This window comes from Candidatus Pantoea symbiotica, from assembly GCF_056491525.1.
In genome coordinates, this window is record NZ_JBSZHR010000002.1 from 3,610,471 (window position 1) to 3,722,233 (window position 111,763).

Consider the following 111,763-nt stretch of genomic DNA (forward strand, 5'->3'; position numbering starts at 1 on the left):
GCATCGATACCGGGGATTGGAATAAAAGAGCCAATTCGGAAGACAATGAGTGCACCGATTACAAACAACAGTCTGCGCTTCAGTTCACCAAAGCCACCTTTGGCACTTTGAAAATCTAATCCCGGTTGCTTTGCCATCTGCTACTTATTCCTCGATTTTACCGCCAGCAGCTTCGATTGCAGCACGAGCACCTTTGGTGACACGCAGACCGCGAACCGTTACCGGTGCAGAAACTTCACCAGAAAGAATCACTTTCGCGAATTCAATCTGAACACCGATAATATTGGCCGCTTTCAGCGTATTCAGGTCAACAATACCGCCTTCAACTTTCGCCAGATCAGACAAACGAACTTCTGTCGTGATCATTGCTTTGCGAGAGGTGAAACCGAATTTCGGCAGACGACGGTACAGAGGCATCTGACCACCCTCGAAACCGCGACGTACGCCACCGCCAGAACGAGAGTTCTGACCTTTGTGACCACGACCACCAGTTTTACCGAGGCCAGAACCGATACCACGCCCCAGACGCTTAGAAGCGTGTTTAGACCCTTCGGCCGGAGACAGAGTGTTTAAACGCATCTCTTACTCCTCCACTTTCAGCATGTAGGAAATCGCGTTAATCATACCGCGTACAGCAGGCGTATCTTCACGCTCAACGGTGTGATTGATGCGACGCAGACCCAAGCCAACCAGAGTCGCTTTGTGCTTAGGCAGGCGGCCGATTGAACTGCGGGTTTGTGTAATTTTAATTGTCTTAGCCATCGTGATTACCCCAGAATTTCTTCAACGGATTTACCACGCTTGGCAGCGACCATTTCCGGAGAATTCATATTGCCCAGGCCATCAATAGTTGCACGAACCACGTTAATCGGGTTAGTAGAACCATACGCTTTAGCCAGAACGTTATGTACTCCAGCAACTTCTAAAACAGCGCGCATTGCACCGCCGGCGATGATACCGGTACCTTCAGAAGCTGGCTGCATGAACACACGAGAACCTGTGTGAGCACCTTTAACAGGGTGCTGCAGGGTGCCGTGAGTCAGCGCGACGTTAATCATATTGCGACGGGCTTTCTCCATCGCTTTCTGGATCGCTGCTGGAACTTCACGCGCTTTACCGTAACCAAAACCAACGCGGCCGTTACCATCACCCACTACAGTCAGTGCGGTGAAGGAGAAAATACGACCACCTTTTACAGTTTTAGATACACGGTTTACCGCGATCAGTTTTTCCTGCAGTTCGCCAGCTTGTTTCTCGATGTTTGACATCTTAGACCTCTACCTTAGAACTGAAGGCCAGCTTCACGGGCAGCATCTGCCAGTGCCTGGACACGACCATGATATTGGAACCCGGAACGGTCGAAAGAGACATTAGTAATGCCTTTCTCAACAGCGCGCTCAGCCAGAGCTTTACCTACAGCTGCAGCGGCGTCTTTGTTACCGGTATACTTCAGTTGTTCGGCAATAGCTTTTTCTACAGTAGAAGCAGCAACCAGAACTTCGGAACCGTTCGGGGCGATCACCTGTGCGTAAATATGACGCGGGGTACGATGTACCACCAGGCGAGTAGCACCCAGCTCTTTGAGCTTGCGACGTGCACGGGTCGCACGACGGATACGAGCAGATTTCTTATCCATAGTGTTACCTTACTTCTTCTTAGCCTCTTTGGTACGCACGACTTCGTCGGCGTAACGAACACCCTTGCCTTTATAAGGCTCAGGACGACGGTAGGCGCGCAGATCAGCTGCAACCTGACCAATCAGCTGTTTATCAGCGCCTTTCAGCACGATCTCAGTCTGAGTTGGACATTCAGCAGTGATGCCGGCCGGCAGTGCATGGTCAACAGGGTGAGAGAAGCCCAGGGCCAAGCTCACAGAGTTGCCTTTAACAGCTGCACGATAACCAACACCAACCAGTTGCAGCTTCTTGGTGAAGCCTTCGGTAACACCGATAACCATGCCGTTCAGCAGCGCACGAGCAGTACCTGCTTGTGCCCAACCATCCGCATAACCTTCGCGTGGAGCGAAAGTCAGGGCGTTGTCTGCATGCTTAACTTCTACAGCACTGTTGATAGTACGAGTCAGCTCGCCGTTTTTGCCTTTGATCGAAACTTCCTGACCGCTGAGTTTTACCTCTACGCCCGCAGGAACAACGACAGGTGCTTTTGCAACACGAGACATTTTATTCCTCCGATTACGCTACGTAGCAGATAATTTCGCCACCAAGACCAGCTTGGCGCGCTGCACGATCAGTCATGACACCTTTAGAGGTAGAGATTACAGCGATGCCCAGACCAGCCATTACTTTTGGCAGCTCATCTTTTTTCTTATAGATGCGCAGACCTGGACGACTAACACGCTGAATGCTCTCTACCACAGCCTTGCCCTGGAAATACTTTAAAGTAACTTCCAGCTCAGACTTGATATCGCCTTCGATTTTAAAATCTTCAATATAGCCTTCTTCCTTCAGCACGTTGGCAATTGCCACTTTCAGCTTGGAGGAAGGCATAGAGACCGCAACTTTGTTCGCGGCCTGACCGTTACGGATACGGGTCAGCATATCCGCGATCGGATCTTGCATGCTCATCTGTGTTACTCCCGTGATTCAAATGGTGACAATTACCAGCTAGCCTTTTTAAGACCCGGGATCTCACCGCGCATTGCGGCTTCACGGACCTTGATACGGCTCAACCCAAACTTCCGCAAGAAACCGTGCGGACGACCTGTCTGACGGCAGCGGTTACGCTGACGGGAAGGGCTGGAATCACGCGGCAGACTCTGCAGCTTGAGAACGGCATCCCAACGATCTTCGTCGGATGCGTTCACATCAGAAATGATCGCTTTCAGTTCTACGCGCTTGGCGAAGAACTTGTCTGCTAATTTCACACGCTTAACTTCGCGTGCTTTCATCGATTGCTTAGCCATTAAGTAACCCTACCTTACTTGCGGAATGGGAATTCAAAGGCAGCCAGCAGAGCACGGCCTTCATCATCAGATTTCGCAGTAGTGGTAATGGTAATATCCAAACCACGAACGCGATCGACTTTGTCATAATCGATTTCTGGGAAGATGATCTGCTCACGAACGCCCATGCTGTAGTTACCACGACCATCGAACGACTTCGCAGATAAACCGCGGAAGTCACGAATACGTGGTACAGCAATAGTGATCAGACGCTCAAAGAACTCCCACATACGCTCACCGCGCAGAGTTACTTTACAGCCGATCGGATAGCCCTGACGGATTTTGAAGCCTGCAACTGATTTGCGTGCTTTGGTGATCAGCGGTTTTTGACCGGAGATTGCTGCCAGGTCAGCTGCTGCGTTATCCAGCAGTTTCTTGTCAGCGATCGCTTCACCAACACCCATGTTCAGGGTGATCTTCTCGACCCGAGGGACTTGCATGACAGAATTGTAGCCGAACTCTGTCATGAGTTTCTGGACTACTTCGTCTTTGTAGTAATCATGCAGTTTCGCCATCGTACTACTCCAAATTACTTGATAGTTTCGCTATTAGACTTGAAGAAACGGACTTTTTTGCCGTCTTCGAATCTAAAGCCTACACGGTCAGCCTTGCCGGTTGCCGCATTGAAGAGTGCAACGTTGGAAGCTTGAATAGCAGCTTCTTTCTCAACGATGCCACCTGGTTGGTTCAGGGCCGGAACCGGCTTCTGATGTTTCTTAACCAGGTTGATACCTTCAACGATGACTTTACCAGAAGTCAGGACGTTCTTTACTTTACCGCGTTTACCTTTGTCTTTGCCGGTAAGCACGATAACTTCGTCGTTACGACGGATTTTCGCTGCCATTGCTCGCTCCTTAGAGTACTTCTGGTGCCAGAGAGATAATTTTCATGAACTTTTCAGTACGAAGTTCACGAGTTACCGGCCCAAAAATACGCGTACCGATAGGTTGCTCGCTGTTATTGTTTAAAATAACGCATGCATTACCATCGAAGCGAATGACAGAACCGTCCGGGCGACGAACACCCTTCCTGGTGCGCACCACTACCGCTTTCAGGACATCACCTTTTTTCACCTTGCCACGAGGAATTGCTTCCTTGATGGTCACTTTGATGATATCGCCGACGCCTGCGTAGCGACGGTGCGAGCCACCCAGAACCTTGATACACATTACGCGACGTGCACCGGAGTTGTCGGCGACGTTCAGCATAGTCTGTTCTTGGATCATTTTAGTGCTCCGCTAATGTCAACTACTACTTCGGGACCCAAACCTCAGGTCGTTAAAAAGCCCCATAATTGAGGGCGCGGCATTATAACACCGGTTCTCGCACATGGGTAGAAAAAATGAACGGCTCAGACGAGCCGTTCATTTTATTTTTTAGAGGAAGCGGATTCTATTACAGAACCGCTTTCTCTACAACGCGAACCAACGCCCAAGACTTAGTCTTAGACAGTGGACGGGTTTCGCGGATTTCTACCACGTCACCAATACCACATTCGTTGTTCTCGTCATGGATGTGCAGCTTAGTCGTACGCTTGATGAATTTACCGTAGATCGGGTGTTTCACGACACGTTCGATAGCAACAACTGCAGATTTCTGCATTTTGTCACTAATAACACGACCCTGCAGAGTACGGATTTTATCGGTCATTACGCCGCCTTCTCAGTCAGTAAAGTCTTAACACGTGCAACATTACGACGAACTTCTTTCAGCAGATGGGTTTGCTGAAGTTGGCCGGATGCTGCTTGCATGCGCAGGTTAAACTGCTCACGCAGCAGGTTAAGAAGCTCAGTGTTCAGCTCTTCAACGCTTTTTTCACGCAGCTCATTTGCTTTCATTACATCACCGTCTTAGTAACAAAGGTGGTTTTGATAGGCAGTTTTGCTGCTGCCAGCTTGAAGGCTTCACGGGCCAGCTCTTCCGGAACGCCGTCCATTTCATACAGGACTTTACCCGGTTGAATGAGGGCAACCCAATACTCCACGTTACCCTTACCTTTACCCATACGCACTTCCAGCGGCTTCTCGGTAATTGGTTTGTCCGGGAATACACGGATCCAAATTTTACCTTGACGCTTAACTGCACGGGTCATAGCACGACGTGCTGCTTCGATCTGACGAGCAGTCAGACGACCACGGCCAACAGCTTTCAGACCGAAAGTACCGAAGCTGACATCCGTACCTTGCGCCAGACCACGGTTGCGGCCTTTGTGCACTTTACGGAATTTCGTACGCTTTGGTTGTAACATCAGCGACTCTCCTTACTTACGGCCTTTACGCTGCTGCTTTTTAGGTTGAGCAGCCGGTTCCGGTTGTTCAACAGCAGCCATACCACCCAGGATCTCGCCTTTGAAGATCCATACCTTAACGCCGATTACACCATAAGTGGTGTGCGCTTCAGAGGTGTTGTAGTCAATGTCTGCACGCAGTGTGTGCAACGGTACGCGACCTTCACGGTACCATTCGGTACGTGCGATCTCGGCACCGCCCAAACGGCCGCTGACTTCAACTTTAATACCCTTCGCGCCCAGACGCATTGCGTTCTGTACAGCACGCTTCATAGCACGACGGAACATCACACGACGCTCCAGCTGTGAAGTGATGCTATCAGCAACCAATTTAGCGTCCAGTTCCGGCTTACGCACTTCGGCGATGTTGATCTGTGCAGGAACGCCAGCGATTTTCGCGACGACCGTACGCAGTTTTTCTACGTCTTCACCTTTCTTACCGATAACGATACCCGGGCGAGCAGTGTGAATAGTCACACGGATGCTCTTAGCCGGACGCTCGATAACGATACGAGATACAGACGCTTTCGACAGTTCCTTAGTAAGGAACTGACGGACTTTAAAATCGCTGTCCAGGTTGTCAGCGAATTCTTTGGTGTTCGCAAACCAGGTAGAGTTCCATGGTTTTACAATACCCAGGCGAATACCATTAGGATGTACTTTCTGACCCATTGCTAGTCTCCAGAGTCTCAGCGATCGGACACAACCACAGTAATGTGGCTGGTGCGCTTCAGGATGCGATCTGCACGACCTTTCGCACGCGGCATAATGCGCTTCATGCTTGGGCCTTCGTCTACGAAGATTTTCGCGACTTTCAGATCGTCGATATCAGCGCCATCGTTGTGTTCGGCGTTCGCAATGGCAGATTCCAGGACTTTCTTAACCAACACAGCAGCTTTCTTGTTGGTGTAGGTCAGAATATCCAGAGCCTGCGACACTTTCTTACCGCGAATCAGGTCTGCCACCAGGCGAACCTTCTGAGCAGAAGAACGAGCATGGCGATGTTGAGCAATAGTTTCCATCTCTTCCTCCTACTTATTTCTTCTTGGCTTTCTTATCTGCAGCATGGCCGCGATAAGTACGTGTCGGTGCAAATTCACCCAGTTTGTGGCCGACCATTTCGTCGGAAACAAAGACAGGAACGTGCTGACGACCATTATGGACAGCGATGGTCAAACCGATCATGTTAGGGAAGATCGTTGAACGACGGGACCAAGTGCGCAGGGGCTTCTTGTCACCGCTTTCCACCGCTTTCTCTACCTTCTTCAGCAAGTGCAGGTCAATAAAAGGACCTTTCTTGAGAGAACGTGGCATGGCTTATCCTCTAAAATTATTTGCTACGGCGACGTACGATAAATTTATCAGTACGCTTGTTGCTACGGGTCTTCTTACCTTTGGTCTGAACGCCCCACGGAGTTACCGGGTGCTTACCAAAGTTACGACCTTCACCACCACCGTGCGGGTGATCGACTGGGTTCATCGCAGTACCGCGAACGGTAGGACGAACACCACGCCAACGGGTTGCACCAGCTTTACCCAGTACGCGCAGCATGTGCTCAGAGTTGCCGACTTCGCCGAGAGTTGCACGACATTCGGATTCAACTTTGCGCATTTCGCCTGAACGCAGACGCAGGGTAACGTAGGAACCTTCACGCGCAACGATCTGCACGTAAGTACCAGCTGAGCGAGCAATCTGACCGCCTTTGCCTGGTTTCATTTCTACGTTATGAACGGTAGAACCCACCGGGATGTTACGCATCGGCAGGGTGTTACCTGCTTTAATCGCAGCATCAACGCCAGATTGAATCTGATCGCCGGCTTTCAGGCCTTTAGGGGCCAGGATGTAACGGCGCTCGCCATCTTTGTACAGAACCAGTGCGATGTTCGCAGAACGGTTCGGATCGTACTCAAGACGCTCAACAACTGCTGGGATACCATCTTTGTTGCGTTTGAAGTCAACAATACGGTAAGCCTGCTTGTGACCACCACCGATATGACGGGTAGTGATACGACCATTGTTGTTACGACCACCGGATTTGCTGTTTTTTTCTACCAGCGGAGCAAATGGTTTGCCCTTGTGCAGCTCTGGGTTCACCACTTTAACTACGTGGCGACGACCCGGAGATGTCGGTTTACATTTAACAACTGCCATTGTCTTTCTCCTCCGACTTACTCAGCGCCGCCGACGAAGTCCAGATTCTGGCCTTCCTTCAGGGTGACGTAAGCTTTTTTCCAGTCGCTACGACGACCGATACGCTGTCCGTGACGCTTAACTTTCCCTTTAACTACCAGGGTGTTTACGTCTTTAACTTCCACTTCGAACAGCTTCTCAACAGCAGCAACGATCTCTGCTTTGGTCGCGTCTTTAGCAACTTTGAGAACGATGGTATTGGTTTTTTCCATCGCAGTAGATGCTTTTTCTGATACGTGCGGTGCACGCACTACTTTCAGCAGACGTTCTTCACGGATCATGCCAGCATCTCCTCAACTTGCTTAACTGCTTCCGCAGTCATAACGACTTTGTCGAAGGCGATCAGGCTAACTGGGTCGATGCCCGCTGCATCACGCACGTCAACCTTGTACAGGTTACGCGCAGCCAGGAACAGATTCTCATCCAGTTCACCGGTGATGATCAGCACATCTTGCAGCGCCATGTCTTTCAGTTTCTGTACCAGCAGCTTAGTTTTAGGCGCTTCTACAGAGAACGTCTCGACAACGATCAGACGGTCCTGACGTACCAGCTCGGACAGGATGCTTTTCAGCGCGCCGCGGTACATCTTTTTGTTAACTTTTTGACTGTGGTCCTGTGGACGTGCAGCGAAGGTCACGCCACCTGAACGCCAGATCGGGCTCTTTACAGAACCTGAACGCGCACGGCCGGTACCTTTCTGGCGCCAAGGCTTTTTACCTGAACCAGTAACTTCAGCACGAGTCTTCTGCGCACGAGTACCCTGACGAGCACCAGCGGCATAAGCAACAACAACCTGGTGAACCAGCGCTTCGTTGAAATCACGACCGAAGGTAGTTTCGGAAACAGTCAGCGCGCTCTGCGCGTCTTTCAGTACTAATTCCATTGCTATCCCCTTACGCCTTCACAGCTGGTTTAACAATCAGATCGCACCCAGTTGCACCCGGGACGCCACCTTTGACCAGCAGCAGGTTGCGCTCAGCGTCAACACGTACTACTTCCAGGCTCTGAACGGTTACGCGCTCATTACCCAGCTGACCAGCCATTTTCTTGCCTTTGAACACTTTGCCCGGAGTCTGGTTCTGACCGATAGAACCCGGAACGCGGTGTGACAAGGAGTTACCGTGTGTAGCGTCCTGGGTACGGAAGTTCCAGCGCTTAACGGTACCTGCGAAACCTTTACCTTTAGAGGTACCGGTAACGTCTACTTTTTTAACGTCAGCGAAAATTTCAACACTGATGCTCTGGCCAACAGAGAAATCTTCACCTTCGGTGCGGAATTCCCACAGACCACGGCCAGCGTCAACGCCAGCTTTAGCAAAATGACCTGCTTCAGGCTTGCTCACACGGCTTGCTTTTTTAGCACCGGTGGTAACCTGGATAGCTTGGTAACCATCGTTGTCCAGGCCTTTGACCTGAGTAACGCGGTTTGCTTCAACTTCGATAACGGTTACTGGGATTGAAACGCCATCTTCAGTGAAGATGCGGGTCATACCCACTTTTTTACCGACTAAACCAATCATTGTATCAACCTCTCAATCGCTCGATGACCTGATTAACCCAGGCTGATCTGCACGTCAACACCGGCAGCCAGGTCCAGACGCATCAGAGCATCAACGGTTTTTTCAGTTGGCTCAACGATGTCTACCAGACGCTTGTGAGTGCGGATTTCGTACTGATCACGCGCGTCTTTGTTAACGTGCGGAGAGATCAGAACGGTAAAACGCTCTTTGCGGGTTGGCAGCGGGATCGGACCACGTACCTGCGCACCAGTGCGCTTGGCAGTCTCAACGATTTCCGCGGTTGATTGATCGATCAGGCGATGATCAAACGCTTTAAGACGGATACGGATTCTTTGGTTCGACATGAGACCAAGGCTCCAAACATTTTATAAACGAAAAGAATTACTACCCACATCCATTACGATTGATGGAGGAGTGTAATCGTTCAGCATATAACTCCCCAATTGGGAGTATTGTTAGGCGATACATAGACAGCTATCCCCTGCGATTCTGCTCGAATCGCGCCGCACCAATATCGGCAGGCCCGCGCATTATACGTAAATCTGTTTAGGAAGCAACCCGTGTTGTGTTTTTAACCACATCTATCTGGCTTAAGTCCCAAAAAAACCCGCGGCAATCGTTTTTGACTGGCGCGGGCTTGCATGACATTGCTGATTGGGCATAAGGCTAATGTTCGTTTTGATCTTTTAATTGAGACTGAAGATAATTTTGCAGGCCGAGTTTGTTCACCAAATCGAGTTCAGTTTCCAGCCAGTCAATGTGGCCCTCCTCTTCCGTCAGAATTTCAATCATCATGTCTCTGCTGACATAGTCATGAACCTTGTCGGCATAGGCTATCGCTTCGCGCAAATCCTTTGCGCCTTCCAGTTCTAATGTCAGGTCAGACTGCAGCATCTCCGGCACGTCTTCACCGATGCGTAATCGACCGAGATCTTGCAGGTTAGGAATCCCTTCAAGAAAAAGAATGCGTTCGATGTACTTATCAGCATGCTTCATTTCATCGATCGACTCATGATACTCAACGTCATTGAGCCGGGTCAGACCCCAATTTTTGAACATACGCGCATGAAGGAAGTACTGATTAATCGCAACCAGTTCATTCCCCAGCAATTTGTTGAGATGATTTATGATTTTACCGTCGCCCTTCATTTTGCTTCCTCCGCTTCCAACTAAATAGAGCGTAGATGCGGATGAAAGGAAGTCAAAAAAACGCGACAGTTATTGTGGGTATTTCGGAGTGCAGAATTAAGCTATCAGGCTATCTCTTTGTAGAGCGGCACGTTTTGCAGTTCATCTTCCATAATTTCCCGTGCAAAGCGCACGCACTTCCCACATTGCTTGCCAATGGGAACCAGTTGACGCAATTGTTGAATCGATTTGGGTTGATAGCGGCGAACCACTTCGCGTAGAGTTTTATCACTCACGGCATTACACAAGCAGACGTACATTTACTGCGGACTCCCGTACAATTTATGATCAAATTGTAAATGAGAATGGTTTTTATTTCAAACGCAGCTTTTATGTGGGATTAATCGAAACGGCAAAATTCAGACATAAAAAAAGAGCACCGAAGTGCTCTTTTTCATGCTGCGATGACTGCCGAAACAGCCATCGACATTAACGCAATTAAGCGATGATTTCAGCAACAACACCCGCACCAACAGTACGGCCGCCTTCACGGATTGCGAAACGCAGACCCTGATCCATAGCGATTGGCTTGATCAAAGTAACGGTCATTTTTACGTTGTCGCCTGGCATTACCATCTCAACGCCTTCTGGCAGTTGAACGTCACCAGTCACGTCAGTAGTACGGAAGTAGAACTGAGGACGGTAGCCTTTGAAGAACGGAGTATGACGGCCGCCTTCATCTTTAGACAGAACGTAAACTTCTGAAGTGAACTGGGTATGTGGCTTGATTGAACCCGGCTTAGCCAGAACCTGACCACGCTCGATATCTTCACGCTTGATACCACGCAGCAGAACACCACAGTTCTCGCCTGCCTGACCCTGATCCAGCAGTTTGCGGAACATTTCAACGCCAGTACAGGTTGATTTAACAGTATCTTTCAGGCCAACAACTTCAACTTCGTCGCCCACTTTAACGATACCGCGCTCAACACGACCGGTAACAACAGTACCACGGCCAGAGATTGAGAATACGTCTTCGATTGGCAGCAGGAACGGCTTGTCGATTGCACGTACTGGCTCTGGGATATAGGTATCCAGATGACCAGCCAGTTCAATGATCTTAGCTTCCCACTCAGCGTCGCCTTCCAGCGCTTTCAGAGCAGAACCACGTACGATTGGAGTGTCGTCGCCTGGGAAGTCATATGCTGACAGCAGGTCACGTACTTCCATCTCAACCAGTTCCAGCAGCTCTTCATCATCAACCATGTCGCACTTGTTCAGGAACACGATGATGTAAGGAACGCCAACCTGACGACCCAGCAGGATGTGCTCACGGGTCTGTGGCATTGGGCCATCAGTCGCAGCAACAACCAGGATCGCGCCGTCCATCTGTGCAGCACCGGTGATCATGTTTTTCACATAGTCGGCGTGGCCTGGGCAGTCAACGTGCGCATAGTGGCGATTCGGGGTTTCATATTCAACGTGAGAAGTGTTGATGGTGATACCACGTGCTTTCTCTTCTGGCGCTTTATCGATCTCGTCGAATTTGCTTGCCTTACCGCCGTAGGTTTTAGCCAGAACGGTGGTGATTGCTGCAGTCAGAGTGGTTTTACCATGGTCAACGTGACCGATGGTGCCGACGTTTACGTGCAGTTTGTTACGCTGAAATTGCTCTTTCGCCATGGCGATAATTCCTTACGTTGTGCCTTCATGAGTCATGAAGGCATCAGTTCACAATTTTTAAACCGTAGCTTATTTGCTACGAGCTTCAATAACGGCCTGAGCGACGTTGTTCGGCGCATCATCGTACTTCAGGAACTCCATGGAGTAAGAAGCACGGCCTTTGGTCAGAGAACGCAGCTGGGTTGCATATCCGAACATTTCAGACAGCGGAACTTCAGCATGGATCTGAACGCCAGTAGCGTTAGATTCCTGTCCTTTGAGCATACCACGACGACGGCTAAGGTCACCGATAACGTCACCGGTGTTCTCTTCCGGAGTCTCTACTTCAACCTTCATGATTGGCTCAAGCAGCACTGGTTGTGCTTTCTTAAAGCCATCTTTAAAGGCCAAAGATGCAGCCAGTTTAAACGCCAGCTCAGAGGAGTCGACATCATGGTATGAACCGAAGTGCAGACGAACACCCAGATCAACTACCGGATAACCAGCCAGTGGACCTGATTTCAGCTGCTCCTGGAGACCTTTATCAACCGCAGGGATGTATTCAGTTGGAATCACACCGCCCTTGATATCGTTGACAAATTCGTAACCTTTCGGGTTCACACCTGGTTCCAGTGGGTACATGTCGATAACAACATGACCGTACTGACCACGACCACCAGACTGCTTGGCGTGTTTACCTTCAATATCGGTAACTTTCGCGCGAATCGCTTCACGGTAAGCAACCTGAGGTTTACCGACGTTCGCTTCAACGTTGAATTCACGCTTCATGCGGTCAACGATGATGTCGAGGTGCAGCTCACCCATACCAGCGATGATGGTCTGGTTGGTTTCTTCATCAGTCCATACGCGGAATGATGGATCTTCCTTCGCCAGACGACCCAGAGCCAGACCCATTTTTTCCTGGTCAGCTTTAGTTTTCGGCTCAACGGCGATAGAGATTACCGGCTCAGGGAATTCCATACGCTCAAGAATGATGACGTTGTCTGGGTCACACAGGGTGTCACCAGTAGTTACGTCTTTCAGACCGATCGCAGCGGCGATATCGCCTGCACGAACTTCCTTGATCTCTTCACGCTTGTTCGCGTGCATCTGAACGATACGGCCCAGACGCTCACGGTTTGACTTAACCGGGTTGTACACGGTGTCACCGGTGTTAACAACACCAGAGTAAACGCGGAAGAAGGTCAGGTTACCAACAAACGGGTCGGTAGCGATTTTGAACGCCAGTGCAGCAAACGGCTCTTTGTCATCGGAATGACGCTCAGCCGGCGTGTCTTTACCGTCGTCCAGCATACCGTTAATCGCGGTAACGTCAGTCGGTGCTGGCAGGTATTCAACTACCGCATCCAGCATCGCCTGAACACCTTTGTTCTTAAATGCAGAACCACAGGTAACCAGGATGATTTCGTTTTTCAGAACGCGCTTACGCAGAGAAGTTTTGATCTCTTCTTCTGTCAGTTCTTCACCGCCGAAGAATTTCTCCATCAGCTCATCAGAACCTTCAGCAGCGGCTTCAACCAGATTTGCACGCCACTCTTCAGCCAGTTCCTGCATATCAGCTGGGATATCTTCGTAAACGAAGGTAACGCCCTGATCGGCATCGTTCCAGTTGATCGCTTTCATTTTCACCAGGTCAACAACACCGGTGAAACCTTCTTCTGCGCCGATAGCCAGCTGAAGTGGAACTGGGTTTGCACCCAAGCGCACTTTCATCTGGTCAACAACTTTCAGGAAGTTAGCACCCATACGGTCCATTTTGTTAACGAACGCGATGCGTGGAACTTTATATTTGTTAGCCTGGCGCCATACGGTTTCAGACTGTGGCTGAACACCACCAACTGCACAGTAAACCATTACTGCGCCATCAAGCACACGCATAGAACGCTCAACTTCGATGGTGAAGTCAACGTGTCCCGGGGTGTCGATGATGTTTACGTGGTGTGGTTCAAACTGCTTAGCCATACCAGACCAGTAGCAAGTAGTCGCAGCGGACGTGATGGTAATACCACGTTCCTGCTCCTGCTCCATCCAGTCCATGGTTGCTGCGCCGTCATGAACTTCACCGATTTTGTGGTTTACACCGGTGTAGAACAGAACACGTTCGGTAGTTGTAGTCTTACCGGCGTCGATGTGCGCACTGATACCAATGTTACGGTAGCGCTCAATGGGTGTTTTACGAGCCATTTGATTCCTCTGATTCTTAGACGTTCTAAGTTAAAAAAGCCCAGCAGGTGAGTCACTGGGACGCCCGCTGGGTTTATAACAACTACGTTGCTGTTACCAGCGGTAGTGTGCGAACGCCTTGTTGGCTTCAGCCATGCGGTGAACGTCTTCACGTTTCTTAACTGCAGTACCTTTGTTCTCTGCAGCATCAGAAAGTTCGTTCGCCAGGCGGAGAGCCATAGATTTATCACCGCGTTTACGAGCAGCTTCTACGATCCAACGCATTGCCAGGGCATTACGACGAACCGGACGGACTTCAACTGGAACCTGGTAGGTAGAACCACCAACGCGACGTGACTTAACTTCGACAGTCGGACGTACGTTTTCGAGAGCAACCTCGAACGCTTCCAGGCCATCTTTACCAGCGCGTTGAGCCAGGGTATCAAGCGCGGTATAGACGATAGATTCAGCAGTAGATTTCTTACCATCTACCATCAGGATATTTACAAATTTAGCCAGCAGCTCTGATCCGAACTTAGGATCCGGCAGAATTTTACGCTGACCAATGACGCGACGACGTGGCATGGAAATACTCCGTTGTTAATTCAGGATTGTCCAAAACTCTACGAGTTTAGTTTGACATTTAAGTTAAAACGTTTGGCCTTACTTAACGGAGAACCATTAAGCCTTTGGCTTCTTCACGCCGTATTTGGAGCGTGACTGCTTACGGTCTTTAACACCTGAGCAGTCCAGCGCGCCACGAACGGTGTGGTAACGCACACCTGGCAAGTCTTTAACACGACCGCCACGGATCAGGATCACTGAGTGCTCCTGCAGGTTATGACCTTCACCGCCGATGTAGGAGGTAACTTCAAAACCGTTAGTCAAACGCACACGGCAAACTTTACGCAGTGCTGAGTTTGGTTTTTTAGGGGTAGTGGTGTACACACGAGTACATACACCACGTTTCTGCGGGCAAGCTTCCAGCGCAGGCACGTTGCTCTTTGCAACTTTGCGTACGCGTGGTTTGCGAACCAGCTGGTTAACTGTTGCCATTAAATAGCTCCTGGGATTTAGCTTTTTGCTTCGTAAACACGTAATAAATCGCCTCGTATTACTACGAGGAGGCAGAATTTTAGGGCTGTGTCAAAAGGGTGTCAAGAAATAACCAGGTTTTCGCTCTTACCAGGCCACTTGTTGTTGGTGCTTCGCTGTCAACGCAACGAAACCAGTATAGTCTAAACGTGCTACCTTGGTCGAAATTTGCTCAGTCAGGCCGCGCGCCGCCACATCTTCTTCTAATACCCACAGCGTAGCCGGCGATGCGCTGAGCCTGGTTAACATCTGGCTACCGGCCAAAGCGGCAGTCACGCCATCCTGCAATAAAAGCAGATCGTCGCCTTCCTGCAATAAAAGCAGCAGGCTATCGATATCGCATTGCCAGGGAGATTGCAGCAACGTGTAGAGCATGATCAGTTCTCAGAATCGAATAACACGATGATAGGTAGCCAGCTTCTCACGTAGCGATGCAGCATCCAGCGCCTCAGCAGCCAACACACGTTCAGCCGCTAAACTTTGTCCGCGCGCCAGCAGCGAATCGGCGCAGACAAAACACTGGTCGATATCGTACAGCGCAAGCACGCCAAAGGTAGCGATGTAGTTGCGCGCCAGAATCTGCTCGGGTTGCTGGTCGCGATTGAGCTGCAGCACGCCATCACCGATAAAGAACAGACCGATATCTTCGCTTAGCGCGCCCGTCGCAAGTACCGCATCGAGCCCTTCCCTGCCCGCACTACTTCCGTGCGGTGCCTGAGTAAAAAGAAACGCCACGCGGTTCATTAGAATTGCACCAGACGATCGCAGCCGAGCGCGGCTTCAGCCAATGCGCCCAAACCGCTGAGTTCAAAACCTGGCTGTAAATTGCTGCCCGCCAGTTGTAAGCGCGCGGCTTCCTGCGCGTTGGTTACTCCACGACGAAGTGCTGCGGCCACGCAGATATTCAACGCGGCGCCACTTTCAGCGCGCAGTTGCTGCCATTCACGCACCATATCCACTTCATCGCTGGCCGGCGCGCTCAGTTGGTTGGCGTTCAACACGCCTTCACGATAGAAGAACACGCTTTCCAGCTGATGTCCGGCCTTGACTAACGCACGCGCAAACAGCAGCGCGCTACTGGCATGTTGCGTGCCGTATGCCGGTCCGGTGACCAGCAAGGTGTAGCGCATTAGCGATCCTGCCCCTGAAAATCACCGCTTTTAAACTGGCGAATGTAGAGGTAAACCGTGTGCTTGGAGATATTGAGGCGGTCAGCCACCTGGTTAATCGCGTCTTTAATGTCGAAGATGCCCTTTTCATACATATTGAGCACGATCTGGCGATTCTTGGCATTGTTAGAAACGTTACGGTCAGCGCTCACTTCTTCTATTGCGAACTCAAGCGTCTGCATCACCAGGTCTTCCACCGAGCTGGCAAAGTTGACGTTGGAATCCACCTGCTGCATTTCCGGCGGCATAAAGGTCGACATAATTTGCGAGAATGGAACGTCGAGGTTCATATTGATGCACAGCAAGCCAATGACGCGCTGCTGACGATTACGAATCGCGATAGTGACCGATTTCATCAGCACGCCGCTTTTCGCGCGCGTGAAGTAGGCTCTGGAGACATTGCTATCTGCACCGTGCATATCGTGCAGCATACGCAGGGCCAAATCGGTAATCGGCGAACCCACTTTACGCCCGGTATGTTCACCGTTGGCGATACGCACCGCAGAACACTTCAAATCTTCCAGCGAGTGCAACACGATTTCGCAGTGCGAGCCAATCAGCATCGCCAGGCCATCGACAACGGCTTCGTATGATTTGAGGATATCGTAGTCTGCTTGCTCGAACGGACGTTGCTCCAGTAAATCGAAGTCAGTCAGTTCGCCGGGATTGAATGGATTAGACATCGAAGACATTACCCTAAATGGCTGGAGCCTGTCTCGACAGCATTGGGGCAGACTCATGTGGTGATAGTTAAGCAGGCGTTAGTCTGGCAAATGTCATGGTCTTTAGCCAGACCTTTACCTCTATCTCCGAAATAAAAACGCCGCCCGTAGGCGGCGTGGTGCAGAAAGTTCAGATTACTGCGCTTTCTGATCGCCAGCGACTGGAGCTTGCGCTTTTTCATCCGCTTTCGGCGCGGGTTTGATGTCGAGCAGTTCAACATCGAACACCAGCGTGGAGTTAGCCGGAATACCCGGAACGCCATTTTTGCCGTAAGCCAGGTTCGGTGGGATCACCAGCTTGATCTTGCCGCCTTTCTTCACGTGCTTCAGACCTTCAGTCCAGCCAGGAATCACACCGTCCAGACGGAACGACAGCGGCTCGCCACGAGTATACGAGTTATCGAACTCAGTACCGTCGATCAGCGTACCTTTGTAGTTCACAACCACAGTGTCGCTGTCTTTAGGCACATCGCCAGTACCTTCTTTCTCTACCTGATACAGCAGGCCAGATTCAGTTTTCTTCACGCCTTTTTCTTTGGCGAACTTGTCAGCGTAAGCAGAGCCCTTATCGGAGTTCTCTTTCGCGTCTTTTTCCATCTTCGCCTGAGCTGCACCTTTCACGCGGCCTTCAAAGGCCTGCAGGGTTTGCTCGATCTCTTGATCAGAAAGTTTGCTCTTGCCGCCAAAGGCGTCCTGAACACCCGCGATCAACTGATCTTTATCCAGTTTGATGCCCAGCTTCTCTTGTTCCTTCAGAGAGTTGTCCATGTAGCGACCAAGGGACGCGCCAAGTGCATAGGCTGATTGCTGGTCTTCGTTTTTGAAGGCAGCATTTTTCGGTGCTTGCGGCGCAGCCTGAGCGGCGTCTGCTGGAGCAGCGGCGGTTTCTGCTGCCATTGCCAGCGGTGCATTCAGCGCGAAGGCCATGGTGGTAGCTAACAATGTGACTTTAAACAGTGAATTCATCCTTTCTCCAAAACCGAAGCCTCTAACCTCGGGAATCATTGCGGACTGAGGCCCACACTATAACTTTACGTGGCAGCGGCGAACACTCCCACAATGTAATTACCCGTTCAACCTCCGACCTTTTTTGCTTCAGGAAGTTTCATCAGAGATATAGGCGTTATGCGCCGTTTCAATGCAGCATGACGCGGAAAGGTAAAATATCAGGTGATTCTGAAGTGAAAGGCCGTAGAATCACGCCCGAAACAGACTAACGCGCAGCACCGCAAGATGAGGAAAGATCATGCAACCAACAGAATGGGAACAACGCCTTGAGGCGCTGGAGAGCAAGCTGGCTTTTCAGGAATACACCATCGATCAGCTCAATCAAACGGTGGTTCAGCATGAGCTGGAGATGATCAGACTGCGTGAGCAGGTCCGTCTGTTAATCGATAAAGTGAAAGATAGCGCGCCGTCGATGATTGCCTCGCAATCAGAAGAAACGCCGCCGCCACATTACTAAAAGAAAAGGCCACCCGAAGGTGGCCTCGCCAGCGTAACACTGATTAGTGGCTGCAGCCGCAACCGCCAGTGCCACAACCGCCCTGGCCGTGATCGTGACCATGGTCGTGGTCATGATCGTGATGATGCCCATCAGCGCCATGCACATGACCGTGCGCCAGCTCTTCTTCGGTCGCTGCGCGAATCGCCACAACTTCCACGTTGAAGTTCAGGTTCTGACCCGCCAGCATGTGGTTACCATCAACCACTACGTGCTCATCTTCAACTTCGGTGATTTCAACCGGTACTGGACCTTGATCGGTTTCTGCCAGGAAGCGCATGCCAACCTGCAGTTCATCAACGCCCATAAACACGTCTTTAGGTACGCGCTGTACGAGGTTGTCATCGTATTGACCGTAAGCGTCATTCGCCGGGATATGCACGTCAAACTTATCGCCTACATCATGATTTTCCAGCGCTTTTTCCAGACCAGAAATCAGGGAACCATGACCGTGCAGATAGTCCAACGGTGCACTCACCGGTGACTCGTCAACCAACACACCGTCTTCGGTACGAACCTGATACGCCAGGCTCACCACCAGGTCTTTTGCTACTTTCATGATATCTCCTAACCGTTGAGAACTAAGATCCCGTTCCATTGGTCAATTTTGCGTGCAATAAACCAACCAGAAAGGTTCAAGACTGAGGATGCCAATAGTGTTGCGGCATACTGCTCAGCGTTAATGGCGCCGATTGTAGCGGAATTCAATCCCGCTGTAAGTTCAAGCTTAAAAAAAGCTGCGCCATTGCGCTACTCAGGATGAAAAATCCCGATCACTTGCTCGTTAGTGCGAACCTGATCGCGCACCTGCTTGTCAGCTTCACGCATCTGATGGCCGCACTGAACACATTCCACCACTTCAACGTTGTTTTCACGCCACAACGCCAAGGTATCTTTTGCCTGGCACTTTGGACAAACCGCACCGGCTATAAAGCGTTTACGCATACTGTTTCCTGCCGTCGTTAATGAACGGATTAAGTAAGTATAGATCTACTCGTCATCCCAGCCGTCGAACTGGCGTTTTTCGTGTTGCATTTCGCGCTGGAAGATATCCTCCAGCTCGCGCCGCGCCTCACGCACACGTGAAACCTGCGCGCTGTCATCATGGCTTGGCACCAGTTCACGCAGCATGCGCATATCCAGACGACGGAAATGTTGCTGTGCGCGCTGCGCCTGATGCGGATGCATACCCAGCGAGATCAGCGTTTTACGGCCCAGCTCCAGCGCACTGGAGAACGTCTCACGTGAGAACAGCGTGACGCCAGCCTGCAACAGTTCATGCGCCTCAACACGTCCACGCGCGCGCGCCAGGATTTCCAGCTGCGGGAAATGCTGCTGACACAGCTGCACGATGGTCATCGAATCTTCCGGATCGTTACAGGTAATGACGATGGATTGCGCATTCTCCGCGCCCGCTGCACGCAGCAGCTCCAGCTCGGTGGCGTCGCCATAGTAAACCTTATAGCCATATTTACGCATCAGGCTCACTGCAGAGATGTCACGCTCCAGCACCGTAATGCGTTTGTTGTTCGCCATCAGCAAACGGCCAACCACCTGACCAAAACGACCAAAGCCCACCACAATGACCTGCGGTTGATCGTCTTCGACAAAGTGCTTCTCGGCATTTTCATCGGGTTCATTAAAACGATGCGCCAGTAAACGGTCGATGCCATTCATCAACAGCGGCGTGGTCATCATCGACAGCGTCACCGTCACCAGCAGCAGCGGCATTTGGTCGCCGCTGAACATTTTGGCCGAAGACGCCGCCGAGAACAGCACAAAAGCAAATTCGCCGCCCTGACTTAACACACCGGCAAACTGCTGGCGCTCTGAACTGCGCAGGCCATAAATGCGCCCCAGCACATACAGCACCAGCGTTTTCACCGTCACCAGAATCAGCACGCCCAACAAAATTTCAGTGATGTGGGTATAAAGCACGCCGAGATTCAGCGCCATGCCAACCGAAATAAAGAACAAGCCCAACAGCAAGCCTTTGAACGGTTCGATGGCCACTTCCAACTCGTGACGATATTCACTTTCCGCCAACAGAATACCGGCGATAAAAGTACCGAGCGCCATCGACAGGCCGAGCGCGTCCATAAACAGCGCCGAACCCAGCACCAGCAGCAGCGACGCGGCAGTAAACACTTCGCGTACACCGGATGCGGCAATAAAGCGCAGAATCGGGCGCAGCAGATAACGACCACCAATCAGCATCCCGCCGAACGCCAGCACTTTCATCCCGACTTTCAACCAGTCAACGTGGCCGCTATCGCCGCCCGCCAGCAGTGGAACCAGCGCCAACGCAGGGATCACCGCCAAATCCTGGAACAGCAACACCGAGAAACCGAGCTGTCCCGATTCACTGCGGTTCATGCCTTTATCGCGCATCAGCTGCAGCGCCATCGCCGTAGATGACATCGCCAGGCCAATACCGCCAATCACCGCCGCCTGCCAGCTAAAGTCGGTTAGCCACAGCAATCCGCCGAGAATGGCGGCGGAGATCAGCACCTGAGCGGCACCCACGCCAAAGATTGAACGGCGCAGCGCCCAGAGTTTCGACGGGTTCAGTTCCAGCCCGATGATAAACATCAGGAACACCACGCCGAGTTCGGAGAAGTGCAGAATCTCCTCAACGTCGCTGATGAAACCCAAACCCCACGGACCAATCGCAATACCGGCCAGCAAATAGCCCAGCACCGCGCCAATGCCGAGACGCGCCGCAATCGGCACAATCAGCACCGCCGCAACCAGATAAATGACGCCCGCCGTCAGTAACGTTTCGCCTTCCATCACACACCTCCTTGCGGCAGCGGTGAAGCCAGCCAGTCGCCGTACGCTCGCGCAAAATTACGCATCACTTCCGGCGCCTGCCGACGTGCCCAGTGAATCACCATCGGCGTCATCCAGTGCATGCGACACATCTGCGCCGTCAGCTCAAACGGACGCATGATGTCACTCATCGGATAGCGATTCAGGCCGCTATGGTGATACGCCGCTTCCGGTTCGCCGGTGGTCACCACGCTGCGCCAGTATTTTCCTTCCAGCGCATTGCCATCCGGACCGCTGGCAAAGCCGCGCGACAGCACACGATCCAGCCACTCCTTCAGGAGCGCCGGGCAGCTGTAGGTATAAAGTGGATGTTGGAATACAACGATTTGATGTTCGCGCAGCAATTGTTGCTCATAGTGAATATCAATAAAGAAATCCGGATAGTGGGCGTATAAATCGTGCACCGTGACGTGGTCCAGTTCCATAGCCGACTGCAGCAAAACCCGATTAGCAATCGAATCCTGTGATTCCGGATGGGCGTAAAGCAGCAATATTTTGGGTGGCTGCGACATCGTTCCCCTCCAAAGCGTCGTCACGGCACAGGAATTCCGCTACCATGCTCGACGCAACAAATTTTCTCGAATTATGTTGCCGGTAAATTAACATATTCTGACGATACGGCGCTTATGATTGTCTTTTCAGCACTACAAATTCGCCGCGGCACCAACGTGCTGCTGGATAACGCAACAGCCACCATTAACCCAGGCCAGAAAGTTGGTCTAGTGGGCAAAAATGGTTGCGGCAAATCAACGCTGCTGTCATTGCTGAAGGGCGAAATCAGCAGCGATGCAGGTAACGCCACCTTCCCGAGCAACTGGGCGTTGGCGTGGGTCAATCAGGAAACCCCGGCGCTGAGCAAACCCGCGCTGGAGTATGTTATCGACGGCGACCGTGAATATCGTCAGCTTGAATCCGAATTAGCCGACGCCAATGCGCGCAACGATGGCAACGCCATCGCCCTGGTGCACGGCAAGCTGGATGCGATTCAGGCGTGGAGCATACCTGCTCGCGCCTCAAGTTTGTTGCACGGTTTGGGCTTTAGCCAGGAACAATTAATGCGGCCGGTGAGCGATTTCTCCGGTGGCTGGCGCATGCGCCTCAACCTCGCGCAGGCGCTGGTGTGCCGTTCCGATCTGCTGCTGCTCGATGAACCGACCAACCACCTCGATCTTGATGCAGTGATCTGGCTTGAACGCTGGCTGAAAAGCTACGAAGGCACGCTGGTGCTGATTTCGCACGACCGTGACTTCCTCGATCCGGTGGTCGATAAGATCATCCACATCGAACAGCAAACGATGTTTGAATACACCGGCAACTACAGCTCGTTCGAACGTCAGCGCGTCGCCAAGCTGGCGCAGCAGCAAGCGCTGTTCCAGAGCCAGCAGGAAAAAGTGGCGCACCTGCAGAAGTATATCGATCGCTTCCGCGCGCAGGCCACCAAAGCGAAACAGGCGCAGAGCCGCATTAAAATGCTGGAGCGCATGGAGCTGATTGCGCCGGCGCACGTCGATAACCCGTTCAGCTTCAGTTTCCGCGCGCCAGAAAGCTTGCCGAATCCGTTATTGAAGATGGAGCGCGTCACCGCCGGTTATGGCGAACGCATCATTCTCGACGCCATCAAACTCAACCTTGTGCCGGGTTCGCGTATTGGCTTGCTGGGCCGTAACGGCGCGGGTAAATCGACGCTAATCAAACTGCTCGCCGGTGAGCTCGAGGCGCTGGATGGCAAAGTTGGCCTGGCGAAAGGCATCAAGCTCGGTTACTTCGCCCAGCATCAGCTGGAATATCTGCGCGCCGATGAATCACCGTTGCAGCATTTATCACGCATCGCGCCGAAAGTGCTTGAGCAGCAGCTGCGCGACTATCTTGGCGGCTTCGGCTTCCAGGGCGATAAAGTCAGCGAAATCACCGAACGTTTCTCCGGCGGCGAAAAAGCGCGTCTGGTGCTGGCATTGATTGTCTGGCAGCGTCCGAATCTGCTGCTGCTTGATGAACCGACTAACCACCTCGATCTCGATATGCGTCAGGCGCTGACCGAAGCGCTGATTGATTTCGAAGGCGCGTTGGTGGTGGTCTCGCACGATCGTCATCTGCTGCGCGCCACCACTGACGATCTCTATCTGGTGCACGACGGCAAGGTCGATGTGTTTGAGGGCGATCTGGAAGATTATCAGCAGTGGCTGAGCGATCTGCAGAAGCAGCAAGCGCAACAGGATGCCGCGCCGAAGCAGGATAATGGCAACAGCGCACAATCCCGTAAAGACCAGAAACGCCGCGACGCCGAACTGCGTGCACAAACACAGCCGCTGCGCAAAGAGATCGAAAAGCTTGAGAAGCAGATGGCGAAGTGGCAGAGCCAGCTCAGCGATGCTGAAGCGCAGTTAGCCGACAGTGCGATTTACGATCAGAGCCGCAAAGCCGACTTGAACGTGGCGCTGCAGCGTCAGGCCGAGAGTAAAGCCGCGCTGGAAGAGGTCGAAATGGCGTGGCTGGATGCGCAGGAACAGCTGGAGCAGATGCTGGCTGGTTGATTGTGCGCGCTGTCCCCCATCCCGGCCTTCCCCCGTAAACGGGGGAAGGAGACGCTGCCACATGCAGCTTCATCACTGACATGTGGCAGCATCTTCCTCCCCCATTTATGGGGGAGGACCGAGGTGGGGGAATGCATGCACCATCCAAATCAAAACGGCTTATCCCCCAACACCGTCGCACGATGCATTACTCTCCGCGCCGGATAATAATCCGCATTGGCATAATGCTGCGTCACGCGGTTATCCCAGATCGCCACATCATTCTCCTGCCAGCGCCAGCGCACCTGGAACTCCGGTTTAGCGCTATGCCAGAACAGGAAGTTAAGCAGCGCATCGCTCTCTTTTTCGCTTAAGCCCAGCAAACGCGTAGTAAAACCTTCGTTGACAAACAGCGCCTTGCGTCCGCTGACCGGATGCGTACGAATCACCGGATGCTGCACCGGCGGATTCTTGGCAACCGCTTGTTGCCAGCGCTGATGCTCTTCCTCGGTTTTACGGTATTTGTACTCCTGGAACGACTTCTTAAAGTCATGCTCCGCCTGCAACCCATTCAACAGCGTCTTAAATGGCTCAGACAGCGCTTCATAGGCCGCAATGCCGGTTGACCACAAGGTATCGCCGCCGCTTTCCGGCAACAGCTTGGAAGCCAGAATCGCAATCGCCGGTGGCGTTTGAATAAAGGTGACATCGGTGTGCCAGTTGTCATTATCCGGCGGATTATCCTGATGGGTATCCAGCACGATGATCTCCTCCACGCCTTCCGCATGCGGATAGACCGGATGGATATGCAGATCGCCAAAGCGAATCGCCAGCGCGCGCTGCTGTTCCGGGGTAATCACCTGGTTGCGCAGGAACAGCACCTGATGGCGCAGCAGGCCATGATAAAGCTGTTCAAACTGGGCATCACTCAGCGGACGGCTGAGATCGACATCGCTAACCTGCGCCCCGATATTCGGGCCCAGAGCGGTAAAAGAAAGTCGTTCGTTCATTGCTGTTCTCCATTCCAGGGCGTAAGTCGGCGCTGCAAGGCGCGCAGACCCAGTTCTAAGCCAAAAGCAATCAGGGCAATCACGGCGATACCGGCCAGCACCACGTCGGTGGCGAGGAACTCACCCGCCGACTGCACCATAAAGCCGAGTCCACGCGTAGCGGCAATCAATTCCGCCGCCACCAGCGTTGACCAACCTACGCCGAGACCAATGCGCAAGCCGGTGAGGATTTCCGGCAGCGCGCCAGGCAGAATCACGTAGCGCAGCAGCTGCCAGCGTGATGCGCCCAACGCCTGTGCCGCGCGAATCCGTACCTGCTGGGCATTCTTCACGCCCGCCAGCGTCGATAAGGTCACCGGCGCGAAAATCGCCAGATAAATCAGTAAAATCTTCGAGGTTTCGCCGATGCCAAACCAAATCACCATCAGCGGCAAATAGGCTAACGGCGGCACCGGGCGATAGAGTTCGATCAGCGGATCAAGCAGGCCGCGAATCGCCGGGCTCAGGCCCATGGCAATCCCGACCGGAATGCCAATCAGCGCGGCAAAGAACAGTGCCACCAGCATACGCGCCAGGCTCGCGCCCAAGTGCTGCCAAAGCGTGGCGTCCATAAAGCCTTGCGGGCTGGCAATCAAGATCAGCTTCTGCAGCACCACTTGCGGCGGCGGTAAAAACAGCGGCGCCACTAAGCCGAGCGCGGTTATCGCCCACCACAACAGCAGCAACAGACCAACGCTGAGCAGGCTGAGTGAGAACTGGCGCGAGAATGGCCAGCGCAATCCGCGACGACGCGTTTGGGTTTTCTCATCAATCACCGCACTCATATAAACGCCTCTCGCTGGGAAAACACCTGATTCAGGACATATTCACGACGTTCGATAAACGCCGGATCGGATTTGATGCGGCGGCAAGGTTCCCCGGCGGCGAAGCGCTGGCCGAAGTCGAGTTTCAAACGCTCGACCACGCGGCCTGGTCCCGGCGACAGCAGCACCAGTTCACTGGCAAGGAACACCGCTTCTTCGATGTCGTGAGTGATGAGCAGAATCTGTTTGCCGGTATCACGCCACAGCGTTAGCAGCAGGGTTTGCATCTGTTCGCGGGTAAAGGCGTCCAGCGCACCGAACGGCTCATCTAACAGCAGCAACTGAGGATCAGCCGCCAGCGCACGCGCAATGCCCACGCGCTGACGTTGACCCCCAGAGAGCTGCCAGATAAAACGCTTTTCTGCACCTTCCAGTCCTACTTTGCGGATCAAACGGCGTGCAATGGTATGGCGCTCCGCCTTCGCCATCCCCGCCAGTTGCAAGCCGAACGACACGTTATCAATCACGTTGCGCCACGGCAGCAAGCCTTCATTCTGAAACACCACGCCGCGCTCCGCGCCCGGCCCTTCTACCTTTTTGCCATCCAGCGTAATGCTGCCGGATTCCAGCGGCAGAAAGCCGGCGATGAGGTTCAGCAGCGTGGTTTTGCCACAGCCGGAAGGGCCTAACACCACCAGCAGGTCTCGGCTGCCCAGCTGCAGGTTAATGTCCTGCAGCGCGGGTTGTCCGGCGTAACGCGCATTGAGATTGGTGATGTTAAGCATACGGCCTCCGGTTATTTCGCTAAGGGTGCAACGAAGCGCGTGGTAACGAAGCTGCTGTAATCGCTATCCGCTTCTGGCACTTTGCCCTGCTCTTTCAGGAAGCCGGCGGTATCGACAATCGCCTTGTTCACCGGCTTGCCGAGCTGCTCCACCTGTTGCTGCGCGGTGAGATAGGTGTTGCCTTTCACCAGCACCGGCACATCCGCTTCGGGTACACCGCTTAGGCGCGCCAGCTTGCTCAGATTGTCTGACTGCTTCAGCCATTGATCCGGATTGGCAATGTAAGCTTGCTGCGCTTCAACCGCGCTGCGGGCAAAGGCGGTGACGATTTCTGGATGCTGCTGCGCGAAGTCTTTACGCACCACCCACACATCAAGCGTTGGCGCGCCCCACTTGCCAACCTGCGAAGAATCCGTCAGCACCTTGCCATCTTTCTCCAGCTCATTTACCGCCGGAGACCAGACGTAAGCACCGTCGATATCACCGCGTTTCCAGGCGGCAATAATCGCCGGTGGCTGCAGGTTGACTAAGGTCACTTGCGAAGGCTTGATGCCCCAATGCTTGAGCGCAGCGAGGAAGCTGTAGTGCGTAGTCGAGATGAACGGCACGGCGATGCGCTTGCCAATCAGGTCTTTGGGATCTTTGATGGTTTTCTTCACCACCAGCGCTTCGGAGTTACCGAGCTGTGAGGCCAGCAGGAAAGCTTCAATTGGCAGCTTTTGCGTAGCGGCGACCGCCAGCGGGCTGGAACCGATATTACCAATCTGGACGTCGCCCGATGCCAGAGCACGCAACACGCTGGCTCCGCTATCAAATTTGCGCCAGTCGACGGTAGCACCGCTCTCTTTGGCAAAGGTGTTATCCGCCTGCGCCACTTTGGCCGGTTCCGCCGACGTCTGATACGCCACGGTAACGTTGACCGCTTGCGCCTGGAACGCCATCAGGGCCAGAGCCGCTGCGACTGCCGTTATTGTTTTTTTCATCGCCATCATCATTCACCCCAATGTGTTTTTGTCTGCGCAGTTTCTCCAGCAAGAGTAATTTCATAAAGGAATTAAAAATTATCCCTAATGACGATCCGTTCTTAGATCAACATCGGGCAAGGCTATGCAGAAAGTGCAAATGGAAAGAAAAGGGAAATCGGTAAATATGTCACGCGCTCACATAGCAGCTGTGATATTGATAGACATCTCATTTTTCACTCTTAACGAGCGGTCCTGAATCCATGTCGATTGAGAAAGTCGCACACCTGGCTGGCGTGTCCAAAGCCACCGTTTCACGGGTTTTGAACCAGAATCCCGGCGTGCGCCCGGACACGCGCGCCAAAGTGCTGGCGGCCATCGACATCTGCGACTATCAACCCAACTTACTGGCGCGCCAGCTACGCACCTCGCAAAGCCATATGTTGTTAGTGCTGATCCCTGACATCACCAATCCGTTCTGCTCACGCGTGGTTCAAGGCATTGAAGCCGAAGCGGAAGCGCAGGGTTACCATATTCTGCTGTGTAACTCGGGATCGCAGCTGCGGCGCGAAGCGGCCTACATCGCCCTGCTCACCGGCAAAGTGGTCGACGGCGTGATCACCATGGATGCCGCCAGCAGTTTGCAGGAGCTAAAGGAATTGATTGGCGATGCGCCTTGGGTGCAGTGCGCCGAATACGATCCGGCGATCGCCGCCTCAAGCGTGGCGATTGATAATAAAGAAGCGGCTTTCGAAACCGTGCGTTATCTGGCGAGCAAAGGCCGACGCCGTATTGCGCTGGTCAACTGTGATATGCGCTACCTCTATTCGCATAAGCGTGAAGAGGGATATCGCGCGGCGCTGGAGCAACTCGAGCTCAGCTGGTGCGGTGTGGCCTACGCCGAGAATGTCACCTGCGAGTCGGGCAGTGCGGCCTTGCGCGAATTGCTGAAGCAGCCGGAACGACCAGATGCGGTGTTTGCAGTGTCGGATGTTCTGGCGGTTGGCGTAATACACGCAGCGCTGGAAGCGGGCTTGCGCGTGCCGGAAGATTTAGCGGTGGTTGGATTTGATGGCATCAACTTTACCAGCAGCCTGAATCCACCGCTGACGACGATTGAGCAGCCGATGAATCGCATGGGCGTGCGTAGCGTACAGCTGCTGCTGCAACGTATCCGCCAGCCCAACTCGTCGGTGGTCCATGAAGTGTTGCCGTGGAAGCGCGTTGAACGCGCTTCCAGTTAACTCAGCGCCAAATCAGCAATACGCACGCAGCGGTGAGCAAGCCCATCGCCAGATTGAACATTTTCCACGCGCGTGGGCTTCGCAGCAGACGTCCAATCAGCGAGCCAAAGCCCATCCAGATCACCCCGGAAATCACATTTACCATGAACATGCCGAGGCTGATCGCCAGCACCGAATGCAGATATTCGCTGCCCGCCAGGCTGAAGCTGGCCACCGCACCGAGCGCCATAAGCCAGGCTTTCGGGTTGATTAGCTGCAGCAAGCCGCCTTGCCAGAACGGCATTTGCTTTACCGTCACATCATCGGTTTCCAGCTTTTCATACTCGGCGCTGGCGATTTTCCACGCCAGCCACAGCAGATAAAGGCTACCGGCAATCTTCAGGATCAGATGCAGCGAAGGATAAAGCAGGATGAGACCGCCGATACCAAATGCCACCATCAGCAACATGACTTGCATACCAATCATGATACCAATGAGCAGCGGTATAGTGCGCAGGAAGCCAAAATTAGCACCCGAGGCGGTAAGTAACATATTATTGGGCCCGGGCGTGATGGCCGCGACCCAAAGAAAACCTAACATTGATAAAAAAAGACTCAGTTCCATGTATATTCGGGTGCTCCTCACCCAGTAAAGCGAACAACCCATCGAAGCTATCAGCGACTTATGCATCAGACAAGCCTTTACCCAAGCTATTTTGATCGCCCCAGCGGCGAGCGCTTTAAACCACTGCGCGGATTCAGTAACGCGCATCTACAAACGCTGTTGCCGCGCATTCTGCGCCGCCGCGTCACGTTGCGTCCGCACTGGCAGCGTCTTGACCTGCCGGACGGCGATTTTGTCGATTTAGCGTGGAGTGAAGATCCGGCGCAGGCGCGTCATAAACCGCGCATGGTGATGTTTCACGGCCTGGAAGGCAGCTTTCGCAGCCCGTATGCGCACGGCCTGATGCAGGCGTGTCAGGCGCGCGGCTGGCTGGCGGTGGTGATGCACTTTCGCGGCTGCAGCGGCGAGCCTAATCGCTTAAAGCGCATCTATCACTCCGGTGAAACTGAAGACGCCACCTACTTCCTTAACTGGCTGCAACGCGAATGGGGCAGCGTACCGACCGCCGCTGTCGGCGTTTCGCTGGGCGGCAACATGCTGGCTTGCCTGCTCGGTCAGCAAGGTCACGATGTGCCGATTGATGCCGCCATCGCCATCTCGGCGCCGCTGGCGCTGGAGCCGTGCAGCGGCAAGCTGGACGTTGGCTTCTCGCGCTTCTATCAGCACTATTTGCTGACGCAGCTGAAAAAGAACGCCACGCGCAAACTGCGCGCCTGGCCCGGCACGCTGCCGGTCGATCTCAGCCAGCTACGCGCTTTCCGCCGCTTACGCGAGTTTGATGATGCGATAACCGCACGTGCGCACGGTTTTATCGACGCCAACGACTATTATCAACGAGCCAGCGCGATGCCGCTGCTCACCGGCGTGCGCAAACCGCTGCTGATCATTCATGCGCAAGACGATCCCTTTATGACCGATGCCGTGATCCCGCAACCTGACCAGCTGTCAGCTTCCATTCAGTATCAGCTGACGCAGCAAGGCGGCCACGTCGGCTTTGTCGGCGGCACCTTGCTTAAACCGAAAATGTGGCTGGAACAGCGCGTGCCCGACTGGCTCTCAACCTATCTGGATGTGTAATTGTGATTATTCCCTGGCAAGAACTCGAAGCGGAGACGCTGGAAAACCTGATTGAAACCTTCGTGTTACGCGAAGGCACCGATTACGGCGAGCAGGAACGCAGTTTGCTGCAAAAAGTCGCCGATGTGCGCCGCCAGCTGGAGCGCGGCGACGTAGTGCTGGTGTGGTCGGAACTGCATGAATCGATCAATATTATGCCGAAGGGTGAATTTCGCGGCTAATGCACCCAGCGGCAATTCGTGGTAACAATGCTCATCGCCGGACCTCACAGGGAGCTCTGTTATGTCAGCCAGGCATCCAATCATTGCCGTCACCGGTTCCAGCGGCGCCGGAACCACCACCACCAGCCTCGCCTTCCGCAAGATTTTCCAGCAGCTGAACCTGCATGCGGCGGAACTCGAGGGCGACAGTTTCCATCGCTTCACGCGTCCGGAAATGGACATGGCGATCCGCAAAGCGCGCGATCTCGGTCGCCACATCAGCTACTTCGGCCCGGAAGCCAACGACTTCGGCCTGCTGGAGCAGACGTTTAAACATTACGGCCAAACCGGCCTCGGCGAATCACGTAAATATCTGCACACCTACGATGAAGCGGTGCCGTGGAATCAGGTGCCGGGCACTTTCACGCCGTGGCAGCCGCTGCCGGAAAACACCGATGTGCTGTTTTATGAAGGCTTGCACGGCGGCGTGGTCACGCAGCAGCAAAATGTGGCGGAGCATGTCGATCTGCTGGTTGGCGTGGTGCCGATTGTTAACCTTGAGTGGATTCAGAAGTTGGTGCGTGACACCGGCGAGCGCGGCCATTCACGCGAAGCGGTGATGGATTCGGTGGTACGTTCGATGGAGGATTACATTAACTTCATCACGCCGCAGTTCTCGCGCACCCACATTAACTTCCAGCGCGTGCCGACCGTTGATACCTCAAACCCGTTTGCCGCCCGCGAAATTCCCTCGCTCGACGAAAGCTTCGTGGTGATTCATTTTCGCGGTCTGGAAGGCATCGCGTTCCCCTATCTACTGGCGATGATTCAGGGATCGTTTATTTCCCACATCAATACGCTGGTGGTGCCGGGCGGCAAAATGGGATTGGCGATGGAGCTGATTATGCTGCCGCTGGTTCAGCGACTGATTGAAGGGAAGCGAATTGAGTAGGTTTGGTGCGGGCTGTGAAAAGGGAGGCATGAATGCCTCCCCTACGACCGATTACAACTCGACAACCTCATAGCTGTGGGTAATTTCCACGCCTTTACCCAACATGATCGCCACCGAGCAATATTTTTCCGCCGACAGGTCAACCGCGCGCGCAACCGCTTTATCGCTCAACGCTTTGCCGCTGACAATAAAATGCAGGTTGATGGTGGTAAAAATGCGTGGCGCCTCTTCACGGCGTTCTGAGGTGAGTTTCACTTCGCAATCGGCCACATCGCTGCGCCCTTTTTGCAGGATCGACACCACATCAATGGCGCTACAGCCGCCTGCGGCCATCAGCACCATCTCCATTGGACTTGGCGCTTTATCACCGGAATTACCGTCCATTAATACCTGATGGCCAGATGAGGATTCTCCGAGAAAGGTAAGACCTTCCACCCATTTCACTCGTGCCTGCATTATTCTCTCTCCTGAAGCGGCGGTTTTGCCGCCAGAGTACGCTTTCACCTGACAAACAGCAATCCAGAGTAATCCCCCTTCTGCTGAAGCGAGACAACACAAGACAGCTCGCAAAAGCTGTGCTACAAACAGTGCTGAAAATATTTTCGTCATCACAGACGAAGGCCGGAAGAATCAAAAGCGTAGCTTAAGAGTCCACCCGGAATAATTTTTCCTTTACTGGAAACGCTCGACGATTAAACCGCCTGACAGGGAAAAATGCCCCCTGTATTTTGGGCACGATTACAACAGAGGATAATAGCGAATGGTTCTCGGCAAACCGCAAACAGACCCTACACTCGAATGGTTCCTGTCCCATTGCCATATTCACAAATATCCATCCAAAAGCACGCTCATCCATCAGGGTGAGAAAGCGGAAACGCTGTACTACATCGTAAAAGGTTCCGTAGCGGTACTGATTAAAGATGAAGAAGGCAAAGAGATGATTCTCTCCTACCTCAATCAGGGAGATTTCATCGGCGAACTCGGTCTTTTCGAAGAAGGCCAGGAACGTAGTGCCTGGGTACGTGCGAAGTCTGCCTGCGAAGTGGCTGAAATTTCATACAAAAAATTCCGTCAGCTGATTCAGGTAAACCCGGATATTTTAATGCGACTTTCGTCGCAAATGGCGCGTCGTCTGCAAGTCACATCTGAGAAAGTGGGCAACCTTGCCTTCCTCGATGTAACCGGACGCATCGCGCAAACGCTGCTAAATCTGGCCAAACAGCCAGATGCGATGACTCACCCAGACGGGATGCAAATCAAAATCACCCGCCAGGAGATTGGTCAGATCGTGGGCTGCTCACGCGAAACCGTGGGTCGTATCCTGAAAATGCTGGAAGATCAGAACCTGATCTCCGCACACGGTAAAACCATCGTCGTTTACGGCACCCGCTAATTTCTTCTCACCCACGGCGTGATGGCAACATCGCGCCGTTTCTATTTGCGATGAGCTGATGTGGCGTCGAATCATCTATCATCCCGAAGTTAACTATGCGCTGCGGCAAACGCTGGTGCTGTGCCTGCCTGTGGCTCTCGGCTGGCTGTTTGGCGATCTGCAAAAAGGTCTGCTGTTCTCATTAGTGCCGGCCTGCTGCAACATGGCGGGGCTGGATACGCCGCACAAACGCTTTTTCAAACGCCTGATTGTGGGTGGTTCGCTGTTTGCCACCGGCAGTTTCCTGATGCAAATCCTTACTGCTTACCAGATTCCGTTGCCGCTGATTTTGCTGGCGCTGCCGCTGCTGATTGGCGTGACCGGCGAAATCGGTCCGCTGCATGCGCGCTTGCTGCCCGCAACGCTCATCGCCGCTATCTTTACGCTCAGCTTAGTGGGACGCATGCCGATGTGGGTGCCGCCGTTGCTCTACATTGGCGGCACGCTGTGGTACGGCTTATTCAACTGGTTCTGGTTCTGGCTGTGGAAAGAGCAGCCGATGCGCGAATCGCTTAGCCTGCTGTTCCGCGAACTGGCGGATTATTGCGATGCCAAATACACCTTACTGACGCAGCTGACCGATCCGGAAAAAGCGCTGCCGCCGCTGCTGGCACGTCAGCAAAAGGCGGTCGATCTCATCACCACCTGTTACCAGCAAATGCATATGCTGTCGGCCAGCCGCGATAACAGCCACAAACGCCTGACGCGCGCTTTCCAGGTGGCGCTGGATTTACAGGAACACATCTCGGTGAGTTTGCATCAGCCGGAAGAGGTGCAGAAGCTGGTTGAAGAGAGCCACGCCGAAGCGGTGATTCGCTGGAACGCCAAAATCATCTCGGCGCGGCTGCGCGTGCTGGCGGATGCGATTCTCTACCATCAGCTGCCAGACCGTTTCCACATGGAGAAACAGCTCGGCGCGCTGGAGAAAATTGCGCGCCAGCATCCGGATAATCCGGTCGGTAACTTCTGCCTGTATCACTTCAGCCGCATCGCCCGCGTATTGCGCACGCAGAAGCCGCTCTACACGCGTGACCTGATGGCCGATCGCCAGCGCCGTTTGCCGCTGTTGCCGGCGCTGCGCAGTTATCTGTCATTCAAATCCACCGCGTTACGCACCGCGGCACGCTTCGCCGTAATGCTGATGTTTGGCAGCTCGCTGGCGCTGTTCTTTAACATCCCCAAACCTTACTGGATTCTGATGACCATCATGTTCGTCAGCCAGAACGGTTACAGCGCGACGCGCGTGCGCATCCAGCACCGTGCGCTGGGCACCTTTGCCGGTTTGCTGATCGCCGCCGCCTCATTACGGCTGGCGGTACCGGAATCGATCACGCTGCTGTTTATGCTGGGGATCACGCTGGCGAGTTATCTGATCACGCGGAAATATTACGGCTGGTCGATGATTGGCTTCACCGTCACGGCGGTGTATTCGCTGCAACTGCTGTCGCTCAACGGCGCACAGTTTCTGCTGCCGCGCATGATGGATACCTTGATGGGCTGTTTGATTGCCTTCGCCGGGATGATTTGGCTGTGGCCGCAGTGGCAAAGCGGACTGCTGCGCAAGAACGCGCACGATGCGCTGGAAGCCTATCAGGAAGCGCTGCGAATGCTGTTAGGCCCGGAACAATCGCCGGAGAAACTGGCTTATCAGCGCATGAAGGTTAATCAGGCGCACAACGCGCTGTTCAATTCATTGAACCAGGCATCGAGCGAGCCGGGCTTTAACCTGCAATATCTGAAAGATATGCGCATGTGGGTTACGCACAGTCAGTTCATCGTCGAGCATATTAACGCCATGACGATTCTGGCGCGTGAGCACACCATGTTGACGGCCAAGCTGGCGGAACGTTATCTGCAATCCTGTGAAATCGCGCTGCAGCGTTGTCAGCAGCGGCTGGCGTATGACGGACCGGGCAACGACAGCAATATTCTGGAAGCGCCGGAGAATCTGAATGAAGGGCCGGTGACGATTGTCGAACAGCATGTGAAGCGGATTTTGCAGCATCTCAGCGTGATGCACACCATCTCTTCGCTGGCGTGGAGCCAGCGACCGCATCATGGTCGCTGGCTCAAGGTGTTACGTCCGAAAGCGGATTAAGCAGCCAGCACCTTTTCAATCGCGCTGGCGAAACGCGTCATGCCTTCGGCGATATCGGTAGGTTCAATCACCAGCGAAGGTACAAAACGAATCACGTCGGTACCGGCGGTGAGAATCATCAATCCTTCTGCGGCGGAAGCATTAAGGATGTCACGCGCCTTGCTGGCGAACTGCGGCTTTAGCGCGGCACCAATCAGCAGACCTTTGCCACGAATTTCGCTGAAGATATCGAATTTACTGTCGATGGCTTGCAGCGCTTCAACAAACTGCTGACGACGCGCTTCCACACCTTCCAGCACTTCTGGCGTATTGATGATATCCAGCGCAGTTTCAGCGATGGCACAGGCCAGCGGATTGCCGCCGTAAGTGGTGCCGTGAACGCCCGGCGCCATCACCGAGGCAATTTCGTTGGTGGTCAACATCGCGCTCACCGGGAAACCGCCGCCCAGCGCTTTCGCGCTGGTAATAATATCGGGCTTGATACCGTAATGCTCATACGCAAACAGTTTGCCGCTACGTCCCATGCCGCTCTGCACTTCATCCAGCACCAGCAGCGCATTGTGTTCATCGCACAGCGCGCGCAGACCTTGCATAAATTCTGGCGTGGCCGGCATCACGCCGCCTTCGCCCTGAATCGGCTCGACCACGATGGCGCAGGTGTGATCATCAATCACCGCTTTCACCGCATCGAGATCGTTGAACGGCACATGCACGATATCCGCCGGTTTTGGACCGAAGCCATCGGAGTATTTCGGCTGGCCGCCAACCGACACGGTGAACAGCGTGCGGCCGTGGAAGGCGTTATGGAAGGCGATGATTTTGCTTTTGAACGGGCTGTGTTTTTTGCAGGCATAATAACGCGCCAGCTTGAATGCTGCTTCGTTGGCTTCCGCGCCGGAGTTACCGAAAAACACCCGATCGGCAAAGGTCGCGGCAATCAATTTACTCGCCAGACGCAGCGCCGGTTCGTTGGTGAACACGTTGCTGGTGTGCCACAAGGTTTCGCCCTGCGCTTTCAGCGTTTCTACCAGCGCCGGATGACAATGGCCCAATGCAGTCACCGCGATACCGCCAGAGAAATCGATATACTCTTTGCCCTGCTGATCCCACACTCGGCTGCCTTTACCTTTTACCGGCACAAACTGCGCAGGTGCATAAACAGGCAAAATAACGTTATCGAACGTTTCCCGGGTTACCGCTAGTTTTTCCGCTGCCATTGACGACCTCATCGGGTTATTTGTTGAGCTGATGTGAAAATATAATCACAAAATATGCATAAAAAATCACACGAAGGCAAACATAAGTTACGCGTTGAGGAAATTAGCCAGCAGCTGATGCCCTTGCTCACTGAGGATGCTTTCCGGATGGAACTGCACGCCTTCCAACGACAAAGTGCGATGGCGGAAACCCATGATCTCATCCGGCTGGCCGTCGCGCAGGGTCCACGCGGTGACTTCAAACTCAGCAGGCAGCGTATCGCGCGCCACAATCAATGAGTGATAGCGCGTCACGGTAAGCGGATTATTCAGATCGCGAAACACACCTTGATTAGTGTGCTGGATCAGCGAGGTTTTGCCATGCATCACCTGCCGCGCGCGCACCACTTGCGCACCGTAAGCTTGCGCAATCGCCTGATGCCCAAGGCAAACGCCGAGGATCGGCACGCGTCCGGCGAAATGGCGAATCGCCGCGAGCGAGATGCCAGACTGATCCGGCGTACACGGGCCCGGCGAAATTACCAGATGCGTCAGCGGCAGCGCTGCCATCTCATCCAGCGTAATGGCGTCATTGCGCACCACGCGCACCTCCGCGCCCAGTTCGCAAAAGTACTGGTAGAGATTCCAGGTAAAGGAGTCGTAGTTATCGATTAGCAGCAGCATAGCGCCCTCAGGCCAGTAAAAGCGGCGCTATTCTACCCATTTTAGTTCGCCGGGCTCACCACTTTCGCAAACTGCGCGGTAAGCGGCGCCAGATCGCCCGCAACGCCAGCCGAAATTGCGGCGCGCCATTTATCGCGTTCGAGCGTTTCCCACGCAAGCTGATAACCGGCATGCAGCGCGAGCTGCTCAAAGAAGATGCGCTGTGCGCGGCCATTGCCGGCGCGGAACGGGTGCAGTACGAAGATCTCACAGTAGTAATGCGCGATACGCGCCACGAAAACTTCCTGCTCAAGGTCAGCCAGGCCGCGCTCTTCCTCCAGCGCCTGCATCAGCGTGTTGCCCTCTTTCTCAATGTACTCGCAATGACAATACGGCGTTTCATCGCGCCAGATGTCGATGGTGCGCAATTCTCCCGCCCAGCTGTAGAGATCCTGAAACAGCGTGCGATGAATGTGGCAGAGACGTGGCAAACCGATGCTGCGCTGGCCGAGTTCTAACGTCGCCAGGCGCGCGGTGCTGAACGCCAGTTCCGCTTTGCGCAGCTGGGCTTCATCATGAATATCGAGACGATTCTTCAGCACGCTGTCGTTGTGCCACAGATAGGGATCGCGTACCGCTAAGCTGTTATCCGCCATATTGCCTCCTCAGTGACGCCAGGCGTTCTTCGGCGTGTTCGGCCTCGATGAGCGGCTCACTGGACGTGTAACCGGCCAGTCGGCAGCTGGCTTGATAGCTCGCAGCACGGCGCTGCTGCCACAAGGTGGCTTTCTGTTTCTCGGTGAGTTTGCTGGTCATAGCGCCTCCGGCAAGCAGTGAGCCCTAAGTATAAGCAGCAATTTTTTGCTTTGCCGGAGTGCAAATGACGCGCCAGTGGAAAATGGCGCGTTTAAGAATTAAGGCAGGACTTTGGCGGAGAGGATAACAATCGGTTTTGACGGCACATTTTGGTACGGACCGACATCTTTAGTCGGGACCTGCGCAATCTTGTCGATTACATCCTGGCCTTTCACAACTTTACCAAACACCGCATACCCGAAATCACGCTGACCGTGATCGAGGAAGGCGTTATCGGCTACGTTGAGGAAGAACTGGCTGGTGGCGCTATCTTTATCTGCGGTACGCGCCATCGAAATGGTGCCGCGCAGATTACGCAAGCCGTTGTCGGCTTCGTTTTTGATCGGCGCTACCGTTTGCTTCTGCTGCATATCGGTAGTGAAACCGCCGCCCTGAATCATAAAACCAGGGATCACGCGGTGGAAAATGGTGTTGTTGTAGAAACCATTGTTGACGTAATCAACGAAGTTTTTCACCGAAACCGGGGCTTTCTGGTTGTTCAGTTCGAGTTCAATATTGCCCGCAGAAGTGGTGAGCAGCACATGTGGATCTCCTTTTGCGGCAAGCGCGGCAGAAGATACAGAAGAGAGCGCTAACAGGGCAACCGCCGCTGTCAAAGTACGTTTAAGCATGAAAGATTCCTTACCATGGAGAGCTAGCTCAAAAACGAGATTGATTGTAAAGAGCATGTGATCCAAGAGCCAGCGTTTTACCGATATTTACGCGGATGTTGCTATTGTCATACTTTTGCCGCCACGCAATCATTTGCGTGACGAAAATCACACTCTCAATGAAATATTTCCGCCTTGTTACACTCGTTGTTTATTAAGATCACAGCAACACTTACAATTCATGACACTTTTTGCCAATCTCGGCGCTTAACAGGTTCAGAACATGACAAACCGTAATCGCATTGGCCTTACCTGGATTAGCTATTTCTCCTATGCGCTCACCGGCGCACTGGTGATCGTTACCGGTATGGTGCTGGACAATATCGCGCAGTATTTCCAGCGCCCTATTTCAGAAATGAGCAACACCTTCACATTCCTTAATGCGGGCATTTTAGTGTCGGTGTTCCTGAACGCCTGGCTGATGGTAATTGTGCCGTTGAAGCGTCAGCTGATCTTTGGCTTTGTGCTGATGATCCTCGCCGTTGCGGGTCTGATGACAAGCCACGATCTCACCGTCTTCTCACTGTGCATGTTCATCCTCGGCGTGGTGAGCGGCATCACCATGTCGATTGGTACCTTCCTGATCACCCATCTGTACGATGGTCGTCAGCGCGGCGCACGTCTGCTGTTTACCGATTCATTCTTCAGCATGGCGGGCACCATCTTCCCGATCATCGCCGGTATTCTTCTGGCACGCGCGCTGCCGTGGTATTGGGTATACGCCTGCATCGGCATCATTTATGTGGCGATCTTTGTACTGACGCTATTCATCGAGTTCCCGGTGCTGAAAAGCGAAGCCGCTAAGCCAGGCGTTGAGAAAGAGAAATGGGGCATCGGCGTGCTGTTCCTGTCGATTGCGGCGCTGTGCTACATCCTCGGTCAGCTCGGCTTTATTTCATGGGTGCCGGAATACGCCACCAAATCGATGGGCATGGATATCGCTGCTGCCGGCCAACTGGTGGGTAACTTCTGGACCGCATACATGGTCGGCATGTGGGTGTTCAGCTTCGTGCTGCGCTTCTTCGATCTGCAGCGCATCCTGATGGTGCTGGCCGCGCTGGCAACCGGTTTGATGTACTGGTTTGTCACCTCTAAAGACGCCAGCATGCTGCACTGGATCATCATGACGCTGGGCTTCAGCTCAAGCGCGATTTACACCACCATCATCACGCTGGGATCGCTGCAAACCAAGGTCTCTTCACCGAAGCTGGTGAACTTCATCCTGACCTGCGGTACCGTCGGCACCATGCTGACGTTCGTGGTGACCGGCCCAATCGTGGCACAAGGTGGCGCACATGCCGCGCTCTCTACCGCTAACGGTTTGTACGCCGTGGTGTTTGTGATGTGTGTTCTGCTCGGCTTTGTGACCAAACATCGCCAGCACGGCCACGTAACGCACTAAGTTTGACGGGCGGACTTCGGTCCGCCCTGCTCTTCAGCGTTTAAAGGTTACCGCTTCTTTTTCCGCTAAATAGATCTCGCTGCTGGCGGGCTGCGTGGCAGCAACCAACACACCTTTACGCACTGAATAACGCACTGGCACCTGACGCCGCACCGCATCAAATCCACTCTCCGCCGGCAGAATAATCAAACTGGCATCATTACCCGCCTCAATACCGTAATTCGTCAGCTGCATGGTTTTGGCGCTGTTCGCGGTAATCAGCTGCAAGCCATTATCAATCTGCTCGTAGCCCATCAACTGGCAAACATGCAATCCCATATGCAGCACCTGCAGCATGCTGGCGGTGCCGAGCGGATACCAGGGATCGAACACATCATCGTGGCCAAAGCAGACGTTGATATTCGCTTCCAGCAGCTCTTTCACTCGCGTGATGCCGCGACGTTTCGGATAGCTATCAAAGCGCCCTTGCAGGTGGATATTCACCAGCGGATTGGCGACAAAGTTGATATTTGAGAGCTTGAGCAGACGGAACAGCCGCGAAGTATAGGCATTATTGTATGAGTGCATCGCCGTGGTGTGGCTGGCGGTGACTCGCTCGCCGTTACCATCGCGATGCGCTAGCGCCGCCACGGTTTCCACAAAGCGCGACTGCTCATCGTCGATCTCGTCGCAGTGCACATCCACCAGCCGATCGTAGCGATTAGCCAGCGCAAAGGTTTTATGCAGCGACTCCACGCCATATTCGCGGGTGAATTCGTAGTGTGGAATCGCGCCCACCACATCCGCGCCCATACGCAGCGCCTCTTCCAGCAAGGCTTCCCCGTTGGGATAAGAGAGAATGCCTTCCTGCGGAAACGCCACAATCTGGATGTCGATCCACGGCGCCATTTCCGCTTTCACTTCCAGCATCGCCTTTAACGCGGTGAGCGTGGGATCGGAGACATCCACGTGAGTACGCACATGCTGAATACCGTTGGCGATTTGCCACTTCAGGGTTTGCTGCGCGCGCTGTTTCACATCTTCATGGCTCAGCAGCGCTTTACGCTCCGCCCAGCGTTCGATGCCTTCAAACAACGTGCCGGATTGGTTCCACGCGGGTTCGCCAGCGGTTTGCGTGGTGTCGAGGTGAATATGCGGCTCGATAAACGGTGCGCTCGCCAGCCCGCCCTCCGCATCCAGCGCATCCGGCTGGGCTGCAGTTTGCGGCGGCTGCGGACGAATCTGCGCAATCTTGCCGTTATCGATTTCGATCTGCCACAAGCCCTGCTGGCCCGCTAAGCGCAGGTTGTTGATCCACTTCAGTGACGGGTTTGCCATGCCGTACTCCTGTAAAACACAAAACCTAAAGCTAGCATGAAAAAGGGAAACCAACGTAGGGTCGCCGCGTATGGCGTAAGGCTTGTCAGTTAAGCGTAAATCGGTCGCCATGAATGACGACCCTACGGTGATTTTGTAGGGTGCGCATTCATGCGCACCTGGTTACATATGCAATTTATTGCTTAACTGAGCGGCATTACGCCATTTATGGCAACCAGAACAATAATCAACCAAATAAGTCACTTAACTAATTCTTTCAAAATCAGCCACATACCTCAAAATGGGTATATAGGGGCGCGCTTGATGTACATCAATAAGCGCCAAAAGCGCCGCGTTAAGGTAAGCGCAGATACCGCAATTTTTGAGGCAAGCATGAGCAAGCACAGTGTCGTTATTATTGGCAACGGCATGGTCGGCCACCGCTTTATAGAAGAACTTATCGACAAAGATCCATCCAGTGAGTTTGCGATAACCGTTTTCTGTGAAGAACCCCGCGTAGCCTATGACCGCGTCCACCTTTCCGCCTATTTTTCCCATCACACCGCCGAAGAACTCTCGCTGGTTCGCGAAGGTTATTACGAAAAGCATCAGGTAAAGCTGCTGCTTGGCGAACGCGCCATCACCATCAATCGCGACGAAAAACTGATTCACTCGAATACCGGTCGCGCGGTGCATTACGACACACTGATTTTCGCCACCGGCTCTTATCCGTGGATTCCGCCGATAAAAGGCGCGGAAGGCAGCGATTGCTATGTCTATCGCACCATTGAAGATCTCAACGCCATTGAAGCCTGTTCACGCCGCAGCAAACGCGGCGCGGTGATTGGCGGCGGCCTGTTAGGGCTGGAAGCGGCAGGCGCGCTGAAAAACCTCGGCGTCGAAACCCACGTCATTGAGTTCGCGCCGGTACTGATGGCGGAACAGCTCGATCCTCAAGGCGGCGAGCAGCTGCGCCGTAAGATCGAGCAAATGGGCGTGCGCGTTCACACCGGTAAAAACACCCAGCAGATCGTCCATCATCCACAAGGCGGCAAAACGCTGGAGTTTGCTGACGGCAGCGCGCTGGATGTCGATTTCATCGTCTTCTCCACCGGCATTCGCCCGCAGGACAAGCTGGCTAAACAGTGCGGCCTGCAACTTGGCGCGCGCGGCGGTATCGCAATTGACGATCATTGCCAGACCAGCGATGCGCACATCTTTGCCATTGGTGAGTGCGCCGCCTGGCAGAACCGTATTTACGGTTTAGTCGCGCCGGGCTACAAAATGGCGCAGGTTGCCAGCGACCGGCTGGTTGGCCGCGATAACGCGTTTGCCGGCGCGGATATGAGCGCCAAGCTGAAACTGCTGGGCGTTGATGTGGGCGGAATTGGTGATGCGCATGGCCGCACGCCGGGCGCGCGCAGCTTCGTGTGGCTCGACGAGCAGAAAAATATCTATAAGCGCCTGATCGTTAGCGAAGATAACCGCACGCTGCTCGGCGCGGTGTTAGTCGGTGACACCAGCGATTACGGCAATCTGCTGCAGCTGGCGCTAAATAACATCGCGTTACCGGAAAATCCCGCCTTGCTGATCCTGCCTGCGGGCAGCGGCGAGAAACCGGTGATGGGCGCTGATGCGCTGCCGGACAGCGCGCAAATCTGCTCCTGCTTCGACGTCAGCAAAGGCGATATTGTCAAAGCGGTGCAAGGTGGTTGCCACACCGTCGCGGCCTTGAAAACCGAAACCCGCGCCGGAACCGGCTGCGGCGGCTGCATTCCGTTGATTACTCAGGTGCTGAATGCTGAACTGAGCCGTCAGGGCATCGAGGTCAACAATCATTTGTGCGCGCATTTCCCTTACTCGCGTCAGGAGTTGTATCACCTGATTCGCGTGGAAGAGATCACATCGTTCGACGCGCTGCTGGCGAAATATGGCCAGGGCTACGGCTGCGAAGTGTGTAAACCGACGGTCGGTTCGCTGCTGGCTTCCTGCTGGAACGAATATGTGCTGAAGCCACAGCTCGCGCCGCTGCAGGACAGCAACGACCTGTTCCTCGGCAATATCCAGAAAGACGGCACTTACTCAGTGATCCCGCGTTCGGCCGGTGGCGAAATCACGCCGGAAGGATTGATGGCGATTGGCGCCGTGGCGCGCCAGTACAATCTCTACACCAAAATCACCGGCTCGCAGCGTATTGGCCTGTTTGGTGCGCAGCGCGACGATCTGCCGGCTATCTGGACGCAGCTGATTGATGCCGGTTTTGAAACCGGACAAGCGTATGCCAAAGCGCTGCGCATGGCGAAAACCTGCGTCGGCAGCGTCTGGTGCCGCTTTGGCGTGGGCGACAGCCTCGGCTTCGGCATTGAGCTGGAGCATCGCTACAAAGGCATTCGCACCCCGCACAAGATGAAGTTTGGCGTCTCCGGCTGCACGCGAGAATGCGCCGAAGCGCAGGGCAAAGACGTTGGCATCATCGCCACCGAGAAAGGCTGGAACCTGTATGTGTGCGGCAACGGCGGCATGAAGCCACGTCACGCCGATTTGCTGGCCGCCGATCTCGATCGCGATACGCTACTGCGCTATCTCGACCGTTTCATGATGTTCTACATCCGCACCGGCGACCGCCTGCAGCGCACCTCGCTGTGGCTGGAAAGCATGGACGGCGGCATTGATTATCTGCGCAGCGTGATTATCGATGACAAACTCGGCCTGAATACACAGCTGGAAACCGAGCTGGCGCGTCTGCGCGCGGCGGTGGAATGTGAGTGGACCGCAACGGTGCAGGATCCACAACAGCAGCACCACTTCAGCACCTTTATCAACAGCGATCGGCGCGATCCGCTGGTGCAGCATATCAACCAACGCGATCAGCATCGTCCGGCGCAACCCGCCGAGCGCATTGCGGTCACTCTGATTGAGGAGATCGACGCATGAGCCAGTGGCATTCGGTGTGTGAACTCAGCCAAATTCTGCCTGCGACCGGCGTATGCGCGCTGATCAACGGCCAGCAGATTGCTATCTTTCGTCCGCATGACGATGAGCAACTCTACGCCTTGAGCAATATCGATCCTTTCGCCCAGGCCAGCGTGTTGTCACGCGGCCTGATTGCCGAGCACCAGCAGGCGCTGTGGGTGGCAAGTCCACTGAAGAAACAGCGCTTCCGCCTGAGCGATGGCTTTTGTCTGGAAGACGAAGCGCGCTCGGTGGCGAGCTATCCGGTGCGCGTTAGCGATGGCAAGGTCGAGATCTGCGCCTGACAGCATTCCTTCACTTTATGAGACGTCACTATGTTTACTGACACCCTGAATAAATGCGCCGCCAACGCGGCGCGCATTGTGCGTACGGCGCAGCACAGCCCGCTGGCCTTCTGGATCAGCTCGGCGATGGCGGGCGCCTATGTTGGCCTGGCGATTATCCTGATCTTCACGCTCGGCAATCTGGTTGATCCGGCTTATCGCCCGCTGCTGATGGGCGCGACCTTCGGTATCGCCTTAACGCTGGTGATCATCGCCGGTTCCGAGCTGTTCACCGGTCACACTATGTTTCTGACCATCGGCGTGAAAGCGGACAGCATCAAGCAAGGCCAGATGTGGTGCGTGCTGCCGCAAACCTGGCTGGGTAATCTTGTCGGTTCAGTATTGGTCGCACTGATTTATTACTATGCGGCAGGTCCGCTGCTGCCGAATGCCGGATCGCTGCTGCACAGCGCGGCGCTGGCGAAAACCACGCAGTCAGCCATGGCGCTGTTCTTTAAAGGCGCGCTGTGTAACTGGCTGGTCTGTCTGGCGATTTGGATGGCGGTGCGTACCGAAGGAACGGCGAAGTTCATCGCCATCTGGTGGTGTTTGCTGGCGTTCATCGCTTCCGGCTACGAACACTCGATTGCCAATATGACGGTCTTTGCGCTGTCGTGGTTTGGTCAGCATAATGCCGACTTCACAATGAGCGGCATCGGCCACAACTTGCTGTGGGTGACGCTGGGCAATATGTTCTCCGGCATGGTGCTGATGGGCCTCGGTTATTGGTACGCCACACCGCAGGCGCAGCGCCCGCAGGCCGAAGCGCAAGCCGCGCCGCTCAAAACGGCATAACACTTTTTTCAGCCCGCCTCGCGCGGGCTTTTTTCAGGATGAGCTATGGACTACTTTCCGCTGTTTTGCCGCCTGCAAGGCAAACGCTGTTTACTAGTTGGCGGTGGTGATGTGGCTGAGCGCAAAGCGCGTTTGCTGCTGGATGCCGGGGCCGCTTTGCACGTTGGCGCGCTGAATTTCTCCCCGGCGTTTCAACTGTGGGCGCAACAGGGAAAGGTGACCTTATTACCCGGCGCGTTTGATGAGCGCTGGCTCGAGGATTGTTGGCTGGTGATTGCCGCCACCGATGATGATGCGGTGAATCAGCAGGTTGGCGATGCGGCGGAGTTGCGTCGCATCTTCTGCAATCTGGTGGATGCACCGCAGGAAGCCAGCGCGATTATGCCGTCAATTATCGATCGTTCGCCGCTGATGATTGCCGTGTCGTCTGGTGGTCGCGCGCCGGTGCTGGCGCGTTTACTGCGTGAAAAACTCGAAGCGATGCTGCCACAGCATCTTGGTGAGTTAGCGTCATTAGCCGGATCGCTGCGCAGTCGCGTCAAACGTACCTTTAACAGCATGGCGCAGCGGCGTGCTTTCTGGGAGCGCTTCTTCGTGAGCGACCGGCTGGCGCAAACGCTGGCGAATAGCGATCGGCCACGCGCGGAACACATCGTCGAAACCTTGTTCGATGCGCCGCTGTCGCAGCAAGGCGAAGTGGTACTGGTCGGCGCCGGGCCGGGCGATGCGGGACTGTTGACGCTGAAAGGCTTGCAGCATATTCAGCAGGCCGATGTGGTGGTGTATGACCGCTTAGTCTCCGAGCCGATTCTCAATCTGGTACGCCGCGATGCGGAGCGCATCTTTGTTGGCAAACAAGCCGGCAATCACTGCGTACCGCAATCGCAGATCAATCAGGTTTTACTTGAGCAGGCGCAGAGCGGCAAGCGCGTGGTGCGCCTTAAAGGCGGCGATCCCTTTATCTTCGGCCGCGGTGGTGAAGAGTTGGAACTGCTGGCGCAGCACAATATCCCGTTTAGCGTGGTGCCGGGTATTACGGCCGCCTCGGGCTGTTCTGCCTACAGCGGCATTCCGCTGACGCATCGCGATCACGCGCAGAGCGTGCGTTTCGTCACCGGTCATTTGCAGCAGCATGGGGAAATCGAGTGGCGCAAGCTGGCGGCAGAACAGCAAACGCTGGTGTTCTATATGGGGCTGGCGCAGGCGCCGGAAATCCAGCAGCAACTGTTGCAGCACGGCATGGATGCTGCGATGCCGGTAGCGATTGTGCAGAATGGCACCACGCCGCAGCAGCGCGTAGAGACCGCAACGCTGGCGGAACTGGCCACGCTGGCGCAGCAGTTTGCCAGTCCGGCTCTGATTATTGTTGGTCGCGTAGTGGAACTGCGTTCACAGTTACGCTGGTTCTGACACGGCAAAAAACTGTACAGCGCTGCGCTTTGTCGCCAGACTACAGGCCATCTTTCTCATCAATAAGGGGTTTCCATGCGCGTTGCTTCACTGGTTTGCACGTTGTTATTGCCGTTGAGCGCGGTTGCTACCGCTGCACCCGTTACCTGGTCGAACGTGGTGGGTGAATGGCAAGTGGTGGCGGTAACGCCTAAGAAGGAAGTCGGTCAGCTGTATATCAAGAATGATCCGCAGTTTATGGGCGCACGCGTGGCGTTTAAGCCAAATGCGATAACCTGGACGCGCGGTACTGACGAGCGCAGCATCAATCCTTCCGTCGATAACTGCAACGCTAAACCACGTCTCAGCGCCGCCAATGGCGCGGGACAGGATCGTGATTTCACCTTCCGTTACGGCTTCAATGTGAGCTGTGGCAATCAGGCGTGGGGACCTGCGCCAGGCGCGGTGATCAGCGTGCTGGCTGACGGTAACGCCCGCTTGTTCTGGGATGGCGCGGAACTGGCGTTACATCGCATCAAATAAAAAACGGCGGGTCATCATGACCCGCCGTTCTGTTCTATCCCGCTAGCCGCTTACGGCTGTGCGACAAAGCCTACCGCTTCGTACACTTTCTTCAGCGTTTCCTGCGCATGGGCGCGGGCTTTCGCTGCGCCATCACGCATCACCTGATTCAGCAGCTCTTCGTCGTTACGGAAACGATGATAACGCTCCTGCAGTTCGGTCAGCATGCCGGAAACCGCTTCAGCAACTTCACCTTTCAGGTGGCCGTACATTTTGCCTTCGAACTCTTGCTCCAACTGCGCAATGCTTTTACCGGTCACGCCCGAGAGAATATCCAGCAGGTTAGAAACGCCGGCCTTCTCTTTAACGTCGTAGCGCACCACTGGTGGCTCGGCGGAATCAGTCACCGCGCGTTTGATCTTCTTCACCACCGCTTTGGTGTCTTCCAGCAGGCCAATCACGTTGTTACGGTTGTCGTCTGACTTGGACATTTTCTTGGTCGGCTCAAGCAGCGACATCACGCGTGCACCCGATTTCGGAATGAACGGCTCAGGCACTTTGAACACATCGCCATAAAGCGCATTGAAACGCTGGGCGATATCGCGGCTCAGCTCCAGATGCTGCTTCTGATCTTCGCCAACCGGTACCTGATTGGTTTGATACAGCAGGATATCGGCCGCCATCAGCACCGGATAGTCAAACAGGCCTGCGGTGATGTTTTCCGAGTAGCGCGCGGATTTATCTTTGAACTGCGTCATGCGGCTCAGTTCGCCGAAATAGGCGTAACAGTTCAGCACCCAGCTCAGCTGCGCATGCTCTGGCACGTGCGACTGAACAAAGATGGTGCTTTTCGCCGGGTCGATGCCGCAGGCAAGATAGAGCGCTAAGGTATCCAGCGTGGCTTTACGCAGCGCGGTTGGATCCTGACGTACGGTGATGGCGTGCAGATCGACGATGCAGTAAATGCAGTGGAAATCATCCTGCATCTGCACCCACTGACGCAGCGCACCCATATAGTTGCCAATGGTCAGTTCACCGGAAGGCTGGGCGCCGCTGAAAACGATGGGTTTGCTCATGTTATGTCCTGATAATCACAGCCCGATAGCGGGCAAAAGTTCGTCAAAAGAGTCGAGAGTTAAATCGGGTTGGCTTGTCGCAATCGGCTCACCGTAGTTATAGCCAAATGTCATACCGATGTTCGGTACGCCTGCCGCCTGGGCCGCGAGAATATCATTGCGGGAATCGCCGACAAACAGCAATTGTCCCGGAAGCACGCCAAAATGGCCGAGGACGAGGAAAATGGCCGCCGGATGGGGCTTTTTCACAATTACGTCGTCACCGCCGATAATCTGCGTGAAGTACTCGTCAATTCCAAGCGACTTCAGCAGCGGCGCCACAAACGGCGTGGGCTTGTTGGTGACGATCGCCAGCGGCAGGCCTTTCGCCTGTAAGGCCGCCAGCGTCTCCTTCACCTGCGGGAACAGCGTGCTGCCCGCTTCCACCGTTTGCGCGTAATACTTATCAAACAGCGCACGCGCGTCGCGTTGCTCTTCGGCATGCGGCTCGCGTCCCAGCGCCCAGGTCAGTGCGCGGGTCATCATCACGTCAGCGCCGTTACCAATCCAGGTCGAGGCCAATGCCAAACCCGGCGGCGGTAGCTGCAGATCGCTCAGCGCATGATCGATGGCTTGTGACAAACCGGGCGCGCTATCAACCAGCGTACCGTCGAGATCAAACGCCAGCGCGCGGATATCAGTGAAATGAGCCATTAACTTTCTCCAGTTCGCCACGCATCTCATCGATCACTTTTTTGTAATCCGGATGACCGAAGATCGCGGAACCGGCCACAAACATATCGGCACCGGCGGCAGCAATCTGGCCGATGTTATCGATCTTCACGCCGCCATCCACTTCCAGACGAATGTTGTAGCCACTCTCATCAATCAGGCGACGCGCCTGACGCAGTTTGTCGAGCGTACCGGGAATGAAGGATTGACCGCCGAAGCCTGGATTCACCGACATCAGAAGAATGATATCCAGCTTATCCATCACATAGTCGAGGTAGTCGAGCGGCGTCGCAGGGTTGAATACCAGACCCGCTTTGCAACCGTGCTCTTTGATCAGCTGCAGCGTGCGATCAACATGCTCGCTGGCTTCCGGGTGGAAAGTGATGAAGGTGGCGCCCGCTTTAGCGAATTCCGGGATCAATGCATCCACAGGTTTAACCATCAGATGCACATCAATAGGTGCAGTGATGCCGTAATCGCGCAGCGCTTTCAGCACCATCGGCCCCATCGTCAGATTGGGAACGTAGTGGTTATCCATCACATCGAAATGGACCACATCACCACCTGCCGCCAGCGCTTTAGCTGTGTCTTCACCCAAACGCGCGAAGTCAGCAGCCAGAATTGAAGGGGCCAGTAAAAATTGTTTCATCCGATTCTCCCAATTTTGTGCGCCAGCCTGAGCTGGCGTAATGCCTTGGTCGCGGACGAAACAGGCTAGCGGAAAAGCGCCAGCAGTTCGTCGACTTGCGTGCGACCACTTATGCTTCGGCTGATGGAACGCCGGGCTTTGACTACGTGTAAATCCGCATTCTGATACCACTCACGCGTGAGTAGCGTATCGTGATTTGAAATCAGTACCGGGATGCGGTTTTGCTGCGCCAGCTTATTGGCCAGTTCCGCCAGATGCTGCTGCTCGCGCAGACTAAAACTGTTGGTGTGGTAAGCGGTAAAATTCGCTGTCGCCGAAAGCGGTGCATACGGCGGATCGCAATAAACCACTGAGCCTTCAACGGCGTTGTTCAGAGTAACATCGTACGATTCACAGACAAAGGTCGCTTTTTGCGCCCGTTCGGCAAACCACAACAGCTCCGCTTCCGGGAAGTATGGCTTGCGATAGCGACCAAATGGCACGTTAAACTCACCGCGCAAATTGTAGCGGCATAGACCGTTATAACCGTGGCGATTGAGATACAGGAACAGCACCGCGCGCTGGTATTCATCTTTGCTCGCATTAAAGGCGATGCGCTGCGCGTAGTAGGTTTCTGCCGTGTTGCCTTCAGCATTGAAGAGCTGACGCGCGTCTTCAATGAAGGCCGCAGTTCGCGTTTTGACGATGTTATACAGATTGATGAGATCACCGTTGATGTCCGCCAGGTGATAGCGGTCATAATCGGTGTTGAGGAACACGGAACCGGCGCCGACAAAGGGTTCGATTAGACAATCACCTTGTGGCAAATGACGACGGATGTCATCAAGGAGCGGGTATTTTCCTCCGGCCCATTTCAGGAAAGCGCGATTTTTTTTCATGCTGTCGTGGTTATTACATCTTAATTATTGGCTGTGGTGAAACCGACAGCAGCTCTGCGCTTTAAACGGGGCCGCATGTTTGCGGCCCCACATCTCATTACTGACTTTCTTTCTTCACCTGGCTAAGCGGTTTTACCCACGGATTGGCTGCACGCACTTCCGCTGGCAGCGATGCCACGGCGCGTTTCGCATCGGCTGGCGTGGCGTAAGCACCGCTCACCAACACATACCAAGGCTCGCCGTTACGCGTGGTTTTATACACGTGATAACCGCTCAGGTTCTGTTTTCTCGCCCAGGCGTTCAGGCTCTCTTCTTTCGACGCGCCACTTAACTGCAGCGTGTAGTTTCCGCCTGATGGCAGCGATTTGCTGGCACCGCTCGAACTGGCAGGCGCGGAATTACGCGTCGCGGTGGTGCGGGTGTTGTTCTCTTTCACGGGTGCCGGTTTGGTGGCGGCCGGTGTTTTATGCGGCGTCGATGCGTGCGTCTCGCGTGTACCGTTGTTGCTGGTACGCGCTGGGGTTTCTGAACGCATGGCTGGCGGCGTAATCGCTTTACCGTTGCCGCTGACCGTGGCCGGTGCGGTTGGCAGCGAGCTATTACCCTGCGCGCCTTGTGCTGCGGCATCGACAGAACCTTGCTGATTGTTCAGCGCAGTATTGAGATCGCCCGGCAGCGTGACACGCTGCTGGTTGGCTGGCGTATCCACAGGTGCAGCTTGCGTCGGCGTAGAGGAGACTGATGGCATTGAGATGGATTGGCCGTCACTGCCCGCTGGTGCAGCCGTGCCCGCTGTGTTTTGCGGTGCGCTGCCATCAGCAGAAGGCGTGGCGTTTTGCTGGCCGCTCATGGACGTCGATCCCGAAAGGTCGATGTTCTTTTCGCTGCCACCGGCAGAAGGTGCCGCGCCGTTATTTGCGGTATTGGTTGCAGGTTTCTTCTCGTCTGGGCCGGTTAATGCTGAACCAATCCCCAGCACTACCAACAGCAGAACCAAAATACCAATGCCCATCATCATATGCTGACGAGAAACCGGTACCTTCACTTTCGGCGCAGAAGACGATTTGCGTGGCCGCGTCGGACGGCGGTCACTGGCGTCAGGTTTTAACTCGTCTTCCGGTTTGAACTCATCCATTTAGCCTCCTCCGTAAAACGACGCGCTTCCCACACGCCGCATCACCACTCACTTCTAATAATCAGGGTTTCTGGCAATCGTTGATTGCTGCCAGCACCATATCATGTGCCACACCGCCACGCACTTCAGAGCGGCCAATAGCGAGAGGCAACACCAGACGCAGTTCGCCCGCCAGCACTTTCTTATCGCGCATCATATGTGGCAAATAATCTTCCGCCGCCATGCTCGCCGGGCCATGGACAGGCAAACCAGCACGCAGCAGCAGCGCGATAATGCGATCGGTTTCAGCAGAGGTGAACTGCCCTAAACGTTCCGCGGTACGTGCGGCCATCACCATGCCAGCCGACACCGCTTCGCCGTGCAGCCAGTTGCCGTAACCCATGTGCGCTTCAATCGCATGACCAAAAGTATGGCCCAGATTGAGCAGTGCACGTACGCCAGTCTCGCGTTCATCAGCCGCAACCACTTCTGCTTTCAATTCGCAGCAGCGACGGATGCAGTAAGCCAGGGCTTTTTCATCCAGCGCCAGCAGAGCATCAAGGTTCTGCTCCAGCCACTGGAAGAATTCGCCATCAAGGATAATGCCGTATTTGATCACTTCCGCCAGACCGGACGCTAATTCGCGCGGTGGCAGAGTGGCCAGGCAATGGGTATCCACCACGACAGACGCGGGCTGATAAAACGCCCCAATCATGTTTTTGCCGAGTGGATGGTTAACCGCGGTTTTTCCACCAACGGAGGAGTCAACCTGAGACAGCAACGTGGTCGGCACCTGAATAAAGCGCACACCACGCTGATAGCTGGCTGCAGCAAAGCCGGTCAAGTCACCAATCACGCCACCACCAAGTGCAATCAACGTGGTATCACGACCGTGCGGCTTTTTCAGCAGCGCGGTGAATACCTCGTCCATAACCGCCAGCGTTTTGTACTGCTCACCATCAGGCAAAATTACCTGATCTACCTTAATGCCGGCATTGCTGAGCAGCGCTGACAGAGATTCAAGATAGATCGGCGCCAGTGTCTGGTTTGTCACCAGCATGGCATTGTCGCCTGCTTTGAGCGGCCAAAAAGAAGCCGGATCGTTAAACAGTCCGGCAGCGATGGTGATGGGGTAACTGCGATCCCCGAGTGAGACAGTGATCTTCTCCATGATGACCGATACCTATTGCTGAGCCCTCAGGGCGCTGGATTAGTTCTTTTCCAGCATGTTGATGATCTGATTGGCCACCACTTTTGCACTTTGATCGTCAGTGCGAATAGTGACATCAGCGATCTCTTCATAAAGCGGATTACGTTCACCTGCGAGCGCTTCCAGTACTTCGCGCGGCGGTGATTCAACCTGCAACAGCGGACGCTTTTTATCACGCTGGGTTCGAGCAAGTTGCTTTTCGATGGTGGTTTCAAGGTATACGACCACACCGCGGGCGGAGAGACGATTACGGGTCTCGCGGGATTTGACTGAGCCACCACCGGTCGCGAGGACAATGCCTTGCTTCTCGGTCAGCTCATTAATGATCTTTTCTTCACGATCGCGGAAGCCTTCTTCGCCTTCCACATCAAATACCCAGCCTACATCCGCTCCGGTGCGTCGCTCAATTTCCTGATCGGAATCGAAAAATTCCATATTGAGTTGCTGAGCCAACTGACGACCAATAGTGCTTTTGCCGGCACCCATCGGCCCAACCAGAAAGATATTGCGTTTCTCTGCCATTTTATCGGTATTACTAAGAATTCGTTGATGATACCCCGCGTTCAGCGTAGCTGGCGGGACAGGAACTGAGACCTCATGAGCGTTAACAAGAGTCAGACGGAAAATTATCTCAACACTCATGGCCGTTTGGCAACCGAATAAATTGCCCCCGGCGACCTCTTAACAGGACCGGTCTGTGGTTCGCGAGACGGTAACGCACCTCCGCTAATCCGCTATATTTCGTGCTACAGGCACGCTGGCCGGGGTCATCCACTGTAATCGCTTACCGATGTAAGCACAGTGCATTCACTCATTTAACGTCTTACTGGAGCTCGAATTATTTTGGAGATATTTCTTTTGACGTCAGTATCGCTTGTGACCAACGTCATTCGGAAGGTTATTCTGCCGCGTTCCGTTACACCGTTTTGAAAATCGCTAAACCTTGTAAGCTAATTCCAGCCCTGCGTCAACGCAGTTGGCCTCACAGAGCGAATTTTCCGCTTTATCCGGCAGTAAGCGCTGCTTCCCTGACCAGTCGGGGAGTAATAAAGATCACCAGCTCCTTTTTCTTCTGCTCATCGGTTTGCTGGCGGAACAAATTGCCCAGTAACGGCAGATCGCCAAGCCCGGGCACGTGTTTTTCGCTCTGCGAACGCTGCTGCTGGAAAATGCCGCCCAGCGCTAAGGTTTCGCCATCGCGCAGCGTCACCTGAGTCTCGATCTCCTGCTTATCAATACTCAGCACCTGATTGTCGCCAATGTTTAGACTGCGTCCCGGCAAGTTCTGACTCAGCCGTAATTTGAGCTGGATGCGGCCATTTCCCAGCACCACTGGCGTCACCTCCATGCCTAAAACCGCTTCCTTAAATTCAATGGCCGTCGCGCCGCTGTTGCCTGATTTCACCTCATAAGGGATTTCCGTGCCCTGCTTGATGCTGGCGGTTTGCTGATGCGAGGTAAATAAGCGCGGACTGGCGATGATTTCGATTTGGTTCTCCTGCTCCAGCGCGCTCAACTCGAGGTTGAGCAATTCTCCGCTGACCTGGCCCAACGTCACGCCAGCGCGAAACGCCGGATTGCTCACCGCCAGTGGGATCTCAAGCAACGGGTTGCGAAGCGCTTGCGTAACAACTTCTGCCGGTGACGTGCCCCAGTTAACGCCCAGCTCGCGCAGATGCTCTTCATTGATGGTGACGATGTGCGCGGTGAGCTCAACCTGCTCGAGCGGTAAATCCAGCGCTTTTAACCAGCGTTCGGTGTCACGCAGCGCCTCAGCCGTGTCACGCAGCAGCAAACTGTTGGTGCGGCTATCGACCGTGACGCTGCCGCGCGGCGACATCAACGAACGCTCGGCTTGCAGGCTACGATAAATATCACTGGCGCTGGCGTAATGCAGCGTCACGGTTTGTTGCTGGAGCGGCGTTTGCTGTTTTTCCTCCTCGCGTTCCTCCTTTTCCTGTTGCACCTGCAGCTGTTGCCAGCTTTCCGGGTAGACCAGCAAAACGCCCTCTTCCTGCACCACGGTGAGTTTTGCCAGCTGTGTCACCAGAGCAAGCGCGCGATCCCAGCCAACATTGTCTAAGCGCAGCGACAGCCGACCTTCAACGCCCGGTGCGATCAGCAGGTTAGTCTGTTGATAATCGGCCAGCGCCTGCAAAATACGTTCAACCGGCGCATCATCAAACGTCAGGCTTAAGCGGTCATCATTAGCGCGCAGCGGCATGCTCAGACACAGCAGCATCAGTAACGTCATCCATTTCATAAAAACCTCCTTTTATTACCCATGTGATTTGCTGCGGCGTGCAGCTTTGTGCTGCACTCAACACCAGCGTGCGCGACGTAAGCTGCACGACCTGCCAGGGCGACTGGGGTAAAGACGCTTGATTATTCAGCCGATGGCTTTTGCCTTGTGGCGACACCAACCACGCCACGTAGTGCGTCGCCGTGCCAATAATGCCCTGCAAACGCCAGCCTTCTGGGGCAGCCACCTGCGCCTGACACAGCGTTTCTGTCAGCGGCTGGAAAGGGTCACGCGCCAGCGCCAGCGAGCTACAGAGCAATAACAGCAATGCGCTACTCCGCATCGTCACTCTCCAGCCAAAGTTGCGTGTTCAATACGCCCTGCTCGGCTTGCAGCTGAAAGCGTTGTGGCACCGGTAATCGGGTGCTGGCTAATTCGCTAAACAACGGCAGAAATTGCGGCCAGATCAGCCTTAGCTGCAGCTGTTGCGGCTGGCTATCCGGATGCCAGGCTTCCAGCTGATTGCCGCGTGCCGCCACGATTCGCTCCAGCGTTTGCTGAGCGTCTGCATCCTTCTTGGGTTGCTGAAGCAGACTAATCTCGCTCTGCAAGGCATCAATCGCCGGAAGTGAAGCCAGCTGTTTTAGCCGCTGTTGCTGCTGTTGCCGCATCTGTTCCAGCTGCCGCTCTTGCGCTTCACGCATCTGCTGCTGCGGACGAAGCAGCACAATCCACATCAGCGCAAACAGCAGCAGCGCTAACATCGATAACCACACCATGCGCAGCGGCAGCGTTAGCATCAGCCAGCGCTGCAGGAGTTCATTCATCTGTCGCCTCCTGCACCCGCGCATGCAAAGCAAAGCGATAGGCGCCGCCCATCTCGCGCTTTACACTGCCCTGCTTTACGCTGCTGAACAGCGGCTGGGTGATGAGCTGATGACGAAAATCACTGACCGCCGCCATGCTCTGCGCCTGCCCCTCCAGCACCAATTGCCCTTGCCGGCGTTCGAGGCGATTCAGCCACAAGGTGTCAGGCATTAACTGCGGCAGTTGCTGCCAAAAATGCTGCCAGCGCTGATGCTGCTCTTGCCGCTGCAGCTGTTCCTGCTGCGCCTGAAGCACTGATTCACGCAGCTTCAACAGCGATTGCTGCTGCTCCAGCTGTTGCTGCAGCGTGTTGAGGAGAAAGGTGATATCCATCAGTGCGTTCGTCTGTTGCTGCCGCGCACTGACGCTGCGCCACCACAGTAATGAGAAGATGAGCAAGGTAACTGCCAACGTGAGCAATAGCAGCGAGATGCTCTGCTGGCGCCGCCGCTGCGATTGCTGAATGCGCCAGGGAAGCAGATTGACCGCCAGCATTAGACATCCTCCGGGCGCAGCGCCAGCCCAAGCGCGATGGCAAAAATACCTTCCTGCGCAGGCAGCGGCGGTTGCAGGTAATGCAGCAGCGAAAAGGGTTTACAGCGTTTAACCTGCTCCTCGGGCAAAACCAGGTTTGAGGTGCAGAACACGCTTTCCATCTGCGGGAAGGTTTCGCGCAGTTGCGCAAGGTTGAGAGGTTCGGTGGCCGCGCCTGAAGTGGCACTTTCACCCGCCAGCGTCCACAGCCAGTGATCGCTTAGCGGATGAATCAATAACTGGTTGTGGCGTAACGGCAGCCGCATGGCGATCTGCGTCAGCGCCAGGCTGCTCAGTTCGAACACGTCCGGGCGCAGACCGGCCTGCTTGAGCGGCGTCAGCCATTGTGCAATCACCTCACGCCGCGCGGCGGTGACGCACAGCGAAGAATCTTTGCCCGGCGATCGATAATCCAGCGACAGCGAAGCGGGCTCGACGGGAAACAGGCGCTGTGCGGAAGCCGCCACATAGCGCCCCAGCGCGGGCTCACGCAGCGAGGTTTCCGGCATGGGCAAAGTGCGTTGCAATACCAACTGCGGCGGCAGGCCAACGCGCAGTGAATAGCGTTTCGGCAGTTGGCGCTGCCAGCGCCCTAACATATCCAGTAACGCAGGCGTGGTTTGCAGCACGCCGTTTCTTAACGTATCTTGCGGCAGCGTTTGTTGCCACCAGTGTCGCAACTGCCAACCATGACGTCGACGTTCGATGCCAAGGGCGCACAGTTGCCCGTTTTGGATGTCCAGTCCAATTTGCCAGCGCTGAAAAGCCATACGCATGATCTCCTTATCATTGAAGGTAATGAGCTCCAATACCCGGCCAACTTCAATTATTGCGGGTATATCAAAGCGTCAGGCTTGTCTTTATACTACCGCGCGGTTGCTTATAAACTGCTCAAACGACAACAGATGGGAATTCTCAGGTGAAGTTCGTAAAGTATTTATTGATCCTTGCAGTGTGTTGCATTTTGCTGGGAGCCGGCACGGTTTATGGTTTGTACAAATACATAGAGCCGCAGCTGCCTGATGTGAACACATTGAAAGATGTGCGCCTGCAAACTCCTATGCAGGTTTACAGCGCGGATGGCGATTTGATCGCCCAATACGGCGAGAAGCGCCGTGTCCCGCTGACCCTACAACAGATGCCGCCTGAGTTAATCAAAGCGTTTATTGCCACCGAAGATAGCCGTTTCTACGAGCATCACGGTGTCGATCCGGTGGGGATTTTCCGTGCAGCCAGCATTGCGCTGATGTCCGGTCACGCCTCGCAGGGCGCCAGTACCATTACTCAGCAGTTGGCGCGTAACTTCTTCCTCAGCCCTGAACGCACCTTGATGCGTAAGATTAAGGAAGCGTTCCTCGCGATCCGTATCGAACAGTTGCTGAGCAAAGATGAAATTCTTGAGCTCTATCTCAACAAGATTTATCTCGGCTATCGCGCGTACGGCGTGGGCGCGGCGGCGCAGGTCTACTTTGGTAAACCTATTGATCAACTGTCGCTGAGTGAAATGGCGATGATTGCAGGATTGCCAAAAGCCCCTTCGACCTTCAACCCGCTCTACTCTCATACGCGTGCGCTGGCGCGTCGTAATGTGGTGCTGGCACGTATGCTTGACCAAAACTACATCACGCAGCAGCAATATAACGACGCGCGTAACACGCCGCTGGCGGCCAGCTATCACGGCCCGGAAATCGCTTTCTCTGCACCATATTTAAGTGAAATGGTGCGTCAGGAGATGGTGAAGCGTTACGGCGACAGCGCTTATGAAGATGGCTACAAGGTTTACACCACCGTTACTCGCCATCTGCAGGAAGCTGCGCAGCAGGCGGTGCGTAACAATGTGATGGCGTACGACATGCGCCACGGCTATCGCGGACCGACCAACGTGCTGTGGAAAGTGGGCGAAGCGAGCTGGGATCAAACCCGCATCCAGAACGCGCTGAAAAATCTGCCGACTTACGGACCGCTGAATGCGGCGGTAATCACCAGCGCCAGCGCCGATCAAGCCACGGCAATGCTGAAAGATGGCAGCAGCGTCACGCTGAATATGGCGGGCGTGCGCTGGGCGCGTGCTTACAAATCTGACACGCTGCAAGGCCCAACGCCACGTAGCGTGACGCAGGTGCTGCAAGCTGGTCAGCAGATTTGGGTGCGTAAAGTGAATGATGATTGGTGGCTCGGCCAGGTTCCGGCGGTGAACTCCGCACTGGTGTCACTCAATCCAGAAGATGGTGCGGTTCGCGCGCTGGTCGGCGGCTTCGACTTCAACCAGAGCATGTTCAACCGCGCGACCCAGGCGCTGCGCCAGGTGGGCTCCAACATCAAGCCATTCCTGTATACCGCAGCGATGGATCGCGGTTTAACCCTGGCATCAATTCTCAACGACGTGCCGATTTCGCGCTGGGATGCCGGTGCGGGTGCTGACTGGCGTCCGAAGAACTCACCGCCTACTTATGCGGGTCCAATCCGTTTGCGTCAGGGTTTGGGCGAATCGAAAAACGTGGTGATGGTGCGTGCGATGCGTGCGATGGGCGTGGATTACGCGGCAGAATATCTGCAACGTTTCGGCTTCCCGGCGCAGAACATCGTGCATACCGAATCGTTAGCGTTAGGCGCGGCGTCCTTTACCCCAATGCAGGTGGTTCGTGGCTACGCGGTGATGGCGAACGGCGGCTTCCTGGTCGACCCGTACTTCATCTCCAGGATTGAGAACGAACAAGGCGGCGTGATCTTTGAAGAGAAACCGAAGATTGCCTGTCCGCAGTGCAACTTGCCGGTAATCTATGGCGATACCAAAAAGTCGGTCGCGCTGAACGAAGAGAGCGTCGAGAATGTCGCGACCTCCGATCAATCGCAGAATCAAACTGTGCCGCAGCCAGAGCTGGAGCAAGTTCCTGCCCAGCCGCAGCCGGGTGGCGAGCAGCAGTATGCACCGCACGTGATCAACACGCCGCTGTCATTCCTGATCAAGAGCGCACTGAACACCAACATCTTCGGCGAGCCAGGCTGGATGGGAACGGGCTGGCGTGCCGGTCGTGACCTGAAGCGTAATGATATCGGCGGAAAAACCGGTACCACCAACAGCTCGAAAGATGCGTGGTTCTCCGGTTACGGTCCGGGCGTGGTGACGTCGGTGTGGATTGGTTTCGATGATTCACGCGCGCTGGGTCGCTCAACCATGTCCGGCGCGATTCCGGATCAGATTTCCGGTTACGAGGGCGGCGCGAAGAGTGCGCAACCAGCGTGGGATGACTATATGAAATCCGCGCTGGAAGGCGTGCCGGTGCAGCCGCTGACACCGCCAGATGGCGTGGTCACCGTCAACATCGATCGCGGCACCGGCAAGTTGGCCAATGGCGGCAACTCGCGTCAGGAGTACTTCATCAACGGCACGCAGCCGACGGAGTATTCGGTGCATGATGTGGGCACCACCATCATGGACAACGGCCAAAGCCACGAACTGTTCTGATCAAAAAAGCCGGCAAATTTGCCGTAATGCCGATCAGTTAAGGATCAGTTGAACGATCCAGTGGCTGTGTAAGAATCCGGGAACGTTTCGTTTCCGGATTTTTTTATGCAGCTCCGTCAGGCCCTTGATATTGTCTCTTGCTACGATTCTCTGCGTAACCCACTCACTACACTCGCGGATGTCCTTGAGCCCGAACTGATCGCCCGCTGCATTCAGGAGTCAGGCTCCGTTACCCTCCGCAAGCGTCGTCTTACCACCGATATGATGGTCTGGTGCCTTATCGGCATGGCGCTTGAGCGCAAAGAGCCCCTGCACGCCATCGTGAATCGCCTTGATATTCTGTTGCCGGGAAACCGGCCTTTTGTTGCGCCCAGCGCCGTGGTGCAGGCCCGGCAGCGCCTGGGAGACGATGCCGTCAGGCGTGTCTTCGAACAAAGCAGCGACCTCTGGCACGCGCAGACCACGCATCCTGACTGGTGTGGGCTGACGCTTCACGCGGTTGACGGCGTCGTCTGGCGCACGCAGGAAACGCCGGATAATGAAAAGGCTATCGCCCGCACAAAAACGGTTGCCGGTGCATCGCCCTATCCGCAGGTACGCGTGGTCTGCCTGATGGAGCTGACCAGCCATCTTATCGGCGGCGCCGTGATGGGCTGCCAGAATGAGAACGAAATGATACTGGCGGAAGGGCTTATCCCACGCGTCCCCGACAACAGCCTGACGCTGTTCGACAAGGGCTATACCTCGTTCGGCCTGCTCAGCGCCTGGCATCAGGCGGGGGAAAACCGTCACTGGATGATAGCAGCCCGCAAAGACCTGCAGTACGAAGAGGTACGCCGCCTGGGAAAAGGAGATGCGCTCATCCGTGTTAAAACCTCCCCTCAGGCGCGGAAGAAGTGGCCTCATCTGGCGGAATATGCAGAGATGAGGCTTATCAGCCGGGAAATTAAAGGAAAGACGTGGCGGTTCCTGACGTCGATGACGGATGCGATGCGCTATCCGGGGAAAGAGATAGCGGACCTGTACAGCCATCGCTGGGAGATAGAGCTGGGGTATCGGGAAATCAAGCAGGGGCTGCAGGATAACCGGCTGACGCTGCGCAGCAAAAAACCGGAGATGGTGCGTCAGGAGCTGTGGGGCGCGCTGCTTGCGTATAATCTGGTGAGATATCAGATGATAAAAATGGCGTCGACGCTTAAGGGATACTGGCCTAATCAGCTGAGCTTCAGCGAGTCTGCGGCCTGGGTCATGAAGCTGCTCTGGACGCTTGAGGGCGCGTCACCGGGGCGGATCCCGGAACTGGTGAAAAATGTGGACGCGATAGCGCAGATAGTCAAACTGCCGGGGCGACGGGAGAGGTCGTTCCCGAGAGTGGTGAAAGAGAGGCCCTGGAAGTACCCGACAGCCAAAAGAAGAAATGCCAGTCAGGCTTAACTGACTGGCATTAGGCAAACTTGCCGGCTTTCTTTTTTATACCATGATGAAATTTAGTAGCTTAAACGGCCCTGCTTCACCAGCCACTCGCGCACCATAAACAGCGCACTGACGTTACGCGCTTCGCGGAAGTCCGGTTCCTCCAGCAGCGCCAGCAGATTATTCAGCGGCCAGCGATGGACAATCAGCGGCTCCGGCTCATCGCCTTCCAGCTTCTCTTCGTACAACCCTTCCGCCACCACAATATTCATCTTGCTGGAGAAGTAAGAGGGCGCCATGGTCAGTTTGCCCAGCGCTTCCAGCTTTGTGGCACCAAATCCCGCTTCTTCTTTCAGTTCACGATCGGCCGCTTCAAAGGCGCTTTCGCCGGGATCGATCAGCCCTTTCGGAAAGCCCAGTTCGTAACTTTCCAGACCGACGGCGTACTCCTGAATCAGGATCACGTCATCGCCAATAATCGGCACAATCATCACCGCTTCACGATCGGAAGGTTTCATGCGTTCATAGACGCGGCGCGCGCCATTACTGAAAGCGAGATCCACCGCTTCGATAGTGAACAGGCGGGAGCGGGCCACCGCTGCCACATTGAGGATATCAGGTTTTTTCATTGGGGTTTTCATATCAGCCTCAAACTTAGCACAACCCTGTGAAACGTGATGACGCCAGCATACCGAAGCCAGAACTATTGTGCGACACGCAGCGTAAGTAAACTATGGTGACACATATTCACTTACGGCTGCTAACAACTTCTTGTTATCTATGCAGTTAAAAATTCACAATAAGTCAACGGTGTATTGTTAAATTCAGAAAATACCGATATTTAATTGAGTCATGTCTGGTTAACATCCCGTTGAGGAATAATCTAACAAACTATAATTAAATGATTTTGCGCGTTATTTTATCTGACTTTTCCCTTGTCAGAATGACATCTGCTCGCCAAAATTGACTTGTATTGATGGATTCACCGGGAGTAAATCGTTAACGTGAAGGCAGTTTTTTGGCTGGATTGAGCAAAGCATGAGCACTTATATTGTCATTCTGGCTGTCATGCTCGCCTGTTCCCTCTTAGCAGGTATCGGCTATTGGTACGCTATGCGGCATCGTCCGCCGTTGGCGAAACCACTGCCGTTTATCAGTCCGCCTAATCGCAAGCTCACCGACGAAGAACGCACCGCTGTTGAAAAGTACATCGCGCTCATCGCCAAACAGCAGCAACACAGCAGCGCACGCTCGGCAAAGAAGTCGCGCGAACCTGAAGCGCTTACGCTTACCGCGCAAAGCAACAATGTTTACCCTGTCACCCGCTCCATCACCCGCTATGGCCTCTCCACCGACGATCCGCAGAAATGGCGCTACTATCTCGACGAAGTCGAAGTTCATCTGCCGCCGCTGTGGGAACAGTACATCGCCGAAGAGAACTACGTAGAGCTGATCCGCACGCAAACGCTGCCGCTGGTGATTTCACTGAACGGACATTCGCTGGTGAATTACGCCGTGGAACAACCGGCGCTGCCGCCGCTGGTGCGTCCGATGTCCACCAACGCATCGATTCGCAAAGAAGAGAGCGAAAACGTTGAGTTGCTGCAGGTACGCAAAGAGACCTCGGAAGAGTATCAACTGTCACGCGCCGACGGCACGCGCGAAGCGGTCGCCATCTGTTTCGCGTTCCTGCTGTTCTTCCTGAGTCTGGTGCTGCCCGGCAGCCTGATGGGCTGGATTGCCCTGCTCGGCTGCCTGATGATCGCCGTCAGCCTATGGTTCCTCTATCGTTTCCCTGGCGCCAAAGGCTTACGTGATGTGCATTGCCTGCGCGGCGCGCCTAAGCGCTGGGGCCTGTTTGGTGAATCCAATCAGGAGCAGAGCAATATCTCGCTGGGCATTATCGATTTAATCTATCCCGCGCACTGGCAGCCATACGTAGCACACGATCTAGGCCAGACCACCGACGTCGAGATGTATCTCAATCGTCAGGTGGTGCGTCAGGGTCGTTTCCTATCGCTGCAGGACGAAGTGCGTAACTTCCCTGTGCAGCGCTGGCGTAAAAATCTGGTGCTGGCATGCGGTTCGCTGCTGGTGCTGGTGATGCTGTTCACCTGGATTCCTCTCAGCATGCCGATCAAACTCAGCCTTGCGTGGGTGAAAGGCACCGAGAGCATTGAAGTGAATAGCGTGGATAAGCTGAATGCGCTGCCGCTGCATATCGGCGACAGCCTGAAAGTGGCTGGCACCGGCATGTGTTCGGTGCCGGGCAATTATCAAAGCAATCGCAGCTACGCTTACATGCCGTTCGACTGCTCAGCGATTTACTGGAATAACGCCGCGCCGCTGCCACAGCCGCAATCAGACATCATCGATAAAGCCTCCGCGCTGCTCGATACCACCACGCGCCAGCTGCATCCGGAAACTAACACCGATCCCAAACTCAACCCGCAGCTGGCCTCGGCGATTCAGAAATCCGGCATGATTCTGCTGGATGATTTCTCCGATTTGGTACTGAAAACCCAGGATCTGTGCAGCCAGCAGCAGGATTGTGTACGCCTGAAAAATGCGCTGGTGAATCTCGGCAACGCCAAAGATTGGGATTCACTGATTCACCGCGCGGATTCCGGCAAGCTGAATGGCATGAACGTGCTGCTGCGTCCGGTCAGTGCCGAAGCGCTGGAAAACCTGGTGAACACCGCCACGTCCAGCTTCTTCGCGCGTGAAACGCGTCGCGCGGCGGAAAATCTCAACAGCCCGCCGCCGGGTGGCTTCCTGATTATCAGTGATGAAGGTCGTCAGATGGTGACGCAGCCGCAGCCGTCGGTCGCGCTGTTTGATCTTGATGCACCTTCACAATGGCGCGAACTGCAACGCATGTCCGGCATGCTGCTGCACACACCGTTCGCCGCCAGCGGCATCATCACCAGCATTACCACCGATGCCAACGGCACACGCCATATCGCGCTGCATAACGAGCCGGATGCCATGGCGCAGTGGCGCTATTTGGGCACCGCGCTGTTGATGCTGGTGCTGATTGCCAGCGCGGTGATCAACGGCTTGCTGGCGCTGCGTCGTATTCATCGTAATCGCCTGCGCATGGCGGAAATTCAGCAGTATTACGATAAGTGCTTCAACCACAATCTGAACACTATGCAGAGCGTGCGCTCGCTGTTCTGAGCCCTTCCCTTCTGTGCTACCCTGTCGCCCACTTTTTTGCGGCGAGAAAGAAAATGCAGGTTACGCTTAACTGGTCAGAGATTGATACCGTGCTGCTGGATATGGACGGCACCTTGCTCGATCTCGCCTTCGACCGCCACTTCTGGCTGGAACACGTTCCGGAAACCCTGAGCCGCGAACGCGCCATCACGCTGGGCGAAGCGCATCAGCTGATTGAGCAGAAGTATCAGGCCGTGGTGCATACGCTAAACTGGTATTGTCTCGATTACTGGTCGCAGGAACTGGCGCTGGATATTCGCGCCATGACGTGGGAGAAGCGCCACCGCGCGGCAATGCGTGAAGATACGCTGCCGCTACTGCAGGCGCTGCGTGCCGCAGGTAAACGCACCATTCTGCTGACCAATGCGCATCCCTACAATCTGGATGTGAAACTGGAGCAGACCGGATTAGCTGCCCACCTTGATTTATTACTTTCCACCCATACCTTTGGATATCCGAAAGAGGATCCGCGTCTCTGGCAGGCCGTTCAGCAACATACTGCGTTTGACAGCGCGCGCACGCTATTCATTGATGACAGCGAAGCGATTCTGGATGCAGCGACAAGTTGGGGCATTCGCTGGTGCTTAGGCGTCAGCAATCCGGATTCCGGTCGGCCCGATCAATCTTTCCAGCGTCATCCGGCGGTAGGCGACTATCGTCAATTGTGCGAGACGCTGCGTTAAAGCAGGAGCCGCAATACCATGAAAGAGAAAGTGAGCGAAGGCGTGCGCCTCGATAAATGGCTGTGGGCCGCGCGCTTCTATAAAACGCGTGCGCTGGCACGTGAAATGGTGGAAGGCGGCAAAGTGCACTACAACGGTCAGCGCAGCAAGCCGAGCAAACTGGTGGAGCTGAATGCCGAATTAACGCTGCGCCAGGGCAACGATGAGCGCACGGTGGTGATCACCGCAGTGACCGATCAGCGCCGCCCGGCCAGCGAAGCCCAGGCGCTGTATGCCGAAACCGCCGCCAGCATCGACAAGCGCGAGAAAACTGCGCTGGCACGTAAGATGAATTCACTAACCATGCCGCACCCCGATCGTCGCCCGGATAAGAAAGAGCGCCGCGATCTGATGAAATTTAAATTGTCGGGCGATAAATAACGCGCCCCAACGAGAGAAACACTATGTCTACAAACGATCAACTGCACCGTTATCTTTTCGAAAACGTCGCCGTGCGCGGCCAGCTGGTAAATGTGACCGAAACCTGGCGTGAAATTGTCGAAAATCACGACTACGTTGAGCCGGTAAAAACCTTGCTGGGCGAGCTGCTGGTGGCCACCAGCCTGCTGACGGCAACGCTGAAGTTTGACGGTGATATCACGGTGCAGTTGCAGGGCGACGGTCCGCTGACGCTGGCGGTGATCAACGGTAACAACCGTCAGGAGTTGCGTGGCGTGGCGCGCGTGCAAGAAGACGCAGAGATCGCACCGGGCAGCAGCCTGAAAGAGATGGTCGGCAACGGCTATCTGGTGATCACCATCTCGCCAGAGAAAGGCGAGCGCTATCAAGGCGTGGTTGGCCTGGAAGCGGATACGCTGGCGGGTTGTCTGGAAGATTACTTCATGCGTTCTGAGCAGCTGCCAACGCGCCTGTTTATCCGCACCAGCGACAAAGGCGCAGCCGGTATTCTGCTGCAAGTGTTGCCTGCGCAAGAGTCGAACCTCGATGATTTCAATCACCTCGCTACGCTGACGGAAACCGTGAAAAGCGAAGAGCTGATCGAATTGCCAGCGACCGACGTGTTGTGGCGTCTGTACCATCAAGAAGAAGCCACGGTGTTTGACCCAACGCCGGTGAGCTTCAAGTGCACCTGTTCACGCGAGCGCTGTGGCGAAGTGCTGAGCACGCTTCCAGTGGAAGAAGTAAACGAAATCCTCGAAGAGGATGGCGAAATCGACATGAATTGCGACTATTGCAATTCGCATTACGTGTTCGATGCGGTAGATATTGCCGCCCTTCGCAACGCGCCAACCAACAACAGCGATCAAGTACATTAATCACCTGCCGGGCGGTTCATCCGCCCGCTTTCCTGCTGAACGTATCCCTATCATTTATCACGGTTATTAGCTAAATAACGCTGACTTTAGTTTCATAAGTGGCAGATTTCTCTACTTGTCACGTTCCAGCTCGCATTTCTGACTATCTTCTCTTTTCCGCCGTGCTCAGAAGAGTACACTGCGCGCGATCTGCCCTGCGTGGCTATGCAGGCAGGCAGCAGAATCACCCCATAAAAAATATGCAGTAACAGATACCGATTAAAGGAGCAGTCACATGCGCGTTAACGGCCTGACATCGCAAGACCTCGCCTCTATGGGCATCAGCGGCACCACCGAAGTGGTGTACAACCCTGATTTCGACACCCTGTTTCAGGAAGAAACTCGCCCAGAGCTGGAAGGTTATGCGCGAGGCATTCTGACGCAGAGCGGTGCTATTGCCGTGGATACCGGCATCTTCACGGGTCGCTCGCCAAAAGATAAGTACATCGTTCGGGATGACACCACGCGCGACACGCTGTGGTGGAACGATGTCGGCAACGGCAAAAATGATAACCAGCCGCTGTCACAGGAAACCTGGCAGGCGTTAAAAGACCGCTGCACCCAGCAGCTTTCCGGCAAACGTCTGTTTGTGATTGATGCGTTCTGCGGTGCCAATCCCGACACGCGCCTCAGCGTGCGCTTCGTGATGGAAGTGGCGTGGCAGGCACACTTCGTCAAAAACATGTTTATCCGCCCGAGCGAAGCCGAACTGGCTGACTTCAAACCGGATTTCGTGGTGATGAATGCCGCGCAGTGCACTAATCCAGACTGGCAGGCGCAAGGTCTGCACTCCGAGAACTTCGTCGCCTTCAACCTGACCGAACGCATGCAGCTGATTGGCGGCACCTGGTACGGCGGCGAAATGAAGAAAGGTCTGTTCGCCATCATGAACTACCTGCTGCCGCTGAAAGGCATCGCTTCGATGCACTGTTCGGCTAACGTCGGTAAAGCGGGCGATGTAGCAGTGTTCTTCGGCCTGTCCGGTACCGGCAAAACCACTTTGTCCACCGATCCGGATCGCCAGCTGATTGGCGATGACGAACACGGCTGGGATGACGATGGCGTGTTCAACTTTGAAGGTGGCTGCTACGCCAAAACCATCAACCTGTCTGAGCAGGCGGAGCCGGAAATCTACCGCGCGATTCGCCGCGATGCGCTGCTGGAAAACGTGGTGGTGCGCGCCGATGGCACCGTTGATTACGCCGACGGCAGCAAGACCGAGAACACCCGCGTCTCGTATCCGATTGAGCATATCGAAAACATCGTGCAGCCGGTGTCCAAAGCGGGCCATGCCAAGCGAGTGATTTTCCTCACCGCCGATGCCTTTGGCGTACTGCCGCCGGTTTCACGCTTAACGCCGGAACAGACGCAGTATCACTTCCTGTCTGGCTTTACCGCCAAACTGGCCGGTACCGAGCGCGGCGTTACGCAGCCAACGCCAACCTTCTCCGCCTGTTTCGGCGCGGCGTTCCTGACGCTGCACCCCACGCAATATTCCGACGTGCTGGTGAAGCGGATGGAAGCGGCAGGTGCGCAGGCGTATCTGGTGAATACCGGCTGGAACGGCAGCGGTAAGCGCATTTCGTTGAAAGACACGCGCGCCATCATCAATGCGATTCTGGCCGGTGAGCTGGATGAGGTTGAGACTGAAACCTTGCCGGTGTTCAACCTGCAGATACCTAAAGTTCTGCCGCAGGTGAATAGCGCGATTCTCGATCCGCGCCGCAGCTGGCCGACAGAAGCGGCCTGGCAGCAAGCCGCGCAGGATCTGGCGCAGCGCTTTATTACGAACTTCGAGAAGTATACGGATAACGACGCCGGTAAGGCGTTGGTGCAAGCCGGGCCGCAGTTGTAAGTTAAAATCTGATGGGGCATTTGTGCCCATCAGATTTTGTAGGGTGGGCATTTATGCCCACCTGGTCAATAACCGCAACATTCCCAATGATCACGAACTGTGATTAATACTCACCACCGCCGTACTGCTATTACCTTCCGGAATCGGCAACCAGGCACGAATCCGTAATCCGCCGCGATCGCTATCACCAATCTCCAGCGAACCTTCATGCGCATCGATAATACGCTGCACAATCGCTAAACCGAGGCCGGTGCCGCTGGTGCTGCGCGCGCTGTCGCCGCGCACAAACGGCTGGAACAGATGCTGTAGCTGATCCGGCTTGATGCCCGGACCATCATCTTCCACCTGGAACCACGCGCGGTTGAGCTCCTTGCCGCTGCTGACCTTAATCCATCCGTTGCCATAACGCGCCGCGTTGACCACCAGATTCGCCAGCGCGCGCTTGATTGATAGCGGGTTGATATCCAGCATCAAATCCTCGGACATCACCGCATTCTCAATCTCGCGCTCGTAGCCGCTCTCTGCCGCCACCACTTCGCCCAGTACGCTGTTCAGGTCGGCGCGCTCGGTCTGCATCTCCTGACCGGTGCGCAGATAATCGATGAACTGCTCGATGATCGCGTTGCACTCTTCGATATCTTTGTTGATCGACTCCGCCAGATAACCATCCTGCTCGCCCATCATCTCGGTGGCGAGACGAATACGCGTTAACGGCGTACGCAAGTCATGGCTGACACCCGCCATCAACAAGGTACGATCGTCGGCCAACTGCTTCACACCGGCCGCCATCTGGTTAAACGCCCGCGTTACCGAACGCACTTCCGACGCGCCGTATTCACGCAGCGGCGGCGGAATAATGCCTTTACCGACCTGTAACGCCGCATGCTCCAGATCCACCAAGGGTCGGTTCTGGATGCGGATAAACAGCCAGGCGCCGCCAATCGCCAGCAGCATAATCGCCAGCGTGTAGCGGAACAGCGGTGAGAAGTCGCCCTGATGAATTTCGGTGAGCGGCACGCGCACCCAGATATCTGGCGACAGCCAGGTTTTCAGCCACACCACCGGCGAGTTTTTATTCACCTCGACACGGACATCGGTGGGACCGCCCAGCTGCTGGCCCATCTGCTCACTGAGGAATTCGTAATGTTGCGCCCAGCGCAAACCGCTCTCTTCCGCCGCCGCGTTGGTATACAACGAGATGCCCAGCTCACGATAAATTTCGCGTCGGAAGGCCGGCGGCACTTCCAACTGAGTTCCATCTTCCAGCTGCAGCCGATCGGTCATCAACATACGCACTTCGTACGCGAGGACCTTATTGAACTGCTGCAAGCTGGGAAGAATGGCGAAATTGAGCACCACCAAATAGGTTGTTACCAGGCTGACGAACAGCAAGGTAACAATCAATAACAAGGTGCGGGCAAACGAACTGCGGGGTGAGAAGCGCAATCGCCTCATGCTTTGCTGCCGTCCGGAACGAATACGTAGCCAAGACCCCAAACGGTCTGAATGTAACGTGGATGCGCTGGATCTTCTTCCACCATGCGGCGCAGACGCGAAATCTGCACGTCGATGGAGCGTTCCATGGCGCTGTATTCACGGCCACGGGCCAGGTTCATCAGCTTATCGCGTGACAGCGGCTCACGCGGATGGCTCACCAGCGCTTTCAGCACGGCAAACTCACCGCTGGTCAGCGGCATTGGCTCATCTTCACGGAACATCTCGCGGGTGCCGAGGTTCAGCTTGAACTTACCGAAAGCGATAACCGCTTCTTCCTGCGAAGGCGCGCCTGGCAATTCGTTGGCCTGACGACGCAGTACGGCACGAATACGCGCTAGCAGCTCGCGCGGGTTAAACGGTTTTGGAATGTAGTCATCCGCACCGATTTCCAGACCGACGATACGATCCACTTCCTCGCCTTTCGCGGTGACCATGATGATCGGCATCGGGTTGCTTTGACTGCGCAAACGGCGGCAGATAGACAAACCATCTTCGCCCGGCAACATCAAATCAAGCACCATCAGGTGGAAGGATTCGCGGGTTAACAGACGATCCATCTGCTCGGCGTTGGCAACGCTACGCACCTGAAAGCCCTGCTCGGTGAGATAGCGCTCCAGCAACGCACGCAAACGCATATCATCATCGACGACCAGAATTTTGTAGTTCTCTTGCATGTTCAACTCCCAAAGGCGCCATTGCCTGAGCCAATATTGTTAAAAAAAGAGGCCTCAGTGTGACAGTCATTAATGGTTTATATTCTAGCCGAAATTGTTACAAAGCATATTAAACAGCAGCTTATATTTATTTTTAGCCCTGAAATGCGCTTCGCTTCGCGTTTTTTATCTGTGCTTTCAAGCCGCTTAGCGCTTATCTGAAAATTTGGCGCATTTTCTTTCTGTTACTGGTTCATGACAAAAAATCCCGCCGCCAGAGAGGTGTTCAGGGCGATTTGGCTTAAGGTGATGGTGAAGAATAGGCCTGCGTTATAGTGATGGCAGCATAAAATAGGGCATTTCTCATCGGGAGTGCGCATCTGTTTTCGGAACAATACCTTGCCGATGAAAAACAAGGCCAGCGTTAAATTAATTCCTACAAATCAATCAGTAATCTCCTCTTTCCTCCATTCTCACGATCTCCGACACTGGATTCGTACCTGTTGTTATTGAGTTCACGTGGAGAGAGAAAAATGAAAAAAACGGTAATTCTGCTGGGCGCACTGGTACTGACCAGCGTCACTCAGGTTCAGGCGGCCACCAGCGCCGGCGAAGCGGCGGGCGCGCAGGCATCCACCACGGCGAAGGGTAACTCAGACGCGATCGGTGTTGGCGCAGTCGGCGCACTGCTCGGCGTGGCGCTGGCAACCATGGGCGGCGGCGATAAAGGTGGCAGCACATCCACCACCACCGCAACCCAGGCCGGTAAATAATGCCCGTAGGGTCGCCATTAATGGCGACCGCTTCATGCTCAACTGACCATTTATCGCGACCCGCTACGGCGTCTCTTTCACATATTCAATGCTGTTAACGAACCACAACTTCTGCCCTTCCGGGGTGTTGACCACCACTTCATCATCCACTTCTTTCTTGATCAGCGCGCGCGCCATCGGTGAATCGATTGAGATGTACTCTTTCATGGTCTCGCCATAAATTTCATCCGGGCCAACAATGCGAAAACGCTTCACATCGCCCTGCTCATTCTCCACTTGCACCCAGGCACCAAAGAACACTTTGCCCTCCTGCTGCGGCGCGTAATCAACAATTTTCAGATCGGCGAGGCATTTGCGCAGATAGCGCACCCGGCGATCGATCTGGCGCAGCAGACGTTTGTTGTAGGTGTAATCGGCGTTTTCGGAGCGATCGCCGAGGCTAGCCGCCCAGGAGACGATTTTGGTCACTTCCGGACGCTTTTCATTCCACAAATGGTCGTGTTCGGCACGCAGCTTGTTATAGCCTTCGCGGGTAATCAGTTGGGTTTTCATGACTTCAACTCGTGGTGACGGCGGTTCTTCGCAGCAAAGAGGCTAACAATAAGCGACCGATTGACCATCAGCAAGATTGCGCGCGCTGCATTCAGAAAAAGACGGATTCACGGGCCACCGGCTGGCAATTTTCGGCCTCATTCCGTATAACTGTCCGCTATTTCCAACCCTGTGTAAGCATTGTTAATGATGATGAAAGATTCACTGAGCCAGATTATCGCAGGTGAGCTGAAGGCACGCGCCGACCAGGTTGATGCTGCCGTTCGCTTACTTGATGAAGGGAACACCGTGCCGTTTATCGCACGTTATCGTAAGGAAGTGACCGGTGGACTCGACGACACCCAGCTGCGTTTGCTGGAGAGCCGTCTGAGTTACCTGCGCGAGCTGGACGATCGTCGCCAGTCGATTCTGAAATCCATCGACGAACAGGGCAAACTCACGCCTGAGCTCGCCACCGCCATCAACAGCACGCTGAATAAAACCGAGCTGGAAGACCTTTACCTGCCGTACAAACAGAAGCGTCGCACGCGCGGACAGATCGCTATTGAAGCCGGTCTGGAACCGCTGGCCGACACGCTATGGCAGGCCCCATCGCAGGATCCCGAGCAGCTGGCCGCTGGCTACGTTGATGCCGACAAAGGTGTCGCCGACGTGCGCGCGGCGCTGGATGGCGCGCGCTACATCCTGATGGAGCGCTTTGCCGAAGACGCTACGCTGCTGGCGAAAGTGCGTGAATATCTGTGGAAGAACGCCCATGTGGTGGCGCGCGTGGTGGAAGGTAAAGAGGAAGAAGGCGCGAAATTCCGCGACTACTTCGATCACCACGAAGCGCTAAGCGGCGTACCGTCGCACCGTGCGCTGGCGATGTTCCGTGGCCGCAACGAAGGCGTGCTGCAGCTGTCGCTGAATGCCGATCCGCAGTTCGACGAAGCCCCGCGTGAAAGCTATGGCGAAACGCTGATCGCCGAACACCTCAAGCTGCGCCTGAATAACGCGCCGGCGGATAGCTGGCGTAAAGCAGTGGTGAGCTGGACCTGGCGCATCAAAGTCTTGCTGCACCTCGAAACCGAATTGATGGGCACCATTCGTGAACGCGCCGAAGATGAAGCCATCAACGTGTTTGCCCGTAACCTGCACGATCTGCTGATGGCCGCGCCTGCCGGCATGCGCGCCACCATGGGCCTCGATCCGGGCTTGCGTACCGGTGTGAAAGTTGCGGTGGTGGATGCCACCGGCAAGCTGGTCGCGACCGATACTATTTATCCGCACACCGGCCAGGCGGCGAAAGCGGCCACCGCCGTGGCGGCGTTGTGCGCGAAACATCAGGTTGAACTGGTGGCGATTGGTAACGGCACCGCCTCGCGCGAAACCGAGCGATTCTTCCTCGACGTGCAGAAGCAGTTCCCGCAAATCAACGCGCAGAAAGTGATTGTCAGCGAAGCCGGTGCATCGGTCTATTCGGCATCTGAGCTGGCGGCGCTGGAGTTCCCGGATCTCGACGTGTCGATTCGTGGCGCGGTTTCCATTGCACGTCGCCTGCAGGACCCGCTCGCCGAGCTGGTTAAAATCGACCCGAAATCGATCGGTGTAGGCCAATATCAGCACGACGTCAGCCAAAGCCAGCTGGCGAAGAAGCTGGATGCGGTGGTGGAAGACTGCGTAAACGCCGTCGGTGTCGATCTCAACACCGCATCTGTGGCGCTGCTCACTCGCGTGGCCGGTTTAACCCGCATGATGGCGCAGAATATTGTCAGCTGGCGCGATGAGAATGGCCGCTTCCAGAACCGTCAGCAGCTGCTGAAGGTGAGCCGCCTCGGGCCAAAAGCCTTTGAGCAGTGCGCGGGCTTCCTGCGCATCAACCACGGCGATAACCCGCTGGATGCCTCAACCGTGCACCCGGAAGCCTATCCGCTGGTCGAGCGCATTCTGGCCGCCACCGAGCAGGCGCTGAATGAGTTGATGGGCAATCCAGGCGGTCTGCGCGATCTCAATGCACGCGACTTCACCGATGAGCGCTTCGGCTTGCCAACGGTCACAGACATCATCAAAGAGCTGGAAAAACCGGGCCGCGATCCGCGTCCTGAGTTTAAAACCGCGCAATTTGCTGAAGGCGTGGAAACGCTTAACGATCTGCTGCCGGGCATGGTGCTGGAAGGCGCCGTCACCAACGTTACCAACTTCGGTGCTTTCGTCGATATCGGCGTGCATCAGGACGGTTTGGTGCATATCTCTTCCCTTTCCGACAAGTTCGTTGAAGATCCTCATCAGGTGGTGAAGGCCGGCGATATCGTCAAAGTGAAGGTGATGGAAGTGGATATGCAGCGTAAGCGTATTGCGCTCACCATGCGTCTGGACGAGCAGCCAGGTGAAAGCAATGCGCGCGGCGGCAACCGCAGCGCGGGCAAAGAAAACGCCCGCCCGACAGCCAATAACAAAGGCCGTGGCAAACCGGCCAGCGCTCCGGCGGGCAACAGCGCCATGGGTGATGCGCTCGCCGCCGCCTTCAAAAAACGTTAAGTTCCTGCCTTAAACACGCGCGGAGACATCCCGTCTCCGCGCGCATACCGCCTTGATAATTCTGCTCGTCCATCTACGCTTTGAAAAAATGACCTGCCGCGTGGCCCTGCGATCCAATGGATATTATCAACGCCTTAATCGATGAGATTTATCACGGCAGCTTTCCGCTCGCGGCGCGTGAACGCCTGCTTTCGAACATTCGTGCCGCGCGCGATACGGTAAAACTGCCGCGCAAGGCGCACTGGGATGAGAAAGATGTGGTGCTGATCACTTACGCCGATCAGTTCCGTGAACCCGAACAGCCAACCCTCGCCAGCTTTTCGCGTTTTTATCAGCAGCATCTGCAATCCACTTTCAGCTTGGTGCATCTGTTGCCGTTTTTTCCCTACTCTTCGGACGATGGCTTCTCGGTTATCGATTATCACCAGGTCAATCCGATCTGCGGCGACTGGCAGCACATCAGCGCGCTGCACAGCGAAACGCGCCTGATGTTCGATTTTGTCTGCAACCACATGTCGGCGCACAGCCGCTGGTTTCAGCACTTTCTGGCGCAGGATCCTGGTTGGGATGATTTCTTTATCAGCATGCCGCCCGCCACCGATCTCAGTGCGGTGACGCGTCCACGCACCTCGCCGCTGCTCACGCCGTTTGCGATGGCCGACGGCGAAACGCGCTATATCTGGACCACCTTCAGCGCCGACCAAATCGACCTCAACTTTGGCAATCCGGAAGTGCTGATTCGCATGGTTGATGTGCTGCTCGATTACCTGATCAAAGGCGCGGATTATGTGCGGCTCGACGCAGTCGGCTACATGTGGAAGACGCCGGGCACTAACTGCATTCACCTGCCGAAAACGCATCAGCTGGTGAAGCTGTTTCGCGCCATCGCCAATGAAGTCGCGCCCGGCACGGTGATCGTTACCGAAACCAACGTGCCGCATAAAGACAACATCAGCTATTTCGGCAACGGCAAAGATGAAGCGCAAATGGTGTATCAGTTTTCGCTGCCGCCGCTGGTGCTGCACGCCATTCATTCCGGATCGGCGCGTGCGCTGCGTCAGTGGGCCAGCACGCTGGATTTGGGCGGCGGCACCACGACTTTCTTTAACTTTCTTGCCTCGCACGACGGCATAGGACTGAATCCGGCACGCGGCATTTTGTCGGAAGTGGAGATTGTGGCGCTGGTGCGCGATTTAGCGCTGGAAGGCGCGCTGGTCTCGTACAAGAACAATGCTGATGGCACCACCAGCCCATACGAAATCAACGTCACCTATTTTGATGCGCTGAATCAGCAAGGCGACGACGATGACACGCGGCTGCGTCGCTTTCTGCTGGCGCACGCCATTCTGCTGTCGTTTCCCGGCGTACCGGCGATCTACATCCAAAGTATTCTTGGTTCACGCAACGATAACGACGGCGTGCGCGCCGCCGGTCACAACCGCGCCATCAATCGTCAGAAATATGATCTGCATGAAATGGAGCAGTGGATCAGCGGCAGCAATCCGCTACGTCAGCAGGTGTATGAACGCCTCAGCGCACTGATTCAGCTGCGTACGCGACAATCCGCATTTCATCCCGATAACCCGATGACGCTGCTGGAGAGCGAGAATACCTTGCTGGTGCTGCGTCGCCATCAGCCGGATAGCGAAGAGGGTTTGCTGTGCGTGTTTAATCTCAGTAACCATGACGTGACGACGCAGTTACCGCTGACGCGGCTTGTGCAGGATGTGATTAGCGGGGAGAAGCTGGATGGCAGCCAGCCTTTGACGCTGGCTGCGTGGCAGTTTATGTGGCTGCGGTAAACTCCATTATCAGCTGCGTAAATTCATCCGGGTGAGAAATGAAAGGCGCATGCGCGGCTTTCTCCATCACTACCGAGGATGAATCTGGCCAGCGAGCCTCCAGTTCTTCTGCGATACGACGCGGCACCAGCCCATCGAGATAGCCGTAAATGCGCAGGAACGGCAACGGCAGATCGTCGAGCTCGGCACGCAAATCGTCCTGACGCAAAATCTCTAATCCCCCTTCCAGCACCTCAACCGACGGCATCGGCTGGGATAACACCACCTCTTTCAGCTGACGCGCATCCAGTCGTGCGTTTTCCGTGCCCATGGTTTGCAGTGCCAGAAAGCGCTCCACGGTGCGCTGAAAATCAGTGCTGAGCTGCTGCTGAAAATTTTGCAGTGTTTCAGGTTTGATGCCCGGCCATTCATCACGCGCGGTAAAACACGGCGATGAGGCGACGGTGATCAGCGCTGCAACGCGCTGCGGCTGGGTTAACGCCAGCTGGCTAGCAACTAATCCGCCCAGCGACCAGCCGAGCAGCACTGCGCGATCGGGTAACTGTGGCAACAACCGTTGCGCCATTTCCGCTAAGGTCAGCGGCCCAAAACCCTGGCTGCGGCCAAAGCCCGGCAGATCCACCAGATGCAGGCGAAAATGCGGGCTGAGTCGCGGAATCATGTTTTGCCACACTTCGGCGTTCAAACCCCAGCCGTGCAGCAGCACAAGATCGCGATCGCCCGTGCCTGTGGTGTGCCAGTAAAGCGAACTCATCGGTTACACTCCGGAAAAGTGAAAAGGAGGTCGCTATGCTACCAATCCCGGCACTGTGTTGGCTATGCCGCCTGCCGCTACAGATTGCCAGCCACGGCTTATGCGGCCGCTGCGTGCAGCAGATTCCGCGTCTGCCAGCGCTCTGCCCGTGCTGCGGATTACCGGCTAGCGGAACGCAACCTTGCGGGCGCTGCCTGCGCCGTCCGCCGCCGTGGCAGAGCCTGAGCTGCGTCAGCGATTACCTGCCGCCGCTGAGTGATTGGGTGCAGCAGCTGAAGTTTTCTCGCGTAACCGCACTCAGAGTGATGCTGGCGCGGCTGATTTTGTTAAAATTGTTAACAATGCGTCGTGATTACCGGCTGCCGCGTGTAGATTTGGTGCTGAGCGTACCGCTGCATCGTCGGCGCGCCTGGCAACGCGGCTATAATCAGGCGGCGCTGCTGGCAAAACCGCTGGCTCGCTGGCTGGGCTGTGAATATCGCGAAGGGGTAAAGCGTGTACGACACGGCGCGGTACAGCACTCATTGAGCGCCAGCGCGCGTAAAAAGAACCTGCGCGGTGCCTTTCGCCTTGAAATGCCGGTGCGCGGACGCCATATCCTGCTTATCGACGATGTTGTGACGACCGGAAGTACCGTGGCGGAAATTAGCCGCATCCTGCTGGCGCAAGGCGCGGCCAGCGTACACATTGGTTGCCTGTGCCGTACCTTGTAGAGCGTCGGTGTTGGGCGTATTATAACCAAGTAATTTAGTCAACTATTGAGCAATCGCCATGATCGTTATTACTGATGCTGCGCAAGAGCACTTCTCAAAATTGCTGTCCAAACAAGAAGATGGCACTCAGATTCGCGTATTCGTCATTAATCCGGGTACGCCAACCGCAGAATGCGGTGTTTCTTACTGCCCACCCGATGCAGTAGAAGCGACTGATACCGAATTTAAGTTCGAAAAACTGTCAGCCTATGTTGATGAGCTGAGCGCACCGTACCTCGATGACGCGGAAATCGACTTTGTCACCGACAACCTCGGTTCGCAGCTGACGCTGAAAGCGCCAAACGCCAAAATGCGTAAAGTCTCTGACGATGCGCCAATGGTGGAACGCGTGGAATATCTGCTGCAAGCGCAGATTAACCCGCAGCTGGCTGGCCACGGCGGTCGCGTATCGCTGATGGAAATCACCGATGACGGCATCGCCATTCTGCAATTCGGCGGTGGCTGTAACGGTTGTTCGATGATCGACGTGACGCTGAAAGATGGCATCGAGAAAGAGCTGCTGGCAGCTTTCCCTGAGCTGAAAGGCGTGCGTGATTTGACCGAGCACCAGCGCGGCGAACACTCGTACTACTGATTTAGCACGCGGCAGCGACCCGACGCTGCCGCGCGTTCTCTAACGCTTCCTGCGCCCTGTATTGACCGCAGTTAGCAAGCCCGGCACTTTTCCTCTGAACATCTCTTCTAAAGTGACGCTTAACTTGCGCCGCCAGTTTGGATATTCATTTACCGTGCCCGGCACGTTGACCGGTGAAGACATAGCCAGCCAATCTTCCGGTTGCAGCCCCAGTAATGCGCTGTTTGTTTGCGCCAGATAGCGGTGGAAGCCGCGATTGAGCACCGGTGTGAAGGACACTCGGCTGGCAACGAAGCTTTGGCGCGCAGGCAACGTATTCATCTGATGCAGCGCATCCAATAGCGCCTGTTTTTGTTTATCCCTTTGTCCCAGCAAGGGAATCAACACGCTCTCTTTGTACAAGCCCAGTTTGTGCCCCAGAGAAAGATCCTTAAATCCCCAGAATCCCGCCAACGTCGGCAAATCATGGGTACTGGCGCTGGCAATCGACTGCGCGGGATACTCGTGCGGCTGACGATAGCTTCCGTCGTCGTGCTGCTCAAAGAACAACACTTTCCACGAGAAAATGCCGCTGTTGCGCAGCAGGCTGACGATCTCTTTCGGCACCGTACCGAGATCTTCACCGATCACCATGCAGCGATGGCGCTGACTCTCCAGCGCAAGGATTGCCAGCAGATCGTGCACCGGATACGCCACGTAAGCGCCTTTATCCGCGCTTTCACCGTAGGGAATCCACCACAAACGCAGCAATGCCATGACGTGATCGATACGCAAGGCGCCGCAGTCGCGCATATTGGCGCGCAGCAGATCGATAAACGGTTGATAGCCACGCGCGCGCATCACATGCGGATCGAGCGGCGGCAAACTCCAGTTTTGTCCCTGCGGACCGAGACGATCCGGCGGCGCGCCGACGGATGCACCGAGTTTATACAATTCCGGATCCTGCCAGGTTTCCGCGCTGCCCTGCGCCACGCCGACCGCTAAGTCGCGATATAATCCTACTTCCATGCCAAGTTGCTGGCTGATCTGGCAGCAGATGGCGAACTGCTCTTGCGCTACCCACTGCAACCAACTCCAGAATTGAATCTCATCCTCATGCTGCGCGCACCATTGCTGCACCTCCGGCAACAAGGCATTGCGCCAGCCTTCCGGCCAGTTCGCCCAACCCCATTCATCGGGATGTTGCTGGCTGCGCTCGGCGAGAATGCCATCAAAAGCTGCCTGATAACGCAGATGATCGCCGCCCTCGACGATAAATTGCTGGAACGAAGCATCATCAGCGGCGCGAGGCTGAAAGCGCTGCCAGGCAAAGCGCAGCGCCGTCAATTTCAGTTCGGCCACCGCGCTGTAATCGACAAACTCGGCCGCGCGCGCTTGCTCCAGCGCCTTACGTGTTTTCGCCATTTGCCACCAACGCTGCGCTGCTTCGCTGTGCTGGAAATCCTCCAGCCGGTTCACGTCGATATACAACACGTTAAGCCAGCGGCGCGAAGTTGGGCTGTAAGGACTGGCGTTTTCTGGCTGTGCAGGATAAAGCGCATGTAAAGGATTGAGGCCGACAAAGTCACCGCCATAATCGGCGACCTTCTCCAGCATTTGCGCTAAATCGCCGAAATCACCAATGCCCCAATTGTCATCCGATCGCAGCGTGTAGAGCTGCACCAGCGCGCCCCACAGTTTCTCTCCTTGCTCGATGGATTCGGGGATAAAGCAACGACGCGGCGCGATGATAATGCGCGTCTGCCACTGCTGGCGGCCTTTGCGCAACGTGAGCTGGTGATAACCTTGTGACAAACGCGGCGGCAATGTCAGCAATTCCCCGCCTTGCACCTCGCCGTTGAAGCTTTTGCCCTGTTCAGTTTGTAGCTGCCAGGAAAAAGTGCCGCTGCCTTGTGGCGTCAGTTGGCGCTTGCTGCGTGCGGCAAAGACCTGCACCGGCGGCAGCGGTGGCGCTTTGCCGGTTGGCGTTTCCATCACCGCCAGCAGCGCACGTTTGGTGTCATCGCTGATGGTTTCAGGCTCGCCGTGAGCGTTGATAAAGCGCAGCGAAATGCCGGCATCCTGTGCCGCCTGATCCAGCTTGTTAAGCGTCATCACTTCTCCGGAATTTGTAGGGTCGCCATTCATGGCGACCGAAATATCGATTATCGTGCCGCCTGCCAAATCCGCTGCTGGTAATCGCGAATCGAGCGGTCAGAACTGAAACGGCCGGTATGAGCGGTATTCAGAATGGCTGCACGCGTCCAGGCTTCCTGATTCTTCCACAACGCTTCCACCTGCTGCTGTGCGGCGATGTAGGCATCAAAGTCAGCCAGCACCAGCCAGGGATCGCCATTTTTGGTCAGGCTTTGCAGCATCAGGTCAAACGCGTGCTTATCGCCGTCGCTGAACTTGCCCTTCTCCAACTCCTTCAGCAAACCATCCAGATAAGGATTCTGTTTGCGCAGCTTTTTCGGACTGTAGCCGCCCGCCTTCAGCGCCTTCACCTCGTCCACGCTGTTACCGAAAATAAAGATATTCTTCGCGCCTACCGCTTCGGCAATCTCCACGTTGGCGCCGTCCAGCGTGCCAATGGTTAACGCGCCATTGAGCGCCAGCTTCATATTGCCGGTGCCAGAAGCTTCATAACCGGCGGTGGAAATCTGCTCGGAGAGATCGGCAGCCGGAATCATCAGCTCTGCGGCGGTGATGCGGTAATCCGGGATAAACACCACTTTGAGGCGATCGCCGACGCGCGGATCGTTGTTGATCACCTCCGCCACTTTGTTGATGGCATAGATGATGTTTTTGGCGAGGTAATAGCCGGGCGCGGCTTTGGCGCCAAACAGAAACACGCGCGGTACAAAATCGGGGTTATCCGGGTTGTCGCGCAACTGACGATAGCAGTGCAGCATATGCAGCAAACTGAGGTGCTGACGTTTGTACTCGTGAAGCCGCTTGATCTGCACGTCAAACAGCGCATCCGGATTGATATCAATGCCGGTGACGCGCTTGATGTAGAGCGTCAGCCGCTGTTTGTTTTGCTGTTTGATGTCGCGGAACTGCTGACGAAACGCTTTTTTGCGGGCGAAAGGTGTCAGCCACGCCAGCGCATCAAGATCGTTGGCCCACTCAACCTGCAAACTGTCATCAATCAGCGTTGATAGCAACGGGTTGCACTGTTTTAACCAGCGGCGCGGCGTAATGCCGTTGGTGACGTTATGGAATTTATTCGGCCACAGCAGGTGATATTCCGGGAACAGATCTTTCACCACCAGCTCGGAGTGCAGCGCCGCCACGCCGTTGACGGCGAAACAGCTCACCACGCACAGATTCGCCATGCGCACCTGACCGTCGGCCACCACCGCCAGCTTGTGCCAGGTGGCTTTGTCGTCCGGCCACTGTTTCTTCACCACCTTTTTCAGGCGGCGATTAATCTCACGGATAATCAACATATGGCGCGGCAGCAGGTCACGCACCAGCTTCTCATCCCAACGCTCCAGCGCTTCCGGCATCAGCGTGTGGTTGGTGTAGGCAAAGGTGCGACTGGTGATGTGCCACGCATCGTCCCAACTCAATTGATGCTCATCCAGCAGCACGCGCAGCATCTCCGGAATGGCGATGGTGGGATGCGTGTCGTTAAGCTGGATCACTTCGAAGTCAGGCAAAGTGCGAATGGCGCGCCCGGCAAGATGATGACGCCGCAAAATATCGCCCACCGCGCAGGCGCACTGGAAATACTGCTGCATCAGGCGCAGTCGCTTACCTTCGGCATGATTATCATTGGGATAGAGCACTTTGGTCAGCTTGTCGGCTTCGATGCCTTGCTGCTCGGCCTGCAGGAATTGGCCGTTGTTAAACGCGGTGAGATCGAACGGCTGCGCGCTAGTGGCTTTCCACAGTCGCAGCGGCAAAGTGATGCCGTTGCGATAACCGACCACCGGCAAATCCCAGGCTTCACCTTTGAGGTGAATTTTAGGTCGCCAGAGGATGCTGCCATCATGATTCTCTTTGACCTTGCCGCCGAGACCAACCTGCACATCCAGCGCGGCGTTATGGCGGAACCACGGATAGCGATCGCGCTGCCAGTCATCCGGCGCTTCCTGCTGCTGTCCATCGGCAAACGTCTGGCGAAACAAGCCGTATTGATAGTTGAGGCCGTGGCCCATCGCCGCCTGGCCGACGGTCGCCATTGAATCCATATAGCAGGCGGCCAAGCGCCCCAATCCGCCGTTGCCGAGTGCTGGATCCACTTCCTCTTCCAGCAGTTCGCTCAGCTCAATCTGATGTTCCGCCAGCGCGGCTTGCACCTCGTTGTACCAGCCAAGATTGAGCAGATTGTTGCCTGTCAAACGCCCCAGCAGAAACTCCATCGACAGATAGTTGACGTGACGCTGCCCTTGTTTAGGTGGCGCAGGTGGCTGCGTCGCCAGCATTTCTGCCAGCACGCTGCTCAGCGCCTGCCACCATTGGTGCGGTGTCATTTGCTGGGCGGATGTGAGTCCAAGATGTTGCCATTGGCGGGTAAGAGCGGCGTCGAAACGTGTTTTATTGAATTTTTGCTGCGACATATCAATCCCTTCGTGTCCGTTAACGGTAAAGCCGGGGCGAGCGCAAGAGGTGAAAGGATAAGTAAAGCTGGGGCCGCAGAAAAAAGCGACAGGGAAATGTCAGTACCAGGAAAAAAATCGTGCTCGCTGGGTATCGAACGGTCGCCATTCATGGCGACCTGGTGCGCATAAATACGCACTCAATCCTTTGTAGGGTCGCCATTCATGGCGACCGTTTACCACGCTATCAACACAATTCGAGGTGAACTTCGTGCTGCTCAATCACTTTCAGCACGCTAGCCGGCGGGCTTTGATCGGTATACATGTAATCAATCAGGCTCATATTGCCGAGGTTGACCATCGCATTGCGGCCAAACTTCGAGTGATCCACCACCAGCATCACGCAGCGTGAGTTTTCGATAATGGCGCGTTTGGTGCGCACTTCGTGATAATCGAACTCCAGCAGCGAACCATCCATATCAATGCCGCTGATACCGAGAATGCCGTAATCGAGGCGGAACTGCGAAATGAAGTCCAGTGTCGCTTCGCCCATGATGCCGCCATCGCGCGTGCGCACTTCGCCGCCGGCGATAATCACGCGGAAATCCGGTTTCGCCATCAGCAGAATTGCTACGTTGAGGTTGTTGGTGACGACGCGCAGATTATTGTGATTGAGCAGCGCATGCGCCACCGCTTCCGGCGTGGTGCCGATATCAATAAACAGCGTCGCGCCATCGGGGATCTGGCTCGCCACACGCTCGGCGATGCGCGCTTTCTCCGCCGACCACATCATCTTACGATCCTGCCATGCGGTGTTTTCTGAGCTGGACGGCAGCGCCGCCCCGCCGTGATGGCGCATGATTTTGTTCTGATCGGCCAGGTCGTTCAGGTCACGCCGAATGGTTTGCGGGCTGACTTCAAAGTGATCCACCAGCTCTTCGGTACTGACATATCCCTGACGCCGGACCAGATCGATAATGGCGTCATGACGTTGCGTCTGCTTCACATCTCTCTCCTCGGCTCGTAGCCGCTTCTTTTATTGGTGCTGCTAACGACGCGTAATCTTACGCGTATCAACAAATGCCATGGCTAAGCCCACCAGCAAGCCGGTGACGTGCGCGGCGTTGGCGATCGACAGACCAAATGCGCCGTACCAGCCAATCACCAACCATACGACCGCGAAGCCAATCAGGCCGCGCTCAAGATAAATACCACTTTCGGGATCGCGCTCGCCGCGCAGCCAGCAGTACCCCATCAGCGCGTAAACCACGCCCGACAAGCCACCAAACAGCACGCCGCTGAACTTGGCCTGCATCCAGCCGGTTAGCAACGCCGAGATCAGCATAATCACAAACAGCTTGCCGCTGCCGAGACGCTTTTCGACCGCACCGCCGAGATACCACCACCACATCAGGTTGAACAGGATGTGCAGCAGCGAGAAGTGCAGCAGCGCATGGCTAAACCAGCGCCACACCTGGAAATATTGCGAAGAGTCCGCCGGCCACGCCAGCCAATCCAGCGCCACATCATCACCAACGATCTGCATCAGGATAAACACCGCGATGCAGGCGATCATGATGGTCATGGTGAGCGGACCTGCGCGTTCGCGAATGCTCGACCAGATGTTGGTGCGCTCGTAACGTAAGCCACTTTCGGTGCTGCCGCTATGCCAGCTGGCAGCCTGATAGCGCGGATGGTTGGGATCGCGCACAAACTGCGCGAGTTCGTTTTCGACCATCTCAAACTTACTGTCATCGTCCAACATGATGACGAAGTGGCTTTCGCGCTCAATGCGTAACGTCACGCCGCGTGTCGCCATGTAGTCGACAAACGCCTGCGCCATGCGCGGATTGTTAAACTGGGTGATGCGCATCATGCGGTGCTCTCCTTCCTTATGCGATGGGCTTAGGCGTCGCCGAGGGCAACCTGCGCCGGGAATGCCGCGCGCCAGGCGTCAAATCCGCCGTCAATGCTGTACGCCGCGCTGAATCCCTGGCCCAGCAAGAACTGCGCCGCGCCTTTGCTGCTGTTGCCGTGATAGCACATCACCAGCACCGGCAATGCCTGATTCGCGTTGGCGATGAAATCCGCCAGATTGTCATTGGTCAGATGCTGCGCGCCCGCCGCGTGGCCCATCATAAAGCTCTGCGGATCACGGATATCCACCAGCTGCGCACCTTGTGCCAGATGCTCTTGCGCCTGCAGGACATTAATACACTCGAAGGTTTCCATGGTGTCTCTCATTACTTGGTCACAATTAGCGGTTAATAATTCGCCGGTGTTGCTGCCAGGTCGCCATGAATGGCGCCCCTACGATTGCCCGGTGTAGGGTCGCCATTCATGGCGACCTAAACATGCTCAACTCATAAGCATTACACAATTAGCGCCTAGTTTAACCTGAGAATCCGCCGCGATAACCTGACAACTTATAGGGTTATGTGATTTTTTTCCTGTCGGAATGTTAGCTATATCACGCAAAAATGTTTTTATTCAGTTAACCGCTGGCGTCGATGTTGGTTTCCGATTATTATTACGCTCGAAAACGAACATTTTAGAACTATTCCGAACATCGGAGGAGATGACGTGGAAACCAAAGACCTGATCGTGATCGGCGGCGGCATTAACGGAGCCGGCATTGCAGTGGACGCTGCAGGACGCGGACTGTCGGTGCTGATGCTGGAGGCGCGGGATTTGGCCTGTGCAACCTCCTCTAACAGCTCGAAATTGATTCACGGCGGCCTGCGCTACCTTGAGCACTATGAATTCCGCCTGGTAGGCGAAGCCTTAGCAGAACGTGAAGTGCTGCTGAAAATGGCGCCGCACATCGCTTTCCCGATGCGTTTCCGTCTGCCGCACCGTCCGCATCTGCGTCCGGCGTGGATGATCCGCATGGGCCTGTTTATGTACGATCGCCTCGGCAAACGCACCACGCTGCCGGGCAGTAAAAGCCTGCGTTTTGGCGCGGATTCGGCCCTCAAGCCGGAGATCACGCGCGGATTCGAATATTCCGACTGCTGGGTTGATGATGCGCGCATGGTCGTACTCAACGCGCAGGAAGTGGAAAAACAGGGCGGCGAAGTGCGTACCCGCACTCGCGTGACCCGCGCCTGGCGTGAAGCCGGTTTGTGGATGGTAGAAGCCGAAGACATTGATACCGGCAAAACCTACACCTGGCGCGCTAAAGGTCTGGTCAATGCGGCCGGTCCGTGGGTAAAAGAGTTCTTCGACGATGGCCTGAAGCTGAAATCGCCGTACGGCATTCGTCTGATCAAAGGCAGCCACATTGTGGTGCCGCGCGTACACCGCGAAAAGCAGGCGTATATCCTGCAGAACGAAGATAACCGTATCGTGTTTGTCATTCCGTGGATGGACGAGTTCTCCATCATTGGTACCACCGACGTGGAGTACAAAGGCGATCCGAAAGACGTGAAGATCGATGACAACGAAATCAGCTACCTGCTGAAAGTGTTCAACGGACACTTCAAACAGCAGCTGAGCAAAGATGACATCGTCTGGACTTACTCGGGCGTGCGTCCGTTGTGCGATGACGAATCGGATTCACCACAGGCCATCACCCGCGATTACACGCTGGATGTACATGACGACAACGGCCAGGCGCCGCTGCTGTCAGTGTTCGGCGGTAAGCTGACCACCTATCGTAAGCTGGCGGAACATGCGCTGGAGAAACTGACCAAGTACTACCCGAACATCGGCCCAGCGTGGACCAAAAACGCGGTATTGCCGGGCGGTGATTTCTCTGGTTCACGCGATGATTACGCCGCTGGTCTGCGTCGTCGCTATCCGTTTATCAGCGAAGGTATGGCGCGTCACTTTGCCCGTACTTACGGCAGCCGCACCGAAGAGTTGCTGGCAGACGCGAAGAGCATCGACGATTTGGGCGAGAACTTCGGTCACGAGTTCTACGAAGCCGAGCTGCGTTACCTGGTGAAAAACGAATGGGTACGCGAGCTGGATGATGCGATTTGGCGTCGTACCAAACAAGGTATGTGGCTGAGCGCCGCCGAGCAGGCGCGCATTGCTGAGTGGCTGGCGGTTAACGCACAGAAACCGGCGCTGTCATTAGCGTCATAATATAAAAAACGGGGCGTCGTAAATGACGCCCCGTGTGTAGGGTCGCCATTCATGGCGACCTTTTTTATTCCCGCTGGTTTACAACCCCGCATTCTCACGAATGTATTTACGCGCTTTCACCGCATATTCGAACGGATTGGCAAGCGCCGGATCCTGTTCTGCTTCTACCACCATCCAGCCTTTATAGCCGTAATCGTCGAGGATTTTGAACACCGGTTTGAAATCGATCACGCCGTCGCCCGGCACGGTGAAAGTGCCCTTCTTCACGCCATCAAGGAACGACAGGGATTTCTCGCGCACTTCCGCGACCACGCTGTCGCGCACGTCTTTTAGATGCACGTGGAAAATACGCGGCAGATATTTGGTCAGCACATCCAGCATTGCTTGCTGTGAGCCTTCGGAATAGTAGATGTGGCCGGTATCGTACAGCAGGCCAACATTCTCATTGGTCGATTCCATAAAGCGATCAATCTCGGCTGGCGTCTGGATGCCGGTGCCCATGTGATGGTGCAGCGTCAAACGCATGCCTTTCTTCGCGGCGATCTCCGCCAGCTCGTTGTAGCCTTCTGCCGTTAAGCGCCACTCTTCATCGCTGAAAATCGGCTTCTGCTCCAGCACCGCCAGCGTGGTGCCCTGAATACTTTTGCTCTGCTCGGAGCAACCAATCACGCGCGCGCCCATCGCATGCAGGAAGTTCATGTGATTGGTGAATTCGTCGATGGTTTTCGCTTTTTCGCCGTTGGCGAAGAAGGTGCTGAACCACGCGTTGCAGATCTGAATACCACGGATATCCAGCATCGGCTTGAGAATCGCCGGATCGCGCGGGTATTTGCTGCCCACTTCGCTACCGGTAAAGCCTGCCAGCGCCATTTCACTGACGGTTTGCTGGAAGGTGTTTTCGCTGCCCAGCTCCGGCATATCGTCGTTGGTCCAGCCAATTGGCGCAATCGCCAGTTTAACGTTGTCTTTGTTCATCTTGTTGTCCCTGATTCACAGAGGCGGCCGCTGAGCCGCCGAGGAGTATTTAGCGCACAGCTCAGTTATTTGGCGTAGAAATCCGGACGCGGCGGCATGGTGACCGGCTCGATTGCGCCGCTGTTCTGCGCTTTCTGGCAGGCATCGGCGGCCACGGAAGCAGCAAAACCATCCCAGGCAGAAGGTCCGGTCAGTTGGCCGTCTTTCACGTCATTAATAAAGGCTTGCAGCTCAACGTCATACGCATCGATGAAACGGTCTTTCCAGTCGGTCAGCAGCGGCACGCCGAGACGCGCGTTTTTGCGCGTTTGGATCGCCGAAGGCTCAGGCAGCTTAGCGATGCCCTCTTCGCCCACCACTTCACACTGAATGTCATAGCCGTACGCGCAGTTAACGAAGATCTCTACGTCAATGCGGATGCCTTTCTGCGTTTCGAACAGCACGATCTGCGGATCTTTCAGCTTGGCATGAGACTTCGAGGTGGTACGCGGGAACACCACCTGCACGGTTTTGTAGTCGTCTTCCGTCAGCCAGCGCAGCACGTCCAGCTCGTGAATCAGGGTGTTGGTGATCGCCATGTCGGTGGTGTAATTCTCGCCGACGCTCTGGTTGCGGTGCGCGCAGTGCAGCATCAGCGGTTCGCCGATTTCACCGTCGGTAATCACTTTTTTCAGCGCGCGATAGCCGGAATCGTACGGGCGCATAAAGCCAACCTGCACCAGACGTTTTCCGTGTTTGATCTCGGCATCGACAATGCGACGGCAACCTTCAGCGCTCAGCGCCAGCGGCTTTTCACAGAACACCGGTTTGCCGGCCGCGATGGCCGCCAGCGTGAACTCTTCGTGGGTCGGATCCCAGGATGTCACCAGCACGGCGTCAACATCTGGCGAGTTGATCACCTGATGACCATCCTGATAAACCTCGGCTTCGATATTCAGACGTTGCAGCGCAGCGCGCGCGCCTTCCACGTTGATATCAGAAACCGCCACCACTTTCGCACCCTGCAAAACGTTATTGCAGCGACGAATGTGTTCCTGACCAATTGCACCGGTACCAATTACACCGAGTTTGAGCGTCATAATTACACCTGTAGAGTCGGATAAGTTAGGGTAAAACAAGGCCGGAGAGCTCCGGCCTAAAAGAGGTTTTAATACTTACGTGCTTGTTCAATATGCACGTTAAGGTTGTCGGCCACTTCCTGCGTGCGCGTTGACGTCGAGGTTTGCGCCACGCCGACGTGCCACCAGCTGAAATATTTGTGCACCATGGTTTTTGGCAGCACTTTGATGTCGAACAGCACGGAAACGGTCTGTTTCTGCGCATCGATCAGCGCGGCTTCCAGCTGCTCTAGCGTAGTGATGCGGTAAGTTTTGCAGCCGTAACCGCCGGCGATTGCCGCGAAGTCCACCGGCACAAAGCCGCCATCCAGCTTGCCGCCTTCCGGATTACGGAAGCGGAATTCGGTGGTAAAGCTGTCCATGCCGTGTTCCATCTGCAGGTTGTTGATACAACCATTGGTCATGTTATCCAGCAGCACCACGTTGATTTTCGCCCCTTCCTGAATCGACGTGACCAGCTCGGAGTGCAGCATCATGAACGAGCCGTCGCCGACCATGACGTAGACTTCACGCTGCGGCTGCGCCAGCTTCACGCCCAGCGCGGCATTCACTTCGTAACCCATGCAGGAGTAGCCGTACTCAACGTGGTACGAGTTGTAATCTTTGGTGCGCCACACGCGCTGCAGGTCGCCCGGCAGACTGCCCGCTGCCGCGACAATCACCGCATCCTTTGGGAGCTGCTCGTTTAAGGTGCCCAGCACGCTGCTCTGCGTCAGCACCGATTTCGTCAGGCGCTCAAACTCCGCAAACAGCGCTTCGCGATCGGCGTGGTCGGCGATTTCCGGAATGAAATCGTCGGTGTTGTAGGTCGCGGCATAGACGCGCTGCGTCTCTTTTAGCAACTTGCTTTGCGACAGCTCAATCTGGCCGCCCCAATGGTTTTCGAAACCTTGCAGACCACTTTCCAGCGCGGTTAAACCTTCACGCGCATCCGCCAGCAGCTGCACTGCATCCAGCTTGTAGCTGTCGAAGTTGCTGACGTTGAGGTTCAGATAGCTGACGTCTGGATTCTGGAAAATCCATTTCGACGCGGTGGTGAAGTCGGTGTAACGCGTACCGATACCAATCACCAGATCGGCCTCTTTCGCCAGCAGGTTAGCGGCCAGACAGCCGGTTTCGCCCACGCCGCCGACATTCAGCGGGTGATCGGAAACGATGGTGCCTTTACCGGCCTGAGTTTCGGCAAACGGAATGTTAAAGCGCTCGGCAAATTTCAGCAGCGCATCACCGGCGTCGGAATATTTCAGACCGCCACCGACAATGATCAGCGGCTTGTGTTTGCGCGCAATTAGCGCCAGCGCGTCTTGTAACTGCGCGGCGGTTGGCAAACGGCGATCCAGACGGTGCACACGTTTCTGGAAGAAGTATTCCGGGAAGTCCCAGGCTTCGCCCTGCACATCCTGCGGCAGCGCAATCGTCACCGCGCCGGTTTCTGCCGGATCGGTCAACACGCGCAAGGCGTTGATGCAGGCGGTCATCAGCTGCTCTGGACGGCTAACGCGATCCCAGTATTTGCTGACTGCACGGAATGCGTCGTTGGTGCTGATGCTGAGATCGTGGCTCTGTTCGATCTGCTGCAATACCGGATCCGGTTGGCGCGTGGCGAACACATCGCCCGGCAGCAGCAATAAAGGAATGCGGTTGGCAGTCGCGGTGGCGGCAGCGGTAATCATGTTGGCTGCCCCAGGACCGACCGATGAAGTACAGGCGATAATCTGACGACGCAGCGACTGCTTGGCGAAGCCAATGGCGGCGTGCGCCATGCCCTGCTCGTTACGACCCTGATGCACCACCAGATCGCCGCTGTCCTGCTCCAGCGCCTGTCCCAATCCCAGCACGTTGCCGTGACCGAAAATGGCAAAAATGCCTTTCACAAACTTGGTTTCAACGCCGTCAACGTTCAGGTATTGGTTATCAAGAAATTTTACCAGCGCCTGTGCCGTGGTGAGTCTGATTGTGCCCATATGCTTCTTCCTTTACATGCTGGTACCTGCGGCGAGGTACATCGCGGTTCGGGTAAAAACTGCCGTTCACGGCGCCCGCGGATTAAGTGAAACGTGAGGCGATTATAAACAAATATTTTTTTCATTAAACACGATTACAGAAGAAACATTTCATTTTGCGATGGAGATCAAATTCAGCAATGAAACGTGGGCTGCGCGAGCCGCGAAAGGGGGAAAAGTGGAACAGTAAAAGGTCATTTGCCGGTCATAACGAAATTTCATTTCACTTCAGTAGCTTCCTTGATTCGCCAGCACTTTCCTGAGACCTGGCTCACAAGCCTGACTATCACTGAAACTCTCGGTGAATGCGCGGCTGCTTTGCGGCTTCGTCAGAGTTTTACCTGGCTCACAAAATCGTGATGAATGTTTCATTTCATATTGAATTTGGAATTTTTATTCCTCATACTGCGACCAAAGCCAATCAGGCACCTTGAGAACCCGGAAGCAAAGCGCTCGACGTTGGGCGGCAGCGCCCGCAGTGTCTGCTTATCACAGAAGGAAACAATAGGTATGAGTACACAACAGAAGCGGCTTGATGTGATTTGTATCGGACGCATCGCCGTCGACCTCTACGGTCAGCAAATTGGATCACGTCTGGAAGATATGACCAGCTTCAACAAATATCTCGGCGGATCTTCCGGCAACGTGGCCTACGGTACGGCCATTCAGGGCCTGAAATCGGCGATGCTGGCGCGTGTGGGTGACGAACATAACGGCCGCTTTTTGCGTGAAGAGCTGCAACGTGCAGGCTGCAACACCGATGGCCTGATTACCGATAAGCATCGCCTGACCGGGCTGGTGATCCTCGGGATCAAAGATGAAGAGAGCTTCCCGCTAATCTTCTACCGCGACAACTGCGCCGATATGGGGCTGGTGCCGGAAGATATTAAAGAAGAGTTCATCACCTCTTCACGTGCGGTCGCCGTCACCGGCACGCACCTGTCGCATCCACAAACGCGCGCCGCAGTATTGAAAGCGCTGGATATCGCCAAACGCAACGGCCTGCGCACCGCGCTGGATATTGATTATCGTCCGGTACTGTGGGGACTCACCTCACTCGGCGACGGTGAAACGCGTTTCATTGAATCGGGCGAAGTGACGCAACAGCTGCAGGAAGTGCTGCACTATTTCGATTTGGTGGTCGGAACGGAAGAAGAGTTTCATATCGCCGGTGGCAGCACCGATACGCTGACCGCGCTGAAAAATGTGCGTAAATCGAGCCAGGCCACATTAGTGTGCAAACGCGGTCCGCTGGGTTGCGTGGTGTTTGAGGGCGAGATCCCGGATAGCTGGGAACAAACCAAACTGCAGAGCGGCGTGCGTGTAGAAGTGCTGAACGTGCTGGGCGCGGGCGATGCCTTTATGTCTGGCCTGCTGCGCGGCTGGCTGAACGATGAAAGCTGGGAGCAAGCGTGCCGTTACGCCAACGCCTGTGGCGCATTGGTAGTGTCGCGCCACGGCTGCGCACCGGCGATGCCGACTAAAGAAGAGCTGGATGATTTCCTCAGTCGCGATAAAGACGTGAAACGTCCGGATCTCGATGCGCGTCTCAATCACCTGCATCGCGTCACCACGCGTAAACAGCAGTGGCCGGAGCTGAATGTGTTCGCCTTTGACCATCGCAAGCAGCTGGCCGATATGGCACGCGAAGCGGGCGTCAGCGAAGATCGCATTCCACAATTGAAACTGCTGCTGCTGCGTGCCGCAGAAGAAGCGGCTAACGAAGCCGGTCTGAATGAGAAGAGCGGCATCCTCGCGGATACCACATACGGCCAGAAAGCGCTGAACGCGATTACAGGTAAAAACTGGTGGATTGGGCGTCCGATTGAACTGCCAAGTTCACGTCCGCTGCGACTGGAGCACGGCAACATCGGCTCGCAGCTGGTCGACTGGCCGGCCGAGCACGTAGTGAAATGCCTGGTGTTTTACCATCCGCACGACAGCGCTGAGCTGCGTAAAGAGCAGGATGATCTGGTTCTGGATGTGTGGAATGGCTGTAACAAGAGCGGGCACGAACTGCTGCTGGAACTGATTCTGCCGGAGAGCAATCCGGACCGTAATGAATCTTACTATTACGACATGCTGAGCCATTTCTACAGCCTTGGCATTCAGCCAGACTGGTGGAAACTGCCGCCGCTGTCTGCCGAGAGCTGGCAGGCGATCAGCGGGCTGATCGAGCAGAAGGATCCGCACTGTCGCGGCATTCTGTTGCTGGGCCTTGATGCGCCGGAAGAGACACTGAAAGCCGGTTTCGCCGCCGCCGCGCAAGCGCCGTGGGTGAAGGGTTTCGCAGTAGGTCGCACTATCTTCGGCCAGCCGTCACGCCAGTGGCTGCAAGGCGAGCTGGATGACAAGGCGCTGATTGAGACCGTGAAAGGTAACTATCTGCGGTTGATCGGCTACTGGCGCGCTGTGCGCGGCTAAGTGCTGGAGTGGTTTGGAAAAAAGCGGCTTTGGCCGCTTTTTTTGTGTCCTCTGCGGGCTGATGCCCTCACCCCTACCCTCTCCCACCGGGAGAGGGGGACGCTGCCACATGTGAGTAAGCAACAAAACATTCACTCGGTCGGTTCCCTCGCCCGCTTGCGGGAGAGGGCTAGGGTGAGGGGAAAACCTGCATATTTTGTGAGGCATTTCATAAACCGATGAAATAAGCGTCACGATGATGTCAAACAAATGAAATTTTCCATCCATCTGGTACTATAGCGCTCATTATCCAGCCATATTTTCTTTTTTAGCGGGCCGAAGTAATGACCAATAATCCAACGCAATTAACCTTGTTACAGGACGAGATCCGTCGTCGCTATGAGACGCTGAGCAAACGCCTGAAGCAGGTGGCTCGTTATATCCTTGATAACAGTAACAGCATCGCTTTCGATACCGTTGCCTCTATCGCGCAACATGCTGATGTGCCGCCCTCCACGCTGATCCGCTTTGCCAACGCGTTTGGCTTCAGCGGCTTCAACGAAATGAAACAGGTTTTCCGTCAGCACCTGATGGAAGAGACCGTGAACTACACCGAGCGCGCTCGTCTGTTCCGCCAGACCGCCACCGACGACAGCGCCACCTCACCCGAAAGCCCGGCCGAAATCCTCAACGTCTTCACCATGGTGAACAGCCAGGCGCTGCAACAGCTGGCGATGCAGGTCAATCCAGATCAGCTTAACCGCGCGGTGAAAATGCTCGATGAAGCTGAGAACATCTACATCATCGGCCTGCGTCGCTCATTCAGCGTGGCATCGTATCTGGTGTATGCGCTGCGCCATCTGGAGCGTCGTGCGTTCCTGATCGACGGCCTCGGCGGCATGTTCACCGAGCAGCTGAGCATGGTGAATCCGAAAGACGTGGTGATCGCCATCAGCTACTCGCCGTACGCGCGTGAAGCGGTGGAGTTGGTTGAGCTAGGCGCTAAGCGTGGTGCGCATCTCATCGCCATCACCGACAGCCAAGTCAGCCCGCTGGCCGCCTTCAGCGATGTGTGCTTTGTGGTGCGTGAAGCGCAGGTGGATGGCTTCCGTTCGCAGGTGGCTTCGCTGTGTCTGGCACAAACGCTCGCCGTATCGTTAGCGCTGAACAACAACGTCACCAGCGAATAATCATCCCGTAGGGTCGCCATTCATGGCGACCACCCAACAAAAAGGGCAGCCACCTGGCTGCCCTTTTTTACGTTGGTGCGCATGTTACGAACGCGGATACTGGTCGCTGTTCACCCAGGCGTGATCTTTCTCCCAGGTAAATTTCCACAGTCGTTTTGGACCCGCCATCACGTTGAGATAGTAGTTATCGTAACCGGCAATGGTCGCCACCGGATGATAACCACGCGGCACCGTGACCACATCGCGGTTATACGGCGCCATGCACTCGTCGAGTGAACGGTCGTCGGTATAAACGCGCTGCATAGCGAAACCTGGTTCAGGATCGAAACGGTGATAATACGTCTCTTCCAGATAGGTTTCGTCCGGGCTGTCTTTCTGGTCGTGCTTATGGCTTGGGTACGAACTGGTCGCGCCTTCGTCGGTATACACCTCCACCACCAGCAGGCTGTCGGCCTCTTTATTGTCTGGCAGAATGTTGTGCACCAGACGCTGGTTACGCCCTTTACCACGCTGCTCAACACCAACATCTTCCGGCGCAATCAGTCGCGCCGGCAGGCTGCCGCGGCTCGGTGCATTACACACCGCCAGCTCCAGATCGCTATCCGCATACACTTCCACTTCGTCGTTATGCGGGACGTACACCGAATAAGGTGGAATGCGTTCAAACGGCGACAGACGCTTACCCAGATTGGGGAACTCGGCGTGACGGGTTTTCACCGAAGCAAAGCCCGCTACCAGCACCAGACACAACTCTTTGTCGCCGCTGCTCAGCTTCAGGCTCTGCCCTTTTTTCAGCAGATAGGCATCAAAGCCGACGTATTCCCAGCCCGCGCTTTCCGGCGTGACGTGCTGGATACGACCGTTGCTGTCGGGTTTTTGCGCTTTCGAAATCAGAGACATCCTGTTCCTCCTTGTTGAGCGAAATTAGCCCAGCGTCGGCATGCTGAACTCAGATACGGTCTGCTGACCGCTCGGCCAACGCACGGTGGCGGTTTTCATGCGGGTGTAGAAACGCACACCGTCTGGACCGTGCACGTTCAGCGCACCAAACACCGAACGTTTCCAGCCGCCGAAGCTGTGGAATGCCATTGGTACCGGAACCGGCACGTTAACGCCAACCATGCCGGCTTCGACGTTTTGCACGAATTCACGCGCGGTGTGGCCGTTGCTGGTGAAGATCGCGCTGCCGTTGCCGAATTCGTGGCTGTTAACCAGCTGCAGTGCGCTGTCGAAATCGCTGGAACGCATGATGCTCAGCACCGGTCCGAAGATCTCTTCGCACCAGATGGTCATATCCGAAGTCACGTTGTCGAACAGCGTGCCGCCAACGTAGTAACCTTCTGCATGGCCAGCAACCTGGATGCCGCGGCCATCAACCACCAGCTTCGCGCCTTCCTGCTCACCTTTGTCGATGTAGCCCAGCACTTTCTTCTGGTGCGCAGCAGAAACCACCGGCCCCATTTCATTCTCTTCGGCACCTTTCTGGATGCCAGGACCGACGCGCAGCGCTTTAATCAGCGGCGTCAGACGGGCAATCAGTTTGTCTGCGGTGTCGTCACCAACGGCAACAACAACTGGCAGCGCCATGCAGCGTTCACCCGCTGAACCAAACGCGCCGCCCATAATGGCATTAACTGTGGCATCAAGATCGGCATCTGGCATCACGATGGCGTGGTTTTTCGCCGCGCCGAATGCCTGCACACGTTTACCGTGGGCGCTGGCAGTTTTGTAGATGTGCTCCGCTACGCCGGAAGAGCCGACGAAGCTGACTGCGGCGATGCGCGGATCTTTGTACAGCTGCTCGGCATCTTCGTTAGACGAATGCACCACGTTGAATACGCCATCCGGCAAGCCGGCTTCTTTCAGCAGTTCGGCCATGCGCACAGAAGCGGATGGATCCAGCGCCGGTGGCTTGAGGATAAAGGTGTTACCGCACGCCAGCGCGATTGGGAACATCCACAGTGGCACCATCGCCGGGAAGTTAAATGGTGTGATACCAGCGACAACGCCGACCGGTTGCATCAGCGAGTAGCTATCAACGCCGGTGCCGACGCTCGGTGAGTTCTCACCTTTAATCAGATGTGGAATACCGCAGGCATATTCGATCACTTCGATACCGCGCGTCAGTTCACCCAGCGCATCGGACCACACTTTGCCGTGCTCAGAAACGATCAGTGCCGCCAGCTCTTCGCGATGTTTTTCCATCAGCGCTTTAAAGTTGAACATCACACGGGCACGACGCAACGGCGCGGTTTTCGACCATTCCGGGAACGCGGCATGAGCGACTTCAATCGCCTTTTCCACTTCAGCAGCGGTGCTCTGCGTCAGTTCACGCACGACTTTGCCGGTCGCCGGATCGTACACGGGAATGGTTTCATTGCTGGCGCTGTGGGTAATTTTGCCGCCGATAAAGTTTCCTACGATAGTCATGTCGTTGCCTCTTAGATGTGAAGTTCCCTGCAGATAGCCCGTTCGAACCGCGACGCTGCGTGTGCAGGCAATACTTAAAGCGTGCTATGAAGCTATAGTAATGAAATGAATTTTTCAAATACTTCTTTTTGGAAAATTTCCTTTTAGCGGCATGGATCGCATTTTTTCCGCCTGCGCTGACAGCCGGGTGCAAATCAGCCCGTAGCGCTTCACTGCTGGCGCTATAGGCCTGCCAAACCGCATCACAGCTAAGCCGTTGCGCGCACAGAATTTGTGTCTGAAATCTAGCTTCAACATGCAACGCGAAACGAAATATGAAATTTTTGCGAGGCAGATCCAATATCTGATATTTCATAATTCAATAATAATGAAATAAATGTTCTCTTTGCAGCACCGATACCGTATCCGTTTACAGGAGCCGCCTATGGCCATCGATCCAACCCGTTTCTGTATTAACCGTAAAATTGCGCCCAGGCTGTCGCTGGAAGCTTTCTTTCAGCTGGTACAGCGTCTGGGATTGAGCAAGGTTGAACTGCGTAATGACATGCAGAGCGGCAAGGTCACCGATGATCTCAGCGTGGCGCAGCTGCGTGCGCTAACGGATAAGTACCACATTGAAATCGTAACGATTAACGCGCTCTATCCGTTTAACCGTGCTGATGAGGCGCTGCTGGCAAAAGCCGACGCGCTGCTGCAGGAAGCTCAAGCCATCGGCGCAAAAGCGCTGGTGATGTGTCCACTCAATGAAGGAATTGAGATTTCGCCCCAGCAGACGCTGGAAGCGCTGCAGGTGCTGGCACCGCGCTTTGAGAAGTATGGCATTCAGGGGCTGGTGGAACCGCTGGGCTTCCCGGTCAGTTCGTTGCGCTCGGCGGTGCAAACGCAAAAGCTGATTCAGCAGGCAAAAATACCGTTCAAAGTGCTGCTCGATACGTTCCATCATCACCTGTATGAGAACGCCGAAAACGAGTTCCCGCAGGAGATTGATATCAACCATATTGGGCTGGTGCATTTGTCTGGCGTGGAAGACACCCGCCCGACGGCGCAACTCACCGATGAAGAACGTATCATGCTCAGCGACCGCGATGTGCTAAACAGCGTGGCGCAGGTGAAACGTCTGGAGATGCTGGGCTACAAAGGCGTTTATGCGTTTGAGCCCTTTGCCTCATCGCTGGAGACGTGGAATACCGCTGAGATTGAACGCCAAATTCGCTACAGCATTGAGTTGCTGCAAGCCTAAACGAACCCTTATCTGTGTCTAATGACACATTTTGCTAGTGTTGGCCTCGGTCGGAGGCCTTTTTTTCATACCCGTCATATTTTAAGCCATAGCTGCGTTGGCTGCCCGTGCTCACCCCAGTCACTTACGGGCGTAAGCTCCTGGGGATTCTCACGCTTGCCGCCTTGCTCTGGCTTAAACTATTTAGGGTATGCCTGAGTTAAATAGCAAAATTACGCGTTCTCTTTAATCTCCACCACCGGATCTTCCGGCATCCGCTTAATCATCCGCAGCGTGCAGAACAGCGCTAAACACACCAGCAGCGCGGTGAGGAAATAGACCAGCGACACGCCGGCATAACTCATGATGAAACCGGCAATCGGCCCGGTGATGCCCAGCGACAAATCCATAAACGCAGTATAGGTGGCGAGCGCGCTGCCCTGATTCTGCTGTGGCACCACTTTCACCGCCACTACGCCAATCGCCGGGAACACCAGCGAGAAACCCGCGCCGGTGAGGAATGCGCCCATCTTCGCCATCCACGGATCGAACGAACCGGCCACCAGAAACAGACCAATCGCTTCCACCGCGAAGCAAATACTCGCCACGCGCAAACCGCCGAGCTTATTGATGGCATTCGGGAACAGCAGGCGCGTGCCGACGAAAGCGGCACTGAACATGGTCAGCGCGAAGGCAGCGCCGTCCCAACCTTTATCCTGATAAAACAGCGTGATGAAGGTGGCGATCACGCCAAATCCGGCGGAACCCATCGCCAGAATCAGGCCGAAACCGTACACCTTGCTCAGCACGTCACGGAACGGCAGCGGCTTGGCTTTGCTGCCTTTCACTGCCGCACGCGGCAGCGCCAGCGCTATCGCCAGCACGCAAATAGCAATGATGATGCCGGAGAGCAGTAGCAAGCCGCCGCTGCGGAAAATCACCACGCCGAGCGGCGCACCGATTGCCATCGCGCCGTAGGTGACAATGCCGTTCCACGAAATCACCCGGCCAATATGCAGCGAACCGACGCGCGCCACGCCCCACAGCGACGTACCGGTGCCGGAGAAGCTTTGCCCCACGCCGAGAATCACGCGCCCCAGACACAGCAGCACCAGACTCAGTACGCCCTGCCCATCACTGAGCGCCGAGAGCAGAATACAGATGCCGCTGAGCAAACAGCCCACCAGCCCCAGCACCACCACTTTTTTCGGCCCCCACAGATCGGCATAGCGTCCGGCGTGCGGACGGCTGAGCAGCGTGGCGATGTATTGCAGGCTGATTACCAATCCGGCCCAGAAAGCGTTGTAGCCCAGCCCATCATGGACAAAGCCGGGCAGCACCGCCAGCGGCAAGCCGATGGTGAGATAGCTGGCAAAGTTGAACTTCACGATGGAAAGGATCAGTAAATTGAGGCGAAAACGGCCGTGTTCAGGTGCGGCGACAGGCAGGTCAGGCATGAGTGATTGCGCTCGTGGGTGACGGAATTTTCATAACAAGAGGATAACTATACGCCTTTTGGTTTTATCCGCATCAGTGAAATGCCCAGTTTTACGGTCATCATTTCGTCATATCGCGCTCGTAGACTCGCCCTCAATCAAATCCCAAAGAGGATAACAATCTGATGACGCCCCTGATTTCTCAGGCGCGCGTGCGTAACGCTAACTCCTTCGCGGGAGATGGCCGATGACGCATGCCGCGCTGCCTATTGAACTGAAAAATCTCAGATGGTCGGTAGGTAACCTGACTATTCTGCACGATCTCTCCCTGACTATTCCCGCAGGCGAAATCCTGGCGCTGCTCGGTCCGAGCGGCTGTGGCAAAAGCACGCTTTTGAAACTGCTGGCAGGTTTGCTGCAGCCAAGCGCCGGTGAACTGTGGATTGGCGAACGCTGCGTGGCCTCGCCGCGCCACTGCGATGCGCCGGAGAAGCGCAACCTCGGCATGGTGTTCCAGGATTACGCGCTGTGGCCGCACATGTCGGTAGCGCAAAACGTCGCCTTTCCGCTGCGCATGCGCGGTATGAAAAAAGCCGCCGCGCGACAACAGGCCGATGCCGTACTGGCGCAGGTTGGCCTCGCTGATTTTGGCGATCGTAAACCAGCGTTGCTTTCCGGCGGCCAGCAGCAGCGCGTGGCGCTGGCGCGCGCGCTGGTGGCGAAACCGGCCATTCTGCTGTTCGACGAACCGCTCTCCAACCTCGACCGCGACCTGCGTGAAACCCTGGTTCACACCATGGCGGATTTGCTGCGCGCGGCGGGCATCACCGCTGTTTACGTTACGCACGATCGCGAGGAAGCCAATACGCTGGCCGACCGCATCATTCACCTGGCGCAGGGCCAGATTGTTTCCGTTACTCACCTCTCAGGGGACCGCAATGCCATCTCTCAAGTCAGTTAAAACAGGAGCCATCAGCGCGATGATTTTGACTTCCGCCATCATGATCAACGATGCCCAGGCGCTGACGGTGTACACCGCCGGTCCGGGTTCGCTGTCGAAAAGTCTTGCCGCCGGGTTTGAAAAACAGACCGGCATCAAAGTGAATATTTTCCAGGCCACCACCGGCAAAGTGATGGCGCGTCTGGAAGCGGAACAGGCCAATCCGCAGGCCGATGTGTTGATCTCGGCTTCGTGGGATACCGCCGAAGATCTGCAACAGCGCGGCTGGCTGCAACCTTTCGAAAGTGCTAATGCGGCGAAAGTGCCGGATCAGTTCAAAACCGCCAACTATGTCGCACAAGGCATTTCCGCGCTCGGCATCGTGTGGAATACACAAAGCAATACGCCAGAACCGAAAACCTGGCAGGATCTCACCGCGCCCGCCTTTAAAGATAAAGTGACCACGCCGGATCCGGCGCTGTCTGGCGCATCACTCGATCTGCTGATTGGCCTGCAAAACAGCGAAGGCGAAAAAGCCTGGCAGCTGTTTGATCAGTTAAAAGCCAACGGCATGGTGATGAGCGGCCCGAACGCGCAGGCGGTGACGCCAGTGCTGCAAGGCGCGAAAGCGGCGGTGTTTGGCGCGGTCGATTACGTTACCTATAACAACATCGCGCAGGGCGAAAGCGTGAAGGTGATCTTCCCGGAAAACGGCACCGTGGTCGCGCCGCGTCCGATGATGATCCTGAAAAGCAGCCAGCACGCCGACGATGCGAAGAAATTCGTCGATTACGTGCTGTCGGATGAAGGTCAGGAGCAAGTAGCGAAAGCCTGGCTGATGCCAGCGCGTACCGATATCAAAGCGCAACGTCCGCTGTTCACCGAGATCAAATTGTTGCCGACCAATCAGGATGGCAGCAGCGAGCGCTCGGCGGTGCTGAAGCGCTTTGGCGCCCTGTTCGGACAGTAAGCGATGTCGCGTGCCCTGAATGGCTTGATTCTGCTGGCGTTAATGCTGCTGGTGGCGCTGCCGCTGCTGTTTATCGTGCTGCAAGCGCTGTTTCCGCACTTCGGCGAAGGCAGCTGGCGCGGCGCTTTTAGCGCTTTCCCGGTGCTGCTGGACGATCCGCAGCTGACATCGATGTGGCTGGGCACGCTAAAAATCGGCGGCGGTGTGGCGCTGTGCAGTTTTCTGCTGGGCTTACCGCTCGGCGCACTGCGCGGCCTGTTCCGCCTGCCGGGCGCGGCACTGTGGGATCTGCTGTTTCTGATCCCGTTTCTGACGCCGCCCTATATTGTGGCGCTGTCATGGACGCTGGCGCTGCAACGCAACGGTTATATCGAACAACTTACCGGCATCAACTTCGACAGCCTGCTATTTAGCAGCAGCGGCATGATTGGCGTGATGACGCTGAACATCTTCCCGGTGGTCTATTTTGCGGTGTCGCGTTCGCTGCTGGCGAGCGGACAACGTCTCTCCTGGGTAGCGCGCGTGCATGGCGCATCGGCGTGGCGCGGCTTCTGGCACATTACCTTGCCGCTCACCTTACCGGCGTTGGCAGGCGGCGTGCTGCTGGCGTTTACGCTGGCGATTGAGGAGTACGGCGTGCCCGCAGCGCTGGGTGCGCAGGCGAAGCTGACGCTGATGACCGTTGGCATTGAAACCAAACTCGCCGACTGGCCGATCGATCTGCCCGGCGCGGCGTCGCTGTCACTGATGTTGAGCCTGGTGGCGCTCACGGCGTGGCTGCTGCAGCGCAAACTGACCGGCAGCAGCGATGTGACGGCGGTTAGCGGTAAACCTGTTACTCAGGAACTGGCGCATGCCGGCGGCTTACAAAACCTGATGCTGCTGCCGTTTGCTCTCACCGTGTTGCTGGCGGTGGTGCTGCCGCTCGGCGCGATGACCTTGAGCGGCTTACTGAATACGCTCTCCGGTGGATTGCATCTCAGCAATCTAACGCTGCGCCACTTCGGCGCGCTGTTCAGTCAGCAAGGCGATGCGCTGGCGGCCTTCTCCACCAGCATTGGCCTGGCGCTTGGCGCGGCGCTGCTGACTGGCGCGCTGGGCTTTCTCATTGCCTGGCGCGTGTCGGAAGGCAAAACCCGTTTGCTGGCAATGATGGATGGCCTTGCGCTGCTGCCTGCGGCGATGCCCGGCGTGGTGGTGGGCGTGGGTTTGATTCTGCTGTGGAACCGCGGTTTCTGGCCGGTTTCGCCCTATAACACCATGTTTATTCTGCTGCTGTCGTACAGTTGTTTGCTGCTGCCGTGGCCGGTGCGCTATGTCAGTAGCGCGCTGCGTCAGCTGGCCCCAACGCTGGAACCGGCAGCGCGCGTGCACGGCGCATCACGTTTGCAGGCGCTGCGGCTGGTTGTGCTGCCGCTGGTGGCGCCCAGCTTGCTGGCGGCGATGATGATGGTGTTTGCCGTGGCATCACGCGAGCTGGTGACCTCGCTGCTGCTGGCTCCGGCGGGCACGCAAACCGTGGCGATCTTTATCTGGCGTCAGTTCGAACAAGGTTCGGTGGGACAAGGTATGGCGATGGCCACGCTGACACTGCTCGCCAGTTTGAGTTTGATGTTAGCTGCGACCACGCTGATGCGGCGTCAGGCCCGGTGAACGTAGGGTCGCCATTTATGGCGTAATGCTTGTCAAATATGCGTAAATCGGTCGCCATAAATGGCGACCCTACGGGATTTGCAGCGATGGTGAGGCAGGATAATGCATTGCGGCTGCAGCGCGGGTGTTGAGGCGACATCCCAAACCGCTGAACGATTGAGGGATTCCAGGGCGAGCCGCATGGATGCGGCGAGAGGTGGCGCTGAGCAGGAGCGAATCGCCACCGATCCGTCAGGAATCGTGAATGAGTGAAGGTACCGCGCAGCGGCGGGTTGGGCTGGCGCAAGGCCCGGGAGTGCAGAGGGCGCGGCCAGGCGTCCTCTGCTCGGTCGCCGCACCAGGGTGCTGCAACTGCCTCCGCACATAGCGAACGAAAGTCGCTCTGCGCTTAACTGAGCGGCATTACGCCATTTATGGCGACCAGCTACCAAACTTCTGTTTGTCTTAAATAACAGATGGTTAATTTCCATCAACTACACTCTCCTGAGCAAAAACCGTCTCAGGAGAGAGAATGAACAACCTGCTACAGGAAAAAATTGGCCAGAACATCCTGGTAAAACTGGCGATGCTGGTGATTATTCTGGCGGGCATTCGCGCCGCCTCGGACATTCTGGTGCCCTTCTTACTGGCCAGCTTCCTGGCAATCGTGCTCAATCCGCTGGTGACGATGTTGATGCGGCGCGGCGTCAAACGTGGCCTGGCGATTACCTTGGTGATCAGCGTGATTTTTATCGTCGTGCTGTTACTCATCGCTGTACTCGCCAGCTCGGCCAGTGACTTCAGTGATACCTATCCGCAAATCCGCGCCATGCTGGAGCAGAAGCTGGCGGTGGTGCAACATTTTGCCGCGCGTTTTCATATCAACATCTCTACCGAAGCGCTGGCGGCACGCCTCGATCCCAACGTGGTGATGGACATGGCCACATCGGTGTTGAAACAGCTGTCTGGCGCGATGACCAACGTGCTGCTGCTGATTCTCACCGTGGTATTTATGCTGTTTGAGGTGCGCCATCTGCCGTACAAAATGCGTAACGCGATGGTCAATCCGCAGATCCGCATCGCCGGTCTGCATCGCGCGTTGAAAGGCGTGACGCACTATCTGGCGCTGAAAACATTGGTGAGTTTAATTACCGGCGTCGCCGTTTGGCTGTCGCTGCTGCTGCTCGGCGTGAAGTTCGCGCTGTTCTGGGGCGTGGTGGCGTTCATCCTTAATTTCATCCCCAATATCGGGCCGATCATCGCTGGCATCCCGCCGTTTATTCAGGCGCTGGTACTGAATAATATTTATGACGCCATGCTGGTGGCGGCACTGTTCAGCGCGATTCACATGGTGTTCGGCAATATGCTGGAGCCAAGATTGATGGGGCGCGGGCTGGGACTCTCGACGCTGGTGGTGTTTCTGTCGTTGATTTTCTGGGGCTGGTTGCTGGGTCCGGTCGGCATGTTGCTGTCGGTGCCGCTCACCAGCGTGACCAAGATTTTGATGGAAACCACGCCGGGCGGCAGCCGATTGGCAATTATGTTGGGGAACGGGCGGCCGGGTAAACGGGCGCGATAACAGCCAGGTCGCCATGAATGGCGACCCTACGCCGCTTATTGAAACACGCTGTTATCGGTAATTGCCTGCACATCGACTTTGTTTGGCAGGATATTCAGCTCGCTGAACAAGTCCGACACCTTCTGCACCTTCGCCACATCATCCGGCGTCACGCCACGCACGCCGTGGGAAATACGCGCAGTAATTTGCTGCGCATCCGCCGGTTGCAGGCGCGTTAACTGCGCATACACCTCGTTATACTGCTGCGGATGCGCCAGCGCCCACTCGCGCGCTTTGGCCAGACGATGGGTGAAATCCGCAATCGCGGCGCGCTTGGCGGGATCGTCGAGCGAGCTTTGCGTGGCGGTGACAAACGACAGCGCGGTCGTCAGCCCTTTGCCGTCACGCAGCAGACGCGCGCCATGCTTTTCGGCAATGCCTAAATAGGGATCGAAGGTCGCCCACGCGGCAATCTGTCCTGAGTTGAACGCCGCGCTGGCGTCGGTCGGCAACACAAATCGCACCGGCACCGTATCACGCGGCACTTTCGCCTCTTCCAGCGCTTCATACAGCAAGTGCTGCGAGATACTGCCGCGCGCCGACGAGACGACAACCTGCTTGCCGGCCAGATCCTTCACGCTGTGGATCGGCGAGTCGGCGGGCACGATCAGCCCGTTCGAACCGGCGTCACCGACGTTGGTGGCGATGATCTTCAGCGGCACGCCGCCCGACGCCGCCATCAGCACCGGCAAATCGCCCGCGTACGAGGTATCCACCGCACCGGCACGCTGCGCTTCAAACAGCGGCGCTGCGCCCTGGAAATTCGCCCAGCGATATTGATAAGGCGCGTCTTTCATTACATCTGCCGCTTCGATCAGCGAACGCAGATTGCGCGCCTGATCGCCCAGCACCAGCGTGACTTTACTTAAATCAGGCGCCGCCTGACTGCCAAACGCCGCGCACAGCAGCAGCGCAGAAAATACCGGTTTCAGCCATTTCATTGGGAGATTCTCAAAGTGCGTTGCGGTTGAGCTGGCGGATGTAGGCATCCCAGTGCAGCTGATATTTGCGCTGGCGAATGCTGTTATCAAACGCCTGCGCGGCTTTCTCGGAAACAGCATCTGGCAGAATAATCAGATCCGCGCCGCCCGATTGTGCTGCCAACTGTGCCTGGCAGGCGCGTTCGAGGTAATAAAGGTTGTAGAAGGCTTCTTCAATGCTGCCGCCGCTGGTCAGCAGGCCGTGATTGCGCAGGATCAGCGCGTTGAGATCGCCAAGATCGGCAACGATGCGTTGCTGCTCGTCGAGATCCAGCGCGATGCCTTCGTAATCGTGATAACCAAGGCGATTATGGAAACGGGTGCTGTGTTGCGAAATCATCAGCAGGCCGTTTCGCTGCGCCGAAACGCCAATGCCCGCGGCGGTATGCGTATGCAGTACCGCATGGGCATCGGGCCGCGCGCGATGAATCGCGCTGTGAATCACAAATCCGGCAAGGTTAATTCCCAGCCCGGTTGGGTCGTCAATAATATTGCCGTCGATGTCGATTTTCACCAGCGTTTCCGCCTGGATTTCATCGAAGGTTTGCCCGAAAGCGTTGATGAGAAAGTGCGGCTGATCGCCCGGTACGCGCAGGGAAAAATGGGTGTAAATATGGTCGGTCCAGCGCAGCTTGGCCGCCAGATGGTAAGCCTGTGCCAGCTTGATGCGCGCCTGCCATTCGCCTTCGCTGATGCGCTGCCGTAAAGATGTGACATCCAGGGTTTCAGTGCTCATTTCCACTCCTCATTTCAGGTCAATGTGCTTACCTAACATCGTGGCATAGCGTTTTTGCCGCTGGGAAATGCCAATAACGGCAAAACATTGTCAGTAAACGCAAAGTGAGATTGATCATTGACCTGTATCAGACCGGTTTATTCTTAAATCGCTACCCTACACAGCCCTGTGAAAATGGTATGCTGCTGACGCCGCAACCGCAGCTTATGCGCGGCGTAAACCCACCGAGGATTGTCTGGTGCCACTGAAAAAACGACATCACGATTTTGGCTGGCTCTTAATTGTCTGCGCCGGGTTGTTACCCTTGGTGCTCGGCATCCTTTGTACCGCCATCGAAGCGCGCCATACCGTCCACCAACAGCAGATTTCCACCGCCAATACCTTGCTCACTCAGGCTGAAAAGATGAGTGATAACGCATGGGATATGATCACTGAGCTGCGTCAGTATCACTATCAACCTTGCACACAAATCGAAGATCAGCTGCAGCGAGCGGGCACGCTCAATCCCTATTTCCGATCCATTGGTATGCTGAAAGGCGGCGACATCAGCTGCTCGTCCGCCTTTGGCCTGAAACACGGCACCTTAAGCGAAATGATGCTGCAGCCACCGCCGATTACCGGCAAAGCCTGGTGGAGCATCTCGGTGCGCGGCACTTACGGCGTACAGAACCGTCCTGCCGTGGTGTTTGTGCGCCAACTCCCCGATACCAGCGGTTTTTGGGCGGTCATCGATGGCCAATATCTGATGGACTTTATGAACGCTATCGGCGGATCGCGTGGCTACCACATGAGCCTGCAATTTAGCGGCGGCGCGGTGATTGCCAGCGGACCGACTGACACGCGGCCTAAGCTGTATATGAAAAGTGAAGCTTTTCAGGCCGAATCCAGCCGCTATCCCATCACCGTTAGTGTGACGGTTCCGGCTTCTGAGTTGCTGAAAGCCTGGCGTCAGGCGCTGTTCATCTTCCTGCCAATGGCGGCGATTTTCTCAATTCTGTTGATGATCCTCACCGCCAACTGGCTGCGTCGTCGTATCTCCTGGCACGATGAGATTGGCCGCGCCATCCGCGCCCGCCAGTTCTCGGTGCACTATCAGCCGGTTTACAGCAACACATTGCACGCCTGCGCCGGCGCCGAAGCCTTGCTGCGCTGGCAGCGCCCCAATGGCGACATGATTCGCCCGGATATCTTTATCAGCGCCGCTGAAGCCGAAGGCATGATTGTACCGCTGACCCAGCATCTGCTGGAGTTGATGGCGGAAGATATTCAGGGCTGGCAGGTCGAACCCGGTTTCCACATCGGGCTGAATCTGGCGGCGGAACATCTGCAACATGCCGATTTCGTTGCTGACATTGAGCTGTTTGCTGAGCGCATCAAAGATAAACAGATGTGTATTACTCTGGAGCTGACCGAACGCAGCCTGATTGAAGATGGTGAAATGGTGGCGCGTAAACTGCGCCATTTGCGCGCGCAGGGCATGAAGGTGGCAATTGATGATTTCGGTACCGGACACTGCTCGCTGACTTATCTGCTCACCTTCCCGCTGGATTATCTGAAAATCGATCGTGGCTTTATTAACGCCATTGAAGGCCTCGACGTCGAAACGCCGGTGCTGGATGCGATTATTAATCTGTGCCACAAGCTGGAACTGGATGTACTCGGTGAAGGCGTAGAGACCGCAACACAATTTGAGTACCTTCGGCAGCGTGGTGTGATATTTATTCAGGGCTACTATTATGCCCGTCCGCTGGATAATGACCGGCTGCGTGCCTGGCTCAGCGAGCAAGGGCACAAGCCACTTCTCGTTGAGGAACATCATGAGCCTGAACTGCATCATTCTTGATGATTATCAGAACGTCGCCCAGTCACTTGCCGATTGGGCGTCTCTCGCCCCGCTGGTTAACACCACTTCCCTGACTGAAAATTTCGCCGACCAGGATCAACTGGTTAAACACATCGCCCACGCCGACATTCTGGTGGTGATGCGCGAACGCACGCCGCTCAGCGCCGAGCTGATTGGCCGCTTGCCCAATCTGAAAATGGTAGTCACTTCCGGCATGCGTAATGCCTCCATCGATCTAGATGCCTGTGCAGAGCGCTATATCGCGGTATGTGGCACCGCCAGCAGCAGTGCGGCACCTCTGGAACTGACGTGGGGATTATTGCTTGGGCTGGCGCGCCATATCGTGCCGGAGAATCAAGCGCTGCGCAGCAACGGCGCGTGGCAGCACACCTTAGGCATGAGTCTGCAGGGCAAAACGCTGGGCTTGCTCGGACTGGGCAAAATCGGCGGCGAGATGGCAAAAGTAGCGCAGGCGTTTGGGATGAATGTATGTGCGTGGAGCCAGAATTTAACCGCTGAACGCGCCGCCGAATGTGGCGTTGAGCGCTCGCCCTCGCTGCAAGCGCTGCTCAACAGCAGCGATGTGGTGTCGATTCATCTGGTATTGAGCGAACGCTCACGCCATTTGATCGATGCGGCGGCGCTGGCGCAGATGAAGCCTGGTGCGCTACTGATTAACACTTCGCGTGCCGGGATTGTTGATCAACAGGCGATGATCGCCGCGCTGCAATCGGGTCAGCTAGCCGGTGCAGGATTGGATGTGTTTGAACAGGAGCCGCTTCCTGCGGATCATCCGTTGCGTCTGCTGCCGAATGTGCTGGCGACGCCGCATCTCGGCTATGTTGCCGACAGCAATTATCACACCTACTTTACGCAGGCGGTGGAAGATATTAAGGGATGGTTGACCGGTGCGCCGCTGCGCTCGTTACTCTGAACGGCCTGCGCGACGTTTTTCAGCAATACGCAGCGCCACTTCAAGGCTATCTTCCGCCAGTGCGCCATTCGGCAAATCGCGCTGGGCGTTGAGACGTTGATTGATGCGCTCCAGCGTCGGCGTTAACTGCCCCACTAATTGCTGATATTCATCAAGCTGCGTGATGGGTTGGTTACGTGCGATGCTGGTTTGTGTCAGCCGTTGCAGCTGACGAAAGCTCTCCATCGCCTGGCTGGTGAGTAATCCGGCCTGGCGCCAGCTTTTCAGGCGTTGCAGCAGTTCATCGGGTTGTTGCGCCAATAATGCCAGCTGCGCATCGGCTCGCTCGCCACAGTTAATCCACTCAATCGAGGTACTGGAAACGGCAGCCGTACGAGGTGCCGCAGGCACAAAATTGATAAGATTCCTTTCTACACTGTCGATCATCGACAGCCAGGGATTCTTAAAAGACTGGGCGTTTTTCCTCGACATGAACACTCCACCAAAGCACGGCGGCAGAGTATTACTGAATGCTTACAAACTGGCAAGCGGTGCTTACCGCCTCGCTTAATGGTAAGTTTTTCTTATTTATTTGCGCAACAATCAGGTATGGCAATAAAGCCGTGGCATACCAGAATAATTGATTATTTGATCGCCGTTCGGGAGTTGATACATCTGATAAAAATCATTATTAGCTTCGCGCCCCGAAGTGAAAAGAACCTGTGCTGCCAGCGCGGCAGGCACCGTATCGTTGGCCATAATCTGCACCTGATGCGTATTCACCAGCATAAAATCACCCTGCCGATGCCAGCTGTAATCTGATACCCGATTTAATTGATAATGACGATCGCTGAGCGTGATGGTGCCGGTCAGAATTGAACTGCCGCTGCCATCAGCTTTAAAACGATTGCGCACCGTGGCATTAATCACGCCACCTGGCTGCGCTTCATTCTGAATACGATAGGGAAATTCACACCATTCCGGTACCGGTTCGGCTGGGCGTACCAGCAACACCAGTGCCCACGGCAAGATAAAAGCAACAAAGAGGGCAACAGCCAGAAGTGATTTACGCATCCGGTAATTCCTGAGCAGATACCATCCACGACAGACATTCATTGTTCTTTTGCGACATCGGTCGCGCGCAGAGAAATGCGCTGGTAAACACGCGGGTACGCGAACGATTGATATAAAGCAAAGGCGGTGTCGATCCATCCGCCAGACGCGGCTTTAAATCGCGAAAGCGGCGCAGGGCATCCTGAACCACAAAAGAGTTTGGCAATAGGCTTTCGGCGATAAACACCTGCGTTCGCGCCTCCTGACCATAGGATTTGTAATCAGTGCCTTGATGTCCCGCTGGTGCTAACTCGTGTCGTGCAACCAGTGCAAGCATCGCATTGAGCAGCAAAAAACCGGCCAGCACTCCGCGCAGCAACCAGGATTTTTTCTTAGCGACAACAGGATTAACTCGCGGTGCAGGCTGAATGTTCACCGGCATCTCAGGCTCTGATTTCACAGACAGCGTGTCGTTGCAGGGTTCAACATCAACCTGCTCCGCCAGCACGCAGCCAATTAGCGGCACCTGGTGAATCAAGGCACCTGGCGCGTGGGCATGTAGTGCCAGGCGATTGATCTCGGCAATGGTCGTAGTGAGGCGATCGGCAAAGGGCACATCAGAAGGTTCCCGTTGGAACAGCACATGCAGCGCCTGATTACGTACCAGTTTCCCCTGCGCATTAAGCACGCGGCGTAATACTGCGCATTGAAGCGTACTCAACGCAACACGTTGTGTTGAGGCATTCAGCGGATAAAACACCTGTTGTTCGGCATCAAAACAGAGACTTTTGGCATACAAAACATAACGCGCCATGCGAATCCTGATTTCCAAAAAAGCAATTGGCGTAAGTATAAGTAGTTTAACCATAAGGCGCACGCTAACCGCAGAGTGTGATGTTATTTTCCTGCCTTTTTTTGACGCGTTTAAGCATGAATAAAGCCGTATCATTAGCTAAAAAATAGCCAGTTAATGGTGAAAACATGACAAATATCACACTAAATCGGTATACTCTGTCGCGGTTGGCAATCATTACCCCCCTAATAATTGCCCGGCAGGCCAGGGAAAAACGTTATTTCCCGGCTATGCTTTAATTTTCTCAACGCCGCGGACTGTTGGCATTTATTGAGTCCGCAGCGTTGAGGATTTTTCGAATTCCAATACAGGGTATCTGCATGAAACTACGTAGGAAGCGTGTAAAACCTATCGGGATTGATGATGTCACGATTATCGATGACTCCCGTTTACGTAAAGCCATTACCGCAGCTTCGCTGGGCAACGCGATGGAATGGTTTGATTTTGGTGTTTATGGCTTTGTGGCTTATGCACTGGGTAAAGTGTTCTTCCCGGATGCTTCACCAAGTGTACAGATGATTGCTGCACTGGGTACGTTCTCAGTTCCGTTCCTGATTCGTCCACTCGGTGGTTTGTTCTTCGGCATGTTGGGCGATAAATATGGTCGCCAGAAAATTCTCTCTATCACCATTGTCATCATGTCGA

At 55.3% G+C, this 111,763-nt stretch carries 119 protein-coding genes (2 of these 119 running past the window's edge); 37 read left to right on the forward strand and 82 right to left on the reverse strand.

Annotation, left to right across the window (positions count from 1 at the left end; all coding sequences use genetic code 11):
* From secY to fkpA, 33 genes are all read right to left on the reverse strand, one after another.
* Positions 1-137 carry the beginning of a preprotein translocase subunit SecY gene (gene secY, locus ACXIZX_RS17390; RefSeq protein WP_007891686.1) on the reverse strand. The gene continues 1,195 nt to the left of window position 1, outside the view, so the window shows 137 of its 1,332 coding nt (coding positions 1-137); it begins with the start codon at positions 135-137; the stop codon falls past the left edge of the window.
* Positions 138-144: 7 nt separating this feature from the next.
* Complete coding sequence (rplO, locus tag ACXIZX_RS17395) at positions 145-579, reverse strand: 50S ribosomal protein L15 (protein ID WP_007891684.1); 435 nt, start codon at positions 577-579, stop codon at positions 145-147.
* Positions 580-582: 3 nt separating this feature from the next.
* Positions 583-762: a 50S ribosomal protein L30 gene (gene rpmD, locus ACXIZX_RS17400; protein WP_007891681.1), complete on the reverse strand. Its 180-nt coding sequence runs from the start codon at positions 760-762 to the stop codon at positions 583-585.
* A 5-nt stretch (positions 763-767) separates the two neighbouring features.
* Entirely contained in the window at positions 768-1,268 is a 501-nt protein-coding gene (gene rpsE / locus ACXIZX_RS17405) for a 30S ribosomal protein S5 (RefSeq protein WP_007891679.1), read from the reverse strand.
* 14 nt (positions 1,269-1,282) lie between these two features.
* Positions 1,283-1,636 carry a 50S ribosomal protein L18 gene (gene rplR, locus ACXIZX_RS17410; protein WP_008104733.1) on the reverse strand — a complete coding sequence of 118 codons (354 nt, stop codon included), beginning with the start codon at positions 1,634-1,636 and terminating at the stop codon, positions 1,283-1,285.
* 9 nt (positions 1,637-1,645) lie between these two features.
* Complete coding sequence (gene rplF / locus ACXIZX_RS17415) at positions 1,646-2,179, reverse strand: 50S ribosomal protein L6 (protein WP_008104735.1); 534 nt, start codon at positions 2,177-2,179, stop codon at positions 1,646-1,648.
* Positions 2,180-2,192: 13 nt separating this feature from the next.
* Positions 2,193-2,585: a 30S ribosomal protein S8 gene (gene rpsH / locus ACXIZX_RS17420; protein ID WP_007891668.1), complete on the reverse strand. Its 393-nt coding sequence runs from the start codon at positions 2,583-2,585 to the stop codon at positions 2,193-2,195.
* A gap of 32 nt (positions 2,586-2,617) precedes the next feature.
* Positions 2,618-2,923: a 30S ribosomal protein S14 gene (gene rpsN, locus ACXIZX_RS17425; RefSeq protein ID WP_007891666.1), complete on the reverse strand. Its 306-nt coding sequence runs from the start codon at positions 2,921-2,923 to the stop codon at positions 2,618-2,620.
* Positions 2,924-2,937: 14 nt separating this feature from the next.
* Complete coding sequence (gene rplE, locus ACXIZX_RS17430) at positions 2,938-3,477, reverse strand: 50S ribosomal protein L5 (RefSeq protein ID WP_007891665.1); 540 nt, start codon at positions 3,475-3,477, stop codon at positions 2,938-2,940.
* 14 nt (positions 3,478-3,491) lie between these two features.
* Positions 3,492-3,806, reverse strand: coding sequence for a 50S ribosomal protein L24 (gene rplX, locus ACXIZX_RS17435; RefSeq protein ID WP_007891664.1), 315 nt, complete (start codon positions 3,804-3,806; stop codon positions 3,492-3,494).
* 10 nt (positions 3,807-3,816) lie between these two features.
* On the reverse strand, positions 3,817-4,188 hold the full coding sequence (rplN, locus tag ACXIZX_RS17440) for a 50S ribosomal protein L14 (protein WP_006120590.1): 372 nt from the start codon (positions 4,186-4,188) through the stop codon (positions 3,817-3,819).
* Positions 4,189-4,357: 169 nt separating this feature from the next.
* A complete protein-coding gene (gene rpsQ / locus ACXIZX_RS17445; protein WP_008104738.1) occupies positions 4,358-4,612 on the reverse strand; it encodes a 30S ribosomal protein S17 in 255 nt (84 codons plus the stop codon).
* Entirely contained in the window at positions 4,612-4,800 is a 189-nt protein-coding gene (gene rpmC / locus ACXIZX_RS17450; RefSeq protein WP_007891662.1) for a 50S ribosomal protein L29, read from the reverse strand. The genes rpsQ and rpmC overlap by 1 nt, the downstream gene beginning before the upstream one ends.
* Positions 4,800-5,210, reverse strand: coding sequence for a 50S ribosomal protein L16 (gene rplP, locus ACXIZX_RS17455; protein ID WP_002438716.1), 411 nt, complete (start codon positions 5,208-5,210; stop codon positions 4,800-4,802). Before rplP ends, rpmC begins: the two co-directional genes overlap by 1 nt.
* 12 nt (positions 5,211-5,222) lie before the next feature.
* Complete coding sequence (gene rpsC, locus ACXIZX_RS17460) at positions 5,223-5,921, reverse strand: 30S ribosomal protein S3 (protein ID WP_007891660.1); 699 nt, start codon at positions 5,919-5,921, stop codon at positions 5,223-5,225.
* 17 nt (positions 5,922-5,938) lie between these two features.
* Positions 5,939-6,271, reverse strand: coding sequence for a 50S ribosomal protein L22 (gene rplV / locus ACXIZX_RS17465; protein WP_007891659.1), 333 nt, complete (start codon positions 6,269-6,271; stop codon positions 5,939-5,941).
* A gap of 13 nt (positions 6,272-6,284) precedes the next feature.
* Positions 6,285-6,563 (reverse strand): 30S ribosomal protein S19, encoded by a 279-nt coding sequence (gene rpsS, locus ACXIZX_RS17470; protein WP_001138115.1) that lies wholly within the window; start codon positions 6,561-6,563, stop codon positions 6,285-6,287.
* Between the two features lie 16 nt (positions 6,564-6,579).
* Positions 6,580-7,401 carry a 50S ribosomal protein L2 gene (rplB, locus tag ACXIZX_RS17475; RefSeq protein WP_007891654.1) on the reverse strand — a complete coding sequence of 274 codons (822 nt, stop codon included), beginning with the start codon at positions 7,399-7,401 and terminating at the stop codon, positions 6,580-6,582.
* Between the two features lie 17 nt (positions 7,402-7,418).
* The gene (gene rplW / locus ACXIZX_RS17480; RefSeq protein ID WP_007891652.1) at positions 7,419-7,721 is read right to left on the reverse strand and encodes a 50S ribosomal protein L23; all 303 of its coding nucleotides are present in this window, start codon (positions 7,719-7,721) and stop codon (positions 7,419-7,421) included.
* Complete coding sequence (gene rplD / locus ACXIZX_RS17485; protein ID WP_007891650.1) at positions 7,718-8,323, reverse strand: 50S ribosomal protein L4; 606 nt, start codon at positions 8,321-8,323, stop codon at positions 7,718-7,720. The genes rplW and rplD overlap by 4 nt, the downstream gene beginning before the upstream one ends.
* Positions 8,324-8,333: 10 nt before the next feature.
* On the reverse strand, positions 8,334-8,960 hold the full coding sequence (rplC, locus tag ACXIZX_RS17490) for a 50S ribosomal protein L3 (protein WP_008104741.1): 627 nt from the start codon (positions 8,958-8,960) through the stop codon (positions 8,334-8,336).
* Between the two features lie 32 nt (positions 8,961-8,992).
* Positions 8,993-9,304, reverse strand: coding sequence for a 30S ribosomal protein S10 (gene rpsJ, locus ACXIZX_RS17495; protein ID WP_006120582.1), 312 nt, complete (start codon positions 9,302-9,304; stop codon positions 8,993-8,995).
* A gap of 322 nt (positions 9,305-9,626) precedes the next feature.
* Positions 9,627-10,109, reverse strand: a complete 483-nt coding sequence (gene bfr / locus ACXIZX_RS17500; RefSeq protein ID WP_154157684.1) for a bacterioferritin — start codon at positions 10,107-10,109, stop codon at positions 9,627-9,629.
* Positions 10,110-10,213: 104 nt separating this feature from the next.
* Entirely contained in the window at positions 10,214-10,408 is a 195-nt protein-coding gene (gene bfd / locus ACXIZX_RS17505) for a bacterioferritin-associated ferredoxin (protein ID WP_008104746.1), read from the reverse strand.
* 178 nt (positions 10,409-10,586) lie between these two features.
* Positions 10,587-11,771, reverse strand: coding sequence for an elongation factor Tu (tuf, locus tag ACXIZX_RS17510; RefSeq protein ID WP_179453205.1), 1,185 nt, complete (start codon positions 11,769-11,771; stop codon positions 10,587-10,589).
* A 69-nt stretch (positions 11,772-11,840) separates the two neighbouring features.
* Positions 11,841-13,955 carry an elongation factor G gene (gene fusA / locus ACXIZX_RS17515; protein WP_061719702.1) on the reverse strand — a complete coding sequence of 705 codons (2,115 nt, stop codon included), beginning with the start codon at positions 13,953-13,955 and terminating at the stop codon, positions 11,841-11,843.
* Between the two features lie 93 nt (positions 13,956-14,048).
* Positions 14,049-14,519, reverse strand: coding sequence for a 30S ribosomal protein S7 (gene rpsG, locus ACXIZX_RS17520; protein ID WP_007886246.1), 471 nt, complete (start codon positions 14,517-14,519; stop codon positions 14,049-14,051).
* A gap of 96 nt (positions 14,520-14,615) precedes the next feature.
* Positions 14,616-14,990: a 30S ribosomal protein S12 gene (rpsL, locus tag ACXIZX_RS17525; protein WP_006120575.1), complete on the reverse strand. Its 375-nt coding sequence runs from the start codon at positions 14,988-14,990 to the stop codon at positions 14,616-14,618.
* Between the two features lie 126 nt (positions 14,991-15,116).
* Positions 15,117-15,404, reverse strand: coding sequence for a sulfurtransferase complex subunit TusB (tusB, locus tag ACXIZX_RS17530; RefSeq protein ID WP_061719703.1), 288 nt, complete (start codon positions 15,402-15,404; stop codon positions 15,117-15,119).
* 9 nt (positions 15,405-15,413) lie between these two features.
* Entirely contained in the window at positions 15,414-15,773 is a 360-nt protein-coding gene (gene tusC / locus ACXIZX_RS17535; RefSeq protein WP_179453206.1) for a sulfurtransferase complex subunit TusC, read from the reverse strand.
* Positions 15,773-16,159, reverse strand: coding sequence for a sulfurtransferase complex subunit TusD (gene tusD, locus ACXIZX_RS17540; RefSeq protein WP_179453207.1), 387 nt, complete (start codon positions 16,157-16,159; stop codon positions 15,773-15,775). Before tusD ends, tusC begins: the two co-directional genes overlap by 1 nt.
* Positions 16,159-16,881 (reverse strand): helix-turn-helix transcriptional regulator, encoded by a 723-nt coding sequence (locus tag ACXIZX_RS17545; protein ID WP_007886240.1) that lies wholly within the window; start codon positions 16,879-16,881, stop codon positions 16,159-16,161. Before ACXIZX_RS17545 ends, tusD begins: the two co-directional genes overlap by 1 nt.
* 174 nt (positions 16,882-17,055) lie before the next feature.
* A complete protein-coding gene (gene fkpA / locus ACXIZX_RS17550) occupies positions 17,056-17,886 on the reverse strand; it encodes an FKBP-type peptidyl-prolyl cis-trans isomerase (protein ID WP_008102198.1) in 831 nt (276 codons plus the stop codon).
* Positions 17,887-18,166: 280 nt separating this feature from the next.
* Between fkpA and ACXIZX_RS17555 the strand changes: the two genes are divergently transcribed.
* Positions 18,167-18,385, forward strand: coding sequence for a protein SlyX (locus ACXIZX_RS17555; protein WP_008102200.1), 219 nt, complete (start codon positions 18,167-18,169; stop codon positions 18,383-18,385).
* 43 nt (positions 18,386-18,428) lie between these two features.
* Here the strand turns inward: ACXIZX_RS17555 and slyD are convergent, their stop codons facing one another.
* From slyD to kefG, 4 genes are all read right to left on the reverse strand, one after another.
* Positions 18,429-18,983 (reverse strand): peptidylprolyl isomerase, encoded by a 555-nt coding sequence (gene slyD / locus ACXIZX_RS17560; RefSeq protein ID WP_049851962.1) that lies wholly within the window; start codon positions 18,981-18,983, stop codon positions 18,429-18,431.
* Between the two features lie 191 nt (positions 18,984-19,174).
* On the reverse strand, positions 19,175-19,369 hold the full coding sequence (locus ACXIZX_RS17565) for a YheV family putative zinc ribbon protein (RefSeq protein ID WP_179453208.1): 195 nt from the start codon (positions 19,367-19,369) through the stop codon (positions 19,175-19,177).
* Positions 19,370-19,414: 45 nt separating this feature from the next.
* Positions 19,415-21,217 carry a glutathione-regulated potassium-efflux system protein KefB gene (gene kefB / locus ACXIZX_RS17570; RefSeq protein WP_008101837.1) on the reverse strand — a complete coding sequence of 601 codons (1,803 nt, stop codon included), beginning with the start codon at positions 21,215-21,217 and terminating at the stop codon, positions 19,415-19,417.
* On the reverse strand, positions 21,217-21,768 hold the full coding sequence (gene kefG / locus ACXIZX_RS17575) for a glutathione-regulated potassium-efflux system ancillary protein KefG (protein WP_479404636.1): 552 nt from the start codon (positions 21,766-21,768) through the stop codon (positions 21,217-21,219). The genes kefB and kefG overlap by 1 nt, the downstream gene beginning before the upstream one ends.
* A 114-nt stretch (positions 21,769-21,882) precedes the next feature.
* Here kefG and ACXIZX_RS17580 point away from each other — a divergent pair, with 114 nt between their 5' ends.
* Positions 21,883-23,787 carry an ABC transporter ATP-binding protein gene (locus tag ACXIZX_RS17580; protein WP_008101833.1) on the forward strand — a complete coding sequence of 635 codons (1,905 nt, stop codon included), beginning with the start codon at positions 21,883-21,885 and terminating at the stop codon, positions 23,785-23,787.
* 149 nt (positions 23,788-23,936) lie between these two features.
* Here ACXIZX_RS17580 and tauD read toward each other — a convergent pair whose 3' ends face one another.
* Genes tauD through tauA form a run of 4 tightly spaced genes read right to left on the reverse strand, consistent with a single transcriptional unit; the run spans position 23,937 to position 27,356 of the window.
* A complete protein-coding gene (gene tauD, locus ACXIZX_RS17585; protein ID WP_154157202.1) occupies positions 23,937-24,776 on the reverse strand; it encodes a taurine dioxygenase in 840 nt (279 codons plus the stop codon).
* Positions 24,773-25,600: a taurine ABC transporter permease TauC gene (gene tauC / locus ACXIZX_RS17590; RefSeq protein ID WP_176972683.1), complete on the reverse strand. Its 828-nt coding sequence runs from the start codon at positions 25,598-25,600 to the stop codon at positions 24,773-24,775. The genes tauD and tauC overlap by 4 nt, the downstream gene beginning before the upstream one ends.
* Complete coding sequence (gene tauB / locus ACXIZX_RS17595; protein ID WP_479404637.1) at positions 25,597-26,364, reverse strand: taurine ABC transporter ATP-binding subunit; 768 nt, start codon at positions 26,362-26,364, stop codon at positions 25,597-25,599. Before tauB ends, tauC begins: the two co-directional genes overlap by 4 nt.
* Before the next feature lie 11 nt (positions 26,365-26,375).
* A complete protein-coding gene (gene tauA / locus ACXIZX_RS17600; protein WP_154157204.1) occupies positions 26,376-27,356 on the reverse strand; it encodes a taurine ABC transporter substrate-binding protein in 981 nt (326 codons plus the stop codon).
* Between the two features lie 233 nt (positions 27,357-27,589).
* Here tauA and ACXIZX_RS17605 point away from each other — a divergent pair, with 233 nt between their 5' ends.
* Complete coding sequence (locus ACXIZX_RS17605) at positions 27,590-28,570, forward strand: LacI family DNA-binding transcriptional regulator (RefSeq protein ID WP_061719712.1); 981 nt, start codon at positions 27,590-27,592, stop codon at positions 28,568-28,570.
* A 1-nt stretch (position 28,571) separates the two neighbouring features.
* Here ACXIZX_RS17605 and ACXIZX_RS17610 read toward each other — a convergent pair whose 3' ends face one another.
* Positions 28,572-29,174: a LysE family translocator gene (locus tag ACXIZX_RS17610; RefSeq protein WP_479404638.1), complete on the reverse strand. Its 603-nt coding sequence runs from the start codon at positions 29,172-29,174 to the stop codon at positions 28,572-28,574.
* Between the two features lie 60 nt (positions 29,175-29,234).
* On the opposite strand from ACXIZX_RS17610, the gene ACXIZX_RS17615 reads away from it, so the two are divergent.
* From ACXIZX_RS17615 to ACXIZX_RS17625, 3 genes are all read left to right on the forward strand, one after another.
* On the forward strand, positions 29,235-30,251 hold the full coding sequence (locus ACXIZX_RS17615) for a hydrolase (protein WP_154157205.1): 1,017 nt from the start codon (positions 29,235-29,237) through the stop codon (positions 30,249-30,251).
* Between the two features lie 2 nt (positions 30,252-30,253).
* Positions 30,254-30,472 (forward strand): YheU family protein, encoded by a 219-nt coding sequence (locus ACXIZX_RS17620; protein WP_008101818.1) that lies wholly within the window; start codon positions 30,254-30,256, stop codon positions 30,470-30,472.
* A gap of 61 nt (positions 30,473-30,533) precedes the next feature.
* Entirely contained in the window at positions 30,534-31,403 is an 870-nt protein-coding gene (locus tag ACXIZX_RS17625; RefSeq protein ID WP_008101816.1) for a phosphoribulokinase, read from the forward strand.
* A 51-nt stretch (positions 31,404-31,454) separates the two neighbouring features.
* Here the strand turns inward: ACXIZX_RS17625 and ACXIZX_RS17630 are convergent, their stop codons facing one another.
* On the reverse strand, positions 31,455-31,859 hold the full coding sequence (locus tag ACXIZX_RS17630) for an OsmC family protein (protein WP_008101814.1): 405 nt from the start codon (positions 31,857-31,859) through the stop codon (positions 31,455-31,457).
* A gap of 304 nt (positions 31,860-32,163) precedes the next feature.
* Between ACXIZX_RS17630 and crp the strand changes: the two genes are divergently transcribed.
* Both crp and ACXIZX_RS17640 read left to right on the forward strand, forming a co-directional pair.
* On the forward strand, positions 32,164-32,796 hold the full coding sequence (crp, locus tag ACXIZX_RS17635) for a cAMP-activated global transcriptional regulator CRP (RefSeq protein ID WP_003852956.1): 633 nt from the start codon (positions 32,164-32,166) through the stop codon (positions 32,794-32,796).
* 58 nt (positions 32,797-32,854) lie between these two features.
* Positions 32,855-34,933, forward strand: coding sequence for a YccS/YhfK family putative transporter (locus ACXIZX_RS17640; RefSeq protein ID WP_179453216.1), 2,079 nt, complete (start codon positions 32,855-32,857; stop codon positions 34,931-34,933).
* On the opposite strand, the gene argD is transcribed toward ACXIZX_RS17640, so the two are convergent.
* The 5 genes from argD to ppiA form a co-directional block, all read right to left on the reverse strand.
* A complete protein-coding gene (gene argD / locus ACXIZX_RS17645) occupies positions 34,930-36,150 on the reverse strand; it encodes a bifunctional acetylornithine/succinyldiaminopimelate transaminase (protein WP_061719716.1) in 1,221 nt (406 codons plus the stop codon). The two genes, ACXIZX_RS17640 and argD, sit on opposite strands and share 4 nt — an antisense overlap.
* Positions 36,151-36,237: 87 nt before the next feature.
* On the reverse strand, positions 36,238-36,813 hold the full coding sequence (locus ACXIZX_RS17650; RefSeq protein WP_479404639.1) for an aminodeoxychorismate synthase component II: 576 nt from the start codon (positions 36,811-36,813) through the stop codon (positions 36,238-36,240).
* A 41-nt stretch (positions 36,814-36,854) separates the two neighbouring features.
* Positions 36,855-37,448, reverse strand: coding sequence for a putative adenosine monophosphate-protein transferase Fic (locus ACXIZX_RS17655; protein WP_479404640.1), 594 nt, complete (start codon positions 37,446-37,448; stop codon positions 36,855-36,857).
* Positions 37,438-37,608, reverse strand: a complete 171-nt coding sequence (locus tag ACXIZX_RS17660) for a YhfG family protein (RefSeq protein WP_008101805.1) — start codon at positions 37,606-37,608, stop codon at positions 37,438-37,440. The genes ACXIZX_RS17655 and ACXIZX_RS17660 overlap by 11 nt, the downstream gene beginning before the upstream one ends.
* A gap of 98 nt (positions 37,609-37,706) precedes the next feature.
* Complete coding sequence (gene ppiA / locus ACXIZX_RS17665) at positions 37,707-38,279, reverse strand: peptidylprolyl isomerase A (protein ID WP_008101803.1); 573 nt, start codon at positions 38,277-38,279, stop codon at positions 37,707-37,709.
* 262 nt (positions 38,280-38,541) lie between these two features.
* On the opposite strand from ppiA, the gene tsgA reads away from it, so the two are divergent.
* A complete protein-coding gene (tsgA, locus tag ACXIZX_RS17670; protein WP_008101801.1) occupies positions 38,542-39,720 on the forward strand; it encodes an MFS transporter TsgA in 1,179 nt (392 codons plus the stop codon).
* A gap of 33 nt (positions 39,721-39,753) precedes the next feature.
* Here tsgA and ACXIZX_RS17675 read toward each other — a convergent pair whose 3' ends face one another.
* Positions 39,754-41,037: a cytosine deaminase gene (locus tag ACXIZX_RS17675; RefSeq protein ID WP_479404641.1), complete on the reverse strand. Its 1,284-nt coding sequence runs from the start codon at positions 41,035-41,037 to the stop codon at positions 39,754-39,756.
* 372 nt (positions 41,038-41,409) lie between these two features.
* On the opposite strand from ACXIZX_RS17675, the gene nirB reads away from it, so the two are divergent.
* From nirB to ACXIZX_RS17700, 5 genes are all read left to right on the forward strand, one after another.
* On the forward strand, positions 41,410-43,950 hold the full coding sequence (gene nirB, locus ACXIZX_RS17680; RefSeq protein WP_479404642.1) for a nitrite reductase large subunit NirB: 2,541 nt from the start codon (positions 41,410-41,412) through the stop codon (positions 43,948-43,950).
* Positions 43,947-44,273: a nitrite reductase small subunit NirD gene (nirD, locus tag ACXIZX_RS17685; RefSeq protein WP_061719722.1), complete on the forward strand. Its 327-nt coding sequence runs from the start codon at positions 43,947-43,949 to the stop codon at positions 44,271-44,273. The genes nirB and nirD overlap by 4 nt, the downstream gene beginning before the upstream one ends.
* Positions 44,274-44,303: 30 nt before the next feature.
* A complete protein-coding gene (gene nirC / locus ACXIZX_RS17690) occupies positions 44,304-45,107 on the forward strand; it encodes a nitrite transporter NirC (protein ID WP_479404643.1) in 804 nt (267 codons plus the stop codon).
* Positions 45,108-45,152: 45 nt separating this feature from the next.
* Positions 45,153-46,517 (forward strand): siroheme synthase CysG, encoded by a 1,365-nt coding sequence (gene cysG, locus ACXIZX_RS17695; protein WP_479404644.1) that lies wholly within the window; start codon positions 45,153-45,155, stop codon positions 46,515-46,517.
* Positions 46,518-46,592: 75 nt separating this feature from the next.
* A complete protein-coding gene (locus ACXIZX_RS17700; RefSeq protein WP_479404645.1) occupies positions 46,593-47,039 on the forward strand; it encodes a hypothetical protein in 447 nt (148 codons plus the stop codon).
* A gap of 50 nt (positions 47,040-47,089) precedes the next feature.
* Here ACXIZX_RS17700 and trpS read toward each other — a convergent pair whose 3' ends face one another.
* From trpS to pilM, 12 genes are all read right to left on the reverse strand, one after another.
* On the reverse strand, positions 47,090-48,094 hold the full coding sequence (gene trpS, locus ACXIZX_RS17705) for a tryptophan--tRNA ligase (RefSeq protein WP_008107881.1): 1,005 nt from the start codon (positions 48,092-48,094) through the stop codon (positions 47,090-47,092).
* Between the two features lie 15 nt (positions 48,095-48,109).
* Positions 48,110-48,787 (reverse strand): phosphoglycolate phosphatase, encoded by a 678-nt coding sequence (locus ACXIZX_RS17710; RefSeq protein ID WP_008107882.1) that lies wholly within the window; start codon positions 48,785-48,787, stop codon positions 48,110-48,112.
* Entirely contained in the window at positions 48,771-49,454 is a 684-nt protein-coding gene (rpe, locus tag ACXIZX_RS17715) for a ribulose-phosphate 3-epimerase (RefSeq protein WP_008107883.1), read from the reverse strand. Before rpe ends, ACXIZX_RS17710 begins: the two co-directional genes overlap by 17 nt.
* A 65-nt stretch (positions 49,455-49,519) precedes the next feature.
* The gene (gene dam, locus ACXIZX_RS17720; RefSeq protein WP_008107884.1) at positions 49,520-50,332 is read right to left on the reverse strand and encodes an adenine-specific DNA-methyltransferase; all 813 of its coding nucleotides are present in this window, start codon (positions 50,330-50,332) and stop codon (positions 49,520-49,522) included.
* 97 nt (positions 50,333-50,429) lie between these two features.
* Positions 50,430-51,467: an SPOR domain-containing protein gene (locus ACXIZX_RS17725; protein ID WP_479404646.1), complete on the reverse strand. Its 1,038-nt coding sequence runs from the start codon at positions 51,465-51,467 to the stop codon at positions 50,430-50,432.
* 61 nt (positions 51,468-51,528) lie between these two features.
* A complete protein-coding gene (gene aroB / locus ACXIZX_RS17730) occupies positions 51,529-52,617 on the reverse strand; it encodes a 3-dehydroquinate synthase (protein WP_061719729.1) in 1,089 nt (362 codons plus the stop codon).
* Positions 52,618-52,656: 39 nt separating this feature from the next.
* Positions 52,657-53,178, reverse strand: coding sequence for a shikimate kinase AroK (gene aroK / locus ACXIZX_RS17735; protein WP_008107887.1), 522 nt, complete (start codon positions 53,176-53,178; stop codon positions 52,657-52,659).
* Positions 53,179-53,659: 481 nt separating this feature from the next.
* The gene (gene hofQ / locus ACXIZX_RS17740; RefSeq protein ID WP_479404647.1) at positions 53,660-54,919 is read right to left on the reverse strand and encodes a DNA uptake porin HofQ; all 1,260 of its coding nucleotides are present in this window, start codon (positions 54,917-54,919) and stop codon (positions 53,660-53,662) included.
* Complete coding sequence (locus tag ACXIZX_RS17745) at positions 54,864-55,241, reverse strand: HofP DNA utilization family protein (RefSeq protein WP_479404648.1); 378 nt, start codon at positions 55,239-55,241, stop codon at positions 54,864-54,866. Before ACXIZX_RS17745 ends, hofQ begins: the two co-directional genes overlap by 56 nt.
* Positions 55,231-55,725, reverse strand: coding sequence for a HofO family protein (locus ACXIZX_RS17750; RefSeq protein ID WP_479404649.1), 495 nt, complete (start codon positions 55,723-55,725; stop codon positions 55,231-55,233). The genes ACXIZX_RS17745 and ACXIZX_RS17750 overlap by 11 nt, the downstream gene beginning before the upstream one ends.
* Complete coding sequence (locus ACXIZX_RS17755; RefSeq protein ID WP_479404650.1) at positions 55,718-56,260, reverse strand: PilN domain-containing protein; 543 nt, start codon at positions 56,258-56,260, stop codon at positions 55,718-55,720. Before ACXIZX_RS17755 ends, ACXIZX_RS17750 begins: the two co-directional genes overlap by 8 nt.
* Positions 56,260-57,069, reverse strand: a complete 810-nt coding sequence (gene pilM, locus ACXIZX_RS17760) for a pilus assembly protein PilM (RefSeq protein WP_479404892.1) — start codon at positions 57,067-57,069, stop codon at positions 56,260-56,262. The genes ACXIZX_RS17755 and pilM overlap by 1 nt, the downstream gene beginning before the upstream one ends.
* 149 nt (positions 57,070-57,218) lie before the next feature.
* Here pilM and mrcA point away from each other — a divergent pair, with 149 nt between their 5' ends.
* The gene (mrcA, locus tag ACXIZX_RS17765) at positions 57,219-59,765 is read left to right on the forward strand and encodes a peptidoglycan glycosyltransferase/peptidoglycan DD-transpeptidase MrcA (protein ID WP_179453231.1); all 2,547 of its coding nucleotides are present in this window, start codon (positions 57,219-57,221) and stop codon (positions 59,763-59,765) included.
* A 105-nt stretch (positions 59,766-59,870) separates the two neighbouring features.
* Positions 59,871-61,199, forward strand: a complete 1,329-nt coding sequence (locus tag ACXIZX_RS17770; RefSeq protein WP_479403509.1) for an IS4 family transposase — start codon at positions 59,871-59,873, stop codon at positions 61,197-61,199.
* Between the two features lie 53 nt (positions 61,200-61,252).
* On the opposite strand, the gene nudE is transcribed toward ACXIZX_RS17770, so the two are convergent.
* Positions 61,253-61,819, reverse strand: coding sequence for an ADP compounds hydrolase NudE (gene nudE / locus ACXIZX_RS17775; RefSeq protein ID WP_008107898.1), 567 nt, complete (start codon positions 61,817-61,819; stop codon positions 61,253-61,255).
* 397 nt (positions 61,820-62,216) lie between these two features.
* Here nudE and ACXIZX_RS17780 point away from each other — a divergent pair, with 397 nt between their 5' ends.
* From ACXIZX_RS17780 to pckA, 5 genes are all read left to right on the forward strand, one after another.
* On the forward strand, positions 62,217-64,358 hold the full coding sequence (locus ACXIZX_RS17780) for an intracellular growth attenuator family protein (RefSeq protein WP_008107900.1): 2,142 nt from the start codon (positions 62,217-62,219) through the stop codon (positions 64,356-64,358).
* Positions 64,359-64,411: 53 nt separating this feature from the next.
* The gene (gene yrfG, locus ACXIZX_RS17785; protein WP_061719735.1) at positions 64,412-65,080 is read left to right on the forward strand and encodes a GMP/IMP nucleotidase; all 669 of its coding nucleotides are present in this window, start codon (positions 64,412-64,414) and stop codon (positions 65,078-65,080) included.
* A gap of 18 nt (positions 65,081-65,098) precedes the next feature.
* The gene (gene hslR, locus ACXIZX_RS17790; protein WP_008107905.1) at positions 65,099-65,500 is read left to right on the forward strand and encodes a ribosome-associated heat shock protein Hsp15; all 402 of its coding nucleotides are present in this window, start codon (positions 65,099-65,101) and stop codon (positions 65,498-65,500) included.
* Positions 65,501-65,523: 23 nt separating this feature from the next.
* Positions 65,524-66,396, forward strand: a complete 873-nt coding sequence (gene hslO / locus ACXIZX_RS17795; RefSeq protein WP_061719737.1) for an Hsp33 family molecular chaperone HslO — start codon at positions 65,524-65,526, stop codon at positions 66,394-66,396.
* A 274-nt stretch (positions 66,397-66,670) separates the two neighbouring features.
* Entirely contained in the window at positions 66,671-68,290 is a 1,620-nt protein-coding gene (gene pckA / locus ACXIZX_RS17800; protein ID WP_179453069.1) for a phosphoenolpyruvate carboxykinase (ATP), read from the forward strand.
* A 90-nt stretch (positions 68,291-68,380) separates the two neighbouring features.
* Here the strand turns inward: pckA and envZ are convergent, their stop codons facing one another.
* Both envZ and ompR read right to left on the reverse strand, forming a co-directional pair.
* Complete coding sequence (gene envZ, locus ACXIZX_RS17805) at positions 68,381-69,745, reverse strand: two-component system sensor histidine kinase EnvZ (RefSeq protein ID WP_008107911.1); 1,365 nt, start codon at positions 69,743-69,745, stop codon at positions 68,381-68,383.
* Positions 69,742-70,461 carry an osmolarity response regulator transcription factor OmpR gene (ompR, locus tag ACXIZX_RS17810; protein ID WP_001157751.1) on the reverse strand — a complete coding sequence of 240 codons (720 nt, stop codon included), beginning with the start codon at positions 70,459-70,461 and terminating at the stop codon, positions 69,742-69,744. The genes envZ and ompR overlap by 4 nt, the downstream gene beginning before the upstream one ends.
* Before the next feature lie 512 nt (positions 70,462-70,973).
* Here ompR and yjbE point away from each other — a divergent pair.
* A complete protein-coding gene (yjbE, locus tag ACXIZX_RS17815; protein WP_179453070.1) occupies positions 70,974-71,213 on the forward strand; it encodes an exopolysaccharide production protein YjbE in 240 nt (79 codons plus the stop codon).
* Positions 71,214-71,276: 63 nt separating this feature from the next.
* Here the strand turns inward: yjbE and greB are convergent, their stop codons facing one another.
* The gene (gene greB / locus ACXIZX_RS17820) at positions 71,277-71,765 is read right to left on the reverse strand and encodes a transcription elongation factor GreB (protein ID WP_061719740.1); all 489 of its coding nucleotides are present in this window, start codon (positions 71,763-71,765) and stop codon (positions 71,277-71,279) included.
* Between the two features lie 192 nt (positions 71,766-71,957).
* On the opposite strand from greB, the gene ACXIZX_RS17825 reads away from it, so the two are divergent.
* Positions 71,958-74,282 (forward strand): Tex family protein, encoded by a 2,325-nt coding sequence (locus ACXIZX_RS17825; RefSeq protein WP_479404893.1) that lies wholly within the window; start codon positions 71,958-71,960, stop codon positions 74,280-74,282.
* A gap of 116 nt (positions 74,283-74,398) precedes the next feature.
* The gene (locus tag ACXIZX_RS17830; RefSeq protein WP_179453071.1) at positions 74,399-76,084 is read left to right on the forward strand and encodes an alpha-amylase family glycosyl hydrolase; all 1,686 of its coding nucleotides are present in this window, start codon (positions 74,399-74,401) and stop codon (positions 76,082-76,084) included.
* On the opposite strand, the gene bioH is transcribed toward ACXIZX_RS17830, so the two are convergent.
* Entirely contained in the window at positions 76,068-76,838 is a 771-nt protein-coding gene (gene bioH / locus ACXIZX_RS17835; RefSeq protein ID WP_179453072.1) for a pimeloyl-ACP methyl ester esterase BioH, read from the reverse strand. The genes ACXIZX_RS17830 and bioH overlap by 17 nt on opposite strands.
* A 35-nt stretch (positions 76,839-76,873) precedes the next feature.
* Here bioH and gntX point away from each other — a divergent pair, with 35 nt between their 5' ends.
* Positions 76,874-77,551 carry a DNA utilization protein GntX gene (gntX, locus tag ACXIZX_RS17840; protein ID WP_179453073.1) on the forward strand — a complete coding sequence of 226 codons (678 nt, stop codon included), beginning with the start codon at positions 76,874-76,876 and terminating at the stop codon, positions 77,549-77,551.
* A 58-nt stretch (positions 77,552-77,609) separates the two neighbouring features.
* Positions 77,610-78,185, forward strand: a complete 576-nt coding sequence (gene nfuA, locus ACXIZX_RS17845) for a Fe-S biogenesis protein NfuA (protein ID WP_008107927.1) — start codon at positions 77,610-77,612, stop codon at positions 78,183-78,185.
* A gap of 39 nt (positions 78,186-78,224) precedes the next feature.
* Here nfuA and malQ read toward each other — a convergent pair whose 3' ends face one another.
* The 5 genes from malQ to glpE form a co-directional block, all read right to left on the reverse strand.
* Positions 78,225-80,279 (reverse strand): 4-alpha-glucanotransferase, encoded by a 2,055-nt coding sequence (gene malQ / locus ACXIZX_RS17850; RefSeq protein WP_179453074.1) that lies wholly within the window; start codon positions 80,277-80,279, stop codon positions 78,225-78,227.
* A 50-nt stretch (positions 80,280-80,329) separates the two neighbouring features.
* Positions 80,330-82,735, reverse strand: a complete 2,406-nt coding sequence (gene malP / locus ACXIZX_RS17855) for a maltodextrin phosphorylase (protein ID WP_479404651.1) — start codon at positions 82,733-82,735, stop codon at positions 80,330-80,332.
* Positions 82,736-82,961: 226 nt separating this feature from the next.
* Positions 82,962-83,720 carry a DeoR/GlpR family transcriptional regulator gene (locus ACXIZX_RS17860; RefSeq protein ID WP_008107931.1) on the reverse strand — a complete coding sequence of 253 codons (759 nt, stop codon included), beginning with the start codon at positions 83,718-83,720 and terminating at the stop codon, positions 82,962-82,964.
* A gap of 42 nt (positions 83,721-83,762) precedes the next feature.
* Positions 83,763-84,587: a rhomboid family intramembrane serine protease GlpG gene (gene glpG, locus ACXIZX_RS17865; protein ID WP_061719843.1), complete on the reverse strand. Its 825-nt coding sequence runs from the start codon at positions 84,585-84,587 to the stop codon at positions 83,763-83,765.
* Between the two features lie 32 nt (positions 84,588-84,619).
* Complete coding sequence (gene glpE / locus ACXIZX_RS17870; RefSeq protein ID WP_008107933.1) at positions 84,620-84,946, reverse strand: thiosulfate sulfurtransferase GlpE; 327 nt, start codon at positions 84,944-84,946, stop codon at positions 84,620-84,622.
* Positions 84,947-85,297: 351 nt separating this feature from the next.
* Between glpE and glpD the strand changes: the two genes are divergently transcribed.
* Positions 85,298-86,806 carry a glycerol-3-phosphate dehydrogenase gene (glpD, locus tag ACXIZX_RS17875; protein ID WP_008107935.1) on the forward strand — a complete coding sequence of 503 codons (1,509 nt, stop codon included), beginning with the start codon at positions 85,298-85,300 and terminating at the stop codon, positions 86,804-86,806.
* 78 nt (positions 86,807-86,884) lie between these two features.
* Here the strand turns inward: glpD and iolE are convergent, their stop codons facing one another.
* The 3 genes from iolE to iolD all read right to left on the reverse strand — a co-directional run bounded on the left by iolE (position 86,885) and on the right by iolD (position 90,863).
* Positions 86,885-87,781: a myo-inosose-2 dehydratase gene (gene iolE, locus ACXIZX_RS17880; RefSeq protein ID WP_061719747.1), complete on the reverse strand. Its 897-nt coding sequence runs from the start codon at positions 87,779-87,781 to the stop codon at positions 86,885-86,887.
* Between the two features lie 65 nt (positions 87,782-87,846).
* A complete protein-coding gene (iolG, locus tag ACXIZX_RS17885; RefSeq protein ID WP_008107937.1) occupies positions 87,847-88,860 on the reverse strand; it encodes a bifunctional inositol 2-dehydrogenase/D-chiro-inositol 1-dehydrogenase in 1,014 nt (337 codons plus the stop codon).
* Positions 88,861-88,928: 68 nt separating this feature from the next.
* Positions 88,929-90,863, reverse strand: a complete 1,935-nt coding sequence (gene iolD, locus ACXIZX_RS17890) for a 3D-(3,5/4)-trihydroxycyclohexane-1,2-dione acylhydrolase (decyclizing) (protein WP_061719748.1) — start codon at positions 90,861-90,863, stop codon at positions 88,929-88,931.
* Between the two features lie 549 nt (positions 90,864-91,412).
* On the opposite strand from iolD, the gene ACXIZX_RS17895 reads away from it, so the two are divergent.
* Both ACXIZX_RS17895 and ACXIZX_RS17900 read left to right on the forward strand, forming a co-directional pair.
* Positions 91,413-93,326, forward strand: coding sequence for a bifunctional 5-dehydro-2-deoxygluconokinase/5-dehydro-2-deoxyphosphogluconate aldolase (locus ACXIZX_RS17895; RefSeq protein ID WP_479404652.1), 1,914 nt, complete (start codon positions 91,413-91,415; stop codon positions 93,324-93,326).
* A 323-nt stretch (positions 93,327-93,649) separates the two neighbouring features.
* Positions 93,650-94,495 (forward strand): MurR/RpiR family transcriptional regulator, encoded by an 846-nt coding sequence (locus tag ACXIZX_RS17900; RefSeq protein ID WP_008107943.1) that lies wholly within the window; start codon positions 93,650-93,652, stop codon positions 94,493-94,495.
* Between the two features lie 84 nt (positions 94,496-94,579).
* On the opposite strand, the gene iolB is transcribed toward ACXIZX_RS17900, so the two are convergent.
* Positions 94,580-95,395, reverse strand: coding sequence for a 5-deoxy-glucuronate isomerase (iolB, locus tag ACXIZX_RS17905; RefSeq protein ID WP_277967028.1), 816 nt, complete (start codon positions 95,393-95,395; stop codon positions 94,580-94,582).
* A 24-nt stretch (positions 95,396-95,419) separates the two neighbouring features.
* Complete coding sequence (locus ACXIZX_RS17910) at positions 95,420-96,925, reverse strand: CoA-acylating methylmalonate-semialdehyde dehydrogenase (RefSeq protein WP_479404653.1); 1,506 nt, start codon at positions 96,923-96,925, stop codon at positions 95,420-95,422.
* A gap of 424 nt (positions 96,926-97,349) precedes the next feature.
* Between ACXIZX_RS17910 and ACXIZX_RS17915 the strand changes: the two genes are divergently transcribed.
* Entirely contained in the window at positions 97,350-98,165 is an 816-nt protein-coding gene (locus ACXIZX_RS17915) for a TIM barrel protein (protein ID WP_479404654.1), read from the forward strand.
* Between the two features lie 212 nt (positions 98,166-98,377).
* On the opposite strand, the gene ACXIZX_RS17920 is transcribed toward ACXIZX_RS17915, so the two are convergent.
* Positions 98,378-99,601, reverse strand: a complete 1,224-nt coding sequence (locus tag ACXIZX_RS17920; RefSeq protein WP_479404655.1) for an MFS transporter — start codon at positions 99,599-99,601, stop codon at positions 98,378-98,380.
* A 226-nt stretch (positions 99,602-99,827) separates the two neighbouring features.
* Between ACXIZX_RS17920 and ACXIZX_RS17925 the strand changes: the two genes are divergently transcribed.
* The 4 genes from ACXIZX_RS17925 (at position 99,828) to ACXIZX_RS17940 (ending at position 104,701) form a co-directional block, all read left to right on the forward strand.
* Positions 99,828-100,541 (forward strand): ABC transporter ATP-binding protein, encoded by a 714-nt coding sequence (locus tag ACXIZX_RS17925; RefSeq protein WP_479404656.1) that lies wholly within the window; start codon positions 99,828-99,830, stop codon positions 100,539-100,541.
* Complete coding sequence (locus ACXIZX_RS17930) at positions 100,519-101,490, forward strand: ABC transporter substrate-binding protein (RefSeq protein WP_176972628.1); 972 nt, start codon at positions 100,519-100,521, stop codon at positions 101,488-101,490. The genes ACXIZX_RS17925 and ACXIZX_RS17930 overlap by 23 nt, the downstream gene beginning before the upstream one ends.
* A gap of 3 nt (positions 101,491-101,493) precedes the next feature.
* Positions 101,494-103,143, forward strand: coding sequence for an ABC transporter permease (locus tag ACXIZX_RS17935; RefSeq protein ID WP_479404657.1), 1,650 nt, complete (start codon positions 101,494-101,496; stop codon positions 103,141-103,143).
* A 511-nt stretch (positions 103,144-103,654) separates the two neighbouring features.
* Positions 103,655-104,701, forward strand: coding sequence for an AI-2E family transporter (locus ACXIZX_RS17940; RefSeq protein WP_008108172.1), 1,047 nt, complete (start codon positions 103,655-103,657; stop codon positions 104,699-104,701).
* A 35-nt stretch (positions 104,702-104,736) separates the two neighbouring features.
* On the opposite strand, the gene ACXIZX_RS17945 is transcribed toward ACXIZX_RS17940, so the two are convergent.
* Both ACXIZX_RS17945 and ACXIZX_RS17950 read right to left on the reverse strand, forming a co-directional pair.
* Positions 104,737-105,681: an ABC transporter substrate-binding protein gene (locus ACXIZX_RS17945; RefSeq protein WP_154157240.1), complete on the reverse strand. Its 945-nt coding sequence runs from the start codon at positions 105,679-105,681 to the stop codon at positions 104,737-104,739.
* Positions 105,682-105,691: 10 nt separating this feature from the next.
* Positions 105,692-106,456 (reverse strand): class II aldolase/adducin family protein, encoded by a 765-nt coding sequence (locus tag ACXIZX_RS17950; protein WP_479404658.1) that lies wholly within the window; start codon positions 106,454-106,456, stop codon positions 105,692-105,694.
* Positions 106,457-106,694: 238 nt separating this feature from the next.
* Here ACXIZX_RS17950 and ACXIZX_RS17955 point away from each other — a divergent pair, with 238 nt between their 5' ends.
* The gene (locus ACXIZX_RS17955; RefSeq protein WP_479404659.1) at positions 106,695-108,299 is read left to right on the forward strand and encodes an EAL domain-containing protein; all 1,605 of its coding nucleotides are present in this window, start codon (positions 106,695-106,697) and stop codon (positions 108,297-108,299) included.
* Complete coding sequence (locus ACXIZX_RS17960; protein WP_479404660.1) at positions 108,274-109,233, forward strand: D-2-hydroxyacid dehydrogenase family protein; 960 nt, start codon at positions 108,274-108,276, stop codon at positions 109,231-109,233. The genes ACXIZX_RS17955 and ACXIZX_RS17960 overlap by 26 nt, the downstream gene beginning before the upstream one ends.
* Here the strand turns inward: ACXIZX_RS17960 and ACXIZX_RS17965 are convergent.
* The 3 genes from ACXIZX_RS17965 to ACXIZX_RS17975 all read right to left on the reverse strand — a co-directional run bounded on the left by ACXIZX_RS17965 (position 109,225) and on the right by ACXIZX_RS17975 (position 111,079).
* Positions 109,225-109,704 carry a hypothetical protein gene (locus ACXIZX_RS17965; RefSeq protein ID WP_179453089.1) on the reverse strand — a complete coding sequence of 160 codons (480 nt, stop codon included), beginning with the start codon at positions 109,702-109,704 and terminating at the stop codon, positions 109,225-109,227. The genes ACXIZX_RS17960 and ACXIZX_RS17965 overlap by 9 nt on opposite strands.
* 111 nt (positions 109,705-109,815) lie before the next feature.
* A complete protein-coding gene (locus ACXIZX_RS17970) occupies positions 109,816-110,286 on the reverse strand; it encodes a hypothetical protein (protein WP_179453090.1) in 471 nt (156 codons plus the stop codon).
* Positions 110,279-111,079: a hypothetical protein gene (locus ACXIZX_RS17975; protein WP_479404661.1), complete on the reverse strand. Its 801-nt coding sequence runs from the start codon at positions 111,077-111,079 to the stop codon at positions 110,279-110,281. Before ACXIZX_RS17975 ends, ACXIZX_RS17970 begins: the two co-directional genes overlap by 8 nt.
* A 359-nt stretch (positions 111,080-111,438) precedes the next feature.
* Between ACXIZX_RS17975 and proP the strand changes: the two genes are divergently transcribed.
* On the forward strand, positions 111,439-111,763 hold the beginning of the coding sequence (gene proP, locus ACXIZX_RS17980) for a glycine betaine/L-proline transporter ProP (protein ID WP_008108164.1). 1,181 nt of this gene lie beyond the right edge of the window; 325 of the gene's 1,506 nt are visible here — the first part of the coding sequence; its start codon is at positions 111,439-111,441; its stop codon lies beyond the right edge, outside the window.

What these genes read in the sequence shown, in the direction of transcription:
- rplO (WP_007891684.1), bottom strand. Translation starts at nt 579, where the DNA reads ATGCGTTTAAACACTCTGTCTCCGGCCGAAGGGTCTAAACACGCTTCT.
- rpmD (WP_007891681.1), bottom strand. Translation starts at nt 762, where the DNA reads ATGGCTAAGACAATTAAAATTACACAAACCCGCAGTTCAATCGGCCGC.
- rpsE (WP_007891679.1), bottom strand. Translation starts at nt 1,268, where the DNA reads ATGTCAAACATCGAGAAACAAGCTGGCGAACTGCAGGAAAAACTGATC.
- rplR (WP_008104733.1), bottom strand. Translation starts at nt 1,636, where the DNA reads ATGGATAAGAAATCTGCTCGTATCCGTCGTGCGACCCGTGCACGTCGC.
- rplF (WP_008104735.1), bottom strand. Translation starts at nt 2,179, where the DNA reads ATGTCTCGTGTTGCAAAAGCACCTGTCGTTGTTCCTGCGGGCGTAGAG.
- rpsH (WP_007891668.1), bottom strand. Translation starts at nt 2,585, where the DNA reads ATGAGCATGCAAGATCCGATCGCGGATATGCTGACCCGTATCCGTAAC.
- rpsN (WP_007891666.1), bottom strand. Translation starts at nt 2,923, where the DNA reads ATGGCTAAGCAATCGATGAAAGCACGCGAAGTTAAGCGTGTGAAATTA.
- rplE (WP_007891665.1), bottom strand. Translation starts at nt 3,477, where the DNA reads ATGGCGAAACTGCATGATTACTACAAAGACGAAGTAGTCCAGAAACTC.
- rplX (WP_007891664.1), bottom strand. Translation starts at nt 3,806, where the DNA reads ATGGCAGCGAAAATCCGTCGTAACGACGAAGTTATCGTGCTTACCGGC.
- rplN (WP_006120590.1), bottom strand. Translation starts at nt 4,188, where the DNA reads ATGATCCAAGAACAGACTATGCTGAACGTCGCCGACAACTCCGGTGCA.
- rpsQ (WP_008104738.1), bottom strand. Translation starts at nt 4,612, where the DNA reads ATGACCGATAAAATCCGTACTCTGCAGGGTCGTGTTATTAGTGACAAA.
- rpmC (WP_007891662.1), bottom strand. Translation starts at nt 4,800, where the DNA reads ATGAAAGCAAATGAGCTGCGTGAAAAAAGCGTTGAAGAGCTGAACACT.
- rplP (WP_002438716.1), bottom strand. Translation starts at nt 5,210, where the DNA reads ATGTTACAACCAAAGCGTACGAAATTCCGTAAAGTGCACAAAGGCCGC.
- rpsC (WP_007891660.1), bottom strand. Translation starts at nt 5,921, where the DNA reads ATGGGTCAGAAAGTACATCCTAATGGTATTCGCCTGGGTATTGTAAAA.
- rplV (WP_007891659.1), bottom strand. Translation starts at nt 6,271, where the DNA reads ATGGAAACTATTGCTCAACATCGCCATGCTCGTTCTTCTGCTCAGAAG.
- rpsS (WP_001138115.1), bottom strand. Translation starts at nt 6,563, where the DNA reads ATGCCACGTTCTCTCAAGAAAGGTCCTTTTATTGACCTGCACTTGCTG.
- rplB (WP_007891654.1), bottom strand. Translation starts at nt 7,401, where the DNA reads ATGGCAGTTGTTAAATGTAAACCGACATCTCCGGGTCGTCGCCACGTA.
- rplW (WP_007891652.1), bottom strand. Translation starts at nt 7,721, where the DNA reads ATGATCCGTGAAGAACGTCTGCTGAAAGTAGTGCGTGCACCGCACGTA.
- rplD (WP_007891650.1), bottom strand. Translation starts at nt 8,323, where the DNA reads ATGGAATTAGTACTGAAAGACGCGCAGAGCGCGCTGACTGTTTCCGAA.
- rplC (WP_008104741.1), bottom strand. Translation starts at nt 8,960, where the DNA reads ATGATTGGTTTAGTCGGTAAAAAAGTGGGTATGACCCGCATCTTCACT.
- rpsJ (WP_006120582.1), bottom strand. Translation starts at nt 9,304, where the DNA reads ATGTCGAACCAAAGAATCCGTATCCGTCTTAAAGCGTTTGATCATCGC.
- bfr (WP_154157684.1), bottom strand. Translation starts at nt 10,109, where the DNA reads ATGAAGGGCGACGGTAAAATCATAAATCATCTCAACAAATTGCTGGGG.
- bfd (WP_008104746.1), bottom strand. Translation starts at nt 10,408, where the DNA reads ATGTACGTCTGCTTGTGTAATGCCGTGAGTGATAAAACTCTACGCGAA.
- tuf (WP_179453205.1), bottom strand. Translation starts at nt 11,771, where the DNA reads ATGGCGAAAGAGCAATTTCAGCGTAACAAACTGCACGTAAACGTCGGC.
- fusA (WP_061719702.1), bottom strand. Translation starts at nt 13,955, where the DNA reads ATGGCTCGTAAAACACCCATTGAGCGCTACCGTAACATTGGTATCAGT.
- rpsG (WP_007886246.1), bottom strand. Translation starts at nt 14,519, where the DNA reads ATGCCACGTCGTCGCGTCATTGGTCAGCGTAAAATTCTGCCGGATCCT.
- rpsL (WP_006120575.1), bottom strand. Translation starts at nt 14,990, where the DNA reads ATGGCAACAGTTAACCAGCTGGTTCGCAAACCACGCGTACGCAAAGTT.
- tusB (WP_061719703.1), bottom strand. Translation starts at nt 15,404, where the DNA reads ATGCTCTACACGTTGCTGCAATCTCCCTGGCAATGCGATATCGATAGC.
- tusC (WP_179453206.1), bottom strand. Translation starts at nt 15,773, where the DNA reads ATGAACCGCGTGGCGTTTCTTTTTACTCAGGCACCGCACGGAAGTAGT.
- tusD (WP_179453207.1), bottom strand. Translation starts at nt 16,159, where the DNA reads ATGCGCTACACCTTGCTGGTCACCGGACCGGCATACGGCACGCAACAT.
- ACXIZX_RS17545 (WP_007886240.1), bottom strand. Translation starts at nt 16,881, where the DNA reads ATGTCTAATCCATTCAATCCCGGCGAACTGACTGACTTCGATTTACTG.
- fkpA (WP_008102198.1), bottom strand. Translation starts at nt 17,886, where the DNA reads ATGAATTCACTGTTTAAAGTCACATTGTTAGCTACCACCATGGCCTTC.
- ACXIZX_RS17555 (WP_008102200.1), top strand. Translation starts at nt 18,167, where the DNA reads ATGCAACCAACAGAATGGGAACAACGCCTTGAGGCGCTGGAGAGCAAG.
- slyD (WP_049851962.1), bottom strand. Translation starts at nt 18,983, where the DNA reads ATGAAAGTAGCAAAAGACCTGGTGGTGAGCCTGGCGTATCAGGTTCGT.
- ACXIZX_RS17565 (WP_179453208.1), bottom strand. Translation starts at nt 19,369, where the DNA reads ATGCGTAAACGCTTTATAGCCGGTGCGGTTTGTCCAAAGTGCCAGGCA.
- kefB (WP_008101837.1), bottom strand. Translation starts at nt 21,217, where the DNA reads ATGGAAGGCGAAACGTTACTGACGGCGGGCGTCATTTATCTGGTTGCG.
- kefG (WP_479404636.1), bottom strand. Translation starts at nt 21,768, where the DNA reads ATGTCGCAGCCACCCAAAATATTGCTGCTTTACGCCCATCCGGAATCA.
- ACXIZX_RS17580 (WP_008101833.1), top strand. Translation starts at nt 21,883, where the DNA reads ATGATTGTCTTTTCAGCACTACAAATTCGCCGCGGCACCAACGTGCTG.
- tauD (WP_154157202.1), bottom strand. Translation starts at nt 24,776, where the DNA reads ATGAACGAACGACTTTCTTTTACCGCTCTGGGCCCGAATATCGGGGCG.
- tauC (WP_176972683.1), bottom strand. Translation starts at nt 25,600, where the DNA reads ATGAGTGCGGTGATTGATGAGAAAACCCAAACGCGTCGTCGCGGATTG.
- tauB (WP_479404637.1), bottom strand. Translation starts at nt 26,364, where the DNA reads ATGCTTAACATCACCAATCTCAATGCGCGTTACGCCGGACAACCCGCG.
- tauA (WP_154157204.1), bottom strand. Translation starts at nt 27,356, where the DNA reads ATGATGGCGATGAAAAAAACAATAACGGCAGTCGCAGCGGCTCTGGCC.
- ACXIZX_RS17605 (WP_061719712.1), top strand. Translation starts at nt 27,590, where the DNA reads ATGTCGATTGAGAAAGTCGCACACCTGGCTGGCGTGTCCAAAGCCACC.
- ACXIZX_RS17610 (WP_479404638.1), bottom strand. Translation starts at nt 29,174, where the DNA reads ATGGAACTGAGTCTTTTTTTATCAATGTTAGGTTTTCTTTGGGTCGCG.
- ACXIZX_RS17615 (WP_154157205.1), top strand. Translation starts at nt 29,235, where the DNA reads ATGCATCAGACAAGCCTTTACCCAAGCTATTTTGATCGCCCCAGCGGC.
- ACXIZX_RS17625 (WP_008101816.1), top strand. Translation starts at nt 30,534, where the DNA reads ATGTCAGCCAGGCATCCAATCATTGCCGTCACCGGTTCCAGCGGCGCC.
- ACXIZX_RS17630 (WP_008101814.1), bottom strand. Translation starts at nt 31,859, where the DNA reads ATGCAGGCACGAGTGAAATGGGTGGAAGGTCTTACCTTTCTCGGAGAA.
- crp (WP_003852956.1), top strand. Translation starts at nt 32,164, where the DNA reads ATGGTTCTCGGCAAACCGCAAACAGACCCTACACTCGAATGGTTCCTG.
- ACXIZX_RS17640 (WP_179453216.1), top strand. Translation starts at nt 32,855, where the DNA reads ATGTGGCGTCGAATCATCTATCATCCCGAAGTTAACTATGCGCTGCGG.
- argD (WP_061719716.1), bottom strand. Translation starts at nt 36,150, where the DNA reads ATGGCAGCGGAAAAACTAGCGGTAACCCGGGAAACGTTCGATAACGTT.
- ACXIZX_RS17650 (WP_479404639.1), bottom strand. Translation starts at nt 36,813, where the DNA reads ATGCTGCTGCTAATCGATAACTACGACTCCTTTACCTGGAATCTCTAC.
- ACXIZX_RS17655 (WP_479404640.1), bottom strand. Translation starts at nt 37,448, where the DNA reads ATGGCGGATAACAGCTTAGCGGTACGCGATCCCTATCTGTGGCACAAC.
- ACXIZX_RS17660 (WP_008101805.1), bottom strand. Translation starts at nt 37,608, where the DNA reads ATGACCAGCAAACTCACCGAGAAACAGAAAGCCACCTTGTGGCAGCAG.
- ppiA (WP_008101803.1), bottom strand. Translation starts at nt 38,279, where the DNA reads ATGCTTAAACGTACTTTGACAGCGGCGGTTGCCCTGTTAGCGCTCTCT.
- tsgA (WP_008101801.1), top strand. Translation starts at nt 38,542, where the DNA reads ATGACAAACCGTAATCGCATTGGCCTTACCTGGATTAGCTATTTCTCC.
- ACXIZX_RS17675 (WP_479404641.1), bottom strand. Translation starts at nt 41,037, where the DNA reads ATGGCAAACCCGTCACTGAAGTGGATCAACAACCTGCGCTTAGCGGGC.
- nirB (WP_479404642.1), top strand. Translation starts at nt 41,410, where the DNA reads ATGAGCAAGCACAGTGTCGTTATTATTGGCAACGGCATGGTCGGCCAC.
- nirD (WP_061719722.1), top strand. Translation starts at nt 43,947, where the DNA reads ATGAGCCAGTGGCATTCGGTGTGTGAACTCAGCCAAATTCTGCCTGCG.
- nirC (WP_479404643.1), top strand. Translation starts at nt 44,304, where the DNA reads ATGTTTACTGACACCCTGAATAAATGCGCCGCCAACGCGGCGCGCATT.
- cysG (WP_479404644.1), top strand. Translation starts at nt 45,153, where the DNA reads ATGGACTACTTTCCGCTGTTTTGCCGCCTGCAAGGCAAACGCTGTTTA.
- ACXIZX_RS17700 (WP_479404645.1), top strand. Translation starts at nt 46,593, where the DNA reads ATGCGCGTTGCTTCACTGGTTTGCACGTTGTTATTGCCGTTGAGCGCG.
- trpS (WP_008107881.1), bottom strand. Translation starts at nt 48,094, where the DNA reads ATGAGCAAACCCATCGTTTTCAGCGGCGCCCAGCCTTCCGGTGAACTG.
- ACXIZX_RS17710 (WP_008107882.1), bottom strand. Translation starts at nt 48,787, where the DNA reads ATGGCTCATTTCACTGATATCCGCGCGCTGGCGTTTGATCTCGACGGT.
- rpe (WP_008107883.1), bottom strand. Translation starts at nt 49,454, where the DNA reads ATGAAACAATTTTTACTGGCCCCTTCAATTCTGGCTGCTGACTTCGCG.
- dam (WP_008107884.1), bottom strand. Translation starts at nt 50,332, where the DNA reads ATGAAAAAAAATCGCGCTTTCCTGAAATGGGCCGGAGGAAAATACCCG.
- ACXIZX_RS17725 (WP_479404646.1), bottom strand. Translation starts at nt 51,467, where the DNA reads ATGGATGAGTTCAAACCGGAAGACGAGTTAAAACCTGACGCCAGTGAC.
- aroB (WP_061719729.1), bottom strand. Translation starts at nt 52,617, where the DNA reads ATGGAGAAGATCACTGTCTCACTCGGGGATCGCAGTTACCCCATCACC.
- aroK (WP_008107887.1), bottom strand. Translation starts at nt 53,178, where the DNA reads ATGGCAGAGAAACGCAATATCTTTCTGGTTGGGCCGATGGGTGCCGGC.
- hofQ (WP_479404647.1), bottom strand. Translation starts at nt 54,919, where the DNA reads ATGAAATGGATGACGTTACTGATGCTGCTGTGTCTGAGCATGCCGCTG.
- ACXIZX_RS17745 (WP_479404648.1), bottom strand. Translation starts at nt 55,241, where the DNA reads ATGCGGAGTAGCGCATTGCTGTTATTGCTCTGTAGCTCGCTGGCGCTG.
- ACXIZX_RS17750 (WP_479404649.1), bottom strand. Translation starts at nt 55,725, where the DNA reads ATGAATGAACTCCTGCAGCGCTGGCTGATGCTAACGCTGCCGCTGCGC.
- ACXIZX_RS17755 (WP_479404650.1), bottom strand. Translation starts at nt 56,260, where the DNA reads ATGCTGGCGGTCAATCTGCTTCCCTGGCGCATTCAGCAATCGCAGCGG.
- pilM (WP_479404892.1), bottom strand. Translation starts at nt 57,069, where the DNA reads ATGGCTTTTCAGCGCTGGCAAATTGGACTGGACATCCAAAACGGGCAA.
- ACXIZX_RS17770 (WP_479403509.1), top strand. Translation starts at nt 59,871, where the DNA reads ATGCAGCTCCGTCAGGCCCTTGATATTGTCTCTTGCTACGATTCTCTG.
- nudE (WP_008107898.1), bottom strand. Translation starts at nt 61,819, where the DNA reads ATGAAAACCCCAATGAAAAAACCTGATATCCTCAATGTGGCAGCGGTG.
- ACXIZX_RS17780 (WP_008107900.1), top strand. Translation starts at nt 62,217, where the DNA reads ATGAGCACTTATATTGTCATTCTGGCTGTCATGCTCGCCTGTTCCCTC.
- yrfG (WP_061719735.1), top strand. Translation starts at nt 64,412, where the DNA reads ATGCAGGTTACGCTTAACTGGTCAGAGATTGATACCGTGCTGCTGGAT.
- hslR (WP_008107905.1), top strand. Translation starts at nt 65,099, where the DNA reads ATGAAAGAGAAAGTGAGCGAAGGCGTGCGCCTCGATAAATGGCTGTGG.
- hslO (WP_061719737.1), top strand. Translation starts at nt 65,524, where the DNA reads ATGTCTACAAACGATCAACTGCACCGTTATCTTTTCGAAAACGTCGCC.
- pckA (WP_179453069.1), top strand. Translation starts at nt 66,671, where the DNA reads ATGCGCGTTAACGGCCTGACATCGCAAGACCTCGCCTCTATGGGCATC.
- envZ (WP_008107911.1), bottom strand. Translation starts at nt 69,745, where the DNA reads ATGAGGCGATTGCGCTTCTCACCCCGCAGTTCGTTTGCCCGCACCTTG.
- ompR (WP_001157751.1), bottom strand. Translation starts at nt 70,461, where the DNA reads ATGCAAGAGAACTACAAAATTCTGGTCGTCGATGATGATATGCGTTTG.
- yjbE (WP_179453070.1), top strand. Translation starts at nt 70,974, where the DNA reads ATGAAAAAAACGGTAATTCTGCTGGGCGCACTGGTACTGACCAGCGTC.
- greB (WP_061719740.1), bottom strand. Translation starts at nt 71,765, where the DNA reads ATGAAAACCCAACTGATTACCCGCGAAGGCTATAACAAGCTGCGTGCC.
- ACXIZX_RS17825 (WP_479404893.1), top strand. Translation starts at nt 71,958, where the DNA reads ATGAAAGATTCACTGAGCCAGATTATCGCAGGTGAGCTGAAGGCACGC.
- ACXIZX_RS17830 (WP_179453071.1), top strand. Translation starts at nt 74,399, where the DNA reads ATGGATATTATCAACGCCTTAATCGATGAGATTTATCACGGCAGCTTT.
- bioH (WP_179453072.1), bottom strand. Translation starts at nt 76,838, where the DNA reads ATGAGTTCGCTTTACTGGCACACCACAGGCACGGGCGATCGCGATCTT.
- gntX (WP_179453073.1), top strand. Translation starts at nt 76,874, where the DNA reads ATGCTACCAATCCCGGCACTGTGTTGGCTATGCCGCCTGCCGCTACAG.
- nfuA (WP_008107927.1), top strand. Translation starts at nt 77,610, where the DNA reads ATGATCGTTATTACTGATGCTGCGCAAGAGCACTTCTCAAAATTGCTG.
- malQ (WP_179453074.1), bottom strand. Translation starts at nt 80,279, where the DNA reads ATGACGCTTAACAAGCTGGATCAGGCGGCACAGGATGCCGGCATTTCG.
- malP (WP_479404651.1), bottom strand. Translation starts at nt 82,735, where the DNA reads ATGTCGCAGCAAAAATTCAATAAAACACGTTTCGACGCCGCTCTTACC.
- glpG (WP_061719843.1), bottom strand. Translation starts at nt 84,587, where the DNA reads ATGCGCATCACCCAGTTTAACAATCCGCGCATGGCGCAGGCGTTTGTC.
- glpE (WP_008107933.1), bottom strand. Translation starts at nt 84,946, where the DNA reads ATGGAAACCTTCGAGTGTATTAATGTCCTGCAGGCGCAAGAGCATCTG.
- iolE (WP_061719747.1), bottom strand. Translation starts at nt 87,781, where the DNA reads ATGAACAAAGACAACGTTAAACTGGCGATTGCGCCAATTGGCTGGACC.
- iolG (WP_008107937.1), bottom strand. Translation starts at nt 88,860, where the DNA reads ATGACGCTCAAACTCGGTGTAATTGGTACCGGTGCAATTGGTCAGGAA.
- iolD (WP_061719748.1), bottom strand. Translation starts at nt 90,863, where the DNA reads ATGGGCACAATCAGACTCACCACGGCACAGGCGCTGGTAAAATTTCTT.
- ACXIZX_RS17895 (WP_479404652.1), top strand. Translation starts at nt 91,413, where the DNA reads ATGAGTACACAACAGAAGCGGCTTGATGTGATTTGTATCGGACGCATC.
- ACXIZX_RS17900 (WP_008107943.1), top strand. Translation starts at nt 93,650, where the DNA reads ATGACCAATAATCCAACGCAATTAACCTTGTTACAGGACGAGATCCGT.
- iolB (WP_277967028.1), bottom strand. Translation starts at nt 95,395, where the DNA reads ATGTCTCTGATTTCGAAAGCGCAAAAACCCGACAGCAACGGTCGTATC.
- ACXIZX_RS17910 (WP_479404653.1), bottom strand. Translation starts at nt 96,925, where the DNA reads ATGACTATCGTAGGAAACTTTATCGGCGGCAAAATTACCCACAGCGCC.
- ACXIZX_RS17915 (WP_479404654.1), top strand. Translation starts at nt 97,350, where the DNA reads ATGGCCATCGATCCAACCCGTTTCTGTATTAACCGTAAAATTGCGCCC.
- ACXIZX_RS17920 (WP_479404655.1), bottom strand. Translation starts at nt 99,601, where the DNA reads ATGCCTGACCTGCCTGTCGCCGCACCTGAACACGGCCGTTTTCGCCTC.
- ACXIZX_RS17925 (WP_479404656.1), top strand. Translation starts at nt 99,828, where the DNA reads ATGACGCATGCCGCGCTGCCTATTGAACTGAAAAATCTCAGATGGTCG.
- ACXIZX_RS17930 (WP_176972628.1), top strand. Translation starts at nt 100,519, where the DNA reads ATGCCATCTCTCAAGTCAGTTAAAACAGGAGCCATCAGCGCGATGATT.
- ACXIZX_RS17935 (WP_479404657.1), top strand. Translation starts at nt 101,494, where the DNA reads ATGTCGCGTGCCCTGAATGGCTTGATTCTGCTGGCGTTAATGCTGCTG.
- ACXIZX_RS17940 (WP_008108172.1), top strand. Translation starts at nt 103,655, where the DNA reads ATGAACAACCTGCTACAGGAAAAAATTGGCCAGAACATCCTGGTAAAA.
- ACXIZX_RS17945 (WP_154157240.1), bottom strand. Translation starts at nt 105,681, where the DNA reads ATGAAATGGCTGAAACCGGTATTTTCTGCGCTGCTGCTGTGCGCGGCG.
- ACXIZX_RS17950 (WP_479404658.1), bottom strand. Translation starts at nt 106,456, where the DNA reads ATGAGCACTGAAACCCTGGATGTCACATCTTTACGGCAGCGCATCAGC.
- ACXIZX_RS17960 (WP_479404660.1), top strand. Translation starts at nt 108,274, where the DNA reads ATGAGCCTGAACTGCATCATTCTTGATGATTATCAGAACGTCGCCCAG.
- ACXIZX_RS17965 (WP_179453089.1), bottom strand. Translation starts at nt 109,704, where the DNA reads ATGTCGAGGAAAAACGCCCAGTCTTTTAAGAATCCCTGGCTGTCGATG.
- ACXIZX_RS17970 (WP_179453090.1), bottom strand. Translation starts at nt 110,286, where the DNA reads ATGCGTAAATCACTTCTGGCTGTTGCCCTCTTTGTTGCTTTTATCTTG.
- ACXIZX_RS17975 (WP_479404661.1), bottom strand. Translation starts at nt 111,079, where the DNA reads ATGGCGCGTTATGTTTTGTATGCCAAAAGTCTCTGTTTTGATGCCGAA.